Annotated in this window: 108 protein-coding genes, 1 other RNA gene and 2 pseudogenes (2 of these 111 running past the window's edge); 34 read left to right on the forward strand and 77 right to left on the reverse strand. The window is 71.4% G+C overall.

The window, feature by feature from the left end; translation table 11 throughout:
- From ACK99Q_RS00790 to ACK99Q_RS00820, 7 genes are all read right to left on the reverse strand, one after another.
- Positions 1 to 283, reverse strand: the start of a protein-coding gene (locus ACK99Q_RS00790) for a CpaF family protein (RefSeq protein ID WP_410184358.1). Its footprint begins 1,079 nt before the window's first position; 283 of the gene's 1,362 nt are visible here — the first part of the coding sequence; the start codon lies at positions 281 to 283; its stop codon lies off the left edge, out of view.
- Entirely contained in the window at positions 280 to 1,479 is a 1,200-nt protein-coding gene (locus ACK99Q_RS00795) for a CpaE family protein (RefSeq protein ID WP_410184359.1), read from the reverse strand. The genes ACK99Q_RS00790 and ACK99Q_RS00795 overlap by 4 nt, the downstream gene beginning before the upstream one ends.
- Positions 1,476 to 2,150 (reverse strand): Flp pilus assembly protein CpaB, encoded by a 675-nt coding sequence (locus tag ACK99Q_RS00800; RefSeq protein WP_410184360.1) that lies wholly within the window; start codon positions 2,148 to 2,150, stop codon positions 1,476 to 1,478. Before ACK99Q_RS00800 ends, ACK99Q_RS00795 begins: the two co-directional genes overlap by 4 nt.
- A gap of 28 nt (positions 2,151 to 2,178) precedes the next feature.
- Positions 2,179 to 3,288 carry a Tad domain-containing protein gene (locus ACK99Q_RS00805; RefSeq protein ID WP_410184361.1) on the reverse strand — a complete coding sequence of 370 codons (1,110 nt, stop codon included), beginning with the start codon at positions 3,286 to 3,288 and terminating at the stop codon, positions 2,179 to 2,181.
- A 65-nt stretch (positions 3,289 to 3,353) separates the two neighbouring features.
- Positions 3,354 to 3,743 carry a TadE/TadG family type IV pilus assembly protein gene (locus ACK99Q_RS00810; RefSeq protein WP_410184362.1) on the reverse strand — a complete coding sequence of 130 codons (390 nt, stop codon included), beginning with the start codon at positions 3,741 to 3,743 and terminating at the stop codon, positions 3,354 to 3,356.
- A gap of 105 nt (positions 3,744 to 3,848) precedes the next feature.
- Positions 3,849 to 4,031, reverse strand: coding sequence for a Flp family type IVb pilin (locus ACK99Q_RS00815; protein ID WP_410184363.1), 183 nt, complete (start codon positions 4,029 to 4,031; stop codon positions 3,849 to 3,851).
- Between the two features lie 197 nt (positions 4,032 to 4,228).
- The gene (locus tag ACK99Q_RS00820) at positions 4,229 to 4,390 is read right to left on the reverse strand and encodes a Flp family type IVb pilin (RefSeq protein WP_410184364.1); all 162 of its coding nucleotides are present in this window, start codon (positions 4,388 to 4,390) and stop codon (positions 4,229 to 4,231) included.
- 154 nt (positions 4,391 to 4,544) lie between these two features.
- Here ACK99Q_RS00820 and ACK99Q_RS00825 point away from each other — a divergent pair, with 154 nt between their 5' ends.
- The 3 genes from ACK99Q_RS00825 to ACK99Q_RS00835 all read left to right on the forward strand — a co-directional run bounded on the left by ACK99Q_RS00825 (position 4,545) and on the right by ACK99Q_RS00835 (position 7,059).
- Positions 4,545 to 5,678, forward strand: coding sequence for a cation:proton antiporter (locus tag ACK99Q_RS00825; protein ID WP_410184365.1), 1,134 nt, complete (start codon positions 4,545 to 4,547; stop codon positions 5,676 to 5,678).
- A 32-nt stretch (positions 5,679 to 5,710) separates the two neighbouring features.
- Positions 5,711 to 6,682, forward strand: coding sequence for an NYN domain-containing protein (locus tag ACK99Q_RS00830; protein ID WP_410184366.1), 972 nt, complete (start codon positions 5,711 to 5,713; stop codon positions 6,680 to 6,682).
- 173 nt (positions 6,683 to 6,855) lie between these two features.
- Positions 6,856 to 7,059 (forward strand): cold-shock protein, encoded by a 204-nt coding sequence (locus tag ACK99Q_RS00835; RefSeq protein WP_410184367.1) that lies wholly within the window; start codon positions 6,856 to 6,858, stop codon positions 7,057 to 7,059.
- 150 nt (positions 7,060 to 7,209) lie between these two features.
- On the opposite strand, the gene ACK99Q_RS00840 is transcribed toward ACK99Q_RS00835, so the two are convergent.
- Positions 7,210 to 8,004, reverse strand: coding sequence for an MBL fold metallo-hydrolase (locus ACK99Q_RS00840; RefSeq protein WP_410184368.1), 795 nt, complete (start codon positions 8,002 to 8,004; stop codon positions 7,210 to 7,212).
- 4 nt (positions 8,005 to 8,008) lie between these two features.
- Positions 8,009 to 8,410 (reverse strand): pyridoxamine 5'-phosphate oxidase family protein, encoded by a 402-nt coding sequence (locus ACK99Q_RS00845; protein WP_410184369.1) that lies wholly within the window; start codon positions 8,408 to 8,410, stop codon positions 8,009 to 8,011.
- A 65-nt stretch (positions 8,411 to 8,475) separates the two neighbouring features.
- Here ACK99Q_RS00845 and ACK99Q_RS00850 point away from each other — a divergent pair, with 65 nt between their 5' ends.
- Entirely contained in the window at positions 8,476 to 9,555 is a 1,080-nt protein-coding gene (locus tag ACK99Q_RS00850) for an NADH:flavin oxidoreductase (protein WP_410184370.1), read from the forward strand.
- A gap of 62 nt (positions 9,556 to 9,617) precedes the next feature.
- Here ACK99Q_RS00850 and ssrA read toward each other — a convergent pair.
- The 6 genes from ssrA to ftsE form a co-directional block, all read right to left on the reverse strand.
- Positions 9,618 to 9,988, reverse strand: a transfer-messenger RNA (tmRNA) gene (gene ssrA / locus ACK99Q_RS00855).
- Positions 9,989 to 10,050: 62 nt separating this feature from the next.
- The gene (locus ACK99Q_RS00860; RefSeq protein WP_410184371.1) at positions 10,051 to 10,923 is read right to left on the reverse strand and encodes an amidohydrolase family protein; all 873 of its coding nucleotides are present in this window, start codon (positions 10,921 to 10,923) and stop codon (positions 10,051 to 10,053) included.
- On the reverse strand, positions 10,920 to 11,393 hold the full coding sequence (gene smpB / locus ACK99Q_RS00865) for an SsrA-binding protein SmpB (protein WP_410184372.1): 474 nt from the start codon (positions 11,391 to 11,393) through the stop codon (positions 10,920 to 10,922). Before smpB ends, ACK99Q_RS00860 begins: the two co-directional genes overlap by 4 nt.
- A gap of 34 nt (positions 11,394 to 11,427) precedes the next feature.
- Positions 11,428 to 12,729, reverse strand: a complete 1,302-nt coding sequence (locus ACK99Q_RS00870; protein WP_410184373.1) for a peptidoglycan DD-metalloendopeptidase family protein — start codon at positions 12,727 to 12,729, stop codon at positions 11,428 to 11,430.
- 244 nt (positions 12,730 to 12,973) lie between these two features.
- Entirely contained in the window at positions 12,974 to 13,888 is a 915-nt protein-coding gene (gene ftsX, locus ACK99Q_RS00875) for a permease-like cell division protein FtsX (protein WP_410184374.1), read from the reverse strand.
- 5 nt (positions 13,889 to 13,893) lie between these two features.
- Positions 13,894 to 14,583 (reverse strand): cell division ATP-binding protein FtsE, encoded by a 690-nt coding sequence (gene ftsE, locus ACK99Q_RS00880; protein WP_078700200.1) that lies wholly within the window; start codon positions 14,581 to 14,583, stop codon positions 13,894 to 13,896.
- 187 nt (positions 14,584 to 14,770) lie between these two features.
- Between ftsE and cofG the strand changes: the two genes are divergently transcribed.
- Genes cofG through cofC form a run of 3 tightly spaced genes read left to right on the forward strand, consistent with a single transcriptional unit; the run spans position 14,771 to position 18,985 of the window.
- On the forward strand, positions 14,771 to 16,966 hold the full coding sequence (gene cofG, locus ACK99Q_RS00885; protein ID WP_410184375.1) for a 7,8-didemethyl-8-hydroxy-5-deazariboflavin synthase CofG: 2,196 nt from the start codon (positions 14,771 to 14,773) through the stop codon (positions 16,964 to 16,966).
- Positions 16,963 to 18,402, forward strand: coding sequence for a flavin-containing monooxygenase (locus tag ACK99Q_RS00890; RefSeq protein ID WP_410184376.1), 1,440 nt, complete (start codon positions 16,963 to 16,965; stop codon positions 18,400 to 18,402). The genes cofG and ACK99Q_RS00890 overlap by 4 nt, the downstream gene beginning before the upstream one ends.
- Positions 18,395 to 18,985, forward strand: a complete 591-nt coding sequence (gene cofC, locus ACK99Q_RS00895; RefSeq protein ID WP_410184377.1) for a 2-phospho-L-lactate guanylyltransferase — start codon at positions 18,395 to 18,397, stop codon at positions 18,983 to 18,985. Before ACK99Q_RS00890 ends, cofC begins: the two co-directional genes overlap by 8 nt.
- A gap of 3 nt (positions 18,986 to 18,988) precedes the next feature.
- Here the strand turns inward: cofC and ACK99Q_RS00900 are convergent, their stop codons facing one another.
- Both ACK99Q_RS00900 and ACK99Q_RS00905 read right to left on the reverse strand, forming a co-directional pair.
- Positions 18,989 to 19,393: a hypothetical protein gene (locus ACK99Q_RS00900; RefSeq protein WP_410184378.1), complete on the reverse strand. Its 405-nt coding sequence runs from the start codon at positions 19,391 to 19,393 to the stop codon at positions 18,989 to 18,991.
- A 99-nt stretch (positions 19,394 to 19,492) separates the two neighbouring features.
- Positions 19,493 to 19,888 carry a hypothetical protein gene (locus ACK99Q_RS00905; protein WP_410184379.1) on the reverse strand — a complete coding sequence of 132 codons (396 nt, stop codon included), beginning with the start codon at positions 19,886 to 19,888 and terminating at the stop codon, positions 19,493 to 19,495.
- Between the two features lie 34 nt (positions 19,889 to 19,922).
- On the opposite strand from ACK99Q_RS00905, the gene ACK99Q_RS00910 reads away from it, so the two are divergent.
- Positions 19,923 to 20,684 carry a hypothetical protein gene (locus ACK99Q_RS00910; RefSeq protein WP_410184380.1) on the forward strand — a complete coding sequence of 254 codons (762 nt, stop codon included), beginning with the start codon at positions 19,923 to 19,925 and terminating at the stop codon, positions 20,682 to 20,684.
- 90 nt (positions 20,685 to 20,774) lie between these two features.
- On the opposite strand, the gene cofD is transcribed toward ACK99Q_RS00910, so the two are convergent.
- From cofD to prfB, 3 genes are read right to left on the reverse strand one after another with little or no spacing between them, the layout of a single operon-like run.
- Positions 20,775 to 21,716, reverse strand: coding sequence for a 2-phospho-L-lactate transferase (gene cofD / locus ACK99Q_RS00915; RefSeq protein WP_410184381.1), 942 nt, complete (start codon positions 21,714 to 21,716; stop codon positions 20,775 to 20,777).
- On the reverse strand, positions 21,716 to 22,393 hold the full coding sequence (gene cofE / locus ACK99Q_RS00920; protein ID WP_410184382.1) for a coenzyme F420-0:L-glutamate ligase: 678 nt from the start codon (positions 22,391 to 22,393) through the stop codon (positions 21,716 to 21,718). The genes cofD and cofE overlap by 1 nt, the downstream gene beginning before the upstream one ends.
- An 8-nt stretch (positions 22,394 to 22,401) precedes the next feature.
- Positions 22,402 to 23,514: a peptide chain release factor 2 gene (prfB, locus tag ACK99Q_RS00925; protein ID WP_410184383.1), complete on the reverse strand. Its 1,113-nt coding sequence runs from the start codon at positions 23,512 to 23,514 to the stop codon at positions 22,402 to 22,404.
- Between the two features lie 161 nt (positions 23,515 to 23,675).
- Here prfB and ACK99Q_RS00930 point away from each other — a divergent pair, with 161 nt between their 5' ends.
- Positions 23,676 to 23,918, forward strand: a complete 243-nt coding sequence (locus ACK99Q_RS00930; protein ID WP_410184384.1) for a hypothetical protein — start codon at positions 23,676 to 23,678, stop codon at positions 23,916 to 23,918.
- Positions 23,919 to 23,975: 57 nt separating this feature from the next.
- Here the strand turns inward: ACK99Q_RS00930 and phoA are convergent, their stop codons facing one another.
- On the reverse strand, positions 23,976 to 25,385 hold the full coding sequence (gene phoA, locus ACK99Q_RS00935; protein WP_410184385.1) for an alkaline phosphatase: 1,410 nt from the start codon (positions 25,383 to 25,385) through the stop codon (positions 23,976 to 23,978).
- Positions 25,386 to 25,459: 74 nt separating this feature from the next.
- A complete protein-coding gene (locus ACK99Q_RS00940; protein ID WP_410184386.1) occupies positions 25,460 to 25,606 on the reverse strand; it encodes a hypothetical protein in 147 nt (48 codons plus the stop codon).
- A 105-nt stretch (positions 25,607 to 25,711) separates the two neighbouring features.
- On the opposite strand from ACK99Q_RS00940, the gene ACK99Q_RS00945 reads away from it, so the two are divergent.
- Complete coding sequence (locus ACK99Q_RS00945; RefSeq protein WP_410184387.1) at positions 25,712 to 26,326, forward strand: DUF2510 domain-containing protein; 615 nt, start codon at positions 25,712 to 25,714, stop codon at positions 26,324 to 26,326.
- Between the two features lie 42 nt (positions 26,327 to 26,368).
- Positions 26,369 to 27,403: an SGNH hydrolase domain-containing protein gene (locus ACK99Q_RS00950; protein ID WP_410184388.1), complete on the forward strand. Its 1,035-nt coding sequence runs from the start codon at positions 26,369 to 26,371 to the stop codon at positions 27,401 to 27,403.
- An 18-nt stretch (positions 27,404 to 27,421) separates the two neighbouring features.
- Here ACK99Q_RS00950 and ACK99Q_RS00955 read toward each other — a convergent pair whose 3' ends face one another.
- From ACK99Q_RS00955 to ACK99Q_RS00965, 3 genes are all read right to left on the reverse strand, one after another.
- The gene (locus tag ACK99Q_RS00955; protein ID WP_410184389.1) at positions 27,422 to 27,778 is read right to left on the reverse strand and encodes a histone-like nucleoid-structuring protein Lsr2; all 357 of its coding nucleotides are present in this window, start codon (positions 27,776 to 27,778) and stop codon (positions 27,422 to 27,424) included.
- Positions 27,779 to 27,904: 126 nt separating this feature from the next.
- Positions 27,905 to 28,126, reverse strand: a complete 222-nt coding sequence (locus tag ACK99Q_RS00960) for a hypothetical protein (protein WP_410184390.1) — start codon at positions 28,124 to 28,126, stop codon at positions 27,905 to 27,907.
- Between the two features lie 2 nt (positions 28,127 to 28,128).
- Positions 28,129 to 28,455, reverse strand: coding sequence for a hypothetical protein (locus tag ACK99Q_RS00965; RefSeq protein WP_410184391.1), 327 nt, complete (start codon positions 28,453 to 28,455; stop codon positions 28,129 to 28,131).
- Positions 28,456 to 28,511: 56 nt separating this feature from the next.
- Between ACK99Q_RS00965 and ACK99Q_RS00970 the strand changes: the two genes are divergently transcribed.
- On the forward strand, positions 28,512 to 29,414 hold the full coding sequence (locus ACK99Q_RS00970) for a mechanosensitive ion channel family protein (protein WP_410184392.1): 903 nt from the start codon (positions 28,512 to 28,514) through the stop codon (positions 29,412 to 29,414).
- Positions 29,411 to 29,803, forward strand: coding sequence for a globin (locus ACK99Q_RS00975; protein ID WP_410184393.1), 393 nt, complete (start codon positions 29,411 to 29,413; stop codon positions 29,801 to 29,803). Before ACK99Q_RS00970 ends, ACK99Q_RS00975 begins: the two co-directional genes overlap by 4 nt.
- Here the strand turns inward: ACK99Q_RS00975 and ACK99Q_RS00980 are convergent, their stop codons facing one another.
- From ACK99Q_RS00980 to ACK99Q_RS00990, 3 genes are all read right to left on the reverse strand, one after another.
- The gene (locus tag ACK99Q_RS00980; RefSeq protein WP_410184394.1) at positions 29,804 to 30,505 is read right to left on the reverse strand and encodes a thioesterase family protein; all 702 of its coding nucleotides are present in this window, start codon (positions 30,503 to 30,505) and stop codon (positions 29,804 to 29,806) included.
- Positions 30,506 to 30,625: 120 nt separating this feature from the next.
- Positions 30,626 to 30,853: a biotin/lipoyl-binding carrier protein gene (locus ACK99Q_RS00985; protein ID WP_410184395.1), complete on the reverse strand. Its 228-nt coding sequence runs from the start codon at positions 30,851 to 30,853 to the stop codon at positions 30,626 to 30,628.
- The gene (locus tag ACK99Q_RS00990) at positions 30,850 to 32,358 is read right to left on the reverse strand and encodes an acyl-CoA carboxylase subunit beta (RefSeq protein ID WP_410184396.1); all 1,509 of its coding nucleotides are present in this window, start codon (positions 32,356 to 32,358) and stop codon (positions 30,850 to 30,852) included. The genes ACK99Q_RS00985 and ACK99Q_RS00990 overlap by 4 nt, the downstream gene beginning before the upstream one ends.
- A gap of 129 nt (positions 32,359 to 32,487) precedes the next feature.
- On the opposite strand from ACK99Q_RS00990, the gene fabG reads away from it, so the two are divergent.
- Genes fabG through ACK99Q_RS01005 form a run of 3 tightly spaced genes read left to right on the forward strand, consistent with a single transcriptional unit; the run spans position 32,488 to position 34,926 of the window.
- Positions 32,488 to 33,243, forward strand: coding sequence for a 3-oxoacyl-ACP reductase FabG (gene fabG / locus ACK99Q_RS00995; protein ID WP_410184397.1), 756 nt, complete (start codon positions 32,488 to 32,490; stop codon positions 33,241 to 33,243).
- A 1-nt stretch (position 33,244) separates the two neighbouring features.
- The gene (locus tag ACK99Q_RS01000) at positions 33,245 to 34,282 is read left to right on the forward strand and encodes a phosphotransferase family protein (protein ID WP_410184398.1); all 1,038 of its coding nucleotides are present in this window, start codon (positions 33,245 to 33,247) and stop codon (positions 34,280 to 34,282) included.
- Between the two features lie 20 nt (positions 34,283 to 34,302).
- Positions 34,303 to 34,926: a TetR/AcrR family transcriptional regulator gene (locus ACK99Q_RS01005; protein ID WP_269305531.1), complete on the forward strand. Its 624-nt coding sequence runs from the start codon at positions 34,303 to 34,305 to the stop codon at positions 34,924 to 34,926.
- 78 nt (positions 34,927 to 35,004) lie between these two features.
- On the opposite strand, the gene ACK99Q_RS01010 is transcribed toward ACK99Q_RS01005, so the two are convergent.
- The 5 genes from ACK99Q_RS01010 to ACK99Q_RS01030 form a co-directional block, all read right to left on the reverse strand.
- Positions 35,005 to 35,970: an NAD-dependent epimerase/dehydratase family protein gene (locus ACK99Q_RS01010; RefSeq protein ID WP_410184399.1), complete on the reverse strand. Its 966-nt coding sequence runs from the start codon at positions 35,968 to 35,970 to the stop codon at positions 35,005 to 35,007.
- A gap of 133 nt (positions 35,971 to 36,103) precedes the next feature.
- On the reverse strand, positions 36,104 to 36,514 hold the full coding sequence (locus ACK99Q_RS01015) for a holo-ACP synthase (RefSeq protein WP_410184400.1): 411 nt from the start codon (positions 36,512 to 36,514) through the stop codon (positions 36,104 to 36,106).
- Positions 36,511 to 45,492, reverse strand: coding sequence for a fatty acid synthase subunit beta domain-containing protein (locus tag ACK99Q_RS01020; RefSeq protein ID WP_410184401.1), 8,982 nt, complete (start codon positions 45,490 to 45,492; stop codon positions 36,511 to 36,513). Before ACK99Q_RS01020 ends, ACK99Q_RS01015 begins: the two co-directional genes overlap by 4 nt.
- Before the next feature lie 272 nt (positions 45,493 to 45,764).
- Positions 45,765 to 46,520, reverse strand: coding sequence for an SDR family oxidoreductase (locus ACK99Q_RS01025; RefSeq protein ID WP_410184402.1), 756 nt, complete (start codon positions 46,518 to 46,520; stop codon positions 45,765 to 45,767).
- Positions 46,517 to 47,734 (reverse strand): acetyl-CoA C-acetyltransferase, encoded by a 1,218-nt coding sequence (locus ACK99Q_RS01030; protein ID WP_410184403.1) that lies wholly within the window; start codon positions 47,732 to 47,734, stop codon positions 46,517 to 46,519. Before ACK99Q_RS01030 ends, ACK99Q_RS01025 begins: the two co-directional genes overlap by 4 nt.
- 89 nt (positions 47,735 to 47,823) lie before the next feature.
- Between ACK99Q_RS01030 and ACK99Q_RS01035 the strand changes: the two genes are divergently transcribed.
- On the forward strand, positions 47,824 to 48,426 hold the full coding sequence (locus ACK99Q_RS01035) for a TetR family transcriptional regulator (protein ID WP_410184404.1): 603 nt from the start codon (positions 47,824 to 47,826) through the stop codon (positions 48,424 to 48,426).
- A 12-nt stretch (positions 48,427 to 48,438) separates the two neighbouring features.
- Here the strand turns inward: ACK99Q_RS01035 and ACK99Q_RS01040 are convergent, their stop codons facing one another.
- Together ACK99Q_RS01040 and ACK99Q_RS01045 are read right to left on the reverse strand one after the other, a co-directional pair.
- Entirely contained in the window at positions 48,439 to 49,662 is a 1,224-nt protein-coding gene (locus ACK99Q_RS01040) for an MFS transporter (RefSeq protein ID WP_410184405.1), read from the reverse strand.
- 139 nt (positions 49,663 to 49,801) lie between these two features.
- Positions 49,802 to 50,338, reverse strand: a complete 537-nt coding sequence (locus ACK99Q_RS01045; RefSeq protein ID WP_179426122.1) for a YceI family protein — start codon at positions 50,336 to 50,338, stop codon at positions 49,802 to 49,804.
- A gap of 107 nt (positions 50,339 to 50,445) precedes the next feature.
- Here ACK99Q_RS01045 and ACK99Q_RS01050 point away from each other — a divergent pair, with 107 nt between their 5' ends.
- A complete protein-coding gene (locus tag ACK99Q_RS01050; protein ID WP_410184406.1) occupies positions 50,446 to 50,934 on the forward strand; it encodes a MarR family winged helix-turn-helix transcriptional regulator in 489 nt (162 codons plus the stop codon).
- Positions 50,935 to 50,969: 35 nt separating this feature from the next.
- Here ACK99Q_RS01050 and ACK99Q_RS01055 read toward each other — a convergent pair whose 3' ends face one another.
- Positions 50,970 to 53,096 (reverse strand): TolB family protein, encoded by a 2,127-nt coding sequence (locus ACK99Q_RS01055; protein ID WP_410184407.1) that lies wholly within the window; start codon positions 53,094 to 53,096, stop codon positions 50,970 to 50,972.
- 131 nt (positions 53,097 to 53,227) lie between these two features.
- Positions 53,228 to 53,459 (reverse strand): annotated as a pseudogene (locus tag ACK99Q_RS01060) (energy-dependent translational throttle protein EttA); the annotation flags it as partial.
- 131 nt (positions 53,460 to 53,590) lie between these two features.
- Here ACK99Q_RS01060 and ACK99Q_RS01065 point away from each other — a divergent pair.
- Positions 53,591 to 54,238, forward strand: a complete 648-nt coding sequence (locus tag ACK99Q_RS01065; RefSeq protein WP_410184408.1) for a hypothetical protein — start codon at positions 53,591 to 53,593, stop codon at positions 54,236 to 54,238.
- 79 nt (positions 54,239 to 54,317) lie between these two features.
- Here the strand turns inward: ACK99Q_RS01065 and ettA are convergent, their stop codons facing one another.
- The 5 genes from ettA to ACK99Q_RS01090 all read right to left on the reverse strand — a co-directional run bounded on the left by ettA (position 54,318) and on the right by ACK99Q_RS01090 (position 59,980).
- Complete coding sequence (ettA, locus tag ACK99Q_RS01070) at positions 54,318 to 56,000, reverse strand: energy-dependent translational throttle protein EttA (RefSeq protein WP_410184409.1); 1,683 nt, start codon at positions 55,998 to 56,000, stop codon at positions 54,318 to 54,320.
- Positions 56,001 to 56,050: 50 nt separating this feature from the next.
- On the reverse strand, positions 56,051 to 57,649 hold the full coding sequence (locus ACK99Q_RS01075) for a GTPase (protein WP_410184410.1): 1,599 nt from the start codon (positions 57,647 to 57,649) through the stop codon (positions 56,051 to 56,053).
- Positions 57,646 to 59,373, reverse strand: a complete 1,728-nt coding sequence (locus tag ACK99Q_RS01080) for a dynamin family protein (protein WP_410184411.1) — start codon at positions 59,371 to 59,373, stop codon at positions 57,646 to 57,648. Before ACK99Q_RS01080 ends, ACK99Q_RS01075 begins: the two co-directional genes overlap by 4 nt.
- Before the next feature lie 83 nt (positions 59,374 to 59,456).
- Positions 59,457 to 59,633 (reverse strand): Trm112 family protein, encoded by a 177-nt coding sequence (locus tag ACK99Q_RS01085; protein ID WP_410184412.1) that lies wholly within the window; start codon positions 59,631 to 59,633, stop codon positions 59,457 to 59,459.
- Entirely contained in the window at positions 59,630 to 59,980 is a 351-nt protein-coding gene (locus ACK99Q_RS01090; RefSeq protein ID WP_179426144.1) for a DUF3499 domain-containing protein, read from the reverse strand. The genes ACK99Q_RS01085 and ACK99Q_RS01090 overlap by 4 nt, the downstream gene beginning before the upstream one ends.
- A gap of 48 nt (positions 59,981 to 60,028) precedes the next feature.
- Between ACK99Q_RS01090 and ACK99Q_RS01095 the strand changes: the two genes are divergently transcribed.
- Complete coding sequence (locus tag ACK99Q_RS01095) at positions 60,029 to 60,481, forward strand: metallopeptidase family protein (protein WP_410184413.1); 453 nt, start codon at positions 60,029 to 60,031, stop codon at positions 60,479 to 60,481.
- 14 nt (positions 60,482 to 60,495) lie between these two features.
- Here ACK99Q_RS01095 and ACK99Q_RS01100 read toward each other — a convergent pair whose 3' ends face one another.
- From ACK99Q_RS01100 to ACK99Q_RS01110, 3 genes are read right to left on the reverse strand one after another with little or no spacing between them, the layout of a single operon-like run.
- Positions 60,496 to 61,818 (reverse strand): DUF5719 family protein, encoded by a 1,323-nt coding sequence (locus ACK99Q_RS01100; RefSeq protein WP_410184414.1) that lies wholly within the window; start codon positions 61,816 to 61,818, stop codon positions 60,496 to 60,498.
- Complete coding sequence (locus ACK99Q_RS01105; RefSeq protein ID WP_410184415.1) at positions 61,815 to 64,622, reverse strand: glycosyltransferase; 2,808 nt, start codon at positions 64,620 to 64,622, stop codon at positions 61,815 to 61,817. The genes ACK99Q_RS01100 and ACK99Q_RS01105 overlap by 4 nt, the downstream gene beginning before the upstream one ends.
- A 55-nt stretch (positions 64,623 to 64,677) precedes the next feature.
- Positions 64,678 to 64,929: a WhiB family transcriptional regulator gene (locus ACK99Q_RS01110; protein ID WP_179426152.1), complete on the reverse strand. Its 252-nt coding sequence runs from the start codon at positions 64,927 to 64,929 to the stop codon at positions 64,678 to 64,680.
- Between the two features lie 103 nt (positions 64,930 to 65,032).
- On the opposite strand from ACK99Q_RS01110, the gene ACK99Q_RS01115 reads away from it, so the two are divergent.
- The 3 genes from ACK99Q_RS01115 to ACK99Q_RS01125 all read left to right on the forward strand — a co-directional run bounded on the left by ACK99Q_RS01115 (position 65,033) and on the right by ACK99Q_RS01125 (position 67,410).
- Positions 65,033 to 65,701, forward strand: coding sequence for a TIGR03089 family protein (locus ACK99Q_RS01115; RefSeq protein WP_410184416.1), 669 nt, complete (start codon positions 65,033 to 65,035; stop codon positions 65,699 to 65,701).
- 88 nt (positions 65,702 to 65,789) lie between these two features.
- Positions 65,790 to 66,653, forward strand: coding sequence for an ABC transporter permease (locus tag ACK99Q_RS01120; RefSeq protein WP_410184417.1), 864 nt, complete (start codon positions 65,790 to 65,792; stop codon positions 66,651 to 66,653).
- Between the two features lie 4 nt (positions 66,654 to 66,657).
- The gene (locus ACK99Q_RS01125) at positions 66,658 to 67,410 is read left to right on the forward strand and encodes an ABC transporter ATP-binding protein (RefSeq protein ID WP_410184418.1); all 753 of its coding nucleotides are present in this window, start codon (positions 66,658 to 66,660) and stop codon (positions 67,408 to 67,410) included.
- A gap of 19 nt (positions 67,411 to 67,429) precedes the next feature.
- Here the strand turns inward: ACK99Q_RS01125 and ACK99Q_RS01130 are convergent, their stop codons facing one another.
- Both ACK99Q_RS01130 and ACK99Q_RS01135 read right to left on the reverse strand, forming a co-directional pair.
- Positions 67,430 to 68,875 carry an LCP family protein gene (locus tag ACK99Q_RS01130; protein WP_410184419.1) on the reverse strand — a complete coding sequence of 482 codons (1,446 nt, stop codon included), beginning with the start codon at positions 68,873 to 68,875 and terminating at the stop codon, positions 67,430 to 67,432.
- 88 nt (positions 68,876 to 68,963) lie between these two features.
- Positions 68,964 to 70,406 (reverse strand): LCP family protein, encoded by a 1,443-nt coding sequence (locus ACK99Q_RS01135; protein ID WP_410184420.1) that lies wholly within the window; start codon positions 70,404 to 70,406, stop codon positions 68,964 to 68,966.
- 130 nt (positions 70,407 to 70,536) lie between these two features.
- On the opposite strand from ACK99Q_RS01135, the gene ACK99Q_RS01140 reads away from it, so the two are divergent.
- A complete protein-coding gene (locus ACK99Q_RS01140) occupies positions 70,537 to 71,610 on the forward strand; it encodes an LCP family protein (RefSeq protein WP_410184421.1) in 1,074 nt (357 codons plus the stop codon).
- Positions 71,611 to 71,613: 3 nt separating this feature from the next.
- On the opposite strand, the gene ACK99Q_RS01145 is transcribed toward ACK99Q_RS01140, so the two are convergent.
- From ACK99Q_RS01145 to ACK99Q_RS01200, 12 genes are all read right to left on the reverse strand, one after another.
- On the reverse strand, positions 71,614 to 72,804 hold the full coding sequence (locus ACK99Q_RS01145; protein ID WP_410184422.1) for a lipase family protein: 1,191 nt from the start codon (positions 72,802 to 72,804) through the stop codon (positions 71,614 to 71,616).
- A gap of 108 nt (positions 72,805 to 72,912) precedes the next feature.
- Positions 72,913 to 73,155, reverse strand: a complete 243-nt coding sequence (locus tag ACK99Q_RS01150) for a hypothetical protein (RefSeq protein WP_410184423.1) — start codon at positions 73,153 to 73,155, stop codon at positions 72,913 to 72,915.
- A gap of 81 nt (positions 73,156 to 73,236) precedes the next feature.
- Positions 73,237 to 73,410 (reverse strand): hypothetical protein, encoded by a 174-nt coding sequence (locus ACK99Q_RS01155; RefSeq protein WP_410184424.1) that lies wholly within the window; start codon positions 73,408 to 73,410, stop codon positions 73,237 to 73,239.
- Entirely contained in the window at positions 73,407 to 74,306 is a 900-nt protein-coding gene (locus tag ACK99Q_RS01160; RefSeq protein WP_410184425.1) for a hypothetical protein, read from the reverse strand. The genes ACK99Q_RS01155 and ACK99Q_RS01160 overlap by 4 nt, the downstream gene beginning before the upstream one ends.
- Positions 74,307 to 74,412: 106 nt before the next feature.
- Positions 74,413 to 75,162, reverse strand: a complete 750-nt coding sequence (locus tag ACK99Q_RS01165) for a phosphatase PAP2 family protein (RefSeq protein WP_410184426.1) — start codon at positions 75,160 to 75,162, stop codon at positions 74,413 to 74,415.
- Between the two features lie 77 nt (positions 75,163 to 75,239).
- On the reverse strand, positions 75,240 to 76,445 hold the full coding sequence (locus tag ACK99Q_RS01170; protein WP_410184427.1) for an acyl-CoA dehydrogenase family protein: 1,206 nt from the start codon (positions 76,443 to 76,445) through the stop codon (positions 75,240 to 75,242).
- Between the two features lie 59 nt (positions 76,446 to 76,504).
- Positions 76,505 to 77,206, reverse strand: coding sequence for an alpha/beta fold hydrolase (locus ACK99Q_RS01175; RefSeq protein ID WP_410184428.1), 702 nt, complete (start codon positions 77,204 to 77,206; stop codon positions 76,505 to 76,507).
- 101 nt (positions 77,207 to 77,307) lie between these two features.
- Entirely contained in the window at positions 77,308 to 77,802 is a 495-nt protein-coding gene (gene purE / locus ACK99Q_RS01180) for a 5-(carboxyamino)imidazole ribonucleotide mutase (protein ID WP_410184429.1), read from the reverse strand.
- Positions 77,799 to 78,935, reverse strand: a complete 1,137-nt coding sequence (locus ACK99Q_RS01185; RefSeq protein WP_410184430.1) for a 5-(carboxyamino)imidazole ribonucleotide synthase — start codon at positions 78,933 to 78,935, stop codon at positions 77,799 to 77,801. The genes purE and ACK99Q_RS01185 overlap by 4 nt, the downstream gene beginning before the upstream one ends.
- A gap of 46 nt (positions 78,936 to 78,981) precedes the next feature.
- The gene (locus tag ACK99Q_RS01190; RefSeq protein ID WP_410184431.1) at positions 78,982 to 79,968 is read right to left on the reverse strand and encodes an adenylate/guanylate cyclase domain-containing protein; all 987 of its coding nucleotides are present in this window, start codon (positions 79,966 to 79,968) and stop codon (positions 78,982 to 78,984) included.
- Positions 79,955 to 80,467, reverse strand: a complete 513-nt coding sequence (locus ACK99Q_RS01195) for a PH domain-containing protein (protein WP_410184432.1) — start codon at positions 80,465 to 80,467, stop codon at positions 79,955 to 79,957. Before ACK99Q_RS01195 ends, ACK99Q_RS01190 begins: the two co-directional genes overlap by 14 nt.
- 35 nt (positions 80,468 to 80,502) lie before the next feature.
- Positions 80,503 to 81,285: a biotin--[acetyl-CoA-carboxylase] ligase gene (locus ACK99Q_RS01200; protein WP_410184433.1), complete on the reverse strand. Its 783-nt coding sequence runs from the start codon at positions 81,283 to 81,285 to the stop codon at positions 80,503 to 80,505.
- Positions 81,286 to 81,362: 77 nt separating this feature from the next.
- On the opposite strand from ACK99Q_RS01200, the gene ACK99Q_RS01205 reads away from it, so the two are divergent.
- The 4 genes from ACK99Q_RS01205 to ACK99Q_RS01220 all read left to right on the forward strand — a co-directional run bounded on the left by ACK99Q_RS01205 (position 81,363) and on the right by ACK99Q_RS01220 (position 84,585).
- Complete coding sequence (locus tag ACK99Q_RS01205) at positions 81,363 to 82,967, forward strand: acyl-CoA carboxylase subunit beta (protein WP_410184434.1); 1,605 nt, start codon at positions 81,363 to 81,365, stop codon at positions 82,965 to 82,967.
- Positions 82,964 to 83,206, forward strand: a complete 243-nt coding sequence (locus tag ACK99Q_RS01210; RefSeq protein WP_410184435.1) for an acyl-CoA carboxylase subunit epsilon — start codon at positions 82,964 to 82,966, stop codon at positions 83,204 to 83,206. Before ACK99Q_RS01205 ends, ACK99Q_RS01210 begins: the two co-directional genes overlap by 4 nt.
- A gap of 132 nt (positions 83,207 to 83,338) precedes the next feature.
- Positions 83,339 to 83,998 carry a hypothetical protein gene (locus ACK99Q_RS01215; RefSeq protein ID WP_410184436.1) on the forward strand — a complete coding sequence of 220 codons (660 nt, stop codon included), beginning with the start codon at positions 83,339 to 83,341 and terminating at the stop codon, positions 83,996 to 83,998.
- Complete coding sequence (locus tag ACK99Q_RS01220) at positions 83,995 to 84,585, forward strand: Maf family protein (RefSeq protein ID WP_410184437.1); 591 nt, start codon at positions 83,995 to 83,997, stop codon at positions 84,583 to 84,585. Before ACK99Q_RS01215 ends, ACK99Q_RS01220 begins: the two co-directional genes overlap by 4 nt.
- A gap of 60 nt (positions 84,586 to 84,645) precedes the next feature.
- Here ACK99Q_RS01220 and ACK99Q_RS01225 read toward each other — a convergent pair whose 3' ends face one another.
- Entirely contained in the window at positions 84,646 to 85,578 is a 933-nt protein-coding gene (locus ACK99Q_RS01225) for an SPFH domain-containing protein (RefSeq protein WP_410186045.1), read from the reverse strand.
- 140 nt (positions 85,579 to 85,718) lie between these two features.
- Between ACK99Q_RS01225 and ACK99Q_RS01230 the strand changes: the two genes are divergently transcribed.
- Positions 85,719 to 85,940 (forward strand): hypothetical protein, encoded by a 222-nt coding sequence (locus ACK99Q_RS01230; RefSeq protein WP_410184438.1) that lies wholly within the window; start codon positions 85,719 to 85,721, stop codon positions 85,938 to 85,940.
- Between the two features lie 7 nt (positions 85,941 to 85,947).
- Here the strand turns inward: ACK99Q_RS01230 and ACK99Q_RS01235 are convergent, their stop codons facing one another.
- Positions 85,948 to 87,114, reverse strand: a complete 1,167-nt coding sequence (locus ACK99Q_RS01235) for an acyl-CoA dehydrogenase family protein (protein WP_410184439.1) — start codon at positions 87,112 to 87,114, stop codon at positions 85,948 to 85,950.
- A gap of 111 nt (positions 87,115 to 87,225) precedes the next feature.
- Here ACK99Q_RS01235 and ACK99Q_RS01240 point away from each other — a divergent pair, with 111 nt between their 5' ends.
- Positions 87,226 to 88,980: an acetyl/propionyl/methylcrotonyl-CoA carboxylase subunit alpha gene (locus ACK99Q_RS01240; RefSeq protein WP_410186046.1), complete on the forward strand. Its 1,755-nt coding sequence runs from the start codon at positions 87,226 to 87,228 to the stop codon at positions 88,978 to 88,980.
- Positions 88,981 to 89,072: 92 nt separating this feature from the next.
- Here the strand turns inward: ACK99Q_RS01240 and ACK99Q_RS01245 are convergent, their stop codons facing one another.
- The 8 genes from ACK99Q_RS01245 to ACK99Q_RS01280 form a co-directional block, all read right to left on the reverse strand.
- On the reverse strand, positions 89,073 to 89,510 hold the full coding sequence (locus ACK99Q_RS01245; protein ID WP_410184440.1) for a hypothetical protein: 438 nt from the start codon (positions 89,508 to 89,510) through the stop codon (positions 89,073 to 89,075).
- A gap of 26 nt (positions 89,511 to 89,536) precedes the next feature.
- Complete coding sequence (locus ACK99Q_RS01250) at positions 89,537 to 92,500, reverse strand: SpoIID/LytB domain-containing protein (protein WP_410184441.1); 2,964 nt, start codon at positions 92,498 to 92,500, stop codon at positions 89,537 to 89,539.
- A gap of 162 nt (positions 92,501 to 92,662) precedes the next feature.
- Entirely contained in the window at positions 92,663 to 94,033 is a 1,371-nt protein-coding gene (locus ACK99Q_RS01255; RefSeq protein ID WP_410184442.1) for an NAD(P)H-quinone dehydrogenase, read from the reverse strand.
- Between the two features lie 46 nt (positions 94,034 to 94,079).
- The gene (locus ACK99Q_RS01260) at positions 94,080 to 94,739 is read right to left on the reverse strand and encodes a heme oxygenase (biliverdin-producing) (protein ID WP_410184443.1); all 660 of its coding nucleotides are present in this window, start codon (positions 94,737 to 94,739) and stop codon (positions 94,080 to 94,082) included.
- 49 nt (positions 94,740 to 94,788) lie between these two features.
- Complete coding sequence (locus ACK99Q_RS01265) at positions 94,789 to 95,580, reverse strand: heme ABC transporter ATP-binding protein (RefSeq protein ID WP_410184444.1); 792 nt, start codon at positions 95,578 to 95,580, stop codon at positions 94,789 to 94,791.
- Complete coding sequence (locus ACK99Q_RS01270) at positions 95,577 to 96,617, reverse strand: FecCD family ABC transporter permease (protein WP_410184445.1); 1,041 nt, start codon at positions 96,615 to 96,617, stop codon at positions 95,577 to 95,579. Before ACK99Q_RS01270 ends, ACK99Q_RS01265 begins: the two co-directional genes overlap by 4 nt.
- A 7-nt stretch (positions 96,618 to 96,624) precedes the next feature.
- The gene (locus ACK99Q_RS01275; protein WP_410184446.1) at positions 96,625 to 97,731 is read right to left on the reverse strand and encodes a hemin ABC transporter substrate-binding protein; all 1,107 of its coding nucleotides are present in this window, start codon (positions 97,729 to 97,731) and stop codon (positions 96,625 to 96,627) included.
- The gene (locus ACK99Q_RS01280) at positions 97,728 to 99,899 is read right to left on the reverse strand and encodes an HtaA domain-containing protein (RefSeq protein WP_410186047.1); all 2,172 of its coding nucleotides are present in this window, start codon (positions 99,897 to 99,899) and stop codon (positions 97,728 to 97,730) included. Before ACK99Q_RS01280 ends, ACK99Q_RS01275 begins: the two co-directional genes overlap by 4 nt.
- Between ACK99Q_RS01280 and ACK99Q_RS01285 the strand changes: the two genes are divergently transcribed.
- Entirely contained in the window at positions 99,847 to 100,071 is a 225-nt protein-coding gene (locus tag ACK99Q_RS01285; protein ID WP_410186048.1) for a glycine zipper domain-containing protein, read from the forward strand. The two genes, ACK99Q_RS01280 and ACK99Q_RS01285, sit on opposite strands and share 53 nt — an antisense overlap.
- Here the strand turns inward: ACK99Q_RS01285 and ACK99Q_RS01290 are convergent.
- Positions 100,047 to 100,586, reverse strand: a pseudogene (locus tag ACK99Q_RS01290) (HtaA domain-containing protein); the annotation flags it as partial. The gene ACK99Q_RS01285 and the pseudogene ACK99Q_RS01290 overlap by 25 nt on opposite strands.
- 149 nt (positions 100,587 to 100,735) lie before the next feature.
- On the opposite strand from ACK99Q_RS01290, the gene ACK99Q_RS01295 reads away from it, so the two are divergent.
- On the forward strand, positions 100,736 to 102,424 hold the full coding sequence (locus ACK99Q_RS01295) for a hypothetical protein (RefSeq protein ID WP_410184447.1): 1,689 nt from the start codon (positions 100,736 to 100,738) through the stop codon (positions 102,422 to 102,424).
- A gap of 207 nt (positions 102,425 to 102,631) precedes the next feature.
- Here the strand turns inward: ACK99Q_RS01295 and ACK99Q_RS01300 are convergent, their stop codons facing one another.
- Complete coding sequence (locus tag ACK99Q_RS01300; RefSeq protein WP_410184448.1) at positions 102,632 to 103,195, reverse strand: TetR/AcrR family transcriptional regulator; 564 nt, start codon at positions 103,193 to 103,195, stop codon at positions 102,632 to 102,634.
- Between the two features lie 120 nt (positions 103,196 to 103,315).
- On the opposite strand from ACK99Q_RS01300, the gene ACK99Q_RS01305 reads away from it, so the two are divergent.
- Positions 103,316 to 104,116: a purine-nucleoside phosphorylase gene (locus tag ACK99Q_RS01305; RefSeq protein WP_410184449.1), complete on the forward strand. Its 801-nt coding sequence runs from the start codon at positions 103,316 to 103,318 to the stop codon at positions 104,114 to 104,116.
- Positions 104,117 to 104,175: 59 nt separating this feature from the next.
- Positions 104,176 to 105,792, forward strand: a complete 1,617-nt coding sequence (locus ACK99Q_RS01310) for a phospho-sugar mutase (protein ID WP_410184450.1) — start codon at positions 104,176 to 104,178, stop codon at positions 105,790 to 105,792.
- A gap of 155 nt (positions 105,793 to 105,947) precedes the next feature.
- Here ACK99Q_RS01310 and ACK99Q_RS01315 read toward each other — a convergent pair whose 3' ends face one another.
- The 6 genes in view from ACK99Q_RS01315 to ACK99Q_RS01340 are tightly spaced (at most 60 nt apart) and all read right to left on the reverse strand, a layout consistent with a single transcriptional unit that may run on beyond the window.
- Positions 105,948 to 107,012, reverse strand: a complete 1,065-nt coding sequence (locus tag ACK99Q_RS01315) for a Gfo/Idh/MocA family oxidoreductase (RefSeq protein WP_410184451.1) — start codon at positions 107,010 to 107,012, stop codon at positions 105,948 to 105,950.
- Positions 107,009 to 108,415 (reverse strand): xylulokinase, encoded by a 1,407-nt coding sequence (locus ACK99Q_RS01320; RefSeq protein WP_410184452.1) that lies wholly within the window; start codon positions 108,413 to 108,415, stop codon positions 107,009 to 107,011. Before ACK99Q_RS01320 ends, ACK99Q_RS01315 begins: the two co-directional genes overlap by 4 nt.
- Before the next feature lie 10 nt (positions 108,416 to 108,425).
- The gene (locus ACK99Q_RS01325; protein ID WP_410184453.1) at positions 108,426 to 109,337 is read right to left on the reverse strand and encodes a sugar phosphate isomerase/epimerase family protein; all 912 of its coding nucleotides are present in this window, start codon (positions 109,335 to 109,337) and stop codon (positions 108,426 to 108,428) included.
- The gene (locus ACK99Q_RS01330) at positions 109,334 to 110,116 is read right to left on the reverse strand and encodes an ATP-binding cassette domain-containing protein (RefSeq protein WP_410184454.1); all 783 of its coding nucleotides are present in this window, start codon (positions 110,114 to 110,116) and stop codon (positions 109,334 to 109,336) included. The genes ACK99Q_RS01325 and ACK99Q_RS01330 overlap by 4 nt, the downstream gene beginning before the upstream one ends.
- Positions 110,113 to 111,090 (reverse strand): ABC transporter permease, encoded by a 978-nt coding sequence (locus ACK99Q_RS01335; RefSeq protein WP_410184455.1) that lies wholly within the window; start codon positions 111,088 to 111,090, stop codon positions 110,113 to 110,115. The genes ACK99Q_RS01330 and ACK99Q_RS01335 overlap by 4 nt, the downstream gene beginning before the upstream one ends.
- Before the next feature lie 60 nt (positions 111,091 to 111,150).
- Positions 111,151 to 111,417, reverse strand: the 3' portion of a protein-coding gene (locus ACK99Q_RS01340) for a substrate-binding domain-containing protein (RefSeq protein ID WP_410184456.1). 780 nt of this gene lie beyond the right edge of the window; 267 of the gene's 1,047 nt are visible here — the last part of the coding sequence; the start codon falls outside the window, past its right edge; the stop codon is at positions 111,151 to 111,153.

The raw sequence follows: 111,417 nt of genomic DNA on the forward strand, positions 1-111,417 counted from the left end.
GCGCGTCGTCCTCGATCTCGCGTGTCAGCGCCGCACGTTCCGACGCGCCGAGCTGGACGTGCTCCTCCTGGAGGATGAGCTCGAGCTCCGTGCGGACGAAGTCTCGCAGCTGCAGATCAGTGAGGGACGCGTCGTTGATGCGCGAGCCGATGCGGCGGAAGAGCGACTCGACCGAGCGCTTCTTGAGGTCGTCGAGCACCGCGGAGCGCTGCAGGACGGTGGTGGGGCGATTGGCGGTGTCGGCGACCTTCTCCGCAGCCAGCAGCCGGTCGGTGATGCTCATTCGTCCCTCCTGAAGAGTCCGCCACGGCGCCGCGTCGTCTCGCCGCGGAGCTTCGCCACGAGTGCGTCGACGGCGCCCGACAGCTCGGCCGAGCGCTTGGCCTGCGCCAGCGGCTTCCCCGTGTTCACCGAAAGCGCGATGTCCACCGAGCGGGCGATCGACACGTCGACCGGCATCCGCATGGCTTGGGCGATGTCCTCCAGTTCGAGTCCCGTGCCGGACTCGGTCATGTTCACCACGAGGTGGCGGCTGCGCGGCAGGAGGTCGATCCGGTCCAGGAGGTCGGCGGCACGACGCAGGGCCTTGACGCTCGAGACGTCCATCGTCGTCACCATGATCACGTCCGTCGCTACTTCCAGCGCCGCCATCGTCTCGTCGGTCAGGCCCGAGCCGGTGTCGACGACGACGTACGCGTAGTCCGTGGACAGCTGGCGCAGCAGGTTGCTCTCCTGGTGAGGGGAGACCTTCTCCAGCGCGGCCGGCGACTCGGAGGCGGCCAGGACGAGCAGCTTCTCGTCGAACGCGTTGAGCAGGCCCTTCACCACGAGAGGCGGGTGCACGGCCTCCTCGGTGAACGCGTCCTCGAGAGTGTGCTGCGCGGAGATGTTGAGGACGCTGGCCACGTCGCCGAACTGCGAGTCGAAGTCGACGATGACGGTGTGGAGGGGTGCACGACGCGACAGCGCGATCGCGAGATTCGTGGAGATGGTGGTCTTGCCGACGCCGCCCTTCGGCGACAGCACGACGACGACCCGGTGCTCGTCGGGGTCGACCTTGACCGCGGGGGCTGCGGGCACCGGGGCCGGCGCATCCCGCTCCGGGGCCGCACCCGGCATGGCCGAGCCGATGTGGCGCGCCAGCAGTCGCTCGATCTCGAGGTCGGAGGAGATCGCCGCGACCGCCTCCACGACGCCAAACTGCCGCTGTTCGGAGGACAGCGGCTCGGGGGACTCTCGGACCAGCACGACGGGGACGTCGAGCTGGTGGTCATGGACGATGTCGGCCAGCTCCATCGACTGCTCGTCGTCGACGTCCTCGCAGATGACCACGAGGTCGATCGCCCTCATCGTGCCCAGCATGGAGTTGAGCGCGTGCTCGGTGAACGTGGGACGCAGGCCCACGACCTGCCGGTCTGCGACGCGTCGCAGCCTTCCCGCGTAGGGGCTGGACTCGGTGACGACGACGATGATGCTCACTTGACAAGTGTCCCCACATCTACGGCCGACGACCCGCCACGGTCGGTCTTCTCGTTCTGCACGGTGAGACGGACCTGACCGAACTGGGCCGCGGCGGCCACCTGCGTGGCCTGGGAGGTGTTCACCGCGAGGGTGACCACCGAGGTGTTGTCCTCGTTGGACTTGACGTTCGTGACCAGGACGTTCTGCGCGATCATCCGGCTGCGCTTGTCCTCACCGTCCTCGATGGTGGCGATGACGCCGACGCGAACCCCTTCATCGATGCGCTCCGCGACGCTGGCGGCGGCATCGAGCGACACGGACATCTCCTGCAGACCGTCAGGCACGTTCGCCTGCGAGGCGGCCTTCGCGCCCTTCTCGTCGAAGCGCGACTCGAGCAGCTGCTCGCCCGCCACGAGCGGCACGGTGGTCTTCAGCCCCTCGATCTGCTTGAGGTCACGGACCGCGCCCTTCGCGATGGAAGCGTTGGGCAGGCTGACCTGCTCGACGTTGTCGGTCACGGTGGCCGCGTCGGCGTTGGCGCTGAGGTCGTTGACGACCCGGTAGACCTGAACCATCTCGGCACCCTCGAACGCGCGATTCTTGGCGCTCGCCGCGTACGCGACGACAGCGCCGATGCCGATCACCGCGAACAGAGCGGCGGCGATGGCGGCGATCACGCGAGAGTTCATGAACCGTGTCCTTCAGGTAGTCGTGGAGTCAGTCGACGAGCTTGACGTTGGCGAGACCGAGATTGGGAGCCTCACCGCTCAGGCCCGAGCCGGTGTTGGTGTAGAACGAGCCGTACTGGGTGAAGCCGTTGAAGAGGGCGCCCTCGGACGAGCGGACGAACTGTCCGCGGACGCCGGCGCAGCCGCCGCCGATCGTGGCGAAGTTGAACTTCATGTCGCAGTTGTTGGTGTAGCTGAGCGCCGAGAAGCTCGGCTGGGTGCCGAAGTAGATGAAGGGGTAGTTGACCCACTTGTCGACCTTGAACGGCGCGAAGCCGAGGATCACCAGGCGGCTCGGGTAGGTCACCGAGCCCCAGAAGACCGACTTCTTCTCCACCGCGTAGATCGGCATCATGACGACGCTGCCGTTGCCGACGCCGGAGAGCTTGCTCTCCATGCACGTGTCGGCGGTGATGAGGGCCCAGTCGTCCAGCATGTTGCGGTAGACGTCCCACAGGTTGGCGCTGAAGTCGCAGTTCGTGTTGACGCCGGGGAAGAACGAGCGCGTGAAGTACATCGCCTGGCCGACGGAGGTGTAGCCCGAGGCCGAGCCGCGCTTGCCGTAGACCGTGGCCGCCGTCGCGCCCGTGCCCGGGCAGCTGGACTCCGCGGTGCTGTAGCGGGCCCACAGGTAGGTGCGCATCGCACCGGGCGACGTCGCCGAGCCGGGCTGGGCCGCGAGCCAGTCGCAGTAGGGCAGGCCCATGGGGATGAGCTTCGTGCCGACCAGCGGCACGGTGCCCCAGGAGGCCGTGGCCTCGGCTCGGACGGTGGTCGAGGAGTCGCCGAGGACACGCGCGAAGGAGTGGTTGACGTTCTTGGAGACGCGCACCGTGACCTTGCCGTCGTCGAAGACGGGGCTCTTCACGACGCCGTCCTTGAGCGTCTGGGCCGTGGCCGTGGCGCCGGCGTTCTGCTGGGCGTACCAGGTGGCGGTGCCGGGCGTGCAGGACGCGGTCTTCTTGAGCGAGCAGTCCGTGGCCAGCGCCATGACGGCCTGGTCCGCGGCGTTCTGCACCGCGGCCTTCTCGCTGGAGGCGACCGCGAAGTCGACCGAGACGGCGGCCATGCCGAGCAGGGCGACCATGGAGAGGGTCACGAGGACGATCGTGGCGCCCTTCTCCTTCCTGCGAAGTCCGAAGCGACGCGGTCGGGAACGGCTCGTCAGTTGCATTGGGCCACTCCCTTTCCGCGGTAGGTGAAGTTCGCTCCGAAGAGTCCCGTGATGGTCGGGCGCACGATGGTGGTGTTGACGGTGACGGCCTGGCCCACCGTGGTGGTGGTGCAGTCGATGCTCTTGGTGACCGTGGCTCCTGGAGCCATCCCGGTCACGTTGGCCCGCGCCGTGTTCCAGTTGCGGTCGATCGAGTAGTTGCGGGCTGCGATCTGCGTCGCGTTGTTCAGCTGGGTCCGGTAGTTCCACGCCATGCCGAACTCGAGGATCCCGATGACGATGGCCATCAGAACGGGAGCGATGAGGGCGAACTCCACGGCCGCAACACCGCGCTCGCGCTCGCGGCGCGAACGTCGTGTCCAGGTCGTGAAGTGCAGCATCACGTCTCCTCCCTCAAGGACTCGTGGGGGTGGGGCGTCGTCGCCCCGGGGACGGGTGTGCCGCGCCGCGTTGAGCGACGCGGCACACCTCGTGGTTGGTCGGGATCAGCCGCCCATCGAATCGACGGCGGTGTCCCAGAGACCCGTGAGGGCCGGGCCGAAGACGGCCATGGCGCCGACGATGGCGACCGCGATGACGGCGATGATGAGCGCGTACTCGGTGGCGGTGGCGCCCTTCTCGTCGCGGTCGGCCACGAAGGCGTTCAGGAAGCTGAAGATCTGCAGCATGGGTTTCTCCTCAAGTGATATCGACGAACTCGCATACTGCGAAGTCCTTGATCAGAAAGTAGTGCGACAGATGTGGCTCGTGTGACCTAATCGATGTAAATGGAGAACAAAGCCCTCAAAATAGTTCCAAGTGACTAGCGTTTCGCATGTTACGTATGTGACTTGAACGCTATGGGGTCAGATCGACCGAGATCTGCTCACATCAGCTCGATGACGCCGGCCCACATCTGAGCGATCGACTCGTGGAACGAGCCGACCACGGCGACCATGCCCAGGGCGACGCCCATGATGATCATCGCGTACTCCACGCCGCTGGTTCCGCGCTCCGATTGCGCGAACCGAGCCTTCCACCAGGTCATACGAAGCTCCTCGGGTGATGCCACTGATACCGGAGGGGAAGACGTGGCAGATGGGCCGAAGGTAGTGGACGGATGAGGTCGCCGGGTGCGATTCCGCCAAGATCCCAGTCTTTCTCCGGCCGCGCCCGCGGGCGAAGCGGCAGACAATCGAAGGGTGGACTTCCAGACCCTCGCGCTCATCTGCGTGATCGGTCTGCTCGGGCCCCTGCTGGCGGTGCCGTCGACGTGGCGCATCCCCGTGGTGGTCGGGGAGCTGATCGGCGGGCTCGTCGTCGGCGCGAGTGGCGCCGGCTGGCTCGATCCGGGCGACGAGACGTTCACGTTCCTGGCCGAGCTCGGCTTCGCCATGACGATGTTCGTGGTCGGCACGCGGGTGCCGATCCCCGAGCGCGGACTGAGGTCCGCGCTCGTCGTCGGGGCGGGCCGGTCGGCGCTCGTCGGCGTCGCCGCGGCCGTGGCCGGCGCGACGCTGGCCTGGGCGTTCGACTCCCCTCACGCCGCGGTGTTCGCGGTCCTCATGGCCTCGTCGTCGGCAGCGCTGGCCATGCCGGTCCTCGAGGACGAGGAGTTCGGCGGACCCCACCTCGTCCCGATGCTCACCCAGATCGCCGTCGCGGACGTCGTCTGCATCCTCGCGCTGCCGCTCGCGATCGCGCCCGAGCGTGCCGCGGAGGCCGCGCTCGGCTCGCTGTTCGTCGTGCTGGCGGGCGTGGCCCTGTTCCTCACCCTGCGCAGGCTGGAGGACCGCGGTGTCTGGGAGGCCGTGCACGAGGAGAGCAAGGAGCGCCGGTTCGCCGTCGAGCTGCGGTTCAGCCTCATCGTCCTGACGGCCGTCGCGGCGCTCGCCGTGGCCACCCACGTCACCGTGATGCTCGCCGGGTTCGTGTGCGGACTCGCGATCGCCGCGGTCGGTCCGCCGCGGCGGCTCGCGCGTCAGCTGTTCGCGCTGGCCGACGGCTTCCTCGGACCGGTGTTCTTCGTGTGGCTGGGCGCCTCGCTCGACCTCACGGGCGTGCTCGACGAGCCCGGGCTGATCACCCTCGGCGTCTGCCTCGGGCTCGGTGCACTCCTCACGCACCTCGTCGTGCGACTGACCGGACTGCCCGTCCCCCTCACCGTGCTGACGGCGGGCCAGATGGGCGTGCCGGTCGCGGCCGCCACGATCGGCACGCAGACCGGCGAGCTCGAGGGCGGTCTGCCCGCCGCGCTGATCCTCGGCGCCCTGATCACCGTGGCCGCGGTGTCGGTCGCGGCGCGCTTCCTGCCCTCCCCCACCCCGGCGGACTGACCCGCGTGCACCCCGACCGGCAGACTGGACCCATGAACAGCTCGAGCGACTCCGCCGTCGCCGTCTACTTGGACTTCGACAACATCGTCATCTCCCGCTACGACCAGGTGCACGGGAAGCAGTCCTTCTGGCGCGACCGCGACGCCGGCTTCGACGACGCCAAGCTCAAGGCGGCCGAGGTCGACGTGCACGCGATCCTCGACTACGCCTCGTCCTTCGGGCGCCTCGCGCTGACGCGCGCCTACGCCGACTGGTCGATGCCGGTCAACACGCGCTACAAGAAGCAGCTCGTCGACCGCGCGATCGACCTCATCCAGCTCTTCCCCGCCTCGGGCTCGAAGAACGGCGCCGACATCCGGCTGGCCGTCGACGCGCTGGAGGACATGGCGCGGATGCCGCAGGTCGGCACGGTCGTGCTCGCCGCGGGCGACTCCGACTACATCCCGCTGGCCCAGCGGCTCAAGCGGATGGGCCGGTACGTCGTGGCCGTGGGCGTCGCCGGTGCCACCAGCCGCTCGCTGGCCGCCGCGTGCGACGAGCTGCTCACGTACGACAGCCTGCCGGGACTCTCGCAGGGCTCCGACGAGGTCGAGGAGGCCGCACCCCCGGCGAAGAAGGCCGCGAAGAAGACGGCCCGGAAGTCGGCGAAGGCGGCCCCGGAGGCCGAGCCCGAACCCGAGCCCGCGCCTGCCGTCGCGCTCAAGCCGATCTTCGTGGCGGCCGCGCCCGACTCCGACGACGAGCAGGACGACGAGCGCGCGCTCGCGCGCCAGGCCACCCGCCTGCTGCTGCGCGCCATGCGCCTGCTGGGCGAGAAGGACTCCGACGACGAGTGGGTCCACTCCGGCACCGTGAAGAGCCAGATGAAGCGCATGGACTCCTCGTTCAACGAGAAGGACCTGGGATTCAAGTCGTTCACGGACTTCCTGAAGTCGCGCAAGTCCGCTGTCGAGGTCGACGAGTCGGGCCAGACCCGCAAGGTTCGGCTGCGACCCGGCCACTGAGATTGGCGGCGCGTGGGCTCCGTGCCCTAGACTGGACACGTTGCATGGCATGACTCAGCAGATTGATGGTCGAGCCTCTCTTCGAGGCTTATCGGTTTTCTCTTTGGTTGAAGTGACGCGTGACATCCAGCCGCACGCGATTCACGAGTGCGCACAACTCCCAAGGAGACGACATGGCTACCGGAACTGTGAAGTGGTTCAACGCTGAGAAGGGCTTCGGCTTCATTGCCCCCGACGACGGCGGCGAGGACCTGTTCGCGCACTTCAGCGAGATCCAGGGCTCGGGCTACCGCTCGCTCGAGGACAACCAGAAGGTCGAGTTCGAGGTCACGCAGGGCCAGAAGGGCCTGCAGGCCGCCAAGATCCGCGCGATCTGAGCTTTCGCAACGCGAGAACTCCCCGGAAAGCCCCCGCTTCGGCGGGGGCTTTCCCCTTTTCCCGGGCCAGCACTCCCGGGTCCCCCGGGCCAGATCTGTAGCGGTATCCACCGTTTTTCGGTGGCTCAGGCCGAGAAACGGTGGCCAGCGCTACACATCTCGAGCGCGGAGGCGCTGACCGTCGCGACCCACGGCGGCTCCGAGGGTCGCGAGCCGCTGCTCGACGTCGGGGTCGTTGTGGTGACTGAGGTGCACCGCGACCACCTGCGTCGCGGCGTCCACGACTCCGGCCGACCGCAGCGCCTCGATCGAGTCGGCGAAGGTCGCCAGCCCGAGGTGTCGCTCCCCCGCCAGGTCGAGCCGGTCGCCGAACGTCTGCTCCAGCAGCACCACGTCGAGCCGCCGCGACCCGATCGCGTCGAGTGCTCCTGGCGCCCACGGCCCGGTGTCGCAGCCGTAGAGCAGGCTGCCGGCCGCGTCGACCCGGTAGAGCACGGCCTCGCCGAGGGCCTCATGGGCGGCGGGCGCGACCGTGATCCGGAACGGCGCCGCCTCCACCGCGTCGCCCGCGGTCAACTCCACGAGACGCACCGCGGTCTGGCCGGGCGCGAGCCAGTCACGACACCGCGCGATCGCGGGCGCCGGCCCGAAGACGGTGAGCGGCCGCTCGCTGACCCAGCCGCGGTGCAGCAGGAACGCCGGGTCGAGGTGGTCGGAGTGCGCGTGCGACACGAGCACGGTGTCGACGTCGGCGAGGTCCACGCCGGCACGCAGGGCCTGCCGCGCCGCCTCGGGGCCAGGGTCGATCCAGAGTCGTCCGTCGACGAGCACGCTGGTGGGCGTGCGCAGCTCGCCGCGCCCGCGCATCGTCGTGCACGAGGCGCAGCGACAGAACGGCGACGGCCAGCCGTCGGCCGAGCCGGTGCCCAGCAGCAGGACCTCCACGGACTCAGTCGTGCGCCGGGACCTCGCCGCGCAGGCCCGGCGAGCACATGACCTTCTCGGGCGTGATCGCGATGACGACCCGGCGCGGGTTCTCCTTCGGCTGCCGGTAGCGCTGCGCGTACAGCTGCTCGGCCAGGGTGATCGACTCGCGGTCGCGCAAGATTTCGGCGGTGCCCGCGATGCTCAGCCACTGGGGCCCGGCGACCTGCGCCACGGTGGCGCGCGGGTCGCGCTCCACGTTGCGCACCTTCTGGCTGCCGTCCATCGTCGTGATCCGCACGATCCCCTCGTGCACGGTGAAGCCGACCGCGACGACGTGGATCCGCCCGCCGGGTCCGATCGTGGACAGGGTCGCGAGGTGGCGATCGGTGAGGAAGTCGCCCTCGGGCAGCCAGACGTCGGTCATGGGGACCATCATCGCGGGCGGACGCCTGCGGCCCGCCTCGGGTGCCGGATCGTAGGGTGAGGGACGTGTCGACCCCGAACCCCGCCGCGCCCCTCGAGCTCGCCCACGGCCCCGCCTGGCCCAACCGCTGGACGCTCGCTCCCCTGACGAACAAGCAGAGCCACGCCGACGGCACGCTGTCGGACGACGAGTACGAGTGGCTCGTCGCGCGGGCCCGCGGCGGCTTCGGCCTCGTGATGACCTGCGCCGCCTACGTCTCGCCCGAGGGCCAGGCCTGGAAGGGCCAGCTCGGCATCAGCGACGACCGGCACGACGCGGGCCTGCGACGCCTCGCCGACGGGATCCGCGAGCTCGGCGCCGTCTCGTCGATCCAGCTGCACCACGGCGGCATGCGCGCGGACGCGTCGATCTCGGGGCTGCCGCTCGTCGCCCCGTGGGACGACCCCGACCGCGGCGTGCACGCCCTCTCGACGAGCGACGTCCAACGCGTCATCGACGACTTCGTGGCCGCTGCCGTCCGCGCCGAGCGGGCCGGGTTCGACGGCGTGGAGATCCACGGCGCCCACGGCTACGTGCTGTGCCAGTTCCTCGACGCGCGCAAGAACCACCGCACCGACGGGTACGGCGGCTCGCTCGAGGGTCGCAGCCGACCGCTGCGCGAGGTCCTGAGCGGGATCCGCGCCGCCACCGGCGCGGACTTCCAGGTGGGCGTCCGGGTCTCGCCCGAGGGCAACGGCATCACGGTCGCCGACTCGCGTGCCCTCGTCGAGCAGATCCTCGCGTCGGGCGACGCCGACTACGTCGACCTGTCGTTGTGGGACGTCGCGAAGGAGCCTCGCGACACCGCGGTGGACGGCCTGCTGATCGACCAGTACGTCGATCTGCCGCGTCACGGCACGCGCCTCGGCGTGGCCGGGAAGATCCTGGCGGCACAGGACGCCGACTGGTGCCTCGAGCGCGGGGCCGACTTCGTCACCGTGGGCACGGCGGCGATCATCCACCACGACCTCCCCCGACTCGTCGCCTCGACGCCCGGGTTCGTCAGCGAGCCGCAGCCCTTCAGCCGCAGCCGCCTCGAGCAGGAGCACCTCGGCCGCGACTTCATCGACTACCTCGCCGACGGCTGGGACGACTTCGTCGCCTGACCCCGGGAACGACGAAGGGCCACCCCCTGCGGGGTGGCCCTTCGTCGTTGACTCATGAGGGCTGGTGGAGCTGCCGGGAATCGAACCCGGGTCCTATGACGCTGAACCAAGACTTCTCCGGGTGCAGTTCGTCTGGCGCTTTTCTCGGCCCCGGTGCTCGGACGAACGCGTCACCGACAGGCTCAGTAGCGGAGAAGTCCCGATCTGACCTCGCTACACGGTCAGACCAGCAAGTCCTCTAGATGAGATGGACGATCCGGGACGAGGACGCTCCCGGGTCCACCCTTCGCAGGTCGCTGTCAGGCAGCGAGGGCGAAGTCAGTGCGCTTGGAATCGGCACTTATGGGTTTGCAACGATCGTTTGAGAGATGACGTTGCCTTCTCTACCCGCTTCTCTTGGATCGAACGACCACAGTCGAAACCGATCAGCCCCTCTGAAATTGTCAATGCACCCATTCTAACCGGCTGCCGGTGCGAATTGTTCCCGTCGGGGCGTCAGTCGACGGGGCCGACGAGGTCGGCGCCGTTGTGCCACAGCACCGAGCGCATCCAGTCCTCGCCGAGACCGAGGCGGTCGAGGGCCTCGACCTGGTGGGCGTAGGGGTAGGGAATGTTCGGGAAGTCGCTGCCGAAGACGATCCGGTCCTGCAGCGCCAGCAGCCGCTTCGGGTCCACCGGCGGTGGGTCGTCGAAGAAGTCGACGAACGTCATGGTGGTGTCGAGGCGCACGTTCGGGTACCGCTCGGCGAGGTCGCAGAACGCGTCGACCTCGGGCATGCCCAGGTGCGCGATCACGAGCGGCAGCCGCGGGAAGCGCTCGAGCACGGCGGCCACCCCGCGCGGACCCGTGTGCGGTCCCGGCGCCGGCCCGGAGCCGGCGTGCAGCACGATCGGGACCTGCGACTCGTCGAGCGCCGCCCAGACGGGGTCGAGCAGCGGGTCGTCCGCCGCGAACTCGCCCACCTGCAGGTGGGCCTTGAACATCCGCACGCCCGACGCGATGGCGGCCGGGACGTACTCGGCAGCCTCGGGCTCGGGGAAGAACGTGGCCGACGGCACCGAGTCGGGCACCCGCTCGGCGAACCCGGCGAGCCAGTCGTTCATGAACGGCGCGATGCCCGGCTTGTGCGCGTAGGACAGCGCGGTGAACCGCTTCACGCCGAGCGAGCGCAGCGTCTCGACGCGCTCCTCGTCGCTCGTGCGGTAGTGGATCGGCCACGCGCGCCCCAGCTTCGGGCCGGCGGAGTCGAAGTACGCCCACACCTTCGCCAGCACCTGCGGCGCCATGAAGTGCACGTGGACGTCGACGATCCCCGGCACGCCGAGCCGCTCGAGGTACGCGGCCAGGTCGGCGTCCTGCCAGGTCATATGCCCTTGAGCCGGCGACCGACCTCGCGCTCGGCGTCGCGGGACGCCTGGCGCTCGGCGATGGCGTGGCGCTTGTCGTAGGCCTTCTTGCCGCGGGCGAGAGCGATCTCGACCTTCGCGCGGCCGTCCTTGAAGTACAGGCTCAGCGGGATGATCGTGAGGCCCTTGGACTGGGTGCGGTGCTCGATCCGCTCGATCTCGTGGCGGTTCAGCAGGAGCTTGCGGCGACGGCGGGTCTCGTGGTTGGTCCACGTGCCGTTGTCGTACTGCGGGATGTGCACCTGGAGCAGCCAGGCCTCGCCGCGGTCGATCTCGCCGAACCCGTCGACGAGGGAGGCCCGGCCCTGGCGCAGCGACTTGACCTCCGTGCCGGTCAGCACCAGACCGGCCTCGAAGGTGTCCTCGATGTGATAGTCGTGCCGCGCCTTCTTGTTCTGCGCAATCAGCTTGCGACCGGTCTCCTTGGCCATTCGACCATTCTGTCAGGTGAGGGCGACTGGACGCTCAGAGCCAGTTCATCGGGTTCGTGGTCGACCCGTTGACCAGCACCATGAAGTGCAGGTGGCAGCCCGTGGAGTAGCCGGTGGAGCCGACGTAGCCGATGACGTCGCCGCGCTTGACCTTCGCGCCGCTGCTGCGAGCGAACCGCGACAGGTGGTTGTAGGTCGTGATGACGCTCTTGCCGCGCTTGACGCCGTTGTTGAGGATGACGCGGTTGCCGTAGCCGCCGTTGTAGTACTGCGACACGATCGTGCCGCCGGCGGCCGCGCGGATCGGGACGCCGCAGCCGACGCCGAAGTCGGTGCCGTCGTGCAGCTTGTAGACGCCCGTGATCGGGTGACGGCGCATGCCGTAGGGCGAGGTGATCGGGCCGTTGACCGGGCGGCTCAGGGCGCCGCCGGAGTCGCCGGTGGTGCCACCGCCGTCGCCGCCGCCTCCACCGCCGCCGCCCTTCTTCTTGCGGGCGCGCTCGGCGGCCTCGAGCTCCTTGCGGACGATCTCGGCCATCTGGCTCTCGAGGCGACGCCGGTCGGCCTCGAGCTCGGCCTGCAGGGCCAGGTCCTCGGCGAGGGTCGCGTCGGCGGCGCGCTTGGCGCCGGCCCGGGCGGTGACCAGCTTCGCCACGGAGGCGGCCTGCGCCTCGGCCTGGGCGGTCAGCTCCTGCATCTGCACGACGACGGCCTCGGCCTGCTGCTTCTGCTGCGCCACCTGGTCGCGGAGCTCCTCGACCTTGTCGCGCTCGATGCCCAGCATGACCTCGGAGGCGGCCAGCTCCTGCATGATCGCGATCTGGGCGTCGCCGATCGAGGTCTTGGCGCTCATCTGCTCGGAGAACAGTCCGGGATCGGAGCCGCGGAGGAGGTCGCCGAAGGCCTTGAGCCCGGCGTCGCCGGCCATGACGGACTCGACGGCGAAGGACTCCACGGCGCCGCGGGACTGCCGCAGCTCCTTCTCGGCCCGCTCGAGGCGGTCCTCGGCGGCGGAGAGCTCGGCCTCGGCCTTGTCCAGGGCGGCGCGCAGGCGCGCGTCCTCGGCCTGGGCGACCGCGAGCCGGCCGCGCGTCTGCCCCAGCTGGGACTGCGCGTCGGCGAGCTTGGTGTTGGCGTTGATGAAGGCGAGCTTCGCGTCGCGGGCGGCCTTCGTGGACTCCTGGACCTCGTCCTTGGCGTCCTTGAGGCGCTGGTTGTTCTCGCGCTGCTCGCGCTTGACGTCGTCCTTCTCGTCACCGAAGGTGGGCGCGCTGAATCCGGCCACCAGCAGAGCGCTGAGGGCGAGGGCGAGCAGCGGCTTGCGCAATCTCGTCATGTGCCTCGAATCCGGGGAAGTGTCCGTCAGGACGGAATCGTGCGATGTGACTCGAGTGACTCTACGCCTCAGGTTGAGGGTTTGGTGGGCGCTCCGCGCCGCGCGTGTCGCCGCCGCTCACGGTTCGGGCCGCGCGCCGACTGCACTTTTGGAACGGGATGCACCGTTCTCGCGAACGAAAACGTGCATCCCGTTCCAAAAGTGGAGAGAGGTTCGCGAGAGGCCGGCCGGTCGCCGGGCGGCGTCAGACGTCGAGGTACTTGCGCGTCATGACGAACGTCGGCACGAGCGCCAGGAGCAGGGCGAGGACCGTGGTCATGCCCATGACCAGGAACGCGTCCTCCCAGCGCACCCACGTGGTGATCCGGCCGAGCGTGTCGCGTAGGTAGCCGTAGACGACGAAGTGCATGAACGCCGCGAGACCACCGGCCGCGAGCGCCGCCGAGATGAACGCCGCGACGAGCGACTCCAGGACGAAGGGCGCCTGGATGTGCCAGCTGGAGGCGCCGACGAGGCGCATGATGCCGATCTCGCGGCGCCGCGCGAACGCTGTCATCCGGATCGTGTTCGAGACCTGGAGGATCGCCGCGATGATCAGCAGGCCCGCCGTCGCCAGCGCCGCCCACTGCATCTTGTCGAGCATCTCGAACAGCGGCCCGAGCAGGTCGCGCAGCGAGTTGACGTTGCCCACGCCGTCCATGCCCGAGACCTCGCTGACGACGCCGTCGAACTGCTGCGGGTCCTTCAGGGTGACGAAGTACGACTCGGGGAACGAGTCGACGCCGAGGGTCTCCAGCTGCTTGCGGCCCGTGTCGGTCTGGCCGAGGAGCTCGCGCGCCTGGGCATAGTTCTCCTGGGGGCTGCGGACGGTGTAGTCGCGCACCTCGGGGTTGTCGGTGAGGGCGTCCTGGACGGCCTGCTTCTGCTCGTCGGTGGCGGCGCCGCCGACGCACGTGGCCGCCGGGGAGTTCTTGGTGCACAGGTTGACCTGCAGCTGCAGGCGGTCGCCGAAGTACTGCTCGGTGCGCTCGGCCTGGGCCTGGATCAGCAGGCCGAGGGAGGCCAGCAGCAGCGACACGCTCATCGTGACGATCAGCGAGATCGTCATGGAGGTGTTGCGGGTCAGGCTGGCGCGCAGCTCGTTGAGGATCGCTCGCATGGGTCTCAGTTCTCGTAGCCGTAGATGCCGCGGGCCTCGTCGCGCACGACGCGCCCCTCGTCGAGCTCGATGACGCGCTTGCGCATCTGGTCGACGATCGAGGAGTCGTGGGTGGCCATCAGGACGGTGGTGTCCTCGCGGTTGATCCGGTCGAGCAGCTTCATGATGCCGACGCTGGTGCTGGGATCAAGGTTGCCGGTGGGCTCGTCGGCGATGAGGATCATCGGCCGGTTGACGTAGGCCCGCGCGATGGCGACGCGCTGCTGCTCACCGCCCGACAGCTCGTCGGGGCGGCGGTGGCCCTTGCCGTCGAGGCCGACCAGGTCGAGGGTCTCGGGGACGAGGCGCTTGATCTCGTCGCGCGGCTTGCCGATGACCTCCAGCGCGTACGCGACGTTCTCGAAGACGGTCTTGTTCGGCAGCAGCCGGAAGTCCTGGAAGACGGTGCCCAGCTGGCGGCGCAGCTTCGGCACCTTCCAGCTGGAGAGCTTGTTGATCTCCTTGCCCGCGACGTAGACGTGGCCCGAGGTCGGGCGGGCCTCGCGCAGGATCAGGCGCAGGAAGGTCGACTTGCCGGAGCCGGAGGCGCCCACGAGGAAGACGAACTCGCCCTTCGTGATCTCCAGGTCGAGCCGGTCGAGGGCGGCGCGCTTCTGGCCGGGGTAGGTCTTGGTGACCTTGTCGAAGCGAATCACCCGATCGAGTGTAGGTGTGTGACCTGAGGAAACCCGGCAGCCGCCGGGCCCGTTTCCCGTGAGGAGTGCCTCACCGCGGATGCGCCCTCGAACGCGGGGCCGGGCGGTCCGCGAGGCATTCCTCCGGCGCGACCGGCCGTGGTCCCGGCGGCTAGGGTGAGAGCGAGTCAGCACGCCGGGAGTCCACATGAGTCTGCATGCAGTCGAGGCAGCCGCCTCGATGCTCTCGGCTCGTGGCACCGACCTGGAGGACCTCGTGCGCGAGGCCGGACGGATCCGCGACGAGGGTCTCGCCCGCGCCGGCCGCCCCGGCGTCATCACGTGGTCGCGCAAGGTGTTCGTGCCCGTCACCACGCTGTGCCGCGACCGCTGCCACTACTGCGTCTTCGTCGACACCCCCGCCAAGCTCGAGCGCAAGGGCATCGCCCCGTACCTCTCCGAGGAGCACGTGCTCGCGATCGCCCACCAGGGCGCGGCGCTGGGCTGCAAGGAGGCGCTGCTGACCCTCGGCGACCGCCCCGAGGACCGCTGGGACGTCGCACGCGAGTGGCTCGACGCGCACGGCTTCGCGTCCACGCTCGACTACGTCGGCCACCTGGCGCGGCGCATCACCGCCGAGACGGGCCTGCTGGCGCACCTCAACCCCGGGGTCATGACCGCCGAGGAGCTGCGCGTCCTGCGCCCCACCGCCCCGTCGATGGGGATGATGCTCGAGACCACCAGTCACCGGCTGTTCGCCGAGCCCGGCCAGGCGCACTTCGGCTCCCCCGACAAGGACCCGGCCCTGCGGCTCCAGGTGCTCGAGGACGCGGGCCGCCAGCGGATCCCGTTCACCACCGGCATCCTCGTGGGCATCGGCGAGACCGTGGAGGAGCGGTTCGACTCGATCCTCGCCCTGCGCGACCTGTCGGAGCGGCACGGCCACGTGCAGGAGGTGATCGTGCAGAACTTCCGCGCCAAGCCCGCCACCGCGATGCAGGGCGTCGCCGACGCCGAGACCGACGCCTACATCGCGGCCGTCGCCACCGCGCGCATCGTGCTGGGTCCCGACGCCCGCATCCAGGCGCCGCCGAACCTCTCCGATCCCGCCGAGCTCGCGCTCCTCGTGGCCGCCGGCATCGACGACTGGGGCGGCGTCAGCCCCCTCACCGCCGACCACGTGAACCCCGAGCGCCCGTGGCCCCAGGTCGACCAGCTGGCCGAGCTCACCCGCGCCGCCGGGTTCGAGCTGCGCGAGCGCCTCACGGTGCACCCGCACTACATCCGCGACCGCGATGCCTGGATCGACCCCGCCCTCCACGACGCCGTCCTCGCCCTGGCTGACGCCGACGGCATGGCCCGAGGAAGCGCTGGCAGTGACGTTTCCGGGGCAGAATCGCCCGAAACACCCCGCAAACGTCACGCCCAGCGAGTGCGGATCGAGGACGACCCGGCCGGGCTCACCGACGACGAGTACGTGCGGCTGATGACCTCCACCGGGCGGGACCTCGACCGGCTCGCCGGGCTGGCCGACGAGCTGCGACGCTCGGTCGCCGGGGCCACCGTCTCGCTCGTGCAGAACCGCAACCTCGGGTCCGACCGGGTCACCGATCCCGACCTCGTCGCGCAGGTCGCGGCCGACGCCGTCGACCTCGGCGCCACCGAGCTCTGCATCCAGGGCACCGCACCGGCCGGCACGCCGGACGACGTCTACGAGCAGATGCTGCGCGCCGCCCGCGCCGCCGCGCCCGGCCTGCACCTGCACGCGTTCCGCCCCGCCGACGTCATCGACGGCGCACGTCGCACGGGCCGCACCGTGGCCGAGCAGTACGCCGCGCTGGCCGCCGCGGGCGTCGACACCGTGCCCGGCACGGGCGTGAAGGTCCTCGACGAGGAGCACCGTGCGCGGCACTTCCCCGCCGACCTGCCCGTCGCCGAGTGGGAGCAGGCGATCCGCGCGGCCCACGGGCTCGGGCTGCGGTCCACCTCGGTGCTCTTCTACGGTCACGGCGAGTCGCCCCTGCAGCGCGTGCGCCACCTGCGCCGCCTGCGTGCGATCCAGTCCGACACCGGCGGCTTCAACGAGCTCGTGCCGATGGCGTTCCCGGGCGGCGACCACGACGACGACCAGCACCGCGCCGTGCACGCCGTGGCCCGGCTGCTGCTGCACGGCAGCATCAGCCACGTGCAGGCCGCCTGGACGCGCCTCGGCGTCGACGGCGCCACGCTCGTCCTGCGCTCGGGCGCCGACGACCTCGGCGGCACGCTCTACGACGGCCGGGTGCTGCCCGGGGACGGCGTCGAGTTCGGCCACGAGCTGACCATCCAGGCCGCCGAGCGCATCGCCCGCTCCCTCGGCCGGCAGCTGCGACTGCGCACCACCACCTACGGCGTCGCCCGATGACGCGCGTCCGCGTCGCGGTCGTCGGCGCCGGCTTCGCCGGGGTCGCCATGGCCCGCCGCCTCGCCGCGGCCGGCGAGTCGTTCGTCGTGCTCGAGCGGCGTCCCGGCATCGGCGGCACCTGGCACGACAACCGCTACCCCGGCGTCGCGTGCGACGTGCCGGCGCACCTGTACGGCTACTCCGACATCGCCCACCCGGGCTTCAGCCGCGTCTTCGCGCCCGGCGCCGAGATCCGCGAGTACCTCGAGGACGCCGCCGCACCCGTCGCCGATCGCATCATGCTGTCCACCCGGCTCGAGAACGCGCGGTGGGACGGCACCCACTGGCAGCTGGCCACCTCGCGGGGCGCCCTCGAGGCCGAGGTCCTCGTGATGGCCGCCGGTCGGCTCACCGAGCCGCGCCTGCCCGACGTGCCGGGCACCTTCGACGGCCCCGTGGTGCACACGGCGCGCTGGGACGACGAGCTCGATCTCGAGGGCAAGCGGGTCGCCGTCGTCGGTACCGGCGCTTCGGGCGTCCAGGTGGTCCCCGAGCTCGCTCGTCGGGCCGAGTCCGTCGTGGTGCTGCAGCGCAGCGCGCCCTACATCCTGCCCAAGGGCGACCGCGCCTACGCCGACGCCGAGATCACGCTGTTCGAGCAGCAGCCCGAGCGGCTCGCCGACCTGCGCGGCGCGCTCATGCGCGAGACCGAGGAGGTCTTCGACCAGCGCGCCGGCGACGGTCGAGCCGAGGCTCGCGCGCGAGCCCTCGACCACCTCGCCGACCAGGTGCCCGACCCCGTCCTGCGCGCGGCGCTGACGCCCGACCACGAGTTCGGCTGCAAGCGCGTCCTGTTCAGTGACGACTACTTCGCCGCCCTGCGGCTCCCCCACGTGCGACTCGTCCCCGGCGCCCTCACCGGCTACGAGGCCGGCGCCGTGCTGGCGGCCGACGGATCGCGTCACGAGGTCGACGTCGTCGTCACGGCCACGGGGTTCCACAGCACGCGCCAGCCCTACGCCGAGCTCGTCACCGGGCGCGACGGGATCTCGCTCGACCAGTACTGGTCGCAGGGCATGCGGGCCTACGGCTCCACCGCGGTGCACGGCTTCCCCAACCTGTTCGTGCTCGACGGCCCGAACGCCACGCTCGCGCACAACTCCGCCGTGCTGATGATCGAGGCCCAGGCCGACTACGCCATGTCGGCGATCCCGTGGACCGCGCACGGTCCGCTCGAGGTGTCGGTGGAGGCCGAGCAGGCCTACATCGACGAGATCCAGGGCCGCAGCGGTGTGTGGACCTCGGGCTGCAGCAACTGGTACGTCGACGAGCCGTCGGGCCGCCAGGTGCTGCTGTGGCCGGGCAAGGCCCAGGAGTTCCGCGACCGCTTCGGCTACTTCGAGCCCGAGCCGTTCGGGCTGGCGCACCTCGACCCCTCGGAGTCCGAGGGTGCCTGACCGGCGTCGGCGGGCCTGGACGGTCGTCATCCCGGTGAAGCCCCCGCACCTGGGCAAGTCCCGCCTCGACCTGCCCGGGATCGACCGGGTCGAGCTGGCGCGCGCGATCGCCCTCGACACGATCGAGGCCGCCGCCGAGGTCGCCCGGGTCGTCGTCGTCACGGCCGACCCGATGATCGGCGCGCCCGGCGTGGAGGTCGTGCTCGAGCCCGAGCCGCGCGGCATCGCCGCCGCCGTCACCGACGGACTGGCCGCCGCACCGCACGGACGACGGGCGGTGCTCCTGGGCGACCTGCCGGGCCTGCGTCCCGACGACCTCGCGCTCGCGCTCGAGCTGGCCGAGGACACCAGGCTCGGCGCCGTCCCCGACGAGGAGCGCCAGGGCACCACGCTCGTCACCGCGCGCGAGGGCGACCTGCCGGCCGCGTTCGGGCCGGGGTCGTGGCAGCGCCACCGCGAGGCGGGCTTCGTCGAACTGCCCGTCCCCGTCTCGTCCACGATGCGCCGCGACGTCGACCGGGCCGACCATCTCGTCGGCACGCTCGGCCCTCGCACCACGGCCGTGCTGCGGCGGGTGGTCTGAGGCTCAGTTCCGGCTGAAGACGGGGCCCGTTCCCTCGGGCACCAGACGGCCGCCGTCCACCGTGAGCGCGGCGGGCAGCTCGGCCGGCGGGTCCTCGTCGTCGCCGCAGTGGACCACGCCGGTGTCGTCCGGCGTCAGCAGCACCTGACCGCCGCGCAGGTCCCAGCGGCCGGGGATCTCCGAGCACGTGTCGGTGATGACGTAGGTGTCGTCGTCCAGGAGCGTGAGGATGAGCCGGCGGCCCGTCTCGGGGATCGGCTGGGAGACCCAGGCGCCCAGCACCGGCAGCGTGTCCTCGGGCTGGCCGACGCCGGCCGACGACGTCTGCGCGGGATAGCCCTCGGGCGTCTCGCCCGCGCAGCCGGCCAGCACGAGGACCGCCAGAACGAGGGCCGACAGGGTGCGCATGGCCACAAGGTAGACCGGCTCCGAGCCGCGGTCAGCACCTCTGAGGGATGGATTTCAGGCTGGAATGCGAGCAACTCTCACAACAGTCGCTCTGGCCCCTCAGTCCTGCGTGAACGTGGGCCCTTCGCCCTCCGGGACGAGGCGGTCGCCGTCCACCGCGAAGGCCTTCGGCAGCTCCACCGGCGGACCGACCTCCTCGCCGCACTGGATCCCCCCGTCGTCGGGCGTCAGCAGGACCTCCCCGCCGGTCAGCTCCCAGCGCCCGGTCAGCTCGAGGCACTCGTTCTCGGCCACGTAGGTGTTGTCGTCGGAGAGCGTCAGGATGACGGTCTGGCCCGAGTCGAGCGGCTCGGACGTCCAGCGGCCCAGCACGGGCAGCGTGTCCTCCGGCCGCTCCTCGCCGGCCGAGGTTCCCGGGTCCGACGCCGTGTCGGAGCCGTCCGAGCATCCGGTCAGCAGGGTCAGCGCGAGCAGGAGGGCAGCGAGGAGGCGCATGCGCCCACGCTAGCGACCGGCCTGATGCTGGTCGATGCGCGCGCGCTCTGCCAAGGTGTGGCCCGTGATCGTGCTGCTGAGGCTCTGGGCCGTGCTCGTGGCCCTCGTCTGGCTGGTGCCGGGCTTTGGGCTGATCGACCTGTTCTTCTCGTGGAACCCGGACTGGCCCGTGATGGTCGAGGCGGGCTGGGGCCTGTTCGTGAGCCTGGGACTGGCGCTGCCGCTGCTCGTCGCGGCCGTCCGACCGGCGTCGGCGCAGGCAGCGCTTGCGCAGCTGAGCGTCGCCGGGGCTGCCCTGCTGGGGGCGGTCGTGCTGGGTCGCGAGGCGGAAGCCTGGTGGATGCTGCTGCTGGCCGCCGTGTCGGGACTGACCGTCTGGGCGATCGCGCGTCGGCAGCCATCGTCGTCCTCGAGCCCGGTACGCCTCCGTGCGCTGGTGCCGCTGGCGTTGGTTGCGGTGCCGTTCGCGCTGACCTACGCCTGGCGGATGACGACGGCCGGCTGGGACGGGCCGCCCGCCGACATCACCAACGACGTCGACCACTACGTGATCCAGGCGGCGTTGGCCCTCGCGGTACCGGCGCTGGCGCTGCTCGCGACACGGTCCGGGAGCCTGAGGCTGTCCGGGACGAGCGCGGCGCTCATGGCCGGCTACAGCGGCCTCGTGTCCTGGGCGTTCCCGGGGACGCTCGCCGGCTGGCCCGCGTGGATCTCGGTCGGCGCGATGGCCTGGGCCGCCGTGGTGCTCGCCGTGACGTGGTGGCCGGCCAACGCTCGCATCGAGACGTCAGCGTGACCGCCGAGCCCCGTGAGTGGCGCAGATGTGCCCGCCACTCGGCGAGTGGCGGGCGATTCTGCGCCACTCGGCGTCCGGGGGGGCGGCGGGTCAGGGGCGGAGGGCGGCGCGGGCGAGGGCGGCGGACGCGGAGGGGTCGGTCATCCAGAGGGGCTCGACGCGCACGTCCCAGCCCTCGGCCTCGAGGCCGGGGGCCAGCGCCGCGTCCTCCTCGGCCACGAGCCAGGTGTCGAGCACGCCGCCCTCGGCACGGCGTCCGTAGTGGCGCGCCACCGCGTCGGCCGAGGTCTCCACGCCGATCGCGGCGAGGCACGCGTCGGCCATCCCGCGCACCACCCGGCCGCCGATGATCGGCGAGACGCCCACGACCCGGCGCGCGCGGCCCAGAGCCTCGCGCACCCCGGGCACGGCGAGGATCGGGCCGATCGACACCACGGGGTTCGACGGCGCGAGCACGACGACGTCGGCCCCCTCGATCGCCTCGACGACGCCGGGTGCCGGGCGCGCATCGGCGATCCCGGGGTTCTCGAACGCGGTCGCCCGCAGCGACGCCCGGTGCCGCGTCCACCACTCCTGGAAGTGCATCCGGGTGCCGTCCTCGACGACCACTTGGGTGTCGACCTCGGTGTCGGTCATCGGCAGCAGTCGCACGCCGATGGGCCACCGCGCGCCCAGCCGCTCGGCGACCTGCGACGGAGCCAGCCCGTCGCGCAGCCAGCCCGTGCGGGCCAGGTGGGTGCCGAGGTCAAGGTCACCGAGGGTGAACCATGGCCAGCCGGCGCCCCACGCCTGGAGCTCCTCGCTGACCCGCTCGCTCTCCCCCGCCCGGCCCCAGCCGCGCTCGGTGTCGTTGACGCCGGCCAGCGCGTAGAGGATCGAGTCGATGTCGGGCTGGAGGCGCACGCCGGAGAGCCACAGGTCGTCGCCGGTGTTGACCACGACCGTGATCTCGTCGGTGGCCTCGACCGCGTCGCGCAGGCCCTTGACGAAGCGGGCGCCGCCGACGCCGCCGGCCAGCACGGTGACGCGCATCAGCCGCCCGTCCGGAAGAGGTCGTCCTCGAGCGGACGCAGGATGCTGCGCGCGCCCGGCAGGTCGAGGTCGCCCACGAGGTCGGCCCGGCCGCGCACGACCGCGACCGGCACGTGCCCGTCCTTGGGCTTGACCAGCTCGGCCGCCGAGCACAGCTCGTCGCCGACGCACGGCAGGGTGACGGCCAGCGGCCGGCCGTCGGCGTCCCGGTCGGGCCGCTCGAACAGCTGCACGCCGGCGGCGCCGATCGCGACGTCGGTCTGGCCCAGCCGCCACGGCCGGCCCAGGGTGTCCGAGACCAGCACGCCGACGTGCGCATCGCGGCGCAGGTCCTCGGCGATCGCCCTCGCCGAGGCGTCGGGATCCTCGGGCAGCAGCAGCACCTGGCCCTCGGGCACGTTGCTCGCGTCGATGCCCGCCGCGGCCGCCACGATGCCGAGGCGGTTCTCCACGATCCGCACCGGCCCACGCTCGGCCACCACACGCACCGTCTCCGCGGCGATCGCGGCCTCGCGATCAGCGGCGGGGATGAAGCGCCCCTCCGCCTTGCTGACGACCTTCGAGGTCACCACGACGATGTCGCCGTCCTTCAGGTCCGCGTGCGCGCGGATCAGCGCGGCGAGGTCGTCGCCGGGACGGATCTCGGGCAGCCCGGAGATCCCGAGGACGGTCAGCATCGGGAGGATCAGGCCGCGGTGGACTGGTTCCGGCGCCAGCGGATGCCGGCCTCGATGAACTCGTCGATCTCGCCGTCGAGGACCGCCTGGGTGTTGCCGGTCTCGTATTCGGTGCGCAGGTCCTTGACGAGCTGGTACGGGTTGAGCACGTAGTTGCGCATCTGGTCGCCCCAGGACGCCTGCACGTCGCCGCGCAGCTCGTCGAGGTGGGCGCGCTCCTCGGCCTTCTTCAGCGCGAGCAGCTTCGCCTTGAGGATCACCATCGCGCTGGCCTTGTTCTGCAGCTGGCTCTTCTCGTTCTGGCAGCTGACGACCACACCGGTGGGGATGTGGGTCAGGCGCACCGCCGAGTCGGTGGTGTTCACGCTCTGGCCGCCGGGTCCGCTGGAGCGGTAGACGTCGACGCGCACCTCGTCTTCGGGGATCTCGATGTTGTCGGTCTCCTCGAGCACCGGGACGACCTCGACCGCGGCGAACGAGGTCTGCCGGCGGCCCTGGTTGTCGAACGGGCTGATGCGCACGAGGCGGTGCGTTCCGGCCTCGACCGACAGCGTGCCGTAGGCGTAGGGGGCGCGGATCGCGAAGGTCGTGGACTTGAGCCCCGCCTCCTCCGCGTAGCTGGTGTCGTAGATCTCGACGGGGTACTTGTGGCGCTCGGACCAGCGGATGTACATGCGCTGGAGCATCTCGGCGAAGTCCGCGGCGTCGACGCCGCCCGCGCCGGAGCGGATCGTCACGAGGGCCTCGCGCTCGTCGTACTCGCCCGAGAGCAGCGTGCGCACCTCGAGGCTGTCGATGGAGTTCGCCAGGCGGTTGACCTCGGCCTCGGCCTCGGCGAGCGAGTCGGCGTCGCCCTCCTCGGCACCGAGCTCGAGCAGGACCTCGACGTCCTCGAGCCGCTGGCGCAGGTTGGCGACGCGCTCGCTCTCGGCCTGCAGGGCCGACAGTCGCCCGGTGACCCGCTGCGCGTTGGCCTGGTCGTCCCAGAGGTCGGGGGCGCCCACCTGCTCCTGGAGGTCGGCGATCTCGGCCTCCATCTTGGGCAGGTCGAGCACGCGCTCGATCGACGTCAGCGTCGCGCCGAGCTGTTTGATCCGGTCGTTCAGGTCCGTGGTGGCCACCTGTCGAGGTTACCGCTGCGCGCGAAGCCCGGGGTCCTCGACCGCCGTCCCGACGCGCGGTTTCAGAAACCGTCGGTATCCAAAGTGATTCACGTCACATTCAGCGAAGTCGACCGGCATGATCATCGACCGAGGGAGTCGATCACCGAATCGGAGACGCCATGACGAACGAGCGCATCGCCGCCACTGCTGCGGGCGGCGAGCTGGGATTCCTCGCCTTCGGGCTCGTGCCGCACGTCGAGGCACTCGGCCTGCCGGGGAGCCTCGTGCTGCTCGTCGCCTCGGCGGCGGTCGCCGCCGTGGCCGCCCGGCTGGTGATCGCCGCATGCGGGGCGGACGACCCGTGGCGCGAGGTGGCCCTGGACCCCACGTGGGACCTGTCGCTCGCCGAGCTGTCCGCCTGACACGCCAGCGGCGGGCCGTCTCGAGGGAGGCGACCCGCCGCTGCTTCGTCCGGCGCCCTACCTCCCCAGTCGCAGGGCGTCGCGGATCGTGAAGAACACGTCGGTCTGGTCGGTCAGGCCCACCACGTTGGCGGCGCGCGGCCCGTACGCGGCGATGCGCAGCTGCGAGCCGGTGTGCTGCTGCGAGCCGGCCGCGGCGCTCGTCGCGTAGTTGATGGTCATCGGCTGACCGTCGCGCGTCAGCAGGTTCACCGTCGCGCCGGGCGTCGTCGAGCCCGCCTCCACGATCTGGCTCGTGTGGGCGTGGTCAGCGGTGACGATCACCGTCGTGTTCTTGTCCTTCTTCGCATAGTCCAGCGCGACCTTCACGGCCTCGTCGAGGTCGAGCGTCTCGCCGATCTGGCCGCAGGCGTCCGAGGAGTGGTTGCGCTTGTCGATGCTGGCGCCCTCGACCTGGAGGAAGAAGCCCTTGCGGCCCTTGCGGTCGAGCAGCTCGATCGACTTCTCGGTCATGTCGGCCAGGCTCGGCAGCGAGGCCGTGCGCGCCGGGTTCTCGGTGCACGCGACCGGGGCCCTCGTGCCGCCGTCGGCCGTGGCGGCCGGGCCGGTCCAGCGCACGGGGAAGTTGCCGGGGGCGAAGAGGCCGAGCAGCGGCTCGTCCTGGTCGGCCTTCCTGACCTTCGACAGCGAGGCGAGGTCGTCGACGAGGCGGTAGCCGCGCTGCTGCGCCTGCTCGCGCAACGTGCGGCCCTGCCAACGGCCGGCGGTCGCGGTCTCGGCGAACGTGGTCGCACCGCCGCCGAGGCTGACGTCCGGGCGGGTGTCGATCAGCTGCTCGGTGATGCTGCCGGCGCCACCGTTCTCCTTGGCGTTGGTCGGGCAGGTCTTGGTGGTCGCAGTGGGGCCGTAGCAGCTGCGCGCGGTGACGTGCGCGACCTGCACCGCCGGCGTCGCGTCCTGCAGCTCGGCGGTGGAGACGTTGCCGGTCCTGTACCCGGAGCGCTTCGCCAGCTCCAGCAGCGTCCGCTGGGGCTTGCCGTGGATGTCGACGCTCACGGCGTTGTCGTAGGTCTTGGTGCCCGTCGCCCAGGCCGACCCGGTCGCCGCCGAGTCCGGCACGTAGTCGGGCTTGCCGTCCTTGGTGAGCGAGTAGGTCGTGTACTGGCCGGTGAGCGGCAGGGCGTCCAGGCCGGGGAACCGGCCTGCGGCACCGTGGACGTAGTTGCGGGCGCTGGTGATCTCCGAGTCGCCCATGCCGTCGCCGATGATGAGGATGACGTTGTCCGGTCGACCGCCGTCGATGGCCTTCTTGACGGCCTGCGTCTGGTCGCCGGAGAGGCGGGTCGCGCCGCCGTGGCGGCTGAGGTCGCGCTCGGCCGTGGCCACCGATCCGACCACTGCTCCCCCGAGAAGCAGTGAGGCGGTGCCGAGGACGAGCACGCTGCGCGTGCTGGTGCGTAGGTTCATGGCCCCAGCCCAGCGCCCCGCGGTGACGGGCGGGTGAACCGCGGAGGAAGTCCGGCGGTCCAGTCGGGCACGCGTCAGCGCGCCTGGGCGAGTCGGTGGGTGGGGTCGGGAGCCGGGCCGGGGTCGGCGACCTGGCCGATGACCGTGACGGTCGTGAAGAACGTCGCGCACGAGAGCACGAGCGCGGTGCGCCTGGCCTGTTGCCACGTGAAGCGGTTCATGACACCAGCGCAGCCGATCGGGGTGAACCCGTGGTGAACCCGGCCGGAAGAGTGCGCGGCGATCGGTCGGCCGACGGTGGACCCTCACGCGGCATGATGGGGGTCATGGACGCTCCCAGGCCGATCACCCCGCCCGGCTGGTACGACGACGGCCACGGGCAGCTGCGCTGGTACGACGGCTCGCAGTGGACCCAGCACACCGCTCCCCTGGCGCAGGCCGGCCCGCCGCGGGTGCCCCAGCAGCCCGTCGCGCCGCCGCGCCCCCAGGTCCGACGGGAGGACCTCGTCCCGGTCAAGCGCTCGAGGCTCGTGTGGATCCTGCCGATCGTCTTCGTGATCGCGGCGCTCGTGGGCGCCCTGTCGGCCGTGGCGGCCTGGAACGCGGGCGGGTTCGATCCCGACCCGCTGGAGCGGACCTACGCCGACTTCGTGCGCGCCGATCAGACGCGCGACTGCGCCGCTCTCGAGGAGGTCACGACCAGCAGCTTCCGCGACGACCTGTACGACGAGCCGTTCACCTGCGCCCTCCTCGCCTCGCGCCCGCCGGTGATGCGGGGCGGCGACCCGGTGTGGGGCATGCGCTTCGGACCCGTGGGGATCCTCGTGGTCGAGGACTCCGGCTGGGTCGGCCTGGACGACGAGCGCCACGACGTGTCCTCGGTCGAGACCTACACGCTCGTGCGCCAGGACGGCCGGTGGAAGCTGGACTCCAGCGACTGATCCGCACTTGCGGCCCGAGGCCGTCCGGGTGATGGTGGTCACATGACGTGGGGGCACCGTCGGATCCGCATCGCGCTGGTCGCGTCGGCGGTGCTGGGCGCCGGAGCGCTCCTCGCCGTGTCCGAGTCCACCGGCCAGCGCTCGAAGTCGTCCACGTCGGCGGCCACCGCTCCCGTGGCCGCGACCGTCGTCGCTCCCGCTCCCGCCGCCGTCCGGGTGGCCGCCGCGACGCCCCGGTGCTTCGGCGCCGCGTCGATGGCCACGAAGCGGTGCCACAACCCGGCGCTCAAGGGAAGGCTGATCCCGAGACCGGGCATCGCCAAGCGCGAGACGGCCCGCTATCCGGGCAAGGAGTGCTACCAGACGGGCGTCCAGCAGATCCGCCTCAACCGCGGCTGCACGTTCGGCACCCGCGCCGCCGGACGTCCTCACGTGATCCTGGTCGGCGACTCGCACGCGCGGGCCCTCATGCCCGCCTTCGTGGAGATGGCCGAGGCCGGTCACATCTCGCTCGAGGCCCAGGTGCGCGGCTCGTGCTCGTGGACGACCTCCCGCGTCAACCACCCCGACACGTCCCGCATCCGCCCCTGCACGCTCTACCGAAAGAACCTCCAGCGGTGGCTCCTGAAGCAGGCGCGGACCACTGACGTCGTCGTGACCACCGGCTACGCGCGTCAGGTCTCGGGCAGCGCGAAGTCCCAGGTCATCAAGATGCGCGACCTGTGGCGACCGGTGATCAAGCGGGGCGTGCGCGTGATCGCGATCAGCGACAACCCGCGCCTCAAGCGCGAGCCGCAGAAGTGCCTCGTGAAGTACGGCGCGACGCGCGGCGCGAGGAAGTGCGGCGTCTCGACGAAGGCCGGACTGCACCGCGACCCGTTCCTGCTGACCGCGAAGAAGACGCGGGGTGCCACCGCGCTCGACCTGCGCCCCCGGTTCTGCAAGCGGGGCTTCTGCCCGGCCGTGATCGGCGGCGCGAACGTCTACCGCGACCACACGCACATCACGGTGACCTACTCCAAGACGCTCGCCCCCGTCATCACCGGCAAGTTCCGGGCGATGCGGATCATCCGCTGACGGCGGAGGCGAGAGCGCTCAGTTGGCGGCGTCGAAAGCGTCGAGGATCTCCTTCTTGATCCGGCCGCGCTCGTTCACCTGGTGGCCGTTCTCCTTGGCCCAGGCACGCACGTGCGCGAGCTCCTCGGGCGACCGGCCCGAGCCGCTGCCGGTGCTGCCGCGACGGGAGGAGGACGCCGACGAACGGGTCGTGGTCTTCCGTCCGGCCTTGATGTAGGTGGCGAGGGAGGACCGCAGCTCGTCGGCCTCCTTCGTCGTCAGGTCGATCTCGTAGGCGGTGCCGTCGAGCGCGAAGGAGACGGTCTCACCCTTGCCGTCCTCGATCTCCTTGCCGGAGATGTCGCTGGAGAGAATGGTGACCACGCGCTGCGCCATGGTTTCTGCCTTTCGCCGTGAATTCCCTATTTCGACGGAAATGTCATTCCGTCGTCGAATTCACCTTATCGACAGAGAACACGAGAAAGTCGGCTCATCGATATCGATATTCCGAGAAATGAGAATTCAGCGCTCATTGCCGCGCTTGAAGTTTCCCGTCGCCCGCGCGAGCAGGTGCTGGACCTCGCGACGGTCCGCCGACGCGAGGCGCGCGACGAGCCGCTCGGCGGCGCGGCCGGACACCGTGGTCACGGTGCGACCCTGCCAGCCGATGAGGACCGTGCCGTCCTGCGTCACGCGATGGGTGAAGACGTCCTCGGCGAACCGGTCGCGGGCGTCCTCGACCACGATCAGTGCTTCGGGGTGCCCTCGGCGGCGGGGAGCGGCATGCGCTGCGTGGCCTCGATGTCGTGGCCGTCCGTCGCGGTCTCCGGCGGGATCACCGGGACGTGGTGCTTGCTCTTGGCATTGACGGCCATCGCGAGGACCCAGATGACGACGTACACCAGCGCGGTGCCGCCGATGAACACGCCGATCCACTCGATCGTGGACAGGGCGTTCTCGTCGACCGGCCAGGAGTCGGAGTCGGGGGCGGTGCTGGCCATGGCCGGGGTCGCGGCGGCGACGACGGCGAGCAGGGCGGCGGTGACGGCGGTGATCACTCGGGCGAGGCTCATGGAGCCATGGTATCGGCCACCATCTGGGCCTGACCGCTCACCCGTAGGGTTGAGGGGTGGATTGGACATGGACCCCCGAGGACGTCGTGGCGTGGCTGCTCGACGTGCCCGGGCGAGCCCTGCTCATCGTGCTCATCGCGATCGCCATGCGATGGCTCGCGCACCGCTTCATCAACCGGCTGACCGGGCGAGCCGCGAAGGGCGCCGTGCCGGGAGTCCTGGCGAACTCGAAGGCCGGCGTCTTCCTGGCCGACCTGCGCAACGGCTCGAGCGAGCGCCGTCGCCAGCGCGCCGAGACGATGGGGTCGCTGCTGCGAAGCATCGCCTCGGGCGTCATCTGGAGCATCGCGTTCGTCATGGTGCTCGGCGTCTTCGGCCTGCCGATCGCCCCGCTGCTCACCGGCGCCGGCGTCGCGGGCGTGGCGCTCGGCTTCGGCGCGCAGACGCTGGTGAAGGACTTCCTCTCGGGCATCTTCATGATCCTCGAGGACCAGTACGGCGTCGGCGACGCGGTCGACGTCGGCGAGGCCGTCGGCACGGTCGAGGCGGTGGGCCTGCGCGTCACGCGGCTGCGCGACGTGAACGGCACCGTCTGGTACGTCCGCAACGGCGAGATCCTGCGCGTCGGCAACCACAGCCAGGAGTGGGCGCGCACCGTGCTCGACGTGACGGTCGCCTACGACTCCGACCTCGAGCTCGTGCAGCAGATCCTGCGCGAGGAGGCCCACGGACTGTTCACCGACTCCACCCTGTCCGCCGTCATCATCGAGGAGCCCGAGGTGTGGGGCGTCGAGCGGTTCGACAAGGACGGCGCGGTCGTGCGCACGGTCCTGAAGACCGCTCCCCTGCACCAGGCCGACGTGGGTCGCGCGCTGCGCAGTCGCGTGCTGCGCCGCTTCGACGAGAACGGCATCCGCATCCCCTCCACCACACTTCCGCCCTCGGGAGGAACCGCATGACCGAATCACCTGCGCAGGAGACCTTCTACGAGGCCATCGGCGGCCGCGCCACGATCGAGCTGATCGTGGACGTCTTCTACCAGGGCGTCGCGCAGGACGAGGTGCTCAAGCCGATGTATCCCGAGGAGGACCTCGGTCCTGCGGCCGAGCGGCTGACGATGTTCCTCGAGCAGTACTGGGGCGGCCCCACCGAGTACTCGCAGCGTCGCGGTCACCCGCGGCTGCGGATGCGTCACGCGCCCTACGCGGTCACCGAGGACGCGCGCGACCGCTGGCTGAAGCACTTCCGCGAGGGTCTCGACGCGGCGCGGCTCGCCCCCGAGCACGACGCCCAGTTCTGGGCGTACGCGCAGCACGCCGCCAACTTCATGATCAACTCGCCGAGCTGATCAGGACATCGCGGCCGCGAGCGACTCCTTCTCGCGATCGCTGAACGGACGGGACGACTGCGTCGCGGCGTCGAAGCCCACCAACACCGCCAGCGACGAGGCGAAGGCGACGCCGTCAGCGCCGAGCTGGGCCTCGATCGTGAACGAGGCGTTGCCGACCCGGCCCACGCGTGCGGCGGACTGCAGGCGCGCCTGCGCCGGGATCGGGCGGTGGTAGCGCGCCTCCACGTGGGCGACCACGAAGTTGCCCGGCGTGAGGCGCGTGAGGACGCCGTTGATGAACGGCACGCGCGTCTCCTGGAAGAGCTCGAAGACCTGCGCCTCGTTGACGAGCCCGGCGGCGTCGAGGTCGGTGTGGCGCAGCGCGATCGAGCCGGGCTGGGCCGCGGTGTTGAGCCGCTCCTCGGGCGCGAGGGCGCCGTACGCGACGTCGACGGTGGCGAATTCGGCGTCCGAGCCCTCGACGCCGATGACCTGGTGCACGGCGTCGGCCTCGACGCGGCTGGTGACCACGACCGGACGCTTGCCCAGCAGCATCGGGCGCTTGAACTGGATGTTCATCGCGCCGATCGGACCAGGAGGCAGCTGCGGGATCGCGGCTCGCGCGTTCTCGGCGTACTTGAGGTAGACGACGTTGTTGACGTGGTTGAGCGAGTCGAGGTCGGCCCACCGCATCGGGATCTCGTGTCGGTACTCGGTCACCCGCGCATCCTGCCACGGCGCCCGGGATGACAGATTCCCCGGTTACGTGGGTTCGCCCTCACTGACCGGGGTTCGCAACCCCCGGGAAGTGACAGGAAACCCACGTAACCGGGGAAACCGTCAGGCACCGAGCGTGTCGTCGATCTCGACGACGGAGTCGCCCTCCTGGACGATCTGGCCCTCCGAGACGAGGATGCTCGCGACGTGGCCGTGGGCCGGCGCGACGACGGGGATCTCCATCTTCATCGACTCGATGATGACGAGCGTGTCGCCGGGGCCGACCTGGTCGCCCTCACGGGCGAGGATCTTCCACACGTTGCCGACGATCTCGGCCTTGGCGTCGATCACGCGTGCTCCAGCAGGCGCAGCGAGGCGGCGAGGCGCTCGCGCGTCTCCTCGGGGTGGATGACGTCCTCGATGATGCCGTTCTCCGCCGCGACGTACGGCCGGGCGACGTTCTCGCGGTAGTCGGCGGCCAGCTCGTCGCGCAGCACGGCGGGGTCCTCCGCGGCGGCGAGCGCGCGACGGTGCAGCAGCGCCACGGCGCCGCCGGGGCCCATCACGGCGATCTCGGCGTTGGACCAGGCCCACGCGTGGTCGGCGCCGAGCGAGGTCGAGCCCATCGCGATGTAGGCGCCGCCGTAGGCCTTGCGCACCACGACGGTCAGGCGCATCGACTTCTTCGCCTCGACGTAGGCCTTCAGCACCTTCGCGCCCTGCGTGATGATGCCGCGGCCCTCCTCGACCGTGCCGGGCAGGAAGCCGGGCACGTCGACGAGCGTGACGATCGGGATGCCGAAGCGGCCGCAGAACTCCACGAAGCGGGCGATCTTGACCGAGTTCTTCGAGTCGAGGATGCCGCCGCGGACGGCGGGCTGGTTGGCGACGACGCCCACGGGGCGGCCGTCGATCCGGCCGAACAGCGTCAGCGCGCTGCCGGAGTACTCGGGCGAGAGCTCGAGGCGGGCGCCGTTGTCGAGCACCCCGTCGATGACCTGGTGCATGTCGAAGACGACGCTGGCCTTCTCGGGCACCACGGTCGGCAGCGCCTCGGCGGCGATCGGGTTGACCGGCACGGGGGCGGTCACCGGCAGCGGGGCGTCGGCGTTCGAGGGCAGGTACGACAGCAGGTGGCGGACCGACTGGAGGGCCTCGACCTCGGTCTCGACCTCGAGGTGCGCCACGCCGCTCGTGCGGGTGTGCATGCCCGAGCCACCGATCTCGTCGGCGGTGGCGTCCTCGCCGGTGGCCGCGCGGACGATGTCGGGGCCGGTCAGGAACATGTGGCCGTGGCCCTTGACCATGACGGTCCAGTCGGTCAGCGCGGGCGAGTAGGCCGCGGCGCCGGCGCACGGGCCGAGGATCACCGAGATCTGCGGGATGCGCTGCTGGGCCTCCACGTTGAGCGCGAAGATCTCGCCGCAGCCGTGCAGGGCGAGGATGCCGTCGGGCACGCGGGCGCCGCCGGAGTCGTTGACGTAGACGATCGGGAAGCCGCGATCGATCGCGAACCGCTGGGCGCGGCAGATCGCCTCGGCCATCACGGCGCCGATGGCGCCGGACGCGATGGCGGCGTCATGGCAGGCCACGACGACGGGGCGGCCGTCGACCAGGCCCCATCCGGTCACCACGCCGCTGCCGGCGCCCGGGGTGGCGGCGCGCAGCGGGGCGAGCTCGACGAAGGTGCCCTCGTCGAGGAGGAGCTCGGCGCGCTCGCGTGCGGTGTGCACGCGGGCTCCGCGGGGCTCGACGCGAGCGAAGCGCTCGCGGCGTCGGGTGTCGAGGCCGGCGCGCGGGGCCGACTCCGGGGCGGTCGTCTGGGTCGTCAGCCGGTCGTCCGAAACATGAGGCATTCCTCGACTATAGACCAAACGTGAGGATTCCCTCATATTCCTTCGGCGTGTTTTCGATGTGACCTTTCGCACCACGAGGGCGTGCGATACGGTGACTAAGCAAGCGCTTAGACAACCGAGGAGACCTACGTGTCCGAACCCCGTACCGCCATCATCACCGGAGCCGCCCGTGGCATCGGCGCCGGCATCGCCAAGCGATTCGCCGCCGACGGCTTCAAGGTCGCCGTCCTCGACCTCGACGAGGCCGCCTGCCAGACCGTCGTCGACGAGATCGTCGCGAACGGTGGCCAGGCCCTCGCCGTCGGCGCCAACGTGGCCGACGCCGACGCCGTCGAGGCGGCCGTGACCAAGGTCGCCGAGGAGCTCGGCGCGCCGACCGTGCTGGTCAACAACGCCGGCGTCATCCGCGACAACCTGCTGTTCAAGATGACCACCGACGACTGGGACCTGGTCATGGACGTGCACCTCAAGGGCTCGTTCCTCATGACGAAGGCCGTCCAGAAGCACATGACCGAGGCCAAGTACGGCCGCATCGTCAACCTGTCGAGCACCTCGGCGCTGGGCAACCGCGGCCAGGCGAACTACTCGGCCGCCAAGGCCGGCCTGCAGGGCTTCACCAAGACCCTCGCCATCGAGCTGGGCAAGTACGGCGTGACCGCCAACGCGATCGCCCCGGGCTTCATCCAGACCGACATGACCGCCGCGACCGCCGAGCGCATCGGCGTGCCGTTCGACGACTTCATCGAGTACGCCTCGAAGGAGATCCCGGTGCAGCGCGTCGGCCAGCCCGAGGACATCGCGAACACCGCGGCGTTCCTGTGCGGCGAGGCCGCCGGCTTCGTGTCGGGCCAGGTCATCTACGTCGCCGGCGGACCGAAGGACTGACGTGACCGCTCCTGACGTCGTCAAGGGCCTCGACCTCGAGGCACTGCGCACGTGGCTGGACGCCGAGGCCCCCGGGGAGCTCCCGGGGGCGCTCAGCGCCAGCCTGATCACCGGTGGCAAGTCCAACCTCACGTACGCCGTCACCAACGGCGAGCGTGACGTGATCGTGCGCCGTCCGCCGCTGGGCCACGTGCTGGCCACCGCCCACGACATGGGCCGCGAGCACCGCGTGATGGCGGCGCTGGCCGGCACCGCCGTGCCCGTTCCGCGGATGATCGCCGAGTGCACCGACGAGTCGGTCATCGGCGCGAAGTTCTACGTCATGGAGCGCATGTCGGGCACCGCCTTCCAGCGGGCGTCCGACCTCGAAGTGATCGGAGCCGAGCGCACCCGCGCCGTCACCGAGCGCCTCGTCGACACCCTCGCCGACCTGCACGCGGTGGACTACCAGGCGGTCGGCCTGGGCGACTTCGGTCGCCCGGACGGCTACCTCACCCGGCAGGTCGCGCGGTGGAAGAAGCAGCTCGACTCCTCGCGCTCGCGCGAGATCGACGGCATCGACGAGCTGGCCGACCGACTCACCGCCTCGGTCCCCGAGACCGGCGAGAGCACGATCGTCCACGGCGACTACCGCCTCGACAACGTGCTGGTGGACACCGAGGACGGCGACCGCATCACCACGGTCCTGGACTGGGAGATGAGCACGCTCGGCGATCCGCTGACCGACGTGGCCGTCATGCTGGCCTACCAGCACCTGGCCCTGGACGCCGGACCGTCGAGCGGTCAGGTCACCGACGCGCCCCAGGCGCCCGGCTACCTCTCCCCCGACGAGTCGGTCGAGCGGTACGCGAAGCGCTCGGGTCGCGACGTCAGCGAGCTCGGGTTCCACCTGGGTCTGGCCTACTTCAAGCTGGCCGTGATCCTCGAGGGCATCCACTTCCGCCACTCCGCCGGCCAGACCGTCGGCTCGGGCTTCGACGGGATCGGCGCGATGATCGATCCGCTCGTCCAGCACGGACTTGCGGCTACTTCCAAGTAAGTAAGGGTAGTCTGGCGCGCGTGACGGCCCAGATCCTCGAACCTCGCCGGCGTCCCACGCAGGAGCGCAGCAAGGTCAAGTTCGACAGCCTGCTCCAGGCGTCGCGCGACGTGCTGCTCGAAGCAGGCTTCGAGTCGTTCACGTGCGAGGAGGTCGCTCAGCGCGCCGGACTGCCCATCGGCACCCTGTACCAGTTCTTCGCGAACAAGTACGTGATCGTGTGCGAGCTCGACCGCCAGAACGCCGTCGCGATCCAGTCCGAGCTGGACAAGCTCGCGTCCGAGCTGCCCACGCTCGACTGGCTCGTGCTGCTCGACCGGCTGGTCGACCACATGGCCGCGCTGTGGCTGAACGACCCGTCGCGCAGCGCGGTCTGGTACGCCGTGCAGTCCACGCCGATCACCCGCGCGACCGCCGAGGTCACCGAGCAGCAGCTCGCGGCCCGCGTCGCCCACGTGCTCGCGCCACTGACCCCCGGCACCCCGCGCGAGCGCCGCAAGATCATGGCCGAGGTCCTCGTGCACATGTCCTACTCGATGCTCAACTTCTCGGTGCGCGACCTGCAGGAGCACGCCGAGGCCATCATCGAGCTCAAGCGCCTCCTGGGCACCTACCTGCTGGCCGCCGAGGCCGGCGCCACCTAAGCCGACCGCCCCTCCCGAGATGTGCTCCTATTTCGACCTTTCAGCACGTCTGAAAGGTCGAAATAGGAGCACATCTCGTCAGAGGGCGGCCAGGACGCGGCGCTCCTCGTCGTCGGTGAGGCCGCAGCGGCGCGGCTCGGTGCGGGTCTCCTCCCACGCGAGCGTGTCGGCCAGCGTGTCCTCGAGCGGCCGGGTGACCAGGCCCTCGGCGCGGGCGCGACGCGTGTCCAGGGTGGCGAAGCTGCGCCACTCGGGATCGTCGATCCACAGCGGCAGCGACGCCGGTCCCATCCAGTGGCCGATCCCGAGCTCGCGCAGGCGCTCGACCGGCACGGGTCGCGGGCGCGCCGACGAGCCCGCCACCCGGGCCGCCACGTCGAGCAACGAGCGCAGGTCGGTGGTCGGGCCCGTGGCGTTGAGGACGCCCTCGACCTGCCGCTCCGCGAGGTCGACGATCCAGGCCGCGAGGTCGCGGACGTCGATCATCGCGCAGGGGAAGTCGAGGTCGTCGGGCACCACGACCTCCGGGCCGACCGGGTGCGCGAACCGCCACGGCCAGTAGCCCGTGCGGCCCGACCAGTCCCCCGGTCCGGCGATGAGGCCCGAGCGCACCACGGCCGCCGGACCCGCTGCCAGCACGGCCTGCTCGCAGGCCACCTTCGCCGCACCGTAGTCCTCGTCCGAGGTCATCGTGTCGGCCTCGAGCGGCGACAGCGTGGCGGCGTCCTCGGACTGCTCGATCGAGGAGAAGTCGGCGTACGCGTTGCCGCTGGAGACGAAGACACGGTGGTCGGCCTCGATGTCGCGCACCGCGCGCCGCACGTGGCCGGGCTGGCGCGCCACGTCGACCACGTCGTCCCACCGGCGGCCGGCGAGTGGCGCGAGGCCGTCCTCCTCGTCGCGATCCACGCGCACGAAGGCGGCACCCTCAGGCGGCGCGGACGAGCCGCGGGCCGCGCACGTGACGCGGTGCCCCCGCGCGAGCGCCGTCCGCGCGACCTCACGACCGAGGAACGCGGTACCGCCCAGCACCAGGAGCTCCATCGCCCCAGCCAACCCTCACCGCCGCGCGGCGGGAAGGCCTGTTCGCCGACGGCGCAATCCCCGCCGCCCCCGAGATGTGCTCCCTTTTCGACGTCTCAGACGTGCTGAAAGGTGGAATCAGGAGCACATCTCGTCATGGGCGGGACAGCGTGACGACGGCGATCGCGGCGGGGCCGTCGTGGCTGAGGCTGACGTGCACCGTGACGTCCTCGAGGTGCTTCGCGACCTCGCCGAGGAGGCGGATGCGGGGGCGGCCCCACGCGTCGCGGATGATCTCGATCTGGTCGTGCACGTGCTCGCCGACGGGAGGCGGGCTCCCCCACAGCGACTCCGACCAAGCCTTGATGAACGCCTCCTTGGCGGCCCAGCGGGCCGCCAGGGACGCCAGCTCCTGATCGGGGGTGCGACGCCCGGAGCCAGAAGGAGAGCTCCGGGCGTCGCGGCGCTCGGCAGCAGTGAAGGCGCTGCCCGCGCGGGTACCCGGCTGCCGATGCTGCTCGGCGAACGCGGGCACGTCCACGAGGTCGATCCCCGTGCCGATCACCGGCACGCGTACACCCCGTCCTCGCCGAGGCGACCGCTGTCGTCGAGCAGCAGCGCGGCCTCGCGCTCCCGCACGCCCGAGTCGCCCAGGCGGCGGTCCGCCGGGCGCCGGTACAGCGCGTCGCCTCCGTACATGGCGTCCACGAGGCGCGTGCGGCCCTCGATGCGGCGACGCTCCGCCGCCTCGAGGTAGCGGTCGCGCTCGTCGGCCGCCAGCGACTCCACGAACGCCTGCGCGTGGACGACGGCGATGAGGCCGGCCACGTGACCGAAGCCGAGGCTGGTCAGCAGGCCCGCCTTGAGCGGACCGGTCGCCAGCGGCTCGCGCAGCCACACGAGGTGCTCGTGCTCCGCCAGGTCGTCCATGACGCAGTCCAGGCTCCGGTTCGGCGGCACGACGCCACCCTCCAGCACCTGGCACAGGCCGATGAGCTGGAACGCCGCGGCGCCGCCCTTCGCGTGACCCGTGAGCGACTTCTGGCTCATGACGTACAGCGGGTTGCCGTCGGAGCGACCCAGCGCCGCCGCGAGCCGCTCGTGCAGCTCGGACTCGTTGCGCTCGTTGACGCCCGTCGACGTGTCGTGCTTGGACAGCACGCCGATGTCATCGGCGCCCACGCCGAGCGCGGACAGCGACCGCGCCAGTTGCGACTCGCGCCCACCGCGGCCCGCGGCCAGGGCACCGAGGCCCGGCGCCGGGATCGAGGTGTGCACGCCGTCGGCGAACGACGCCGCGTAGGCGACGACGCCCAGCACCGGCAGGCCCATCCGCGCGGCCAGGTCGCCGCGGGCGAGCAGGATCGTGCCGCCACCCTGTGACTCCACGAACCCGCCGTAGCGGCGGTCGTTGGCCCGGCTGAAGTAGCGGTCCTCGAGGCCCTTGGCGGCCATCGCCGCGGAGTCCGCGGTGGCCGACATGTCGCCGAAGCCCACGATGCCCTCGACCGAGAGGTCGTCGAAGCCACCGGCCACGACGAACTCGGCCTTGTTCAGGCGGATCTTGTCGACGCCCTCCTCGACCGACACGGCGGTCGTGGCGCAGGCGGCGACCGGGTGCACCATCGCGCCGTAGCTGCCCACGTAGGACTGCACCACGTGCGCGGCGATGACGTTCGGCAGCGCCTCCTGCAGGATGTCGTTCGGCTTCGCCTCGCCCAGCAGCGTGTCGATGTACAGCGAGTGCATCGACGTCATGCCGCCCATGCCGGTGCCCTGCGTGTTGGCGACCAGCGTCGGGTGGGTCCAGCGCATCAGCTCGGACGGGGTGAAGCCCGACGAGAGGAACGCGTCCACGGTGCAGACGAGGTTCCACAGCGCCACGCGGTCGACGGCCTCGACCATCTCGGCCGGCACGCCCCACACCGTCGGGTCGAAGCCCGTCGGGATCTGGCCGCCGACCGTGCGGGTCAGCTTCATCTTGCGCGGCACGCGGACCTGCGTGCCCGCCTTGCGGGTCACGGTCCACTCGCCCTCGGCGTCCTGCGCGATCACGGTGTGCTCGGGGTCGGCGTCGCGCATGGCCTGCGCCTCCGCCTGACCCGAGACCGTGAAGGTCAGGTCCTGGTCGAGGTAGACCGACGCCAGCAGCGGGGCGCTGTTGTCGACCATGTCGCCGTCGTCGGCGTACCGGCGCACGCCGACCCGCTCGCGGACGGCGTCCTCGTAGCGGTCGGCGATCTCGTGCTCGGGCACGGCCTCGCCGGACTCGGCGTCGTACCAGCCTCGGTTCGTCGCGTCCCAGCTCAGGAGGCCCGTGGACCACGCCAGCTCCAGCACGCCGGCGGCCGAGAGGGTGTCCTCGACCTCCATCTCGAAGCGCGTGCGCGCCGAGCCGTACGGGCCCAGTTCGCCGGCGCCGACAATGACCACGAGGTCCTCGGGGCGGGCGGTGACCTCGGCCCACTCGGGCGTCTCGACCCGGTCGAGGCGCGACGGCGGCGCGGGCAGCGCCGGGATCGTCGCGGTGTCGTCGGACGAGGCCTCGTCCTTCTCGAGCACGACCTGGCCGGCGAGGGCCTTCATGTCGAGGTCGGCCTCGCCGAGACCACCGGTGAGGTCGAGCGTCAGCGGACCCTCGGTCGCGCGGACGCGGGCCCCGGGCGTGCAGGCCTCGAGCAGCGCGGCGGCCATCTCGTCGGGCGACCAGGTGCGGACGCCGGCGGCCTCGACGGCCTCGACCAGCGGGTCGTTGCCGCCCATGAGGCCCGTGCCGCGGACCCAGCCGATGATGGCGTGGGCCAGCGTGACCTTGTCGGCCCAGCGCTTCTCCGAGCCCCACTTCGTGACGAGCGCGTCGAGCGCGGCCTTGGCCTCGCCGTAGGCGCCGTCGCCACCGAACATGCCGCGGTTGGGCGAGCCCGGCAGCAGCACGTGCAGGCGCGCGTCGAGGTTGCGGTCAGTGACCGACGACGACAGCGCGCCGACGAGTCGCTCCACCGACCACAGCAGGATGCGCATCTCGAGCTCGGCGCGCGGGCCGGCCTCGGTCGCGTCGCCCATGACCCGGCCGGCCGCGAACGGCACCAGCAGGGTCGGGGTCAGCGACGGCTTCGACACCGTCGTGACGCCGGCGGCGGTGCGGGACTGCTCGGCCCCGATCCACTCGACCAGCGCGTCCACGTCGGCGAACGACGCCAGGTTGGCGGGGACGACCCACAGCGTCGCGCCGGCGCGAGCCGAGCGGCGGTAGAGGTCCTTGAAGAACGCGAGCTTCCGCGGCGCGAGCGACGAGGTGGTCGCCACGACCGTGGCGCCGCCGGCGAGCAGCTCGCCCACGACGGACCCCGCGATGGAGCCGTCGGCGGCACCGGTCACGACCGCGACCTCGCCGGCGAACGCTCCCGGCGTGGTGTCGCGGGCGTCCTCGGCGATGCGGGCGAAGCGCTCGTCGCCGGTCCGCGAGAGCCAGTGCTCGGCCTGCTTGGCGACGACCTCGCCGGTGCCCGCGAAGGAGCCCGTGACCTCGTCCCCGTGGGCCAGGCGCGCCAGGTCCTCGCGTGCCGACGCCCAGCGGTCGTCCAGGACGACGGCGTGCTCGGCGTCGAAGACGCCCGCCGTGGCCTTGATCCAGTCCGAGCCCAGCTCGGCCTCGACGCGCTCGACGACCGCGGCCGCCTGCTCGTCGGGCTCGACGGCCTCGGGCACGTCGACCAGGTCGAGGTGCTCGAGCACGAGGCGCGCGGCCGAGGCCAGCACGCCGTCGCGACCGTTGATGGCCGCCGTGAACTCGCCGAGCGCCGCCGCGTCGATCGTGGCGCCGTCGCCACCGCCGGCCGACGGCATCTGCACCGTCACGCCGTGGCGCGCGGCCACCGCCTGGACCGCGGCGTCGATCGCCGCGTCGACGTCGCCGGCCGAGGCGATGGACGCCTCGCCGAACGCGCCGCCGCGGACGCTCTGGCCCTCGCGGGTGACCATGGCCAGCTCGGCCAGGACGTGCGACGCCCAGCCGGCACCGAGCTGCCACGCACCGGAGACGCGCTCGGCGACCGCCGACTGCTTGCGACCCGTCGGGCCGAGCACCTTCTTGAGGTGGTCGCCGAAGGCCTCGCCCAGGACGGGGCCGAAGGGCTTGTAGGTGCGCGCGAGAGCGTCGACCTGACCACCGAGGGTGGTGAGGTCGGCCTCCGCGGCGCCGTCGATCGCGCCGAGCGAGAGCTCGCCGCCGAGGTCGATCAGCAGCTGGTTGCGGCGGCTGGAGGCGCCGTCGGTCAGCGACTCGATCGTGTCGGCCGCGCCGAGCTGGTCGAGACGCAGCTTCGTCCACCAGGCGATGAGCACGCGGGTCGCGTCGGCCGCCGAGAACGGCAGGTCGGCGGCGGTCTGCGTGGCCGGTCCGCCGGCGGGAGCCGCGGCCGGAGCGGCCTGCGGCGCCGGCTCGGTGGCGCTCGCCTTGGGAGCCTCGGGGGCGTCGTCCTCCACGGGCGCCGGGTCCTCGTCGGTGCCGTAGACGGCCGCGGCGTCGCGCTCGACGTTGAGCACCTCGACACGCGGGTAGCCGGGCAGCTTGAGCGTGCCCGAGGCGAGGTTCGCGACGGTCGGGGCCGAGCCGACGCCGACCTCGACGAAGCGCTCGACGCCCAGGCCGCCCTCCTCCACGGGGGTGAACATGAGGTCCTGCGTCTCGATCCAGCGCACGGGGCTGGCGAACTGCCAGGCCAGCAGCTCGATCAGCAGGTCGCGGCACAGGCGGCCCGGGTCCTCCGACCGCGGGACCGTGGTGCCGACGTACTGCTCGACCTCGCGGATGAACTCCTCGTCGAGGCTGAACGGCCGCGGCACGAGGTTCGGAACGTACCGGCCCTCGAGGATCGACGGGTCGATCGTGGGCGGCAGGAGGTCCTGCAGCTTGTGGCGGAAGTCCGGCACGCCGCCGTGCAGCACACGGCTGTGGAACGGCACGTCGATGCCGGGCACGAGGATGAACGCGGCCTTGCCGCCGAAGCGCTCGCGGCGCTCGGCCACGTCCTTCTCCAGCGCCTCGAGTCCCCGCACCGTGCCGGCGATCGCGTACTGCGAGCCGCGCAGGTTGTAGTTCACGATCTGCAGGAACTCGCCCGACGCCTCGCCGACGCCCTCGACGTAGTCCGTGACCTCGTCGTCGGCCAGGCCGATCTGCGAGGGACGGATGGCCGCGAGGCGGTAGTCGCTGCGGCCCTTCTCGTCGCGCGGGACCAGTGTGTGCATGACGGAGCCGCGCTGGAAGACGACCTCCACGACGGCCTCGAGGCTGATGACGCCCGAGACCGCGGCGAGCGCGTTGTACTCGCCCACCGAGTGGCCGGCCAGCACCGCGCCGTCGACGAACGCGCCGCCCTCACGGAGCTCGGCCATCTGGGCGGCGCCCAGCACGGCCATCGCGACCTGCGTGAACTGCGTCAGGTAGAGCACGCCCTCGGGGTGGTGGTGCGTGACGCCGCGGACGGTCAGCTCGGTCGGGTTGTCGCGCACGACCGTGAGGATCGAGAAGCCGAGGGCCGCCCGCGTGTGCTTGTCGGCGCGGTCCCAGACCTCGCGCGCCGCAGGGCAGCGCTGGTAGCCGGCCATGCCCATGCCGGGGCTCTGGATGCCCTGGCCCGGGAAGGCGTAGGCGGTGCGCGGCGCGTCGAGCACGGCCGAGGCGGCCATGACGATCTCGCCGTCGGCGCGCACGGTCACGTCGAGCACCTCGCGGCCGTGCGAGAGTCCCACGCGGTCGGCGCGGATCTCGACGTCGGCACCGGGGCGGACGGGCGCCATGAAGCGCGTCGTCCAGCCGGCGATGCGGCGGCCGGTCTCGACGGCCACGGCGTGCTGCGCGGCGGCCGAGGTCCACATGCCGTGGACGATCGGCTCGCCCAGGCCCGCGAGGCGGGCGGCGGCGACGCTCGTGTGGATCGGGTTGTGGTCGCCCGTGACCGCGGCGAAGGCGCCGAGGTCGGACGGGGCGGTCACGGTCACCTTGGCGCGCGTGCGGCGCGGGGTGTCCTTGAGCTCGTCGTCGCCCAGGGCGCCACCGGCGCGCGCCGGGTCGGCGAGCGCCGCCGCGCCCGTGCGGCCGCGGATGGCGAACCGCTCGCGCATCGTGGCGACGTCGCCGACCGTGACGTCGACGGTGACGACGCGGCCGTACTGCGACTCCTCCACGTCCACCAGCGCGGCGCGGACCGCGAGCGGGGTGCGCTCGGCGGGCAGGGCCTGCGTGGTGATCGCGTGGTCGAGGTGAACGAGGTCGAGCATGCCCTCGACGACCGGCAGGCCGTCGGCGTTGCGGGCGGCGCCGATGACGGCGAACACGGCCGGCCAGGCGAGACCCACGAGCACGTCGGGCACGCGGTGGCGGCCCAGCACGAGCGGGCCCGCACTGACGGCGGCGTGGTCGGCGGCGAGGTCCGGGTCCCAGTCGACGTCGAGGTGGGCGACGCCGTCGGAGACCTCGGGCAGCTCGCCGGCGACGGCGCCGCTGACGATCTGGGCCATGGCGGCGACGGCGGCGTCGGTGGAGACGACCGGGGCGTGGCCGCGGGCCGCGCCGGCCGGGACCTCGAGGCGCAGGGTCAGGTCGCGGCCCTGGCCCAGCGGCACGGTCAGGTCGACGGCCGAGTCGCCCGCGGTGGACAGGCGAGCGCCGGTGGCGGCCTGCTCGGCGGTGTCGGCGGAGGTCAGCACCCACTCGGCGCCGAGGCGCTGGACGGGGTTCGTGACCGTGCGGCCGGCCCACGCCACGTCGGGCGCGGCCAGGACGACCGCGAGCGGCGAGGACAGGCGCGCGTCGCCCTCACGGCGACGGCCGGGCACGCGCTGGGGCGCACGGCCCGAGGCGAGCAGGGCGTCGACCGCGGCGTCCTCGAAGCGCTGGAGCAGCTCGGCGACGGGCTCGTCGACCCGCGTGATGCCGGCGACGCTCGCGGTGCCGGGGATGATGCAGACCTCGTCGGCGCCGTAGCGCGGGTCGTGCGCCTGCCACAGCGAGTCCGAGCGCCACCAGCGGCGCACGTCGGCGTCGATGACGGGCACGAAGTTGACCGGCTTGCCGGCGCGGCGGCAGACCTCGACGAAGAAGGCCTCGTCGGCCGGGTGCAGCGTCACCGACGCGGCGTCGGCGTGCGCGTCGATCAGGCGGGCGAGGGCGGCGGGGCCGTCCTCGACGTCGGACGCCTCGGGGAACAGCGTCGCGATCTCGCCGCGGTCCTGCGTGGCCAGGCGGGCCTCGGCGCGCTGGAGCATCGCGTGGAAGCGGTCGCGCAGCGACACGTCGAGCCACTGCGGCGAGCCGTCGGCGGCCGTGCCGGAGAGCTCGACGAACCGGCCCAGCCACTGGGCGTAGGTCATCGTGGCGACATCGCCGAAGTACGGCTTCGCCGTGCGGTCGAGCGCCTCGACGATCTCGTCGCGGCGGGCGGCCACGGCGTCGGCGTCGCCGGCGACCTCGTCGAGGAGGCGGCCGGTGCGCGAGGCGGTGTTGTCGATCTCGTGGATGTCGGCGCCGAGCTGGCTGCGGCCCGAGGCCATGCCGTTCTTCGCGGTGCCCGCGCCCACCCAGGCGCCGGTGCCGCGCGTCTCGACGAGCATCTGCTTGACCTCGGGGGCCGTCGTGGCCTCGAGGGTCGCCATGGCGGCGGTGCCGACGAGGATGCCGTCGACGGGCATGTCGGGGAAGCCGTGGCGCTGGGCCCACGTGCCGGTCAGCCACGCGGCCGAGGCCTCGGCGGTGCCGATGCCGCCGCCGACGCACAGGACGACGTTCGACTGCGCGCGCAGCTCGCCGTAGGTGGCCAGGATCAGGTCGTCCAGGTCCTCCCACGAGTGGTGGCCACCGGCGCGACCGCCCTCGACCTGCACGATCACCGTGCGATCGACCTTCTTGGCGATCGCGAGGACCTCGCGGATCTGGCGCACGGTGCCGGGCTTGAACACGACGTGCTCGATGCCGGCCTCGGTGAGCTCGTCGACGAGCGCGACGGCCTCGTCGAGCTCGGGGATGCCGGCCGTGACGATGACGGCGTCGATCGGGGCTCCGGCGGCGCGGGCGCGCTGCACGAGGCGGTTCTGACCCAGCTGCAGGCGCCACAGGTAGGGGTCGAGGAAGAGCGAGTTGAACTGGTAGGTCGCTCCCTCGTCGAGCAGGCCGTCGAGCTCGGCGACGCGCGCCTCGAAGATCTCCTCGGTCACCTGACCGCCGCCGGCGAGCTCGGCCCAGAAGCCGGCGTTGGCCGCCGCGGCGACGATCGGCGCGTCCACGGTCGTCGGCGTCATGCCGGCGAGCAGGATCGGCGACTTGCCGGTGGCGCGGGTGAAGCCGGTCTCGACGGCGGTCGAGCCGTCGGGCAGCGTCACGAGGCGCGGCGCGAACGCCGACCAGGCCACGGGGCGCGCGGGCTTGGCGCCGGTGATGGTGAGCTCGCGGTGGCCGCGACGCGTCGTGGGCGCGACGAGGCCGGCGCCGCGCACCTTGGTCTCGGTGGCGCTCAGGCGCGAGGCGAGGTCGGCGGGGCCGAGGTCGAGGACCCACTCGGCGCCGGCGTCCAGCGCGGAGGTGATCGAGGCGACCCAGTCGACCGGGTCGACGATCGCGCGCTGGGTGGCACTGCGGGCGTGCTCGGCGTCGATGCCGATGCGGGCGGCCCAGCCGGCCACGAGCTCGGTGGTCTCGGCGAGGTCGGGGTGGTGGAACGCCACCGAGGACTCGACCGGCTCGATGACGGGCGAGAACGGGGCGCCTCCGGTGACCTTGCGGTCGCGCTCGTCCTTCTCGCGGGCGGCCTCCTGCTCGAGGCGGGCGGTGGCCGCGTCGAGGGCCGCGGCAGGGCCCGACAGGACGACGGCGCGTCGGCCGTTGCGGATGTGGCAGACGGCGCCGGTGCCCTCCACGAGCTCGGCGACGCGCTCGGGGACGACTCCCGAGACGGCGAGCATCGTGCGGCCGAGCAGGCCGCGGCGTCGGCCGACGAGCTGGGCGGCGGTGCCGATGAGGCGGGCCAGCGCGAGCACCTCGACCTCGGGCACGCCGGCGAGCGCCTCGGCGGCGAGCACGCCCTGCGAGTGACCGGCGACGGCGACCGGCGGGTGCGCGGTCACGTCGAGGCCCTGGCGGGCGAGGGCGTGGAGGCCGGCCAGCTGGGCCAGCGTGATGCCGGGGACCGAGGCGGCCGGTGCGGTGACGTCGGCACCCGCGGGCAGGCCGGGCGCGTCGTCGTCCTCGGCGGACTCCCCGACCGCCAGGACGTCGACCCACGCGACGGGATCGAAGGCGACGCCGGCCCGGGCGAGCTCGGGGGCGACGGGCGCGAGCAGCCGGTCGGAGCGGCGGACGAGGTCGGCGACCTCCGCGTCGAGCGCGAAGTCGCGGACGAGGTCGGCGAGCGGCGTCAGCCAGTCGCCGCCCTGACCTCCGAGGACCAGGGCCCACGGCGTGCCGGAGCGGAGGTCGTCGAGGAGGCTGTCGGTGCGGCGGTCGCGCGTGGAGGGCGCGTGGAACACGGAGGTGTCGAGCGTCGTCATTCCCCTATCGTGACACAAACATGAGGCTTTCCTCATCTTTGATCCGAGGGTTTCCTCATGTTTTAGATCACACCGCCGCGGACGGCGCGCGACAGGTGTGACGGGAGGGGTTCAGGCGATATGTAACTTTCAGTTGCACACAGGATTGTTCACAACTGGGGACAAGATCTCCCCCAGACCGTCACCAGACGGTGGTTATGTGCAGGATTTCGCAAATGCACGGCGAAGGGCCCCGGAATCGAGATCCCGGGGCCCCTCGTCTCAGTCGGTGGTCAGACGCCGCCGGTGAGCAGCAGTCCGCCGTCCACCGTGAGGCACTGGCCGGTCATCCAGGCCGCGTCCTGCGAGAGCAGGAACGTCGTGACGCCCGCGATGTCCTCGGGCAGGCCCAGACGCTTCAGGGGGTACGCCGAGGCGACCTCCTCCTCCCGACCCTCGTACAGCGCGCCGGCGAACCGGGTCTTCACGACGGCGGGGGCGACCGCGTTCACGCGCACGTTCGGGGCCAGCTCGAGCGAGAGCTCCTGCGTGACGTGAATGACCGCGGCCTTCGAGGCGCCGTACATGCCGATCATCGGTGCGGGCTTGAGACCGGCGACCGACGCGATGTTGACGATCGCACCGCCGTGGTCCTTCAGCGAGGTGTTGTACGCCTTCTGCGCCCACGACACCGCGGCGAGCACGTTGACCTCGAAGATCTTGCGACCCGCGTTGAGGTCCATCTCGATCATGGGGCCGTACGTCGGGTTGATCCCGGTGTTGTTCACCAGGAAGTCCAGCCCGCCGAACTGCTCCACGGCCTTCGCGATCGTCTCGTCCTGGTGCGCGGCGTCGTCGGCCGCGCCCGCGACGTAGGCCGCGTTGTCGGGACCGAGCTCGGCGACCGCGGCCTCGAGGGCCTCGGTCTTGCGCGCCGTGATGACGACCTTCGCGCCGTCGGCCACGAGGCGCTGCGCGACCCCGAGGCCGATGCCGCGCGACGCGCCCGTGACGATCGCGACCTTGCCGGCGAAGCGACCCTCGGTCACGAGAGGCGCTCCAGGACCATGGCCATGCCCATGCCACCGCCGACGCACATGGACTCGACGCCGAACTGCTTGTCGTGCCACTGCAGCGAGTTGATCAGCGTGGATGTGATGCGGGCGCCCGTCATGCCGAACGGGTGGCCGACCGCGATGGCGCCGCCGTTGACGTTCAGCTTGTCCATCGGGATGCCGAGCTCACGCGCCGAGCCCCACGCCTGGACGGCGAAGGCCTCGTTGATCTCGTACAGGTCGATGTCATCGATGCCCATGCCGGCGTTCTTCAGCGCGGCGGGGATCGCCTCGACCGGGCCCAGGCCCATGATCTCGGGCGACAGGCCGGTCACGGCCGTGGACACGATGCGCGCGAGCGGGGTCAGGCCCAGCTCCTTGGCCTTCGTGTCGGACATGATCACCACGGCGGCGGCGCCGTCGTTGAGCGGGCAGGCGTTGCCGGCGGTGACGGTGCCGTCGGGACGGAACACCGGCTTGAGGCTGCTGACGGCCTCCAGCGTGGTGCCCGCGCGCGGGCCGTCGTCCTTGTTCACGGTCGTGCCGTCGGGCAGCCTGACCTCGGTGATGTCCTTGGCCCAGAAGCCCTCCTCGATGCGCTGCTCGGTGAGGTTCTGGCTGCGGACGGCGAACTCGTCCTGCTCCTGGCGGCTCATCCCCAGGTGCTGCGCGACATTCTCGGCCGTCTGGCCCATCGCGATGTAGAGGTCGGGCAGCTCGCTGTTGCCACGCGGGTCGACCCACGTGTCGGCGCCGCCCTCGGCGCGCTTGGCGGTGCGGGCGATGGCCTCGGAGAACAGCGGGTTCTCGGTGCCCGGGATGTCGGCGAAGCCGTTGCCGAAGCGGCTGACGGTCTCGACGCCGGCGGAGATGAACGCGTCGCCCTCGCCGGCCTTGATCGCGTGGAACGCCATGCGGGTGGTCTGCAGCGAGGAGGAGCAGTAGCGGTTGACCGTCACGCCCGGCAGGTGGTCCATGCCCGACAGCACGGCCACGGCGCGCGCCAGGTTGTGGCCGGCCTCGCCCGCGGGCTGGCCGACGCCCAGGTGCAGGTCGGTGATGTCACGACGGTCCAGACCCGGCACCTTGGCCAGCGCGGCCTCGATCATCTGGACGGTCAGGTCGTCCGGACGCATGTCCTTGAGGGACCCCTTGCCGGCGCGACCGATGGGCGAACGCGCGGTGGAGACGATGACTGCTTCGGGCATGATGTAGGCCTTTCGAATGTGCCGGCGGGGCGACCCGCCGATGACTAAGCGCTTGCTTAGTGTGACATTCCTGCGTCATGCTGTCCACCATGACCACCGACGCCGCGAACGGTCGCGATCGATCCGCCACGACGCGTGAGCGGCTGCTCGAGGCGGCCGTCGAGGCGTTCGCGACCTCGGGCTTCGCCGGCACCACGACCCGCGACATCGCGTCGCGTGCGGGCATGAGCCCGGCGGCAGTCTACGTGCACCACGCCACCAAGGAGGAGCTCCTCTTCGAGATCTCCCGGCGCGGTCACCGCAGCGCCGTCGAGATCATCGAGAAGGCCTCGCAGTCGGCGTCCGATCCGGCCGAGCGCACCCGCACGATGGTCGCGGAGTTCAGCCGCTGGCACGCGGTCAACAGCCGCGTCGGGCGGATCGTCCAGTACGAGTTCGACGCGCTCACGCCCGAGCACCGCGCCGAGATCGCCGAGTACCGCCGTGCGATCGAGGCGCTCATGCGCGAGGCCCTCGAGGCCGGCGTTGCGGCCGAGGTCATGACAGTGGCCGACCTCAAGGGCACGGCGCTCGCCCTGCTCTCCCTCAGCATCGACCTCGTCCGCTGGTACCACCCGGACGGGCCCACCACACCCGACGAGATCGCGACGCTCCACGGCGAGCTGGCGCTGCGGATGGTCGGCGCCGCCTGAGCGTCGCCGACCTCAGCGACGCTCGACGCGCGTCAGCGGAGCCCGGCAGACGAGCGCGAACAGCGAGGCCAGACCCAGCACCGCCGCGCAGACGACGATGTTCCCGCGACTGCTGATCGCGTCGGCGAGGACACCGCCCGTCGCGGTGCCCAGTGCCACTCCGGCCATGCTGCCGGTCGAGCCCCAGGCGAAGACCTCCGTGACCCGGCCCTCGGGCGCCGACCTCCCCAGCAGCTCGTAGAACGCGGCGAACATCGGAGCGGCGGGCAGCCCCGCCAGGAGGAGGGTCAGACCCAGGACGAGCGACGTGGTCGCCGCCGCGACGATCAGATGGGTGAGTGCGAGCGCGGCCAGGAAGACGATCAGGCGACCGGCGAGTCGGCCCCGGCCCGCGGCTCGGAGGTTGACGAGCCCGCCCACCAGACTGCCCGTCGCCCAGAGTCCGTAGAAGACGCCGATCAGGTGGGACGCGTCGAGCTGGGCGGAGCGGCGCACCACCGCGACCTCGAGGATGCCGATCGCGATGCCGACGGTGAACGTCACGGCGACGAGGATCCAGACGGTCGCCGGGAATCGGCTCGGGGTCCCCATCACCGGGCGGCTCGACCGGCGCGAGGCCGTACGGGACTCCGGCGTCAGCGCGAACACCGTCGTGAGCACCAGGACGAGACCCGCCGTCAGGACCAGTGCCTCGTGGGTCCCCCGCACCGTCGCCCAGGACACCACGGTCAGGGGACCGAGGATGAACGTCACCTCCTGCAGTGACGCGTCCAGGGACAGCATCCGGCTGAGGTCCACCGGACCGAGCCGCTCGTTCCAGATCGCCCGCGCGCAGACCGCCAGCGGCGGCTGGGTCAGGCCCGTCACCGCGGCCAGGGCCACGGGCACGGCCGGAGCGATGCCGTGCGGCAGCGCGGACAGTCCGACCATCATGGCCGCAGCGACGACCGTGACGGCGAACAGCGGCATCGTCTGGCCCCAGCGGTCGATGCCTCGACCGACGACGGGGGCCCCGACCGCGATGCCGAGGGCGTAGGCCGCCGCCATCAGCCCGCTGACGGTGTAGGTCTGCCCGAGCGTCAGTCCGTGCAGGACGATCACCAGGCCGAGGGCGCCCGCCGGGACCCTCGCGAGGAAGCCGAGGACCAGCGTCCTGACGGCCGTGGCCGGCAGGCCGAGGATCTGCCTCGTCTCCGGGCCGCGGACCTCCATCGGTCTCGACCCGGCGCGCTCCATCACCGCACCCTACTTGAGTTCGACTTCAACTTCACCGAACTCGTCGGGTCCGATCGTGCGGTCCGGACATGACGAAGGGGCCCGCGACGCCGGGGGGGGGTGTGCGTCGCGAGCCCCTCCGAGACAGGGGGTGTGCGGGTCAGGCCTGCAGCACGGCCTCCGCGGTGATGAGCAGCGTGATCTTGTCGCCGATCATGACCTTGTCGCCCTCGAGGGGGATGTTGAAGTCGATGCCGAACTCCTTGCGGCTCAGCTGACCCTTGGCCTCGACGCCCACGCGGGTGCCGCCCCACGGGTCCTTGCCCTCGCCCAGGAACTCGACGTCGAGCTCGATCGGCTTGGTGACGTCCTTGATGGTGAGGTCGCCGGTGACGACGAAGTCGGTGTCGCTCTTGCGGACGACGCCCGTGGACACGAAGGTCATGGTCGGCGTGCTCTCGACGTTGAAGAAGTCGCCCGAGCGCAGGTGGTTGTCACGGTCGGCGGTGCCGGTGTTGATCGAGGAGAGGTCGATCGTGGCGGTGGCGCTCGAGGCGGTGACGTCCTCGGCGGTGACGATCGTGCCCTCGAACTTCTCGAACTTGCCGCGCACCTTGCTCATGATGTGGCGAACGGTGAAGCCGATCTCCGTGTGCGTGGGATCGAGCTGCCAGGTTCCGGGGGTGATGTCGCTCATGTGCTGCTCCTGTAAGACTGTGTCGTTGTTGTTGATCGTTCAACATGATGGACACTACAGCATGATTGAACTTTCAATCAAGTCGTTGAAGATGTAAACTAGTTCACATGACTGACCTGCCCATCGCTTCGGTGAACGAGACCCGCTGGCTCGACGAGACGCAGCAGCAGGCGTGGCGCGCGTTCCTGGGCGGCTCCACCGTGCTGATGGACCGCCTCGACCGCGACCTGCGCTCGGAGCACGGCCTGTCGATGTCCGAGTACGAGATCCTGGTCCGCCTGTCCGAGGCGCCCGACCGGTCGATCCGCATGGCCGACCTCGCGGCCGCCCTCTCCCACTCCCGCAGCCGCATCACCCACACGATCGGCCGTCTCGAGCGCGACGGCATCGTCCTGCGCATGCAGTGCGACACCGACGGCCGCGGCGTCACCGCCGTGCTGACCGACAAGGGCTTCTCGCTGCTGGCCACCGCAGCCCACACCCACGTGCGCGGCGTCCGCGACTACCTCATCGACCAGTGCTCCGACGAGGACCTCGCCGCCGTGCGCCGCGTCATGGAGGCGGTCCAGGAGGCCATCGGCGGCCGCCGCTTCTGACGCGTGCCCCAGCGGGCGTGATCAGCGATCAGCGATCAGCGATCGTAGGTTCGCACGTAGACGTCGGCGTGCCCGTTCGTGTCGGCGCGATCGAGCGCGTCGTAGGACTCGAACGCCACCGCGCTTCCGTCCGCGGAGAGGCTTCCATGGAACGCCAGGGCGCGGAAGGGTCGTCTCCCGTTGCGACCGACGTCTGCTTGCAGGGTCTCACCGGAACTGCGGTCGTGAACGTAGACGCTGAAGGTCGCGGTGTTCGGGACGACCGGTGCGAAGGTGCCCCACTCGAAGCTCACGACCCGCCCATCGGTCGAGATGTCGGGCCGATCGAAGACCCGGTCCTCGTCGTCCGTCGGCGCCGGAACACGTGATGTCGAACCGGCCTCGAGGTCACGGACCAGCAGGCTGCCCCGGCCTTGGGGGTTGCCGGACCTGCGCACCCGCTCGGTCGCGAGGTACACGACATGACGCCCGGCGCCGGAGATGCGGGGACTGGTCGCGATCTCCTCGTCCGGACCGCCGGACTGCGTGGCACTGACCAGAGCCGTCACACCTGTGCGTAGGTCGTGCACGAACACGTCCACGCGCCCCGCCGGATCCTCGTCCACGAGATTCGATGCCCCCGACGCGAACACGACGCGCGAGCCGTCGGTCGAGATCGACGGCGAGAGCGAGTTGCCGTCGGACTCGGTGCCGTCGCTGGCCACGCTCGCCCGACGCGTCGTCCCGGTGTGCAGGTCGCGCACGAAGACGTCGGATCGAGCGTTCGTGTCCCCCGGAACGAGATCGTCAGCCGTGGACGTGAACACCACGTGCCGCCCGTCGCCCGAGACCTGAGGAGCGCTCGAGGCCCCGTTGCCGGGTCCACCATTCACGCTCGCGCTGACCAACGTGGTGCTCCCGTCGGCACGGTCGCGGACGAACACGTCACCGGCGAGGTTGGTGTCGCCCGGAACGAGATTCGTGGCCGCCGACACGAATGCCACGACACCGCCGTCAGCGGAGATCGAGGGCCGCAACGCCGGCTCATCGGCCCCGACGCCTGACGATGACACCGACTCTCGAGTCGTGGTACCCGTGAGCCGATCACGCACGAACACATCGTTCGACCCGCGGGAATCACCCGCGACGAGATTGTCGGCGAGCGTCGTGAACGCGACCCACCGTCCATCGGCGGAGATCGACGGATGTGCGGACGCGGAGTTCGCCTGGACTCCGTCGGAGTCGACGCTCGCGATCGTCGGCGGAAGGATCGGTCCGACGACCACGTCGACGCCCCTCGCCGGCGACGTGATGGGCTCGGCTCCCTGAGGCGATGCGGGAGCCATCGCCCGGAACTCCTGCCGGCCGGGCTCGAGCGCCTCGACCGCGAGTTCCACGGAACCGTCCGCACCCTGCCACTTGGTACCGACCGTCGTCCATCCTGTCCCGTCGCGTTCCTGGAAGACGACGGCACGACCCGGCCTCGCTGGTGTGAACCGGGCCCGAAGCTCCACCGTCTCCTCCAGCAGGACGCTTCGCGGACCGTCGAGGTCGGCTTCCTGGAAGCCTTGCGCGTACCGTGTGGGACTCCTGAAACCGGGCAGACGTCCCGACCTCGGCGCGTAGAGTCGATACCCGCCCTGACTCGTGCCGACTGCGAAAGCCCGCGCACCGAACGTCACATGGCCGTCCGATCGGGACGACGCTCGCGCGACCGTCTGCCACGTCCTGCCCGCCAGACGCTGCAGCAGCACGGGGCGGCGGGTGCGATCAGGCAACCACCCGGACAACCGAATGCTCTCCCCGGGGATCGCGTTGTCGGAGGACAGCGACAGACCTGCCTCGACGATGAACTGCCGCGACGTCTGCCGCTCGAACCTGGCGTCTGCAGGTACACGGAGCCGAAGGCGGTGGTGCCCCAAGCGAGGTCGATAGGCGACGGCGAAGGTGTGCTTCCTGCTGACTGTGCCCAGGCTGCGAGTGACCCAACGCTTTCCGGTCCAGCGCTGCAGCTTGACGCGCTCGCCACCGCGAGAACCCACGAGAGTGCCTCGCACGACGACTCGCTTCCCGGAATCGACGAAAACGTGGCTCGGGACGCTGGTCCGGATCTGACCGTCCGGCCGCTTCGCCTCTGCCGGCGCCGCAGCGAGTGCCACCGTCACGGTCGCCACGAGCAGCATCGACAACAGCATCCGAACTCGCACGAGATCACTCCCCGATGTCACTGGACAGCACGGCTGGTCGAGTATCTCCCACCTCCCGCCCGGCCGTGGCGGTTCTCTGCGAGAAGCTCTCGCATCCCGCGGCGACCTCAGTCGCGGGTGAGGCGGCGGCGCGTGACACGGTGCGGGCGAGCCGCCTCCTCGCCGAGGCGCTCGATCTTGTTGGCCTCGTACGACGCGAAGTTGCCCTCGAACCAGAATCAGTGGCCCGGGTTCTCCTCGGGTGCCCTCCCACGCCAGGATGTGCGTGGCGATGCCGTCGAGGAACCAGCGGTCGTGCGACGTCACCACGGCGCAGCCCGGGAAGTCGACCAGGGCTTCTCGCTGCTGTCCACCGCCGCCCGGACCGCCGGTCCGCGGTCGTCGCGACAGTCTCACACGTGTCGGCGACGTCACGGACCGGATTCGGCGATCCCGCCCGGTCGCCCGCCTGGGTGCCCTAGGTTGCGTTCGTGTCCACACGCCTGCGCTGGTCGATCGCGCTCGCCTTCGTCGCCCTCCTCGTCGTCGGGTACGCCGCCTGGGTCGGCGCCTCGGCCTGGCAGGCCTCGAAGGTGTCGATCACCGCTTCCGAGCTGGTCGAGTGCAAGGACCCGCGCTCGATCGTCCCTCCGCCCGAGGGGATCGAGGACCCGACCCGTCACACCGGTCCCCTCCGTGCGATCAGCGTCGACCGACGGCTCGACTGCGTCCTGCGCACGATGGTCGTCAGCGATGCCGCGGTTCCCGTCGAAGTGGAACTCCTGGAGTGGCCCTTCATGGGACCGGCCACCGGCATGGGCGTCCGCGCTGAGTGGGCTGTCGGAGGCGGGCCCGGGCTCGTGAAGGACGCCGACAGCTTCAGCACCAGGGACAGCATCGACGCGGTCTTCGACATGGACGGCTTCGGAGAGCTCTACGACGACGAGCGCACGCCCTTCACGATCAGAGCCGTCTTCAACGGCAGCTGCAACGACGCCGGGATGTCGTCGGTGTCCGACTCGCCTCGAGCCACCATCAGGGTGCTCGGCCGCAGCCATGTCATCGCCGCCACCGGTGAGGGCATCGGCCTCGTGCACTCGGGCCCCATCGACTGCGATGAGGACCTCGACGACTCCTGAGACGAGATTTGCTCCGATTTCTACCTTTCAACGCTGCTGAAAGGTGGAAATCGGAGCAAATCTCGGGAGGGGCGGGACCTCAGTCGCGGGTGAGGCGGCGGTGCGTGACGCGGTGCGGGCGGGCCGCCTCCTCGCCGAGGCGCTCGATCTTGTTGGCCTCGTAGGACGCGAAGTTGCCCTCGAACCAGAACCAGTTGCCCGGGTTCTCCTCGGTGCCCTCCCACGCCAGGATGTGCGTGGCGATGCGGTCGAGGAACCAGCGGTCGTGCGACGTGACCACGGCGCAGCCCGGGAAGTCCAGCAGCGCGTCCTCGAGCGAGGACAGGGTCTCGACGTCGAGGTCGTTGGTGGGCTCGTCGAGCAGCAGCATGTTGCCGCCCTGCTTGAGCGTCAGCGCCAGGTTGAGGCGGTTGCGCTCACCGCCGGAGAGGACGCCGGCCTTCTTCTGCTGGTCCGAGCCCTTAAAGCCGAACGAGGCCACGTAGGCGCGGCTGTTCATCTCGAAGTTCGCGACCTTGATGAAGTCCAGGCCATCGGACACGACCTCCCAGACGTTCTTGTTCGGGTCGATGTTGGCGCGGTTCTGGTCGACGTAGCTGATCTTGACCGTCTTGCCGACCTCGAGCTCGCCGGAGTCCGGCTCCTCGTTGCCCGTGATCATGCGGAACAGCGTGGTCTTGCCGACGCCGTTGGGACCGACGATGCCGACGATGCCGGCGCGCGGCAGCGAGAAGCTGATGTCGTCCCACAGCGTGCGACCGTCGAAGGCCTTCGTGAGGCTCTTCGCGTCGAGCACGACGTCGCCCAGGCGCGGACCGGCCGGGATGTTGATGTCGGTGGTGTCGATCTTGCGGGCCTTCTCGGCCTCGGCCGCGAGCTCCTCGTAGCGGGCCAGACGCGACTTGCTCTTGGTCTGGCGGCCCTTGGCGTTGGAGCGGACCCACTCGAGCTCGCGCTCGAGCATCTTGGCGCGCTTCGCGTCCTTCTGGCCCTCGATCTTGAGGCGCTCCTTCTTCGTCTCGAGGTACGTCGAGTAGTTGCCCTCGTAGCCGTGGATCTGGCCGCGGTCGACCTCGGCGATCCACTCGGCGACGTTGTCGAGGAAGTAGCGGTCGTGGGTGACGGCCAGGACGGCGCCCGGGTAGCTCTTGAGGTGACCCTCGAGCCACTGCACGCTCTCGGCGTCCAGGTGGTTGGTGGGCTCGTCGAGCAGCAGCAGGTCGGGCTGCTGGAGCAGCAGCTTGCACAGCGCGACGCGGCGGCGCTCACCACCGGAGAGGTTGTCGACGAGCGCGTCGGACGGCGGGCAGCGCAGCGCGTCCATCGCCTGCTCGAGGCGGCTGTCGACGTCCCACGCGTTGGTGTTGTCGAGGTAGGTCTGCAGGTCGCCGGTCTCGGCCATGAGGGCGTCGTAGTCGGCGTCGGGCTCGCCCATCTCGGCGTACGCCTCCTCGAGGCGCTTCATCTTGCCCTTGATCTCGGACACGGCCTCCTCGACGTTCTCGAGCACCGTCTTGCCCTCGGTCAGCGGCGGCTCCTGCTGGAGCATGCCGACCGACGCCTCGGGGTCGCGGACGAGATCGCCGTTGTTCGGCTGGTCCAGGCCCGCCATCAGCTTGAGCAGGGTGGACTTGCCCATGCCGTTCGGGCCCACCACGCCGATCTTCGCCCCGTGCAGGAACGAGAGGGAGACGTTGTCGAGGACGACCTTGTCGCCGTGGGCCTTGCGGACGTTGCGCAGAGAGAGAACGTAGTCAGCCATGATGTCCCCAGCCTAGCGAGAACGGCGGAACGACGGCCGACCGGCAGCGCTCAGCGGCCGGCGGTGGCCAGCCCGTTGCGCCAGCGGTCGTAGCGGTCGAGCTCGCTGCGCAGGCGGGCGACCACGATCCGCTCGGTGGTGCGGTTGATCGCCTCGGTGAGCTTCTTCTCCGCGCGGGCCCCCGCGCGCCGCGCGCCGACTCCGCCGAGCCAGCGCGAGAACAGCGTGAGCGCGATGCCGAACAGCAGGCCCCCGGCGATCAGCACGAGCGGCAGGCTCATGCCGAGCGGCCGCGGCGCACCGCTCCAGGGATCGGGGCTGACGAGGCCGAAGGCCGCCGCGACCGCCCACGCGAGTCCGCCGATGACGGCGAGGAACGTGAGCCACTGCAGGGCGCCCACGGCGGTCCACCACAGCGGATGCTGCTTGAGCCCGAGGTCGACGCCGGCGACGGCCTCGTCGAGCTCGTCGATGACGTCGCGCGCGCTCTCGCCGGCGACCGCGTCGACGACGGAGGCCCGCCACGGGCGCGACATGCCCTCGGTGGCGACCTCGGTGGCCTCGCGCAGCGCCAGGTCGGCGCGGGCGCGCTGCACCGACGGCGAGATCGGCATGACCTCGGCCACGGCGTCGCGCGCCGACCGCCCGAAGCCGAGCTCGCGCAGCGGGTCATGACGCAGCCGGCCCACCCAGCCGATGAGCGGCCAGTCGGTGGCGACCACGGCGCGTCGTGCCATGGACTCCTCGACCGCGTCTGCGATCTGCGGCACGCCGGCGCACTGGACGAACGTCTCGACGAGGGCGTCGCGGACCGGGCGGTCGAGCCCCGGCACGGGCTCCACTCCCCCGGCATCGGCGAGGCGGCGCGCGACCTGGCGCACGTCGGCGACCAGGCGTGACTGCGAGGCCCGCTTCGAGGTGATCCGGCGGCCGATCTCGGCCCGCAGCTCGGGCAGCCCCGCGCCGGTGGTGGCGCTCGTGGCGATCACGGGCACGCCCCGGAAGCCCTCGCGCTCGAGGATCAGCTCGAGGTCGTCGACCGCGATCTTCAGGTCGGTCTCGCTGAGCCGGTCGGCCTGGTTGAGCACCACGACGGACGAGTCCGCGTGCGTCGCCAGCGGCTGGAGGTAGCGCGCGTGGATCGCTGCGTCGGCGTACTTCTGCGGGTCGAGCACCCACACGAAGAGGTCGGCGTAGCGCGCGACGTGGTCGACGACCTCCTGGTTCTGGATGACGACCGAGTCGTGGTCGGGCAGGTCGAGCAGCACGAGGCCCTCGAACGCGTCGTCCTGTGGCGCGTCGAGGATGCTGCGCCGCGCGATCTGGTCGCGGCGGGCGACGCCGATCCAGTCGAGCAGCTCGGTGGCGCCGGCGGGTCCCCACGCGCACGCCAGCGGCGTGGAGGTGGTGGGCCTCAGGTAGCCGACCTCGGCGAGATCCAGGCCTGCGAGGCGGTTGAACAGCGACGACTTGCCCGAGCCCGTGGCACCCGCGAGCACGACGACCGTGTGCTGGGTGGAGAGCTCGAGGCGCTCCTGCGCGTGGCTGAAGGTCGCCTCCGCGGGCGCGACGACGTCCGGGTCGATGACGTCGCCCGCGGCCTCGATCGCCGACTGCAGCGCTGCGACGCGCTCGTCCAATGCACTCATCGGGACCGCCTTCCTCGCGGAGGGGCGACGGACGAGATGGCGGCCTCGAGCTGCCAGTGCGCGGACTCGAGGGCCACCTCGTCGGGCAGCAGGTCGAGGTAGCGCTCGGCCTCGGACTCCAGCAAGTCCTCGAGGCGACGCGCGAGGTCCTTCCCGGCCTGCTCGGCGAGGTCGCGCACGGCCTGGTCGCCGAAGACCGCGTTGAGCACGGCCTGACCCGCGGCGGCGGTGCCGCCGGCGATGCCGAGCTCGGCGCCCGTGAGCCCGGCGGTGCCGGCGAACACCACGACCATCAGGGTGACGCCCGCGGCGTTGACGCCCAGCGACAGCGCACGGGCCTTGGACTTCTTGTCGGACCCCTGCTCGGCGACGAGCTCGAACACAGCCTCACGCCACTCGCGGGCGATGCGCTCGGCACGCACCCGGACGTCGCGCGAGGCGCGGTCCAGCCCCCGCTGGCTGTCGAGCAGCGTGCGACCGGCCTGCGTGGAGTCCCACGCGCGGGCGACCTCCTCGGCGGCGCGCTCGGCGCGGTCGAGGATCAGCAGGTGCAGGCCCGAGACGGCGGCCTCCTCGACCTCTTCGGGCGTGGTGGGCTTGCGCCGGAACAGCTTGTCGCGCCACGTGCCCACGGTGCGCTCGAGCTTGCGGAAGATCTCTCCCGAGCCCACGAAGTCCTGCCAGCGCGCGAGGACCTCGCCGCGCAGCATCGTGCCGTCGGTGGCGGCGGTCATGAGGTCGGCGTGCGCGCCGAGGTAGACCGACTCGACGTCCTTGCGCAGCTGGGCCGCGGCGTCGACCTGGCGGGTCAGGGCGCCCTCGAGGCGGCGCGACTCCTCGACGTCGTGCGTGATGGCGCCCTGCAGGGTGCGCAGCACGATCTCGCGGCGCTGGGCCTCGTCGTCGGCGAGGTGCCGCAGCCACGACACGACCTGCGCGACATCGCCCCCGGGCAGGACGCCCTCGGAGTCGGGCGTGGACTCGGGCACCGAGAACAGCGCCACGTCGGACAGCCCGTGCTCGCTGAGCATCCGGGCGAGGTGGCGGCGAACCTCGACGAGGGCCTCGGGCGACGTGCGGTCGAGCACCACGGCGATCGAGGCGTTGCGGTCGGCGGCGCGGCGCAGGTAGTCCCACGGCACCTGGTCGGCGTAGCGCGCGGCCGACGTGACGAACAGCCACAGGTCCGCGGCGCCGAGCAGCTGCTCGGCCATCTCGCGGTTGGTCTCGTCGATCGAGTCGAAGTCGGGGGCGTCGAGCACGGCCACGCCCGGCCACAGCGTGGAGCAGGCCACCTGGCGGATCGTGTTGGCGCGACGGCTGTTGGAGCCGGTGCGGACGACGTCGGGCAGGACGCGGCCCGACCGGAACCACTCGGTGTCGGCGGGGTGGTGCACGAGCACCGGGGTGCGCGTGGTGGGGCGCAGCACGCCCGTGGCCGACACGCGGCGGCCGACGATCGAGTTGACCAGCGTGGACTTGCCGGCGCCCGTGGAGCCGCCCACGACGACCAGCAGCGGGGCGCCGAGATTCTCGAGTCGGGGCACGACGTAGTCGCCGAGCTGCTCGGCGATCTCGCGCTGGAGCGCGCGGTCCTGCTCGACTCCGGGTATGTCGAGTTCCAAGGGCATGGCGACGACCGCTGCCGCCAGTCCTGACAGGCCCTGGAGCAGACCGTCCTCGACCATGGCCTCGCGCTGGGGAATTGCGGCCGGCTCAGTCATCTCAGATCACTACGAATGGTAGTGCAGGGGACACACCCCGGAGTCCCATTCGTCACACGAGACCCAGATCCGCAGATGTGGGGTCAGGAGGCGTCGAGCGGACGGGCCTCGTCGACCAGCATGACCGGGATGTCGCGGCGGACGGGGTACGCGAGGGCGCACCCGTTGCACACGAGCTCGTCGGCCTCGGCGTCCACGAACAGGCCGGAGCGGCACTGCGGGCACACCAGGATCTCGACGAGGGCTGGATCGAGGTTCACGGCACCACCGTAGCCGAGTCGTCGCGCACGAGCCGCAGCACCGGCGAGCCGTCGTCGGAGGGCTGCTCGGGCGCCGGACGGCCTGCCTCGCGGACGGCCTCGGCCAGCGCGACGAGGTCGTCGTGCGTGGGCTCGGGCTCGGTGAACTCCGGGGCCAGCCGCACCACGCTCCAGCCCTGCGGCGCGGACAGGCGCTCGGCGTGACGCGAGCACAGGTCGTAGGCGTGGGGCTCGGCGTAGGTGGCCAGCGGGCCCAGGACGGCGACCGAGTCGGCGTACACGTACGTCAGCGTGGCCACCGCGGAGTTCGGGCAGCCTGCGCGCGAGCATCGACGTTGCAGTCCCACGGGGCGAGGTTAGCCCGCGACCCCAGCGCTCCGCAGTAGGCTCACCGGATGGCCAGCGAACCGGGATCCCGCATCGGTGTCCACGGCCCGCGTCCGGGCTCCGCACGCGACCGTCGCGGCCGCGGGCCGCGCGGCGTGATGTCGCTGCCGGGCCCGCTCTCGCCGCAGGGCGCGCCGGTCCACCGCACCCCGCGCGAGGCGTTCGACGACCTCGTCGCCGAGATCCTCACGCGCCTCGACCACCACTTCGCGCGCGAGCCCGACCACGTCGAGGTCGCCGTCGAGGAGGCGCCGATGCTGCCGCCCGGCTGGGACGAGCCGGTGCCCCGCAGCATCGTCAATCCGGCGCCCGGCGGGTACCGGATCGTGATCTACCGGCTGCCGATCGTGGGTCGGGCTCGCTCGGGCGCCGATCTCGAGGAGCTGGTCTGGACCGTGCTGCTGACGCGGCTCGGCGAGGTCTGGCACCACGATCCCGAGGATCTCGACCCCCGCGCCTGACCGGCGCTTCGGACTCAGCGCACGGAGACGCCGGGAGCGACCACCGAGACGGGAGCGGGTCGCACCGCCGTGGCCGCGACCCGGCCGCCGCCGGACTTCCACAGCCCCGCCATGACTCGTCGGCCGTCCTGCGGCGTCAGCACGAGGTAGGCGGCGCCGTCCTTCGGCGCGGGGACGAGGGCCGAGGCTCCGGCGCCGACGCTCACCTGGCTCGTGCCGAGCGACTCCATCGACGCCGAGAAGGACTCGACCTGGACCACGGCGGCCTCCTTGGCCGTGACGACCGTGCGCACGGCGCCGCCGGCGAGTCGGACGGGCACGACCGCCGGTCCCTCGATCGCCGCGGACGGTGTCACGCGGGCGACGTCGCCGTCGGTCTCGACCGAGGCGGAGGCCACGACGGGCAGGTCGGACGTGATCGCGAGGGAGGCCCGTCGCAGGTCGACCGAGTCCGGCACCGCAACGACCCGCGTGGACTCCGGCTCGACCGAGACGTCCTCGAGGCCCTCGGCCGCGAACGCCCCACCCGGCCCGCGGACCGACACCGCGACGTGCGCGGTGGAGGTGCCCGGGTTGGCGAGCGCGAGACGCGTGCCGTCACCCTCGGGCAGACCGGCCAGCACCTGCTCGGTGGCGGGGCCCGGCGCGGGCGCGAGCAGGTCGGCACCGCCGCTGCCGGCGTCGAGCGCGATGGCCGTGAGCGAGCCCCGACGACGCGAGACGTGCGCCGAGACGGCCCCCTCCCCCGCGGCGACGTCGTCGACCGAGATCTCGCGCCGCTGCCCCGGCTCGACGACGAGGCCCGAGGTGTCCAGCGACTGGATCGGGCCGTTGGCACCCCACCAGCTCAGGTCGGCGACGGCGCGGTTCTCGCCGAGGTTGACCAGGGTGATCGTGGCGTCCGCGCGGCCTCGGTCTCCCAGGCCCGCGAACCAGGCCTCGTCGACGACGGGCGGGCAGGCGCCGAGCACGGCGTCGCCCTTCAGCCGGCCGGCGACGTAGCCGACCGAGCCGGAGCCCTCGCCCGTCTGCTCGAGCACGAGCGCGTCGCCACCCGGCTCGGCGGTGCGCCAGCGGTCGGCCTGCGCCCAGACCGGATCGGCCGCGGCCTCCTCGGGGATGGGGCGGGCCACCGCCTCGTCGCCGGGCGCCACCTGGCCGGCCGCGACGGTCCACCCGGACTCGACGGGGCAGGCCCACGTGGTCTGGCGGACCTCGACGGTCTGGCTGCCTCCCGCCACGACGGGCGGCTCGGGCTCGGGCACGAACGAGATCGCGGCGACGAGCAGCGCCGCCACGAGGGGCAGGACGTAGCGAACGGGGAACCGGCTGCTCATGCGTCGTCCTCCTCGTCCGGATCGGGTCCGGAGGTCGCGTTGCGGCGGACCGGCAGGGCGCCGACGAACGCGCCGACCCACGCCAGCACCCACACTCCTGCGATCCAGGGGCGGGCGGGTCCGGCCTCGGGCGCGGGCTCGGCCTCGACCTCGGAGGTCACCGACCACACGCGTGAGTCGGGCGAGTCACTGCCCTTCTGGGCCAGTCCGGGCGCGGCGTCGATCCGCCGGGCGAGGTCGAGGTCGACGTCGGGCGCGTAGATGCTGTCGACGCCGAGCCGCGCGAGCTCGTCGACGTCGTCGCGCGTCGGGGTGGTGACGAGCGAGGTGACGGTGTCGCGGAGGCGCTCCTCGCGCTCGGCGGTGGTGCGCAGCGCCTCGGCGCCCAGGTAGGGCCCGGGGCCGACGACGGCGTCGGCCACGATGCCGGACTCGGAGTCGCCGGTGAGCACGACGGTGGTGCCGGGACGGGCCGCGAGGAAGGCGGGCACGACGCGGGCGTCGCCGGAGTCCAGCGGGTCGTCGATGCCGCGCACCACGAGCCAGCCGCCGGCGAGGATCGGGAACGCCGCGAGCAGGGCGATCGCGGGACGTCGCCAGCGGCGGTGCTTGCGGGTGCGCAGGGCGGGCCAGGCGAAGAGCACCGCGGTCAGCAGACCGCCGAGCCAGATGCCGGCACCGAGGCCCGACCACGCCCGGACCTCCGGGGCACCGGGGAACGGCACGTAGGTCGAGACCGAGGCCAGCAGGCCCGTGGCCAGGCCCGCGACGGCGACGATCCACGCGCCGGTGACGGCGCGACGCGTCGCCTCGGGGACGAGGGCGGCGACGGCGAGCACGATGAGCGGCACCGCGATCCACCACGGCGCCGACCCGGGTCCGCCGCCGGTGCCGGTGACCACGTCCCAGGCGGAGGCGGGCGCGTCGACGGGGTTGCCGGCCTCCCACCAGATCCGCCCCGAGAGCACGCGGTCGAGCAGCCACGGACCGAGCAGCACGGTGCCGATCGCGCCGCTGAGCGCGAGGTAGCGCGCGGACGACCGGACCAGCAGCGCGCTGACGACGAGCGCCACGATGCCGAGCGCCCAGGCGACGGGCGTGAAGGCCGCGACCAGCGCGATCCACAGGCCGACGAGGGCGGCACGGGTCCACGTGGGCTCGAGGACGAGCCGCAGCAGGACGTTGGCGAACAGCGGCGCGACGACGAGGGTGACCACCGTGCCCAGGCGGCCGCCGGCGATCGCGCCGGTGACGCCGACGACGAGGCCGTACGACACGGCCCACGTCATCCGGACGGCCCGGTCGTCGCTGACGAGGCGGCCGAAGCGGTGAGCGGTGAGCGCCGCGAACGGCACCGCGAGGACCGTGAGGATCCACGAGATCAGTCCCGGCGCGAACCACACGAGCAGGCCGACGAACGCGAGCGGGATGACGTAGGCCGGGGCCACGTCGGCGCTGCCGAGGCCGACGGCGTGCGACCGCTCGAACAGCAGCCGCCACCACGAGGAGACCGAGTCCGGCGAGGCGGGCAGGACCGGGCTGAACAGGTGACCCGCGGCCACGGAGCGCGCCGCCACGAGCGAGCCGACGAGCAGCACGAGCACCCAGGTCAGCCACGGATGACGGCGCCACCACGGCGGCTGGTCGACGACGACCGGATCCTCCTCGTCCTCCTCCGGGACGCCGATCGACCGCAGGCCGAGCGAGTCCACCGACTCGGGGCGGACGACGGCCTGCACGGTGGTGGCGGCGACGTCGAGCCCGTGCTGGTACGGCATCCAGAACGGCGCGAACAGGTCCTTCAACTCGCGGTTGCGGCGCACGACGTTCGGCTTGCGGCGGCGGCGCGCCGCGATCATGGGTCCGGGGTTGGCGAAGACCGTGACCATCGCCATGATCTCGCCGCGAGCGGACCGCAGGTCCTTGCCGAACAGGAAGCCGACGAACCGCAGCAGCGAGCCCAGGAACAGCCGGATGCTCAGCGGCAGGAAGCGCAGCGGGTCGCTGTTGGCCAGCATCGTGTGCAGCGCGGCCGCGCGGCGCTCGCCGGCGTGCTCGCGGACGCCCTTGCGGCGCACGCGACGCCGGTTGGCCGTGGCCTCGGCGTGGAAGACGATCGCGCGGGGCGCCGTGCGCACGCGGTAGCCGGCGCGGTTGGCGCGCCAGCCGAGATCGACGTCGTCGAAGAACAGCGGCAGCCGCGGATCGGTGCCACCGAGTCGCTCCCACACGTCACGGCGGACCAGCATGCCGGCGGATCCGACCGCCAGGACGTCCTGCGGCCGGTCGTGCTGGCCCGCGTCGGGCTCGCCGGACTCGAGCATCGTCTCGCGCTGGCCCGTGCCGGTGACCGTGAGGCCGACCTCGAGGAGCCGCCGGAGCGACGGCCACTCGCGGACCTTGGGGCCGACGATGCCGATGTCGGGGTCGCGGGTGGCCTCGTCGAGGAGGCCCGCGAGCGCGTCGGGATCGCAGATCTGGTCGTCGTGCAGCAGCCAGATCCAGTCGTAGGCCTCGGTCTCGGAATCCACCGCCACGGCGACCTGCCCGCCGAACCCGCGGCGAGCCGGGGCGGTGACGACGCGCGAGGCATGCGCGTGCCCCTCGAGGAGGTCGCGCGTGGCCGGGTCGCTGTCGTCGTGGACGAGGACGAGGTGGTCGGGCCGGTGGTGCAGCCGGTCGAGGGCCGCGAGGGTCTGGGGCAGCCATCGCGATCCGCGATGGGCGACGAGAACGGCAAGGACGGAGGGAGGGCTGGCACGCCACGCCGGGACGGATTCGTCCTCGAGGTCGTCGTCGTGCATGATCGCCACCTTAGGCGGTTGCGACCAACCGTCAGGTGTCAGCGGCGCGGCGAGGTCAGGCGCGCTTCTTGAGCTTGCGACGCTCTCGCTCGGACAGGCCACCCCAGATGCCGAAGCGCTCGTCGTGGGCCAGTGCGTACTCGAGGCACTCGGTCTTGACGTCGCAGCTCAGGCACACGCGCTTGGCTTCGCGCGTGGAGCCGCCCTTCTCGGGGAAGAACGACTCGGGGTCGGTCTGAGCGCACAGAGCACGCTCCTGCCACATGAGCTCGGGGTCGTCGCCCTCGATCCAACCGACTAATGACATGCCTGTAATTACAGTCGGATGCCTGCCAAACGTCAAGCCGAATAGCAAATGTCCGGCGATCCTCGGCGTGTCGCGCCTCCGGGCTCCGCGCTAGCGTCGAGGCGTGACCACCACCCTCGCCACCGTCCTGACCCCCACGCCCTCCCCCGTCGTCACGTACTACGACGTCGCGACCGGCGAGCGCGTCGAGCTCAGCGGCGTCACGCTGGCGAACTGGGTCGCGAAGGTCGCGAACTTCCTCGTCGACGAGCTCGACGCCGAGCGCGGCACGCGCGTGCGGATCGGCCTGCCCAGCCACTGGCTGCGCTACGTCTGGATCCTCGGCGCCTGGCGCGTCGGGGCCGTGGTGGCCGATTCCGACGCCCAGATCGGCCTGTCGGGGCCGGACCTCGAGGCCGACGAGCCGATCCGGCTGGCGGCGTCGCTGCGCCCCCTCGGCGGACGCTTCCCCGCCGAGCCCGACGGGTTCCAGGACATCGCCGTGCACGTGCCCGCGAGCCCTGACGTGTTCATCGACCTCGATCCACCGGCCCCGGACGACCTCGCCCTCGACGTCGCAGGGCGTCGCGCCACGCACGCCGAGCTGCTCGCCGCGCCCGCCCTGAGCGACCGCGTCGTCCGCGAGCCGGGGTCCGTGGCCGACGACGCGGCGGACCTCGCGGCGGCCCTGACCGGAGGCGGCTCGCTCGTGATGGTCGCCGGCGGCGGACCCGACGACCTCGCGCGCATCGCCGCGCAGGAGCACGCACGGCTCGACGGGTCGGGACGTTGAGCCGATCCGCGATGGTGGGTGCCCTAGACTCGACGGGGCATCCGGGCCGACGGCCGATGCCCCCGAGACATCACGACAGGAACCACGCATGACCCCAACGGTCGACGACCCGCAGGCCCACGGCCTGACCCGGGTGGGCGGCCGACCCCCGCTGACGGAATACCTGCGGGGAGTCGCGCAACGCAAGGACTTCATCGTCTCGCTGGCGAAGTTCCGCATCGAGGCAGAGAACCAGCGTCAGCGCCTCGGCATGCTGTGGATCGTCCTCAAGCCGATCCTGAACGCCGCGGTGTTCGGCATCGTGTTCGGCATCCTCATGGCCAGCACCAAGTCGGTCCCCGACTTCGTGCCGTTCCTGATCATCGGCGTGTTCATGTTCGAGTTCTTCTCGGCCTGCATGGGCAGCGGCTCGAAGTCGATCACGTCCAACCAAGCACTCGTCCAGAGTCTGGCGTTCCCGCGCATGTCGCTGCCGATATCGGTCGTCGTGCAGAAGTTCATGCAGCTGGTTCCCACCATCGGTCTGCTGATGATCTTCCTGGTGATCATGGGCCACGTCCCGACGTGGAACTGGCTGCTGATGGTGCCCCTGGTCGCCCTGTACTTCCTGTTCTGCATGGGCGTCGCGTTCATCACCGCGCGCCTCACGGTGCACCTGCCCGACCTGACGAACCTGCTGCCGTTCATCACGCGGTTCTTCTTCTACACGACCGGCATCTTCTTCAGCTTCGACATCCGGTTCGAGAGCAACACGCAGCTGCTCGAGATCATCCAGTACCAGCCGGTCTACGCCTTCCTGAGCCTCTCGCGCGAGCTGCTGCTCGACTCCGACCCGCTCTACGACGTGCGCATGCAGTTCTGGCCCATCATCGCCGTGTGGTCGGTCGGACTGTTCCTGGTCGGCATGGTGTTCTTCTGGGCCGCGGAGGAGCGTTATGGTCGCGTCGACTGAGTCCGTGCAGACCCCGGACACCGGGCAGCGCAAGCCCGTCGTCGTCGTGCAGGACCTGCACGTCGAGTACCGCGTCTTCGCCACCGGCAAGCGGGCCACCGAGGCCGACCGCGGCGGCGTGCTCCGCCGCGCCAAGCGCACCCGCACGGTGCACGCCCTCAAGGGCATCTCGTTCACCGCGTACGAGAACGACAGCATCGGCATCATCGGCTCCAACGGCTCGGGCAAGTCCACCCTGATGCGCGCCATCACCGGCTCGACCCCCGCCACCCGCGGCGCGATCTACGCCAGCTCGCGGCCCAGCATGCTCGGCGTGGGCGCGGCCCTCATCAAGCAGCTGTCCGGCCAGCGCAACGTCATCCTCGGCGGCCTGGCCCTGGGCTTCTCCAAGGCCGAGATCGAGGAGCGCTACGACGAGATCGTCGACTTCGCCGGCATCCGGCCGTTCATCGACCTGCCGATGCGCACGTACTCGTCGGGCATGACCGCGCGGCTGAAGTTCGCGATCGCCACGATCCGCGACCACGAGATCCTCATCGTCGACGAGGCCCTGGCCGTGGGCGACCGCAAGTTCCGCAAGCGCTCGGAGAAGCGCATCCGCGAGATCCGCGACAACGCCGGCACCGTGTTCCTGGTGAGCCACTCGATGCAGTCGATCCGCGACACGTGCAACCGCGTCATCTGGATCGAGAAGGGCGAGCTCATGATGGACGGCGAGCCCGACGAGGTCATCGCCGCCTACGAGGAGAGCCGCTGACCTCAGCGCTCCCCCGCGCTCAGCAGGTGGCGGCGAGGTCGTCGGTGTTGTTCGCGGCCGACGGCGACTCGGTCTTCGGCGCCTCGGGCGTCTGCTGCGTCTCGGGGGCCTGCGTGGTGGCCGTGGAGTCCGTCGGCTTCGGCTGTGCGGCCTTCTGCTGCTGACGCTCGCTCTTCTTGACCAGGGCCGCGACGTCGGCGCGGATCTGCTCGAAGTTCGGCGTGACGGTGCTGTACTCCGGCGGCACCACCGACAGCGTGGCGATCTGCTGGTCCTTGGCCTTGAGCGCCAGGTCGCCGAACGCGCCCAGCTCGGAGGCGGGGATGTCGGTGCTGAGCATCTGGGCCGAGCTCTTGGCGATCTTGCCCGCGTTCAGCACGACCTGCTCGGGGCTCAGCTGCTGGAGCATCGCCTGCATGAGGCACTTCTGGCGGCCCATGCGTGTGTAGTCGTCGGACTGCACGCGACTGCGCCCGTACCAGAGCGCCTCCTTGCCGTTGAGCTTCTGCTTGCCGGGCTGGATGTACACCTGCTTCCAGGCGTCGTCCTTGCCGAACATCGCGATGGGCTCCTTGATGTCCATCGTCACGCCGCCGGTGGCGTCGACGAGGCTGGAGAAGCCCTTCATGTTCACGAGGACGTAGTAGTTGATCTTGAGGCCGGTGACGCCCTCGACGGCCTCGAGCGTGGCGTCGAGGCCCGGGTCCTTGCTCTTCGGGTAGAGGTCGGTCCGGTCCGACGCCGCCGTGTGCACCGCGTTCAGCAGGCACTCGGGGCCGCAGTTGTAGCCGTACGGGTAGACCGTGCGCATCGGCGAGTCCTCGGGGAACGGCACGTTCTGCAGGTTGCGCGGCAGCGACACCATGACGGGCACGCCGGTGTCGGCGTCGATGCTGACGAGGTTGATCGAGTCCGGGCGCAGGCCCGTGCGGTCGTCGCCGGAGTCGGCGCCCAACAGCAGGATGTTGTAGCGACCCTGCAGCGGCGACTTGACCTCGGTCTCGTGGAAGACCTGCTCCACGACCTCCTTGGAGGCCGAGACGGTGTTCCAGCCGAGGTAGGTGGTCGACGTCACCAGCGCGACGATCGTGACGTTGATGACCGAGATGATCCCGAGTCGCCACCAGCCGAGGCTGCGCACGAGCGCGAGGCGCCAGGCGTCGACGAACAGCAGCATCCAGCCGATCGCCAGGACGAGGGCGGTGATGCGCGCCGTCTGGAGCACGGACGGGTCGGTGAGCCAGTCGATGACCTGGGCGCGGTCGGGGCGGAAGCGGAACCAGACCACGAGCAGCGCCGTCAGCACCGCGACCCAGGCGACCATGACGACCGCTCCGAGGCGGCGCGCGCCGGCCAGGAACTGCGCGATGCCGGGCCACACGACCGTGCCGAGGATCAGCACCAGCGCACGGCGGAGCCCACCCCGCTGCGCGACCCGCGTGGGTCGGGCTCCCAGAGCGCTCACACCGCCACCTCTCCTGCCTGCAATCGACGCCCCATTAAACCCAACGGCTCCCAACGGCGGCGCACTGACGCCGCCGGTGTGGCGTGGGTCAGCAGCTCTCGTTGAGGTCGGCGCTGCGGTTGGCCTTGCGCGGGTCCTTCTTCTGCGCCTCCCCACCGATCTCGAGCAGCGGGAGCTTCGCGGTGACGAGGGCGGACTTCTGGACCTCCTCGCGAGCCTCGGAGGTGCCGACGGCGCTCGAGACGAGGCGGCGCACCTTGTCGAAGTCCGGGTTGCCGGTGTAGATCACCGGCGGCACGAGCGAGACCGAGGAGATCGGCTGCGACTTCGTCTTGAGCGCGAGGTCCATGAAGACGTTCAGGTCCTGGCGCGGGATGCTCGTGTGCAGCATCGCCGAGCTCGAGTTCGCGATGTCCTGCATGTTCATGAGGACCTTCTGCGGGTTGAGCTGGCGCACCATCGCGTTCATGACGCACTTCTGGCGACCCATGCGCGACCAGTCGTCGTTCTCGACGCGCGACCGGGCGTACCAGAGGGCCTTGTCGCCCGAGAGCTTCTGCTCGCCGGCCTCGATGTAGCCACGGATCGGCGAGCCGATGCCGCCGATCGCGGTGCGCTCGCGCACGTTGAGGCGGACGCCGCCGACCGCGTCGATGAGCTTGGAGAAGCCCTTCATGTTGACCAGCGCGTAGTAGTTCAGCTTCAGCCCCGTGATCTCCTCGACCGCGCCCATCGTGGCGTCGATGCCGGGCTCCTTGCTGTCGAAGAGCTTGGCGTTGTCGTTCGCCCAGGTGTTCACGGCGTTGAGGTAGCAGCCCTCGCAGTCGAACCCGTTCGGGAACTGCTCGCGCATGACCGAGCCCTTGGGGAACGGCACGTTCTCGAGGTTGCGGGGCAGGCCGATGATGACGGCCTTGCCGGTCTCGGCGTCGATGCTGGCCACGTTGATCGAGTCGGGGCGCATGCCGTCGCGGTCCTTGCCGGAGTCGGTGCCCAGGAGCAGCACGTTGTAGCGACCCTCGTGCGGCTTGGAGACCGTGTTGGAGGCGAAGACGGTGTCGGTGAAGCCGTTCATCACCGAGACGGTGTGCGCGGCGACGAAGAGGACGGCGGCCGTGGCGACCACGAGGCCGGCGTGCAGCGCGGTGGAGATCGCCAGGTGCGGACGGGCCAGCTCGCGCGGGCGGCCGAGGCGCCACGCGTCGACGATGAGGGCGACCCAGCCGATGGCGAGGCCCACGAGAACCCAGCGGCCGAGGCTCAGCAGCGCGCCGTTGGTGGCCAGCCCGAAGACGAGCTGGCGGTCCATCAGGGCCAGCAGCACGAAGACGGCGACGAGCGCGAGCACGCCCAGCCAGATCCGGATCGCGATGCGACCCACGCGCTTGTTGCCCTGCACGAGCTGGGCCGAGCCCGGCATCACGAGGGTCATGGCGGCCAGGGTCAGGGCGCGCCGGAAGCGGATCCGGGCGGTGGCGCTGGCCGGGTCGGCGTAGGTGCCGCCCAGCGCGCTCGTGCGGTCGTGGTGCATCGCTGTCCTCACGGTGGGGAAGAGTCCGAAGGTTCCCTCAGTATCGAGCGCCGCTCCCGATCCCTCGGGATGACGCGCCGGTGGCCGGGCAAGGGAATCGGGGCGAGGCACGACGGGGTACCTTCACCCCATGTCCCCCTCAGGTCCCAAGGATCCGGACGGTTACGACTGGCTGTACGACGATCAGCCCGGTCGGTCCTCGTCGCGCCCCGCGGCGTCCGGCTCCTCCCTCCCGCCGCCGAACCTGCCCCCGCCGGGGTCGGGCGGACGCGGCGCGAAGCCGCCGAAGGAGCGCAAGCCTCGTGGTCGGCTGCGGCTGCTGTGGCTGGTCCTCGTGGCCTGGATCGCGTTCCTCGTGCTCGTGCCCGTGGTCGCCTGGTCGAAGATCACCAAGGTCGACGCGACGCCCGACGGCGAGCGCCCCCAGGACGAGACCACCACCTGGGTCCTCGCCGGCACCGACAAGCGCCCGAAGGACAAGTCCCGTGGTCGCACCGACACGATCCTGCTGCTGACGTACGGCGGCGGCGGTCCCTCGGTGCTGACGTCGATCCCGCGCGACTCGATCGTCGACATCCCCGGCAACGGCCGCACCAAGATCAACGCCGCCTACGCCTTCGGCGGGCCGCCGCTGCTCGTCGAGACGATCGAGAGCGAGACCGGCCTGGGCGTCGACGGCTACGTCGAGATCGGCTTCACCGGGCTCGAGGACGTCGTCGACGCGCTCGGCGGCATCGAGGTCTGCCCAAAGGACGACATCAAGGACAAGGACGCGAAGCTGAACATCAAGGAGGGCTGCCAGGAGGTCGACGGCAAGACCGCCCTGGCGTACTCGCGCTCCCGCAAGGCCTTCGCGAGTGGTGACATCGCGCGCGGCCAGAACCAGCGCGAGGTCATCGGCGCGATCGGTGACGCGGCCCTGTCCCCCTCCACCGTCCTCAACCCGTGGAAGTTCACCCGCGTGGCCACGACCACGGCCGAGTCCCTCGCCGTCGGCGACGACGTCTCGATGTTCTCGTTCGGTCGCTTCGCCTGGAAGCTCGGCAAGGCGATGGGCGGCGACGGACGCTCCTGCACCGTGCCGATCGCGGACATGTCGGTGCAGTGGGACCGCGAGCGCGCCGTCGAGTACTTCAAGCACCTCAAGGAGGGCACGACCGACGAGCTCGGCGACCTGTGCACCCAGGACGGGCTGCGGAAGTAGCGATCAGTCGCCGAACGCCTCGGCGGTGAACGCCGCGACCTGCTTGGCCGAGCGGTCGAGGACGTCGGTGTGCTCGGCGCCGCGGTACTTCGTGTAGGTGAGGTCGAGCCCGCGCGCCCGGTACGCCTTGGCGAGCGAGTCCGTGAGGACCTGCGGCACCACGCTGTCGGCGGTGCCCTGCACGACGAGGATCGGCCCGCGCACCTCGGGGAAGCTCGGGTCGTTCGCGTCCAGCGGGCCGCGCACGAGGTCGGCGTCGGCGTTCTTCGCGGCGAACCGGTTCATCGGCGCCAGCCCGAAGCGGTCGGAGCCGAGCAGGTCCAGGAGGCACTCCTCGCGCACCTGCGGGTACAGCTTCACGCCCTTCGCGTTGAGCAGCTCGTCGACCGGGATCTCGCCCGGGTAGGCGACCTCGAGGCCCCGCAGGATCATCGCGACCAGGGCGGCGGGGACCGCGACCTCGCCGGACAGGCCGACCTCGGCCGCCAGCGACATGTGCGACGGCGGGGCGAACGCGACCGTGCCCACGACGTCGAGCTCGCGCGTGTAGTGCGGCGCCATCGAGGTGGCCCACAGCGCCGCGTGGCCGCCCTGCGAGTGACCGGCGGTCATCACCCGGTCGCTGAGGTCGGGATCGAGCTGGCGCGCAGCGCGCACGATGTCCAGCACGGCACGGCCCTGCGAGGCGCCGATCAGGTAGGGGTGGTCGCCGGGGGTGCCGAGGCCCTCGTAGTCGGTGGCGACGACCGCGTGCCCGCTGTCGATCCAGCGCTGGAGGCGGGTGGCGGTGGTGCCGATCGCGGCCGGGTCGGCGATGGTCGCGTCGGCCCGGGTGGGCGCGCACTGGTCGGCGATGCCGGTGGTGCCGTGGGCCCACGTGACGACGGGCCAGCCGCCGTCGGGGACGGGTCCGTCGGGCACGGCGACGAAGCCGGAGGTGGCGACGGTGTCGCTGCCCACACCCTGCTGCGCGTAGAGGACGAGGCTGACGTCGGCCTGCTCCAGGCCCATCGCGCCCTCGAGCTCCCGCGACCAGATGAGGTCGCCGTGCTCGTACTGCGAGAGGTCCGACGGCGGCGTGTAGAACGCGGTGCCCTGTGGCGCTGAGCGGGGCTCGTCCTCCTCGGCCGTGCAGGCCGCGACGGACAGCACGAGCGCGGCACTGGCGAGCACCGGGACCAGTCGACGGATCACGCCGTCATCGTACGGCCGCGCGCCCGCCCGCCGAGCCGAAACCGACGACCGCGGCGGGTGGGTGCCGCCTCCCCGGCACCCACCCGCCGCGAGCACGTCCGGCGCGGATCAAACCCGTGAGCGCCGGCGAGCGGCGAGCGATCGGAGCAGATCGATCACCAGGATTCCCACCGCGACGATGCCGCCCGCGACCCAGTCGGGCTCTCCGCTCATCACCCAGGAGGTGAGGACGACCGCAGCCCCACACGTACCGACCGACAGTGCCTCCCACGCGATCGCCCCTGGGACGGATCGGCTGCTCATGTCGCGGGCGGGGTCGCGCGCGAAGACCAGCGCGACAGGTGTCCTCATCAGTTCTCCCTCCAGCTTCCTTCTCGCACCCGCACCCTAGGACCGGATGTCGCGGTCAACAGCTTCGTCCACAGCCCGCCGTCAACGGCGGGACCTTCGTCGGATGGCGCGCAGGGCCAGATCTCCCGCGAGCACCCCGACGAACCCGCCACCGGCCAGAGCCCAGGCGAACGCGCTGCGATCGGTGAGGAGGAGGACCAGGGCGACCAGCGCCACCGCCAGGACGAGATACGCCAGGACATCGATGCGGCTCAACACTTCACGACCTTTCCGCTGACGACCGCCACCGCGACGATCCTGAACTTCAGCTCGACACACTTTCCTGCCTTCTTGGCCTTCTTGAACATCCCTCGCAGCTTGTAGAAGTACGCGGTCACGGCGGCGGCGCAGACCGCCTTCACCGCGACCCCTGCGGGGTTCTTGGCCGGGATCAGCCCGCACAGCGTGCTCACTCCCGCCCCGAGCGACACGAACATCGCGTCGTGCACCTTCTTGGTCTCCTTCTTGCTCAGCTTCACGCACACGGCCGTGCCCAGGTCGCAGAACTTCACCTTCGGGTCGGCGACGACCGGGTAGGCGACGTCGCGGGTCTGGTGGTCGACGACCTGGCGGATCGTGCTGCCCCTCAGCTCGTAGCGAGTCGGCACGTGCCGACCCGCCGCGTCGACGGCCCACGGCGCCTCGACCTGGGCGACGAGAGACCCGTCCGGTCCGACCAGATCGACTCCTCCGTCGGGCGCCGGCCGCGGGGAGACGTCGCCGCGGAGCCCGAAGTCGTAGGTGGCCGGGGCCGCGGCCGAGTCGATCCCGATCAGCACCTGTGTGCCGGTGCTCGTGGGCGTGACGGCGAGAGCGGCTCCCCCGCGCCCCGCCAGGTGGTACCGGCCGTCGGCCTTCTTCGCGGTGGCACCCCTCGTCGGCAGGTCGAGCGCCAGCGCGGCGCCTCCAGCCGTCTCGATCGGCACCGACGCCTTCCTGACGGCGCCCGTGGGCGAGGCGCTCAGCGGGACGGCCGACTCGACCTGGGCGAGCTCGCCGAGGCGATCGCCGAAGGTCGCGCGCGGCGTGCCGGCCTGTGTCGGTGGCAGGGCCGAGAGTGTGAGCGCGGCCGAGGTGGCCAGGACCGCGAAGGCCCGAGTGACGATGTGCATGAATCCCCCGATTCGGTGATGGGCGAGGCCCGTGACGAACGAACTGACGCACAACATATTGTGCTTTGCAGGAAGCGTCAAGCACCGATCCTCGAGGTGTGGAACGTCAGGTGATCCGCTGCAGCTGCGGGATCCGCGAGACCCCCGGCGCCGGGAAGAGGCGCATCGCGGCGAGCAGGATCGCGCACGCGACGATCCCGTCCATGAACCAGTGGTTCGCGGTGACGGTGACGACGACGACCGTGATCGCCGCGTGCCAGATCGCCAGCTGACGCACCAGACCGCTCGCGGTCCGCACCACCACGACCGCGATGAGCACCGCCCATCCGACGTGGAGGCTCGGCATGGCGGCGTACTGGTTGGCCACCGCCCCGCTCGCACCGTCGTACGCCGACGGCCCGTACACGGTCATCGAGTCGACGAAGCCCCACTGGTCGAACATGCGCGGCGGCGCCAGTGGGAACACCATGTGCAGCAGCACGGCGCACGCCGTCTGGATGATGATGAGGTTGCGCGCCCAGCGGTACTCGGCGCGGGGTCGCCGGACGAACCCCCACACCAGGAACGCCACCGTGACCGGGAAGTGCACCGCGACGTAGTAGACGTTCGCGACCTGCAGCATCTCGACCGACGGCACGAGGTTCTGGATGAACGCCTCGTCCGGCAGCCGCAGCGCGCGCTCGAGCCCGCGGACGGCGGCGGCGTTGGCGTACGCGGTCTGCTCCGCGTCGATCGTCACCAGACGGCCCACGCGGTACAGCACGTAGACGAGCGCCAGCAGCGTCAGCTCGAACAGCGCAGGCAGGATCCCGTCGCGCAAGCGAACGACGACCTCGGACCGCCGCGGGAGGGCCATTGACCCAGACTCTCAAACCTCACCGGGTCGCGACACCCGTGGACGACCCCGAGATCACCCTGAGACCCGCGGACGGATCAGAGGGTCGACTGGATGCCGGCCAGCAGCTGGCGCGCCATGACGATTCGCTGGACCTGGTTGGTGCCCTCGTAGATCTGGGTGATCTTGGCGTCGCGCATCATCCGCTCGACCGGGTAGTCGCGGGTGAAGCCGTAGCCGCCGAGCAGCTGCACGGCGTCGGTGGTCACCTGCATCGCGACGTCGGAGGCGAAGGCCTTCGCCGCGGCGCCGAAGAACGTCAGGTCCTTGTCGCCGCGCTCGGAGCGACCGGCGGCCGCGTACGTGAGCTGGCGCGCGGCCTCGATCTTCATGCCCATGTCGGCGATCATGAACTGCAGACCCTGGAAGTCCGAGACGGGCTTGCCGAACTGCTTGCGCTCCTGGACGTAGCCCAGCGCGTAGTCGAGGGCGCCCTGCGCGACGCCGACCGCCTGCGCGGCGATGGTGACGCGGGTGTGGTCGAGGGTCTTCATCGCGATCGCGAAGCCCTCGCCGACGTCGCCGATGATGCGGTCGCCGGGAATGCGCACGTTGTCGAAGTAGACCTCGCGCGTCGGCGAGCCCTTGATGCCCAGCTTCTTCTCCGGCGCGCCGAACGAGACGCCCTCGTCGGACTTCTCCACGACGAACGCGGTGATGCCCTTCGTGCGCTTCTCGAAGTCGGTCTGGGTCAGGACCGTGTAGTACTCGGACTCGCCGGCGTTGGTGATCCAGCGCTTCGTGCCGTTGATGATCCAGTCGTCGCCGTCGCGCTTGGCGGTGGTCTTCTGGTTGGCCGCGTCGGAGCCGGCCTCGGGCTCGGACAGGCAGTAGCTGAACCCGCCCTCGCCGCGCGCGAGCTTGCCCAGGTACTTCGCCTTGATCTCCTCGCCACCGCCGATCTGCACCGGCAGCGAGCCCAGCTTGTTGACCGCGGGGATGAGCGAGCTGGAGACGCACACGCGGGCGACCTCCTCGATCACCAACACGGTGGCGAGCGCGTCGGCGCCGGCTCCCCCGTACTGCTCGGGCACGTGCGGCGCGTGGAAGTCGGCGGCGATGAGCGCCTGGTTCGCCTCGCTCGGGAAGCGCGCCTCCTCGTCCACGGCGGCGGCGTGGGGCGCGATCTTCGCCTCGGCCACGGCGCGCACCGCCTCGCGGATCGCCTGATGCTCCTCGGACAACGCGAAGAAATCGGACACGCTCGAACTCCCGGGGGTTGAAAAGGTAGGAACTCCGCGCATTCTACGCCGCGGGCCACCCGGCCCTTCCCGGGGTGACCCGGGGCACGCTCCGTGCGGTGTCAGTGACGCTCGAGCGCCTCGACGATCAGCCGGGCCAGCTCGCGCGGCTTCGTGAACTGTGGCCAGTGCCCGGTGGGCAGGTCGACGTACTCGACCTCGCGCAGCCGGCCGACCTCGGCGGCCCACGCATCGCCCGCCTCGATCGCGTCGCGCAGCACCTGGGACGGGAACTCGCAGCAGATGATCGTGGCCGGTACGTCGAGGCGACGGTCGTCGGCGTAGGAGATCCCGTCGGTCGCGACGCGGATCGGCTGCGGCACGGCCCGCGCCTCGAAGTCGGCCCGGATCGCCTCGTCCATGTCGACGAGGTCCATCTCGGTGAACGTGTCCCACGGCGGCAGCGGGATCTCGTCGCCGTCGGGCGGCAGCTCGTCGTTGATCGGCTCGTCCTCGGGCTGCGGACCGGAGTCGACGTAGATCGCCCGCGCGATCCGGTCGGGACGCAGGTCGGCGACGCCGTGAATGACCGCCCCGCCACCGGAGTGCCCGACCAGCACGACCTCACCGTCGAGCGCGTCGACCTGCGCCGCCACGAACTCGACGTGGTCGCGCAGCCCGATGCCCGCCCGGGGCGCGTCGCGCGACTCGAGGCCCGGCAGCGTCAGCGGGTGCACGCGGTGTCCGGCCTCGACGATCAGCGGCGTGACCTTCTCCCACGACGAGGCGTCCAGCCAGAACCCGGGAACCAGGATGATGTCCATGCCTCGGACGGTACTCCTGCGACTGGACGAGGTTTCCCGTCACTTCGCGAGGTTTGCGAACCTCGCGAAGTGACAGTTTCCCCGGTTGACCGGGGAAACTGTCACTCGCCGCGCACCACGGCGCCCTTGGCGCGGGCGGCGTCGGCGAGGGTGGCCTGGAAGTCGACCATGGCCTGGGTGAGGGCGGGGTCGCCGGCGGCGAGGATCCGCACGGCCAGCAGGCCGGCGTTGCGCGCGTTGCCGATCGCGACCGTGGCCACCGGCACGCCGGCCGGCATCTGCACGATCGAGAGCAGCGAGTCCATCCCGTCGAGGTACTTCAGCGGCACCGGCACGCCGATGACGGGCAGCGGCGTGACCGCGGCGAGCATGCCGGGCAGGTGGGCCGCTCCCCCGGCGCCGGCGATGATGACCTCGATGCCGCGCTCGTGGGCGCGGCGACCGTACTCGAGCATCTCGTCGGGCATGCGGTGTGCGGACACGACGTCGGCCTCGTACGCGATCCCGAACTCGGCCACGGCCTGCGCGGCGGCCTCCATCGTGGGCCAGTCCGAGTCGGACCCCATCACGATCCCGACGCGTGCGCGCTCGCTCATCCTTCGACTCCGTCCGTCAGCAGGCTCGCGCTGCGCCGGGCCCGGCGGAGCACGTCTTCGAGGTCGTCGCCGACGGCCGTGACGTGGCCGACCTTGCGGCCGGGCTTCACCGCCTTGCCGTAGAGATGGACCTTCACGTCGGGCTCGGCCGCGAGGGCGACCGCTCGCTGGGCCTCGAGGTCCTCGACGGAGCCGCCGAGGATGTTGACCATGACCGCCCACGGCTGGCGGGGTGTCGTCGACCCGAGCGGCAGGCCGGTGACGGCGCGCAGGTGGTTCTCGAACTGGCTCGTCACGGCGCCGTCGATCGACCAGTGGCCCGTGTTGTGCGGGCGCATCGCGAGCTCGTTGACGAGCACGCGGTCGTCGTCGGTCTCGAAGAGCTCGACGGCCAGCATGCCGACCACGCCGAGCTCCTCGGCGACCGTGCGGGCGATCCCGCGGGCGCGCGCCTCGAGGGCGGGGTCGAGGTTCGGCGCAGGCGCGATCACCTCGGAGCAGACGCCGTTCACCTGGCGCGACTCCACGACCGGGTAGTCGACGATCTCGCCCGTGGCGCTGCGGGCGACCTGGGCCGACAGCTCGCGACGGAACGGCACGAGCTCCTCCACCAGCAGCTCGCCCTCGGCACGGAACGGCTCGTCGAGGTCGGCCTCGGTCTCGGCCTTCCAGACGCCCTTGCCGTCGTAGCCACCGCGCGCGGTCTTCACGATCGCGGGGAAGCCGAACGCCGCGACGTCGGCGGGCTCGCTCACCTCGGCCCAGCGCGGGCACGGCACGCCCAGCGCGGTGAGGCGGCGGCGCATGACGAGCTTGTCCTGCGCGTGGATCAGCGCGTCCGGTCCCGGACGGCACTCGTGTCCCTCGGCGGCGAGCGTGCGCAGGTGCTCCGGCGGCACGTGCTCGTGGTCGAACGTCACCACGGGGGCGTCGCCGACGGCGGCACGGAGGTCGTCGAGGTCGGTGTGCGAGCCCACCCGGTGGCGGCCGATCACCTGGGCGGCGGAGACGTCGGGCCCCTCGGCCAGCAGCGCCAGCCGCAGGCCGAGCTCGATCGCCGGGGGCTGCATCATCCGCGCCAGCTGGCCTCCGCCGATCACGGCGACGTCAGGGGCGGGAGCTTCGTGCGTCACGCCGCCAGCCTAGAGCGAACCGGCCCGGGGCCGCGGCGGAGGTCGCTCAGCGAGCGCGGAAGGAGCGGCGCTCGGTGACGGTGATCGGCGAGAGGGTGCCGAAGCCCTTGATGGGGCGCGGTGGCAGCGCCCGGGTCTCGAACTTGTCGCCGAGCGCGTCGGCGGTGGACTGGTCGACGAGCACGCGGTTGGCCCGCGCCACCTGCGAGAGCCGCGCCGCGAGGTTCACCGGGGGCCCGAACACGTCGCCGAGACGACTCAGCACGGACCCGGTGGCCAGCCCGACGCGGACGTCGGGCAGCTTCGGCCGGGCACCGATCGTCGTGATGATGTCGAGCGAGATCCTGGTGGTGTGCACGGGATCGTGGTGCACGAAGAGCATCGCGTCGCCGAGCGTCTTGATGACACGCGCACCGGCCGCGGTGATGAGGTCGCCGCAGCGCGTCTCGAACTCCTCGACCACCGACGCCAGGGCGGTCTCGTCGAGACGGTTCGACAGGGCGGTGAAGCGCGTCATGTCGGCGAACCCGACGGTCATGTCGGTGGTCAGCAGCGCCTGGTCGTTCTCGCCGAGGGCCGTGAGGCGGGCCGCGGCGGCGGCCAGGTGGCGGCGCCAGACGTGCACCATGAGGCGCTCGAAGCCGGGCACCGAGCTCTGCGCGAGCTCGAGGGCGGCCTCGGCGCGGCTCTGCGACTTGCCCCGCACGATGTCGGCCTCGAGCTGGTCGACGAGGATCGTCACCTGCCAGTCGGCCAGGCGCGACATCGTCTGGCCCAGCGCGCGAGTGAGCCGGAAGACGGTCTCCTCGTCGAGGATCTCGTGCTCCATCGCCGTGGCCACGATCGCGACCGCGGAGACGTCGGCGTCGCCGAACGCCATCTCCTCGCCGGGGTCGGGGAAGCCGAGGTTGCGCCACAGACGGGCGGCCTGCTCGGGCGTGAGGCCGCCGCGCTCGGCGGTCTCGGCGTTCGTGTAGTGCAGCTGCTCGGCGAGGATGACGTCAACGAGCTGCTGGTCGTCAGGACTGCTCATCGCGGCGCGCCTCGGGTGCGTGGGAGGCCAGCACGAGCCGCGAGATGCGGCGGTGGAAGTCCTCGATGCGGGGGATGTCGTGCAGCTGGAGTCCGGCCTGCTGGCTGGCGTCGTGGATGATCAGCGTGCCGCAGCGCAGGACGCGGTCGATCAGGCCCTTCTCGTAGGCGACGTCGTTGATGCGGGCCAGCGGGATGATCCGGCCGCTGCGCGTGAGGATGCCCTTTTGCTCGATCAGACGGCGGTTCGTGAGCGTGTAGGTCCAGGTCAGCCAGCGCAGGAACGGCAGCAGGGTGCCCCAGACGAACAGCACTGCGAGGACCACGAGTCCGGCCAGTCGCGGGGTGCCCCCGCCCGAGTCGCCGACCGCGCCCGCGAAGTACCCGCCGACCAGCATGATCGCCAGGCCGACGAGGAACGGCACGATGAGCACCTTGAGGTGGGTGCGGGTCTCGGCCTCGACCACCTCGTCGTCGAGCAGCAGCTTCTCGGACAGCATGCCGCCATGATCCCACGTCGGGCCGACGGCGGGGCTCACGCCGGGCGCAGGTGCGTCACGTCACCGGCCGACCACGGCACGCCGTCCACGACGAGGCAGCCCGACGCGTCGATCCCGGTCGCCTCGCCCACCACGTCGGAGCCGTCGGCGCGCTCGATCCGCACCTGCCGCCCGATCGTGGAGCAGGTCGCCGCGTAGGCCTCGGCCAGCTCGCCCGCGCTCGCAGGGTCGCGCCAGAGCTCGAGCCGCTCGCGCAGGCGGCGCAGCAGCACGGGCAGGATCTCGGTGCGGTCGGTGGTGGTCGCGCCCTCGAGCAGCAGCGAGGTGGCCCGCTCGACGGGCAGGTCCTCGGCGGAGAGGCCGACGTTGAGGCCGACTCCCACGACGGCGGCGGCCCCGATGGAGGTCTCGACGCGCTCGACGAGGATCCCGCACAGCTTGCGCCTGTCCTCGACGAGGACGTCGTTGGGCCACTTGAGCGCCGCGTCGACGCCGAGCTCGCGCACCGTGTCGACCACGGCCAGGCCCGTGACGAGCGGCAGCCACGGCCATCGCGTCGGTGGCACCTCGGTGGGCCGGACCAGCAGCGACACCGCGATGCCGGTGTACCGCGGCATCGTGAAGGTGCGGTCGAGGCGGCCACGACCCGCGGCCTGGTGGTCGGTGGTGTGCACCGTCCACTCGGGCGCGCCGTCGTGCGCCGCCTGCGCGAGGTCGGCGTTGGTGCTCGCGGTCTCGTCGGTGACATGGACCTCGAACCCGGCGGTCTCCGCTCGCAGGCGGTCGCGGTCGAGGGGGGCCAGATGGGGCTGCTGCACGGGCCCACCCTCGCACAGTCGCCGGTGCGCCCAGTCCCTTGATGAGGCTCGGATCACTGCCGGTTAGGGTGTTCGCCATGACCGACGCCCTGCCCGACACCCCGCTGGAGGAGCACCCCGAGCTCCACACCACCGCCGGCAAGCTGGCCGACTACGAACGCCGTCACCACGAGGCGACCGTGGAGGTGGCCGAGCGTGCCGCCGAGAAGCAGCACGCCCGCGACCGCAAGAGCGCCCGTGAGCGGATCGAGCAGCTGCTCGACGAGGGCTCGTTCGTCGAGCTCGACGCGCTGGCCCGCCACCGCGCCACGTCGTTCGGCCTGGACAAGAACCGTCCGCTCGGCGACGGCGTCATCACCGGCTACGGCACGATCGACGGCCGCCAGGTGTGCGTCTTCAGCCAGGACTTCAGCATCTTCGGCGGCAGCCTCGGCGAGGTCTACGGCGAGAAGATCACCAAGGTGATGGACCTGGCGATCAAGTCCGGCTGCCCCATCATCGGCATCAACGAGGGCGCCGGCGCGCGCATCCAGGAGGGCGTCGTCTCGCTCGGCCTGTACGGCGAGATCTTCCGCCGCAACGTGCACGCCTCGGGCGTCATCCCGCAGATCTCGCTCATCATGGGCAACTGCGCCGGCGGTCACGTCTACTCCCCCGCGGTCACCGACTTCACGGTCATGGTCGACGGCACCTCGGGCATGTTCATCACCGGTCCGGACATCATCAAGACGGTCACCGGCGAGGACGTCACGATGGAGGAGCTGGGCGGCGGTCGCACGCACAACACCAAGAGCGGCAACTCGCACTACCTGGCCTCCGACGAGGACGACGCGCTCGAGTACGTCAAGGCGCTCATCTCCTACATGCCGCAGAACAACATGGAGGAGCCCGAGGCCTTCCCGGAGGTCGTCGACCTCGAGCCGAGCGACCTCGACATCGCGCTCGACACGCTCATCCCCGACTCGGCGAACCAGCCCTACGACATCCGCACCGTCATCGAGACCGTGCTGGACGACCAGGAGTTCCTCGAGGTCCAGGCGCTGTTCGCGCCGAACATCGTCATCGGCTTCGGCCGGGTCGAGGGCAAGAGCGTCGGCGTCGTGGCCAACCAGCCGATGCAGTTCGCGGGCTGCCTCGACATCGACGCGTCCGAGAAGGCCGCGCGCTTCGTGCGCACGTGCGACGCGTTCAACATCCCGGTCCTGACGTTCGTCGACGTGCCCGGCTTCCTGCCCGGCACCGACCAGGAGTGGAACGGCATCATCCGTCGCGGCGCGAAGCTGATCTACGCCTACGCCGAGGCCACCGTCCCGCTCGTCACGATCATCACGCGCAAGGCCTACGGCGGCGCCTACGACGTCATGGGCTCCAAGCACCTCGGCGCCGACATCAACCTGTCGTGGCCCACCGGCCAGATCGCCGTCGTCGGCGCCTCGGGCGCGGTCAACATCCTGTACCGCCGCGAGATCGCCGCCGCCGACGATCCCGAGACGCTGCGCGCGGACCTGATGACCGAGTACGAGGACACGCTCTGCAACCCGTACGTGGCGGCCGAGCGCGGCTACATCGACGGCGTCATCAAGCCCAGCCAGACCCGCGCCGAGATCGTCAAGGCGCTGCGCCTGCTGGCGACCAAGCGCGAGACGCTGCCGCCCAAGAAGCACGGGAACATCCCGCTGTGAGCGACGAGACGCAGGCCGAGACCCCGGAGGGCAAGCCCGTGCTCCGGGTGGTCAAGGGCGACCCGACGGCCGAGGAGCTGGCGGCGCTCGTCGCGGTCGTGGCCGCGCGCAACGCCGCCGCGGCTGCCGCTGCCGCCGACTCGAAGCCGAAGCCGCGCAGCCAGTGGGGCCACCCGACGCGCCAGCACCGGACGCCGCACCGCTTCGGCCCCGGCCAGTGGCGCGCCTCCGCCCTCTGACGCACGACTGACGGTTTCCCCGGTTACGTGGGTTTCCTGTCACTGACCGGGGATCGCAACCCCCGGGAAGTGACAGCGAACCCACGTCACCGGGGAAACGTCTTCTCCGGCCACGTGTGGAACGATCGAGGCATGACCCTGCGCCACGAGCCCGACGTCTCGCACGCCGACTGGTTCACGGGCGCGGCCGAGGGCTGGCCGATCCTCGCGATGCAGGGACCGCCGGGGTTCGAGGCCTACGCGATCGTCCCGTACGACGACGGCGAGTCCGAGACCTACCGCGGCGACGACGCGATCACGGCGGTCGTCGTCGAGATCGCCGCGCGGCACACCCGCACCCCCGAGGACGTCTTCTTCGGCCTCTGGGACGGCTGGGGCGAGCTGACCGACGCCGGCCGCGCCTACACGACCCTGCGCGGGAACTGGCTGCGTGACCTCTGGTTCCGACCCACGCCACCGCGCATCCGGCCCGCATTCGACGACGACGTCCTCGACGCCCCGAAGATCGACCTCGAGGGCGAGCGCTCCTACCTGCTGTTCCGTGGCCCGGCCGCCGACGTGGGCGACTGGGGTGCCCGCCCGTACGGCACCGACGTCGAGCGCACCCTGCCGCCCGCCTCGCTGACGTGGCCCGCCGACCGCGCCTGGTTCATCGCCGCGGACGTCGACCCCGCGTGGCTGTGCATCGGCGGCTCGCAGCGGCTGATCGACGAGGTGCTCGCCCGCCCCGACCTGAACGCCGAGGTCGCCACCCACGGCGACGTGCCCGCCCTCGACCCGGAGGACCGATGAGATTCGTCCTGGCCTCGCAGTCCCCCGCCCGCCTCAGCACGCTGCAGCGGGCCGGCATCGACCCCGAGGTCGTCGTGTCGGGCGTGGACGAGGACGGCATCGCCGCCACCACCCCCGCCGAGCTGTCCACCGAGCTCGCGCGCCTGAAGTGCCGGGCCGTCGCGCCCGACCACCGCGACGCGCTCGTGCTGGGCTGCGACTCCGTGCTCGAGTTCGACGGCCGGGTCCTCGGCAAGCCGCACGACCCCGAGGTCGCCCGACGCCGCTGGTACGCGATGCGCGGCAACGTCGGCGTCCTCCACACCGGGCACTGCCTGCGCCTGGGCGACGACGAGGTGGTGCGTCACGCCGCCACGCGCGTGCACTTCGCGAACGTCACCGACGAGGAGATCGAGTCCTACGTCGCCACCGGGGAGCCGCTCCACGTGGCCGGCGCCTTCACGATCGACGGCCTCGGCGCCGCGTTCGTCACCCGGATCGAGGGCGACCACCACAACGTGGTCGGCGTCAGCGTCCCCGCCGTGCGCGAGATGGCCCGCGACCTGGGCGTCGAGTGGACCGACCTCTGGAGCTCCCCGAAGCGCTGAGCGTGACGTTCACGGGGTGAAGACGGCGAAACGACCCCGGGAACGTCACCGCCAGCGCTCTCAGGAGTCGGCGGGCTTCCCGGCCTGGGGCAGGACCACCGAGGTCCCTGCGGAGCCCGGCCAGCAGGAGAAGCCGATCGGCACCTCCTGGCCTGCCTTGACCATCTCCTCCAGCGTGTCGAGGCACTTCGAGACGAGCACGTTGGGGTCGCGCGAGACCGAGCCGGCCAGGTTCTTGTTCGCCTGGGCCTGCGCCTTCGCGGTGGCCTCGCGCTGCTCCGCGATGCGCGTGTTGGCGACCTCGGCCTGGTAGGCGTTGATCTTCTCCTGCGTCTGCTGGTCGAAGCGCACGATCGGCAGGATCACGGACTTGACCTCGACGTCGTCGCCGACGCGCTTCGCCAGAGCCTCCTGGACGAGCTGGGAGAACGCGTTCAGGTCCACGCCGGCCGACGTCGTGGTGCCGTCGGCCGACGTCCCCTGCTTGACCGAGGCCAGCGGGTCGTAGTCGCCGAGCACCTCGTTCAGCGCGGCCTTGAGCTCGCGCGTGACGAGCGAGTCGCGGATGTTCTCCATCTGGCGGTAGTCCTGGTAGAGCTCCTTGCCGGCGTCGAGCTTGATGCGCCAGCGGATCGTCGCATCGACCCCGGCGGTCGACCCGTTGCCGATGCGCACGTCGATCGCGTGGTCCTCGCCGGTGAAGTTGTCGGTCTGGATCGTCCCGTCGAGCTTGTTGACCTTCTCCCACGGGGCCTTGAGGTGCAGGCCGTTCGACAGGACGTCGACCGGGCGACCGAACGAGGTCACGACGCCGATCTCACGGGTCGGGACGATCGCGGTCATCGACACGAACGCCACGACGAGCGCCAGCAGACCGAGGCCGAGCGCGCTCCACGTGGCGGGAGCGGCGGACTTCCCCGCGGACCTCAGCTGGCGTCGCACCAGCAACGACACCACGAAACCCACGACCAGGATCACCAGCACGAACAGCATGAACACCGCGAGACCTCCCGAGACGGCACAGGACAGAGCGCCCCACCCTATCCACGACGGGCGTGCCGGCGGGTCACGACGGCGGAAGCAACGGTCAATCGCCCCGCAGGTCAGGCCCGACGTGGGACCATGGAGACATCATGGCCACGTCATCGCGTCCTCGACGCCACCTCGCAAGCAGTCCGTTCGCCCCGAAGCCGGTCGTCGTCGACGAGGTCTACGAGGCGGGCGCCCGCGTCTCCCACGACTCCTTCGGCCTCGGTCGCGTCGTCAGCGTGCAGGGGTCCTCGTCGGTCCAGGTCGACTTCGGCTCCGGCGCCAAGCACGTGCCGCTGCCGTGCCGCTCGATGACCGCCCTCTGACGGTCCCCTACTCCACCGGCAGGCCGAGCGAGCGTGCGATGAGCATGCGCTGCACCTCGCTCGTGCCCTCGCCGATCTCGAGGATCTTCGCGTCCCGGTAGAACCGGGCCACGGGGTACTCCTCCATGAAGCCGTAGCCGCCGAAGATCTGCGTGGCCACGCGGGTCGCCGTGACGGCGGCCTCCGAGCTGTAGAGCTTCGCCACCGACGCCGCCTGCTTGAAGCGCTGGCCGGTGATGCCCGCGTCCTTCATCGCCGCCGCCTGGTAGGTCAGCGCGCGCGACGCGTCCGCCATCACCTTGAGGTCGGCGATCTGGAACGCCACCCCCTGTTTGCGGCCGATCGGCCCGCCGAACGTCTGCCGCTCCCCCGCGTACCGCACGCACTGCTCGAGGCACGCCTCGATGAGGCCCACCGCGAGGGCCGCGATCGCGACGCGACCGTCGTCCAGGGTGGCCAGGAACTGCGCGTAGCCGCGGCCCCGGTCGCCGAGCAGGTGGTCGGCCGGAACCCGGACGCCGCTGAAGCTGAGCGCGTGGGTGTCGCTGATGTGCCAGCCGAGCTTGTCGTAGCCGGCCTCGGCGACGAACCCGGGCGTGCCCGCCGGCACGACGATCGCCGAGATCTCGGGACGGCCGTCCTCGCGAGTCCCCGTGCGGGCCGTGACCGTGACGAGCGAGGTGATCTCGCTGCCGGAGTTCGTGATGAACTGCTTCGCGCCGTCGACGACCCACGTGTCGCCGTCGAGCACGGCCTTCGTGGCGGTGGCGCCGGCGTCCGACCCGGCGCCCGGCTCGGTGAGGCCGAAGCCGGCGAGCGCACGACCGGCGACGAGGTCGGGCAGCCAGCGCTCCTTCTGCTCGGTCGTGCCGAAGGTCTGGATCGGGTTGATGCCGAGACCGACTCCGGCCTCGAGCGTGATGCCGATCGACTGGTCCACGCGGCCGAGCTCCTCGATCGCGAGGCACAGGCTGGTGAAGTCGGCGCCGGAGCCGCCGTACTCCTCGGGCGCGGTCAGGCCGAACAGGCCGAGGTCGCCCATCGCCCGCACGACGTCGACCGGGAAGTGGTGGTCCTTGTCCCACTGCGCGACGTGGGGAGCGACCCGCTCGGCGGCGAAGTCCCGGACGACGCGACGGAAGTCCTCGTGCTCGCGTGACAGTTCGAAGTCCATGACCGAAGGTTAACAGGCGTTAACCTCGCTGGGGCGACGAAATGGCCTGCACCACACTCCCTTAGACTCGCGACTGCCGTTCAGACGCGAGGAGTATTCGTGAGCAAGCCCCTGCAGAAGGTCCTGGTCGCCAACCGTGGAGAGATCGCGGTCCGTGTGATTCGAGCCGCGAAGGATTCCGGCATCGGGAGTGTGGCGGTCTACGCCGAGCCCGACCGCGACGCGCTCTTCGTGCGTCTCGCCGACGAGGCCTACTCGCTCGAGGGCTCGACCCCGGGCGACTCGTACCTGTCGATCGAGAAGATCATCGCCATCGCGCAGCGCAGCGGCGCCGACAGCGTGCACCCCGGCTACGGCTTCCTGGCCGAGAACGCCGAGTTCGCCCAGGCCGTCATCGACGCCGGGCTGATCTGGATCGGCCCGCCGCCGGCGGCCATCGAGAGCCTCGGCGACAAGGCCAAGGCCAAGCACATCGCGCAGATCGCCGACGCGCCGCTGGCGCCCGGCACCAAGGACCCGGTCAAGGACGCCGACGAGATCGTCGCGTTCGCCAAGGAGAACGGCCTGCCGGTCGCCATCAAGGCGGTCTTCGGCGGTGGCGGCCGCGGCCTCAAGGTCGCCCGCACGCTCGAGGAGATCCCCGAGCTCTACGACTCCGCCGTCCGCGAGGCCGTCAGCGCCTTCGGCCGCGGCGAGTGCCTCGTCGAGAAGTTCCTCGACAAGCCGCGCCACGTCGAGACCCAGTGCCTCGCCGACAGCCACGGCAACGTCGTGGTCGTGTCGACCCGCGACTGCTCGCTGCAGCGCCGCCACCAGAAGCTCGTCGAGGAGGCCCCCGCGCCGTTCCTGAGCGAGGACCAGCTGGCGCGCCTCTACTCCTCCTCCAAGGCGATCCTCAAGGAGGCAGGCTACGTCGGCGCCGGAACCTGCGAGTTCCTCGTCGCCCGCGACGGCACCATCAGCTTCCTCGAGGTCAACACCCGCCTCCAGGTCGAGCACCCCGTCTCCGAGGAGGTCACCGGCATCGACCTCGTACGCGAGATGTTCCGCATCGCCGCCGGCGAGGAGCTGGGCTACGACGATCCCGAGATCATCGGCCACTCGATCGAGTTCCGCATCAACGCCGAGGACGGCGGCCGCGGCTTCCTGCCCGCGCCCGGCACCCTCACCAAGTGGGCGCCTCCGTCGGGCCCCGGCGTCCGCCTCGACGGCGGCTACGAGGAGGGCGAGACCGTCCCCGGCGCGTTCGACTCCCTCGTCGCCAAGCTGATCGTCACCGGCCGCACGCGTGAGCAGGCCATCGAGCGCTCGCGCCGCGCGCTGGACGAGTTCGTGGTCGAGGGCATGCCCACGGTCATCCCGTTCCACCGCGACGTGCTCGACAACGTGGCGTACAACGCCTCCGAGGGCTCGTTCGACGTCTACACGACGTGGATCGAGACCGACTACGACAACCAGCTCGAGCCGTACTCCGGCCCTCTCGCCGACACCGACGAGCCCGGCGAGCGCGAGCGCGTCACCGTCGAGGTCGGCGGCAAGCGCGTCGAGGTCGTCCTGCCGGGCGGTCTGGGCGCCAGCGCGGCGGCTGCCGGCGGCGCGAAGAAGGCCAAGCGCAAGGGCGGCAAGTCCGCCGGCGCGGCCGCCAGCGGCGACTCGCTGACCTCGCCCATGCAGGGCACCGTCGTCAAGCTCGCGGTCGAGGAGGGCCAGGAGGTCGCCGAGGGCGACCTGGTCGTCGTCATCGAGGCGATGAAGATGGAGCAGCCCATCAACGCGCACAAGGCGGGCACCGTCACGGGCCTGTCGGCCGCCATCGGCGAGACCATCGGCGCCGGCGCGGTCATCTGCGACCTCAAGGACGCCTGAGTCCCCAGCAACGAGCGACGAGATTTGCTCCGTTTTCCCCCTTTCAGCACCGCTGAGAGGTAGAAAACGGAGCAAATCACGTTTCGGAGGCGTCAGGAGGCGCGGCGGTCGCCCTCGCGCACCGCGGCGCGGATGTCGGGCGACAGTCCCGGCGTGGCCGCCGGCGCGTGGTGGTCGACCTCGCCGAACGCGACCCCGGTGGCCCACACGATGAGCGTGACCACGACCCACGTGCCCCAGCCGTCGATCTCGAAGCCGGAGTCGGGCACGATCAGGTCGGTCAGCACGAGGGCGATCGCGGTGAGCGCCAGCCCTCCGGTGATCGTGTAGACGCGCAGCCACTTCGCGCCCATCATCCGCAGCGCCAGAGTGCGCAGGACGACGCTCAGCACCGTGAACAGCGCGACCGCGGCGACCCACCAGCCCACCGTCAGGTCGAAGCCGTCGAGCAGCCACGCCGCGGCCCCGAGGGAGACGGCGTTGGCCAGGGCGGCCGAGACGATCGTGAGCCAGAGACGGGGGCTGCGCATGGGACCGATCATCCCATCCGCGACCCTCAGAAGCCGAACCAGTCCGACTTCAGGCCGAACGCCCAGCGCGCGTCGACACCGGTGATGGTCTTGTTCGCCTTCGACCCCTTGAGGGTCAGCGAGACGACGCGACCGCCCTGCGTGCCGTGGCCGTTGCGCTTCGTGATCGAGATCGACTTCAGCGTGCCGATGTTCGGGTACTTCCGCTGGATCGCCGAGGCGGTGACGGTCTGGCTCCAGGCGTGGTTCTTGTTGCCCGACCAGTTGTCCCACGGGTCGCTGACGGCCTTGAGGTAGGCCGTGGAGCCCTGGTTCGTGAAGCCGCCGGACGAGCTGGAGAACTGCGTCAGCGCGGGCGCGCCCTGGTAGGTCAGGATCTTGCCCTTCGTGGCCAGGATCGCGTCGTTCGTGCGCTTGGTCTCGTCGGCGTAGCCGCCGTAGACCTGGCACGAGACCGTGTCGCAGATGTCGTAGTGGCGCGACGAGCCGAGGTAGCGCGAGCCGAACGTGCGGGCGGCCACGGACTGCGCCTTGAGCGCCTCCATGCTCCAGCTGGACGGCATCTCGCGCGCCACGACGCCGCGCGTGTAGGCCTCGAGGCTCAGCACGTTCACGGTGTCGCGCGTGGTCGTCGACGGCTTGGTCGAGCGCAGGGCGCCCCGGTACGCCCGGGTGCTGCCGCTCGGCATGACGAGGCGGATCGTGGCCGGTCCCTCGAACTGGGCGTCGGTCTTGAAGGTCCGGAACGCGTACCACGTCGACCCCGACTTGTACGAGACCTGGTTGAGGCCGCGGTTGCTCGGCGAGGTGTCGATGGTCCAGTCCGAGACCGTGCGGCCGCTGACGCTGTTCGGGAGGGTCTGCACGGCGTTGTTGGCCAGCGTGCGCAGCTTGAGGCCGCTCTGGTGCTTCACCTGGACCGAGTTCGTCGTGTCGGCCGAGATCTGCACGCGGATCGTGGCGGACTTGAAGCTCAGCTTCGTGCCCGGGTAGTACTTCTTCAGGATCGCGTCGTACTTCGCGCCGGCGCGGGCGCCGCCCTCGGCGCCGTACTGGCTCATGCCGATGCCGTGGCCGTAGCCGTGGCCCTTGAACGTGACCTTGCCGGCCGACGGCGTGACGGCGTTCCTCGCGCTGGGCGCGGGAGCCGGTGCCGGCGCGGGCTTCGGCGTGGACGGCTTCGGAGCCGGGGCGGGCGCCGAGGCGCCCTTGTAGCCCACGGTGGCGCCGGAGGCGAACGGCTTGCCCGAGTAGGCGCTCACGCGCTCGCGGGTCGGCGTCGACCACACCGACACGCGCACCGAGTACATCGTGCCGCGCTTGAGTCCCTTGATCGCGATCGCGTTCTTGTAGGCCGTCGCGTAGCGCTTCTTGCTGCTGCCGGCCTCCCAGTACATGACGCGGTAGGCCGGAGCGCCCGACTGGGCCTTCCACGCGAACCGCAGGCCCGTGGCCGTACGCGTCGTCAGCTTGACGCCCGTGGGAGCCGTGAACGCCTTCGTGCGGGCCGTGGGCATCGGCTTGGGCGTGTACGGGCTGACGCGCTGCTTGACGGTCGGGTTCCACACGGCCACGCGGAACACGTAGGTGCGACGCGAGTTCAGGCCGTAGATCGCGGTCTTGGTGCCCGAGACGTTGTAGTACTTCGCGCCGGCCGAGCTGCCCGTGGGCGAGACCATGACCCGGTAGCCGGGCGCGCCCGAGACGGCGCTCCAGCTGATCGTGGCCGCGGTCGTCGCGGGAGCGACGCGGACGTTCTTCGGGGTCGCGAACTGCTGCGGGGCGGTCGGCGTGGGCGCGCCAGCGGCCGAGCTCGCCTTCGAGATGTAGGTGGCCACGCGGTCGCGCAGGCCGCCCACGGCGCCGATCCAGGCGTAGCCGTACTTGCCCGGGCACGCGGTGGACTTCACGTCGCGGTGGCCGTTGATGACCGAGTACTTCTTGCCGCCCGCGGAGTAGGTGCCCTTCGGGTTGGCGCCGAAGTACTTCACGCGCCAGCCGACGAGCCGTACGACGGCGCTCTTCATCGCGTCGCTGGGCTTCACGTAGTCGAAGTGGCCCATCATCGAGACGCCCGTGGCGTACTGGTTCACGGCGTCGACGCCGGAGTGCGCGGCGCGGACCTGCTTGGTCATGCCGCCCTTGCGGCCCTCGAAGATCTGGCCGAAGCGGTCGACGAGGAAGTTGTAGCCGATGTCGCACCAGCCGTGGCCCTTGACGTGGTACGTCTGGTAGCTCCGCACGAGGCCCGCCGACTCGGACTTGCTGTAGGTGTTGGAGCCCGCCGTGTGGTGGATGACCACGCCGAGCGCCTTGGGGCGCGTGACCGGTGCGCTGCAGCTGGTGCCGGCGCCGGCCTTCCACTGCGCGCGCGTGATGATCGACGGCATCGGCACGACCTTGGGCGTGCCGTCCGCGGCGACGCTCTCGGTGGTGGCGTCGTCCTCGTCGCCCTCGAACAGCGCCGGGCTGACCGGCGTGACGACCTCGGGCTTGCCCGGGTCGATCGTGGTGACCTTGACGTCCTGCGCGGAGCCCGTGGCGGCCTTCACCTCGACGGCGACGCCGTCGGAGGGAGCCGAGGTCCACAGGGGCGACGTGCCGGGGCGTCCGCCCTCGACGCTGTCCTCGACGTCGAGCGTCTCCCAGTCGCTCCACTTCCCGTCCGTGCGCACCTGCACGCGCACGGTGACGTCGCTGGCGTCGGAGTCGGCGCTCCAGGTGACGCCGACCATCCGGAAGGGGTCGACGGAGGTGCGCTCGACGGCGTCACCGCCGGCCTCGGGGTCGGGCTCGACCGCGGTCTGCTCGACCTCGACCTCCTCGGACACCGGAGCCGTCGTCGCGGCCTCTTCGGTGGCCGCGGAGGCGTTCGGGCGCGACTCGACGATGTCGGTGCCCGCGGCCTGCGCGGGGGCAGGCAGCAGGAGCGCGCCGGCGACGGCGAGTGTGGTCAGACCAATGCTGCAGCGGGTCAGCCAGGAATGCATGGGGGAAGTCCATTCTGTGGCGTTGTACATCTGGTGCTCATGTTGCTGGGGAGCACAGGCATCAGAACACATATCGCGAGGCCGTTCCAGCAGTTCCGGTCTGACCTGCGAAACAACACGCGTGTGATTACAGCCGTGACGGCCCCAAATTCAAGTACTGCTTCAGACTTGGCGGTGCAGGCGCCGCGCGACCTCGCCGACGGTGCCCGACATCGACGGGTAGACGCTGAACGCGTCGGCCACGTGGTCGACGGTCAGCGACGCCGAGACGGCGACCGAGACGGTGTGGATCAGCTCGCTCGCCCGCGGGCTCACGACGACGCCTCCGATGAGCGCGCCGATGCCCTGGCGGGCGTACAGCTTCACGAAGCCGTCGTGCACGCCCTGCATCTTGGCGCGCGGGTTCGCCGCGATCGGCAGGATCGCCGTGTCGACCAGCAGGCCCTGCTCGTCGATCTCGCGCTGGCCCACGCCGACGGTGGCGATCTCGGGGGACGTGAAGATGTTGCTCGAGACCTTGCGCAGGTCGAGCGGGTGGACGGCGTCGCCGAGCAGGTGCGCCATCGCGATGCGGCCCTGCTGGGCGGCGACCGAGGCCAGCATGAAGACGCCCGTGCAGTCGCCTGCCGCGTAGACGCCGGGGATGTTCGTGCGCGAGACCTTGTCGACCGCGATGAAGCCGCCGTCGTCGGTGTCGATGCCGACGTCCTCGAGGCCGAGGTCGGCCGTGTTCGGGATCGAGCCGAGCGCCAGCAGGCAGTGCGAGCCGGTGACCGTGCGGCCGTCGGTGAGCGTCACGACGACCTGGTCGCCCTCGCGCCGCGTGGAGGCCATGCGGGACTTCCCGAGCACGTTCATGCCGCGGCGGGTGAAGACGTCCTCGATGAGGTTGGCGGCGTCGGGGTCCTCCCCCGGCAGCACGCGGTCGCGGCTCGACACGAGCGTGACCTCGGCGCCGAGGCCGTTGTAGGCGCTCGCGAACTCCGCGCCGGTGACACCCGAGCCGACGACGATCATGTGCTCGGGCAGCTCGCGCAGCGCGTAGACCTGCTCCCACGTGAGGATGCGCTCGCCGTCGGGCTGCGCGTCCTCGCTGACGCGCGGGTGCGCGCCGGTGGCGATGAGGATGCCGTCGGCCGCCAGGCGGACCTCGCCGTCGGGCGTCTGCGCGACGACCGTGCGCGCGTCGGCGATCCGGGCGATGCCCGAGAGCACCGTGACGCCGGCCGAGACGACGCGCTCGGCGATGTCGTCGGACTGCGCCGATGCGAGCCGCAGGACACGGTCGTTCACCGCCGCGAGGTCGGCGCGCGGCGCCTTCGGGACCTCGACGCCCAGCTCGGCCGAGCGGCTGACCTCGTGCAGCAGGTCGGACGTGGCGATGAGGGTCTTGCTGGGCACGCAGTCGGTGAGGACCGTGGAGCCGCCGAGCCCATCGCGCTCGACGAGCGTGACCTCGGCGCCCAACCGCCGGGCGACCAGCGCCGCCTCGTAGCCGCCGGGTCCGCCTCCGATGATCACGACATGGGTCATGACCCGATTGTCCCGCATGCGGGCGTCACCGCCCGCGGCGAGGGTCTCAGCGGGCGAAGCGCGGGAGCTGCGTGGACAGCTCCTCGAACAGCGCGCCGTTGAGCCCGAAGACCACCTTGACCTCGTCGACGACGCGCTGCTGGTCGCGCGGGGTCAGCGGGAGGGAGTCGAGGCGGGCGCGGTACGCGTCCTTGTACGGCTTGGGCTTGGGCACGGCGTCGAACTGGTAGAACGCGATGCCCTGGCCCTCGGGAAGCTCGAAGGTGCGCGCCAGGATCCGGCCGATCGCCTGGCCACCCGACAGGTCGCCGAGGTAGCGCGTGTAGTGGTGCGCCACGAACAGGGCCGGGTCGGCGGCCGAGGCCTCGATGCGCGCGACGTAGCGGTCGACGGCGGCGCTCTGCACCTGCGGCACGCCCGCGTCGCCCGACCAGTACGCGAGGTCGCGGTCGATGGCGTCGAGGCGGTTGATCGACGGGTCGATCACGGCGCCGGCGATCGGGTCGTCGGCCAGGCGCGCGCCCACGGACTCGAGCGCGGCGTAGATCGGGCGCAGCATCGCCAGGTACTCGGTGTAGCCGGTCTCGTTCACCTGGCCGTCGAGCAGGCAGGACATGAAGCTCGAGCCCTCGGCGTCCTTGTGCTCGGCCTGGGAGCCGTCGCGCATCTGGACGGACAGGCCGGTCTCGGTCGGCAGCACGGTCATGGTCGCGCCTCTCTGTGGGGGTGGCTCAATGATATGACACGTTGTCAGATCAAGGTGACACGGTGTCCGAAAGACCACGATGTGGGACGACGATCAGGTGACCGTCGGGGGCCGGCAGCACGTGCACGCCGATTCCGTAGACCTCCTCGACCCGCTCGGGGGTGAGCACCTCCTCGGGCGCGCCGATGCTCACGAGGCGGCCGTCGTGCACCATCGCGATGCGGTCGGCTCGGGCCGCGGCCAGCGAGAGGTCGTGGAGCACGACGACGACGGCCCGACCGGCGGCGGCCAGGTCGTGCGCGACGACCATGACCTCCTCCTGGTGACGCAGGTCGAGCGCCGCGGTGGGCTCGTCGAGCAGGACCACGTCGGTGCGCTGGGCCAGCACGCGCGCGAGCGACGCCCGCGCCTTCTCGCCGCCGGACAGCACCGTGAACGGCCGGTCGAGCAGGTGCGCGATGTCGCTGCGCTCGATGGCCTCGGCGATCGCCTCGTCGTCCTCCGCGGCCGAGGCGTGGCCGGTCCACGGGTTGCGGCCCATCTCGACGACCTCGCGGACCGTGAACGGGAAGCTGACCTGGTTGGCCTGCAACAGGACGGCACGGGTGCGGGCGAGGTCGCCGGCGGACCAGTCGCCCAGCGGGCGGCCGTCGAGGATCACCTCGCCCTCGGCGATCGGGACGTCACCCGTCAGCGCGCCGAGCAGCGTGGACTTGCCGGCGCCGTTGGGGCCGACGAGCGCCAGCACCTCGCCGTGGCGGACGTCGAGGTCGACCCCGCGGACGATGTCGCGCCCGCCGAGCCGGCAGACCAGGCCCCGGACCTCGTACGCCGCGCTCATGCCCAGCCTCCGGCCTTCGAGCGCGTGGCGCGCACGAGGTAGAAGAAGAACGGACCGCCGATGAGCGACGTCAGCAGGCCGATCGGCAGGTCGGACCCGGACACGAGCGTGCGCGCCAGCAGGTCGGCCCACACCAGCAGCGCGGCGCCGCCGACCACGCTGGCGAGCAGCAGGGTGCGGTGCGACGGCCCCAGCAGCATGCGCACGAGGTGCGGCACGACGAGGCCGACGAACGAGATGATGCCGGCGAACGCCACGGCCACGCCGGTGAGCAGCGCCACCAGCAGGATCGAGCCGATGCGCAGCCGCTCCACCCGCAGGCCGAGGTGGGCCGCGGTGCGCTCCCCCAGCGACAGCAGGTCGTAGCGACGCGCGAGCAGGCACGCGACGACGCAGGCCGGCAGGCCCACCGCAGCGACGATGAGGACCTCGCTCCAGCGGGAGCCGTTCATCGAGCCGAGCTGCCAGAAGACGATCTGCTCGCGCGAGCCGGTGTCGGAAGCGAACATCACGAGCGCCAGGCCCGCACCTGCGAACGCGTTCACGGCGATGCCCGTGAGCAGCAGGGTGACGACCTCGGTGCGGCCGCCCACCCTCGCGGTCGCGTAGACGAGGACGGTGGCCGCGAAGCCGCCGACGAACGCGAGGACCGCGACGCCCCAGCCCGCGAACGCGGTGATGCCGAAGGCGATCGCGATCGACGCACCGAGAGCGGCGCCGGCGGAGACGCCGACGACGCCGGGCTCGGCGAGCGGGTTGCCGAAGATCGCCTGCATGACGGCGCCGGCGACGGCCAGCGTGGCGCCCACGAGGATGCTCATCGCGACGCGCGGGAAGCGGATCTGCAGGAGCGTCTGCTCGATGATCGTGTCGTCGGGACGCCACGAGGTGTCGATGCCGATGCCGTGCAGCATCGCCCCGGCCACGTCGCGCGGCCCGACGGGCAGCTGGCCGACCGAGGCCGAGACGAACGTGCCCACCACGAGGAGGACGGCGAACCCGGCCAGGACCAGGGTCCGACGGCCCGCGCTCACCACGCGCGGATCACTGGTCCGCCTCCGGCACGTAGATCGCCCGGGCGAGCGCCTCGACGACGCCGGCGGAGCGCGGACCGAAGGACAGGACGTCACCGTCGGACATGTCGACGAAGCGCTTGGACTGGCCCGCGGGCGTCAGCGCGATCGCCGGCTTCTCGGCGAGCAGCCCGTCGACGCCGCCGGTGGACTCCAGGCCGTGCGTCATCACCATGATGAGGTCGGGCCTGGCCTTCACCAGCGCCTCGTCGGTGAGCGGCTGCATGCCCTTCCAGCCCATCTCGCGCGCCACGTTGACGCCGCCGAGCGAGTCGACGAGGTCACCCACGCCCGAGTCGTCGGCGAACAGGTAGTAGACGCCGGAGTTGCCGCGCAGGTAGAGGAACACCATCCGGAGCCGGTCGGACTCCCGCTCGGGGACGAACCGCTCGACCTCGGCCTTCGCGGCGGCGACGTCGGAGGTGATGCGCTCGGCCAGCGCCTCGCCCGACTTCGGCAGGCCGACCGCGGCGCCCACGTCGCGGGCGAGCTGGGCGGCGCCCTCGAAGCTCGAGTCGTTGTCCAGGAAGACGACGGGCACGCCGGTGTCGGCGAGCTGCTCGACGACGTCGCGCGGACCCATCGAGCCGTCGGTGATGATCACGGTGGGCTTCTGCGCCATGACGGCCTCGGCGTTCACGGCGTGACCCTCGGACGTGATGAGCGGCAGGTCCTCGGCGCCCGGGAAGTCGGTGGACACGTCGCGCGCGACGAGCTTGTCCCCCAGGCCGAGACCCCACAGCGACGCCGCGATCGAGCCGGACATGTCGAACGCGACGATGCGCGAGGTGTCGGTGACCGTGACCTTCGTGTCACCGGAGCGCACGTGCGAGACGACCGTGGCGGGCAGGGTCGCCTGCTCGTCGACGTCGACCGGCTCGATGTGGCGGTCGGTCAGCTTCGCCGTGCTGGGTCCGGTGATCTCCTTCGGGGCCTGTGAGGCCTCGAGCTCGGACAGCGGGGGCAGGTCGGCGCCGGAGCCGGGATCACTGCCCTCGCCTCCGGATCCACAGGCGGTCAGGAGCGTCAGGCACAGAGCGGTCAGCAGCGCGGCGGCGCCGCGCGCGGGCCGCCTCATGCATCCGCCCCGGGGGTCCGGCGTCGCATGACGAGCACCGTACCGCCGATGGAGACGAGCACCGCCAGCACCGTTCCCGCGAGCCACGGGAGCCACGGCGTGGAGGACGTCGGCGCAACCGTGTCGAGGACGACCGCGGCAGCGTCGTCGGCGCCGGCAGCCGGCTGCGCAGCGGGTGCCGCGCAGTCCGTGGCCACCGTGTAGGTGAGCGTCACGGGGTCGAGCGCCGCGCCGGTCTCGTAGTTGGGGAACGCGGCGCTGCCGGCGCTGGTCAGGGTGGTCGGGACGTCGGTGATCGTGACCGTCTGACCCTCCTTCGAGACCGTGCCGGCGCTCAGGTCGAGGTCGGCGAACGGCACGGCGGCGATCGTGCGGCGGTCGTCCTTGCCGGCCATCGCCGCGTCCATCGTGCCGCCGGTGTAGTCCACCGCGAGCGTGGCCCTGGAGTCGTCGACGATCGTCACGACAGGGTTCGCGATCGTCGTGTCGAGCGCGCCGTCGTGGCCCGTGAACTCGACGCCGCCCTCGAAGGAGAGCTCGCCGGCGCGCGTCTGCTCGTCGAGGACGCCCGCGCCCTGCGACCAGGTGAACTGCGGTGTCGCATAGGCGGCGTTGCCGCTCGTGGTCCAGTCGCCGTTCGCGATCGAGCCCGAGACGTAGGCGCGGAACGACTCCTTGAAGCCCCAGTCGAGACGGGCGTCGCTCAGCTCGCAGCCGACGATCGCCTCGGCGGCCGCGACGTCGATGACGACGCCCCGGTCGACCGAGCCCTGGAACGTGAGGGTGTGCTCGCCGGGCTCGATCGTGGGCGGGATGGTGCCCTTCCACGTGGCGCGGCCGGTTGCGTCGGCCGTGACGTTCTCGGCCAGGACCAGCGGGGTCGAGTAGAGCACGACGCGGATGCCGGACTCGTTCGGGAGGAAGCCCGTGCCCGAGGCGGTGACCTCGTCGCCCGCCGTGACCTCGTCCTGCTCCAGCACGAGGCCGGTCGTCGCCGGCGGGGCGGCCGGCGGGGTCCACGCCGTCGCGGGCGTCGACGACCCGGCGACGGAGGTGGCGCCCGAGCCCGAGCCGGCGGCGGCCGTGGAGCCGACCGAGAACGTGACGGGGTCGACGACGGTGCCGGCCGGGTAGAACGCGTTGCCGTTGTAGGAGAACATCCCGGCGCCGGCCGCCGTCAGCGCGGCGGGCGCGTTCGCGTACTGCACCCAGCCGGTGGCGGTCGAGCGCGAGGCGCGGCCGAGGTCGATGACGGCGACGTCGATGCGTCCGCGACCCGTGACCTGCGCCGAGAGGGTCGCCGTCGTCGAGGAGGTCACGCGCACCGAGGGCGCCGTGAGGGACATGTCGAGCTGGCCGTGATGGCCGTGGAAGCGGACGGTGCCGCGGTAGCCGGTCGTGCCCTGCGCGCTGGGCGGCGTGGCCGAGGTGGTGCTCTGGCCGAAGCGGTAGCCGCCGGAGACGGCGGTGGCCCCGCTGGAGACGCTGACGGAGCCCTGCGCGATCGGCCCGGTGATGTACGAGCGGAAGCTGGCCTTGACGCCCCACGTCAGGTCACCGGCGCGGCCGGTGGTGGTCGAGGACTTCGCCGGCTTCGGGTCCTGCGGCCGCTTCGTGGGCTTCGTCGTCGGCTTCGGCGTGGGCTTCGTGGCCGGGGGCGTCGTGGGCACCACCGCGCCCTTGACGGAGAGGGTCGCGCTCACGGGATCGAGCTCGGTGCCCGCGGGATACATGGCGCTGCCGCTGTAGGAGAACAGCGCGGTGCCCGCGGAGGTGAGCGTGGCCGGCGCGTTCGCGATCGTCACCTTTCCGCTGCCGGCGCTGATGCGGCCGGACAGGTCGAGGCTGGCCACGGCGAGGCCCGAGTGGCTGCGGCCGTCGCTCGTCCTCGCGTCGACGAGCAGGCGCGCGCCCGAGGAGTTCAGGACGATCCGCGGCGACGAGATCGTCAGGTTGAGCTCACCGTGGTGTCCGGTGAAGTTCACGGCACCGGAGGCGCGCACGTCGGCGGACTTGTCCGACCACGTGCCCTTCGCGCCGGTGAAGGTGGTGCGGGCGCCGTTGTCGGTGGCCGGGGCGGTCGTCGTGATCCTGCCGCCCGCGATCGGGCCGCGGATGTACGTGCGGAACGAGGTCTTCAGGCCCCAGGAGATCGAGCCCGCCGTGATCTGCGACGGGTCGACGGTCGGCTCGGTCGTCGGCTCCGTCGTGGGCTCGGTGGTCGGCTCGGTCGTCGGCTCCGTCGTCGGCTCGGTCGTGGGCTCCGTGGTCGGCTCGGTCGCGGGCGTCTCCACCTGCAGGCTGGCGTCGAGCGGGTCGACCTCCTGGCCGGCGCTGTAGGAGCCGCCCATGAACCCGGCTCCCGCGGCCGTCAGCGTGACCGGCGCCTTGTCGACCGTGACGGTGGTGCCGCTCCAGTCGACGTGGCCGTCCAGGGCGACGTCGGCGAAGTGGACGCCGTTCGTGGTGCCCGACGCGTCGGTGACGTCGAGGACCAGACGCCCGCTCGTCCCGCTCACCTCGAGCCGCGGCTCCGCGATCGTCAGGTCGAGCGCGCCGTGGTGACCTGTGAAGTTCACCGAGCCGTGGGCCGCGACGGTGGACGACTCGCCCCACTCCCCGGACGCCTGCGGGAACGTGGTCTGCGTGCCGTCGTCGGTGGCCGGCGCGGCCGGCGTGACCTTGCCGCCCGCGATCGGGCCGGTGAGGTACGAGCGGAACGACGCCTTGAGACCCCACGAGATGGACCCACCGGTGACTTTTGTTCCAGTCGGGGCAGCATCCGCGCGGACGTTCGGCACCGCGAGAGCAGCCAGTGCGGCCACCAGCAGCAGGACGAGGACGCGCACGGACATCGAGCGGTGGGCGTGATCGATCACGGAGACTCCCGTCGGGATTCGGTCAGGATGCGGACCCGGTCAGGGCACCCTTACTCGCCGAGTATAAGGTGTGCCTTACCTACAGAGGTCGCCGGGTCGGCGGCTTCTTTTCCGAAAGGATCTGCATGTCTCCCCAGACCCTGGTTCGCGGGCGCCGCCTGCTCGCCGGGACGACCGCCGCGGCCCTGTCCGCGGGCGTCCTCGCCCTGACCCCCACCACCGCGCAGGCGGCCGACGACGTCGTCGCCCCCACGCTGCAGTGGAAGATCTCCGAGCAGTTCGCGGCGCACTTCACGCCGAACCCCGCGTTCTCGCCGTTCACGAAGCTCGAGGCCGCCGACGGTGCGACGATCGACCCCGTCACGAAGGTCACGACCTTCGGCGGCGGCGTCGGCACGCACGACTCCGGCAACGGTGCCACGTCCGTGGCCTACGAGGGCTCCATCACGGGCTCCTTCATCACCGGCACCACGGCTCCGGGCACGCTGCAGTACTCGCTGACCATCGCCGACCCCACCGTCACAGTGAACGCCGCCGGCGAGGGCAAGATCACCGCCGACGTAGCGTGGAACGTGCCGACGGCGACCACCACGACCGGCAGCACCGACGACGTCACCGTCGTGGAGTTCGACGCCGCCGCCGAGGACTGGAGCACCGACGGCTCCGTCGCCTCCCTGACCGAGACGCCCGACTTCCTCGGCGTCCTCCAGCCGGGCTCGGCCGAGGCGCTCGACCTGGGCCTGCCCGCCGGCCGTCCCACCGACGGCGGCTCGTTCCACCCCGACTTCCTGCGGGCGCTGGACTCGGGCCTGCGCGCGCACTTCTTCCTGTCGGGCTCGGCCACCGGTGACCCGCGCAAGCCCGCGTCGCCCTTCACCGCCACCGCTCCGAAGCCGCGCGTGACGATCGACTCGCGCGACGGTGCGACCGTCCAGGTCTCGGGCACCGGCTTCACGTGCAAGACCAACGAACAGGACGCCGGCATCTACGTGGGCGTCGCCCCGTCCGGCGCTCTGCCGGACGTCTCCTCGCCCACGGGCACGGAGCACTTCGTGGGCGTCGCGGCCAAGTTCTGCTTCCCGCCGACCCCGTCCATCTCGGGCCCGGCCGGCACGTGGGACGCCACGCTGAACCTCGACCTCGAGAAGGTCACGCCGGGCACCAGCTACTCGGTCTACACGTGGCGCGCGCACACGCACTCCACCACCAGCCAGGACACCGAGACCCCGCTGGGCGTGCTGAAGGAGAAGACGGTCGCCCCGGCCGTCACGGTGAAGAGCCTGTCCACGAAGTACGGCAAGGGCGGCACGGTCAGCGTGACCTCGCCGACCGCCGGCTCGGTCACGGTCGCCGGTCTCGGCACCAAGACGGTCGCCGCGCGCGGCACCGCCTCGTTCGCGGTCTCCAAGCGCCACGCCGTCGGCACGAAGTCGTACCGCGTGACGTTCGCCCCGTCCGACACGACGGTCACGGCCCCGGCCGCCACCGCCGTGACGGTGAAGGTCGCCAAGACCGCCGCCTCGAAGGGCCGCGTGAAGGTCGCCCGCAAGCCGACCTCGAAGAAGAAGGGCCTCGCGGTCGTCTCCGTCAAGGGCGCCTCGGGTGCCGCCGCCCCCACCGGCAAGGTGAAGATCAAGCTCACGAAGGGCAAGAAGAGCAAGTACGTCACCGCCAACCTGTCCGCGGGCAAGCGCACGGTGAAGCTGCCGAAGCTCGCCAAGGGCAAGTGGGTCGTCCGCGTCGCCTACTACGGCAACGCCAACTACACGAAGCGCAGCTACGTGAAGGCGGGCTCATTCAAGGTCGCCAAGTGACCTGAGCTCGTCCGGCCAGGGCCCCCGTCACCTCGGTGACGGGGGCCTTCGGCGTTCCGGGCCGGGCCTCGTCGCCGCCTCCGGGCACTCCTCGGGACGCCGAGTGGCGCAAACCGGGGTCGCGAGTGGCGCGAAAACGCCCGCCACTCGCCGAGTGGCGGGCAGTTCTGCGCCACTCGCGGAAAGGGGGCGCGGTGCAGCCCGGGGTCAGGAGGGCGAAACGGCGGCGAGGACGAAGCGGGTCGTCGTGTCGGCCGAGGCGTGGCGGGCCGAGAGGGTGGCGTGCAGCAGCGAGACGGTCGCGTCGATGTCGTCCACGGTGAACTCGCCGGCGGCGACGCCGTCGATCAGGATCTGCCGCAGCACCTGCTCGACCGCGACGACGTGCTCGCGCATCGCCGTGACCGACTCGGGCGACAGCATGGCGCGCAGCTCGGGGCCGAGACCGATGTGGAAGTCCTTGGACGTGTCCACGTGGTGCCGCACGTAGGTCTCGAGGCGCTCGGTCGGCGTGGTCCGGTCGGCGAGCGACTCGTTCAGCTGGTCGAGGTAGCGCGAGGTCTCGTCGGTCGCGAACGCGACGACGACGGCCTCCTTGTCCTTGAAGTGGTTGTACAGCGAGGACCGGCCGACCCCGGCGTGGGTGGCCAGGTCGGCCATCGTGATGAGGTCGAACGGGCGCTCGCGCAGCAGCTCGACGAGGGCGTCGAAGACCCGGCGACGCATCGTCGCGCGGTGCTCCTCCAGGGAGTCCCCGATGATCTTCGGCACGTCCGTAGAGTACGCGCCCTGCTCCGCGGCCGCGCTCCGCGTCGCACCGAGGAGCGGCCACCGAATCGCAACCATTTCGTCATCGTCGGTCGCCTCCTGCGCCCGAACGCCGTCGGTAGGGTGACTCGGGTGAACGCCTACGACCTCGCCCGCGACGCCGCCGACGCCCTGCGTGACCGCACCGGAGGCGGCGACCACGACGTCGCCCTCGTGATGGGGTCGGGCTGGCTGCCCGCCGCCGATGCGCTCGGCGAGCCCGAGTTCGAGGTCCCCACCGAGGAGCTGCCCGGCTTCAGCAAGCCGGCCGTCGCCGGCCACGGCGGCACGATCCGCTCGGTGCGCGTCGGCGACCTGCGCGCCCTGGTCTTCCTCGGCCGCACCCACTACTACGAGGGCAAGGGCGTCGAGGCCGTCGTGCACGGCGTCCGCACCGCGGCGGCCGCCGGCGTGCGCACGATGGTCCTGACGAACGGCTGCGGCGGACTCAACCCGGCGTGGACCCCGGGCACCCCCGTGCTCATCCGCGACCACATCAACCTCACGGCCACGTCGCCGATCGTCGGCGCGAACTTCGTCGACCTCACCGATCTGTACGCGCAGCGGCTCCGCGACCTCGTGCGCGAGGTCGACCCGTCGATCGACGAGGGCGTCTACGTGCAGTTCCCCGGTCCTCACTACGAGACGCCGGCCGAGGTCAGGATGGCGGGCATCATGGGCGGCGACCTCGTGGGCATGTCCACCACGCTCGAGGCGATCGCCGCGCGCGAGGCCGGCATGGAGGTGCTCGGCATCTCGCTGGTCACCAACCTCGCCGCCGGCATCTCGGACGAGCCGCTCAACCACGAAGAGGTGCTCGAGGCCGGCAAGTCCGCGGCCACGCGCATGGGCGCACTGCTCGCCGACCTGCTCCCCCGCGTCTGATCCCCGCGACCCGAGGCCGCATGACGGGCGTCGATCCATCCCCCCGCTACGGTGGGCGGATGGACCCGATCGTTGCTGCCCGGGACTGGATCTCGCAGGATCCTGACGCACAGACCCGTGACGAGCTGACCGCCCTCATCGACGCCGGAGACCACGTCGAGATCGCGGCGCGGTTCGCCGGCCGCCTCCAGTTCGGCACGGCCGGACTGCGCGGCGAGCTCGGCGCCGGCCCGATGCGCATGAACCGCGTGACGGTGGCCCGCGCCGCCGCCGGCCTGGCCCGCTACCTGATCGCCGAGGACCCCCATCCGAGCGTGGTGATCGGCTATGACGCCCGCACGAACTCCGACGTCTTCGCCCGCGACACCGCCGAGATCATGCAGGCCGCCGGCGTGCGCGCGATGCTGCTGCCCGAGCACCTGCCCACACCCGTGCTGGCGTTCGCGATCGGCCACCTGAGCGCCTCCGCGGGCGTCATGGTCACGGCCTCGCACAACCCCCCTCGCGACAACGGCTACAAGGTCTACCTCGCGGACACGAGCCAGATCGTGCCGCCCGCGGACGCCGACATCGCGGCGCAGATCGACGCGGTCGGCCGCGTCGACGAGCTGGCGCGCGACACCGACTACACGGTCCTGGGCACCGACGTCGCCGAGGCGTACCTCGACGCCGTCGCCGCCCTCGTGCCGCCGGGCTCGCGCGAGCTGACGGTGGCGTACACGCCGATGCACGGGGTGGGCGGCCAGCTGCTGACCCACGCGGCCGAGCGCGCCGGCTTCCCCGCGCCCCACGTCGTCGAGGCCCAGGCCGACCCCGATCCCGCCTTCCCCACCGTCGCGTTCCCGAACCCCGAGGAGCCCGGCGCGATGGACCTGGCCCTCGCGCTGGCGAAGGACCTCGACGCCGACATCGTCATCGCGAACGACCCCGACGCCGACCGCTGCGCCGTGGGCGTCCGCACCGTCGGCGGACAGCGGATGCTCACCGGCGACCAGGTGGGCGCGCTGCTGGCCGAGGCCTTGCTGCGCCAGGGCGTCGAGGGCACGTACGCGTGCTCGATCGTGTCGTCCGACCTGCTCGGCCGCCAGGCCGCCGCGCACGGCCAGCCGTGGCAGCAGACCCTCACCGGGTTCAAGTGGATCGGCAAGGTCGACGGGCTGGTCTTCGGCTACGAGGAGGCGCTCGGCTACTGCGTGGCGCCGCACATCGCGCGCGACAAGGACGGCATCTCGGCGGCGCTGCTGATCATGTCGCTCGCCGCGACGCTCAAGGCCGAGGGCCGCACGCTGCTGGACCTGCTCGACGACATCTACCGCCAGCACGGCTGGCACGCCACCGGCCAGCTCGCCGCGCGGGTCGAGGACCTCTCGATCATCGCCGAGGCGATGGAGCGGCTGCGCTCCGAGCCACCCACGTGGCTCGCGGAGACCGAGGTCACCACGGTGGACGACCTCGCGAAGGGCTACCAGGGCCTCCCGCCCACCGACGGCATCCGCCTCGGACTCGAGGGCGGCAGCCGCATCATCTGCCGACCGTCGGGCACCGAGCCCAAGCTCAAGTGCTACGTCGAGGCCGTCGTCCCGGTGGGCTCGTCACTGGAGGACGCGCGCACCCGCGCGGCCGCCATCGTGAAGGCGATCATCGCCGACCTGCGGAGCTACCTCGGCGTGGAGTGAGCGCGGAACCGCCGCCGAGGCGTCGGAGCTGGCGGCAGAGGAGCCGAGGGAGTGCGACTTTGCCGCGCTCACGACGAGGGAGTCCCCGGCGGCGGCGTCCGTGGGGCGAAACGTCGTCGCCTTCCCATCCAGCGTCAGCGCCAACCACCGGCCTGTCAATTCGAAACGGTCGTGCCCAGGGCGATCCAGCGACCCTCGGCGGCGCTGCGCCGGGCTGCGTCGAAGATCTCCGCCACGTGCACGGCATCCGAGGCGGGGACGGGTGGTGGAGTCCCCGTGCGGACCGCGGCGGCCACGGACGGGTAGAACGTGTCCCAGCGGCCGCGGGCCAGGGGGCGTCGCGCGGGACCGTCGCCCTCCCAGTGGGCCGCGCGCTCGGGGTCGTCGCTCCCCCACCGGTCGCCGAGGCTCGTCGGGGTCGCCCCCGCGAAGAGATCGGCCTCCTGGGGGTCGAAGCCCTCGATGCGCAGACCACCGCGCGTTCCGGACACCCGGAACCGGGGTCCCTCCGCGGCGGCGTGCACCGACGCGACGACCGTGGACCGGCTGCCGCTCGCGTGCCGCAGCATCACGACCGCATCGTCCTCGCTGCGCCGGTCGTCGCCCAGGACGGCGAGGTCGGCGAAGACCTGTCGCGCCGGACCCAGCAGGTGCACGGCCTGGTCGATGAGGTGGGGTCCGAGGTCCACCAGGACGCCTCCGCCGTGCACGGAGTCGCGGTCGCGGGTCCAGCGCGGGAGGTCGGGCCGGAAGCGCTCGATGCGCGACTCGAGCCGGTCGACGCGACCCAGCTCGCCGGACTCCACGAGCCCCCGGATCGTCAGGAAGTCACCGTCCCAGCGGCGGTTCTGGTAGACGGTCAGCACCGTGCCCGGCGAGGCGGCGGCGACGATGCGCCGGGCGTCCTCGGCGGTGGCCGCGAAGGGCTTGTCGACCACGACGTGCAGGCCCAGCCCGAGCGCCTCCACCGCGAGGTCGGCGTGGGTGCCGGCCGGGGTCGTGATGGTGACGCCCTCGACGCCCGCCTCGCGCAGGCTCTCCAGGTCGGGCAGCGCCTCCAGACCGGCCGAGCGGGCGTCACGCGCCCGGTCGGGGTTCGTCGAGACGACCGCCACCAGGTCGAGGCCGTCGGCGGCGGCGATCATCGGCGCGTGGAAGACACGACCGCCTGCGCCCCACCCCGCGACCGCCCACCGCACGGGCTCGAACGGCGCCGTCATCGGCCGACCTCGTCGAGGAAGCGGGCGTAGCGCTCCTCCAGGGGTCCGGGGTCCCCGGGACGGACGCCCACGCCGCGACGTGGCGGCGGCTCGGGCAGGTCGAGGCCGGCACCGCGGAACGCCAGCAGGGCCGCGCCGACCGCAGTCGCGTCCTCGAGGTCGACCCGGCACAGCTCACGGCCGAGCACATCGGCGAGCAGCTGGGCGAACACGGGCGACCGGGTGCCGCCGCCCGCGACGTCGATCGCCGTGTCCGCGAGCTCGGGCATCGACTCGACGCCGCGGCGGATCGTGAAGCACAGGCCCTCCAGCGCCGCGGCGAACAGGTCGGCGCGCTCGGTCTCGAGGCCCAGCCCGAACCAGCGCCCGGAGTTCGGCGGTGCGGCCGTCGGCAGCCGCTCGCCCGAGAGAAAGGGCACGAATCCCGGGACCGGCCGCTGCCGGTCGTAGTCGCGATAGAGGTCGTCCCACGTGCCGCCGAGCAGGCTCACGACCCGGGTCAGCGCGATGCCCGCGTTCATGACCGCGACCATCGCGTAGGCGCCACCGGTCGCGGAGCGGTACGTGTGATGCGTGATCGGACCGTCGAACGTGGGCGTGATCCCCGGCAGCACGACCTGGGCGCCAGAGCCGACCGTCACGACGAGGCGTCCGGGAGCAGACGCGGAGCCCACGAGGGTCGCGGCCGCGTCGGCGCATCCCGCGACCACGGGAACGCCCGCGGGCAGGCCCCACGCCGCGGCCTCGACCGCGCCGAGCGTGCCGACGAGCTCGTCCGACGGCACGACCTCGGGCAGCAGGTCCGCCCGGATGCCGGTGGCCCCCAGGACGTCCTCGCTCCACGCGTCGCGCTGGAGGTCCCACAGCAGGGTGGCCGATGCATCGGAGTGGTCGGTGACGAGCGCGCCCGGGACGAGCCGCGTGCGCAGCCAGTCCTTCGGCAGCAGCACCCGGTGGGCGCGGGCGACGACATCAGCGTCGTGACGGGTGAGCCACGCCAGCACCGGGCCGGTCATGCCCGGCGCCAGCGGATTGGCGAGGGCGCGCAGCCGCTCGGGCGCCAGCGACTGCCACCGCGCCAGCTCGTCGCCCGCGCGGCCGTCGGGCCACAGCACGGCGGGCCGCACCGGCTCGCCCGCGGCGTCGACGAGGACGGTGCCGTGCATCTGCCCGTCGAGGCCGATCGCGACGACCTCGGCGTCCACCTCCGCAAGGACAGCGGACACGGCGTCACGCGCCGCCAGCTCCCACTGCGACGGGTCGGTCTCGGCCCAGCTCGGGTGCGGCGACTCGACGGCGTAGCCGCGGTCCGCGCGGGCCAGGACCGAGCCGCCGGTCGCCACGAGGACGGCCTTGACGCCGCTCGTCCCGAGGTCGAGACCGAGGACGCACCGACGGCTCATGCCCGTGCCGTCACGCGTCGATGGAGGCGGACGCGGCGAGGTGCGTGTCGATGAAGCCGCGGGCCCGGCGGGCGAGGTCGTCGCCGTCGGTCCACAGCGAGCGCCACACCGCGAGGTCGTTCGACAGGGTGGGGCTGACGACCGCTGAGGAGAAGCTCTCGAACGTGATCGGGCCGGTGAATCCCACCCGCGACAGCGCATGGAAGAACGCCGGGAAGTCGATCGAGCCGGAGCCGAGGTAGCCGCGGTGGTTCTCGCCGATGTGCACGTAGCCGAGGCGGTCGCCGACGTCGAGGACGGGCGTCACGAAGTCCGACTCCTCGATGTTCATGTGGTACGTGTCGAGATGGATGAAGACGTTGTCCTCGCCGATGTCGTCGGCGAGGCGCAGCGCGTCCCGCGCCGTGTTGACGACGTTCGTCTCGTACCGGTTGCAGATCTCGAGGCCGAGGCTCACGCCGCGACCCGCGGCCTCCTGCGCGAGGCTGCGCAGCACCGACACGACGTTGGCGCGACCCGCGTCGCTCAGCGGCCGGTCGTACTTGCCGAGCGCGCTGTAGAGCGCGCCGGTCAGGATCGTGCTGCCCAGGCCCGACACGACGTCGAGCGACTGGTGGAGGATCTTCTCGCCGCGCGCCACGACGTCGGGGTCGTCGCTCGAGACGTCGGCGTCGAACGCCAGACCGCGCGAGCAGGCGAGCGCGAGCCCGGCCTCCTCGGCGGCGGCGCGGGTGCCCTCGAGGTCGAGGGTCTCCATCTCGTGCAGCGACAGCTCGAGCAGGTCGAAGCCGGCGTCCTTGGTGCGCTGCACGGCCTGGGCGATCTCGTCGGGGCGTGTGCCGCCGACCCAGACGAGGGCGTGCACGCCGATGGGGTTGCGCTGGTCCACGATGGGGGTCTCCTTGGGGTGGGTGGTGGTCATCCGGCGATCGCGCCCGTGATGAGGCCGACGATCTCCTCGCCGCTGGTCTCGGCGGTCCGGCGTCCTGCGACGCACCGTCCGGCGCGCATGACCCAGACCTGGTCGGACAGGCGCATGACCTGGTCGAAGTTGTGGCTGATGAGCAGGACCGCGTGGCCCTCGTCGCGCAGGCGCAGGATGAGCTCCTCGACGCGTGCGGTCTCCTGGACGCCGAGCGCCGCGGTGGGCTCGTCCATGATCACGAGCTTGGAGCTGAAGCCGGCCGCGCGGCAGATGGCGACGGCCTGGCGCTGACCGCCCGACAGCCGGCGGACGGTGGACGTCACGGCGGGCACGTTGACCGCGAGCTTGGAGACCATCTCCTGGGCGCCCGCACGCATCGTGCGCTTCTTCAGGTAGCTGAACGGGCCGACGCCACCGGTGATCTCACGGTTGAGGTAGAGGTTCTGCCACACCGTGAGGTCCTCGACGAGCGCGAGGTTCTGGTGCACGGTCTCGATCCCCGCGTTCCGCGCCTGGTCCGGGGCATGGAACGCGACGGTCTCGCCGTCGAACCGGATCGTGCCCTCGTCGGCCGTGTGGACGCCGGCGACGACCCGGACGAGGGTCGACTTCCCGGCGCCGTTGTCGCCCACGAGCGCGGTGATCTCGCCGGCACGCACCTGGACCGAGACGTCGGCCAGCGCGCGGACGGAGCCGAAGGACAGCGAGAGTCCGTCGACCTCGAGCAGCACGTCGCCCATCGGGCGCGCCTGCTGTTCGGTGCTGTGGGTCGTCATTTCTCGAACCTCGTGAGGAAGGCCGCGCCGACGACGACGATGCCGACGGCGAGCGGTTGGTAGAACTGGGAGACGCCGAGCAGCGTGAGCCCGTTGGCCAGGGCGGTCAGCAGCAGCGCGCCGAAGACCGGGCCCTTGATGGAGCCCTTGCCGCCGAACAGGCTGACGCCACCGAGGACGACCGCGGCCACCGAGTTCAGCAGGAACGTGGTGTTCGCGGCGGGCTCGGCCGAGCCGACGCGGGCCACCAGCAGGATCGCGGCGAGTCCGGCCAGGACGCCGGCGATGAGGTACACGGCCATCTTGATGCGGGCCGTGCGCACGCCGGTCGCCTGTGCCGCGTCGACCGAGCCGCCGGTCGCGAGGACGTGCGTGCCGAACGGCGTCGAGAACAGGATCAGATGGGCCAGCACGGCCACCGCGATCGCGATGAGGAACGTGTACGGGATCATCCCGAAGCCGCCGGCCGACAGCTTGAACAGCGGCGCGCTGATCACGGTGATCGGACGGCCGTCGGACAGGATCAGCGCGAGTCCCGAGGCGGCCGAGAGCGCGCCCAGCGTGACGATGAAGTCGGTGATGCCGCCCTTGGCGATGAGGAAGCCGTTCACCAGGCCGACGGCCGCGCCGGCCGCCACCGCGATGAGGCACGACAGCGCGAGTCCCTTGCCGCTCGTCATGGCCATGCCGAAGGCGACGGCCGAGAACGTCATGGTCGAGGCGATCGAGAGGTCGATGCCGGCGGTGAGGATGACGAAGGACTGGCCAACGGCCAGGATCGTCAGGATCGCCGACGCCAGCAGCATCGCCTTGATGTTGCCCGAGCTGAGGAACCGCGGGTCGAGGGCCGTGAAGATCGCCACGAGGACGACGAGTCCGATCACGGACGCCCACTCGACCCAGAACGACGGCTGGCGCAGGCGGTCGACGAGTGCCGATCCGCGGGTCGCCGGGGGTGCCGTGGTGGTGGTCATGTGTTGTCTCCGGGTTGAGGTGGTGGGGTGCGGGCGGACGGGGCCGCCCGCACCGTCACGTCAGCGGCCGAGCAGGTCCGCGAACGGGTTGTCGTACTCGTTCGGGGGCTCGGGGAACGCGTCCTGCGCGTCCTTGGCGTTGTCGGGGGTGATCAGCGCGATCGGGGTGTCGACCTTCTCGGGCAGCTCCTCGCCGAGCGCCGCCGCCTCGCACGCCTGCAGGCCCATCTTGCCCACGACGAACGGGTACTGGGCCACGGCAGCGTCGATGTCGCCCGAGGCGACGCCGTCGATGCCGTCGACCGAGACGACGAGCGTCTTGCCCTT

This window comes from Aeromicrobium sp. MLTX1, from assembly GCF_046452335.1.
Lineage (GTDB): Bacteria > Actinomycetota > Actinomycetes > Propionibacteriales > Nocardioidaceae > Aeromicrobium.

Coding starts and splice junctions, on each gene's coding strand:
- ACK99Q_RS00900 (WP_410184378.1), bottom strand. CDS start 19,393: ATGCGCACCCTGTCGGCCCTCGTTCTGGCGGTCCTCGTGCTGGCCGGC.
- ACK99Q_RS00815 (WP_410184363.1), bottom strand. CDS start 4,031: ATGCTGCAGATCTTCAGCTTCCTGAACGCCTTCGTGGCCGACCGCGAC.
- ACK99Q_RS00845 (WP_410184369.1), bottom strand. CDS start 8,410: ATGACCGACGTCTGGCTGCCCGAGGGCGACTTCCTCACCGATCGCCAC.
- ACK99Q_RS01260 (WP_410184443.1), bottom strand. CDS start 94,739: ATGACCGTGCTGCCGACCGAGACCGGCCTGTCCGTCCAGATGCGCGAC.
- ACK99Q_RS01230 (WP_410184438.1), top strand. CDS start 85,719: ATGGCCACGTCATCGCGTCCTCGACGCCACCTCGCAAGCAGTCCGTTC.
- ACK99Q_RS01050 (WP_410184406.1), top strand. CDS start 50,446: ATGACTGACCTGCCCATCGCTTCGGTGAACGAGACCCGCTGGCTCGAC.
- ACK99Q_RS01320 (WP_410184452.1), bottom strand. CDS start 108,415: ATGAGCCGTCGGTGCGTCCTCGGTCTCGACCTCGGGACGAGCGGCGTC.
- ACK99Q_RS01120 (WP_410184417.1), top strand. CDS start 65,790: ATGACCCCAACGGTCGACGACCCGCAGGCCCACGGCCTGACCCGGGTG.
- smpB (WP_410184372.1), bottom strand. CDS start 11,393: ATGGCCAAGGAGACCGGTCGCAAGCTGATTGCGCAGAACAAGAAGGCG.
- ACK99Q_RS01215 (WP_410184436.1), top strand. CDS start 83,339: ATGACCCTGCGCCACGAGCCCGACGTCTCGCACGCCGACTGGTTCACG.
- ACK99Q_RS01150 (WP_410184423.1), bottom strand. CDS start 73,155: ATGAGGACACCTGTCGCGCTGGTCTTCGCGCGCGACCCCGCCCGCGAC.
- ACK99Q_RS01250 (WP_410184441.1), bottom strand. CDS start 92,500: ATGCATTCCTGGCTGACCCGCTGCAGCATTGGTCTGACCACACTCGCC.
- ACK99Q_RS01160 (WP_410184425.1), bottom strand. CDS start 74,306: ATGCACATCGTCACTCGGGCCTTCGCGGTCCTGGCCACCTCGGCCGCG.
- ACK99Q_RS00955 (WP_410184389.1), bottom strand. CDS start 27,778: ATGGCGCAGCGCGTGGTCACCATTCTCTCCAGCGACATCTCCGGCAAG.
- ACK99Q_RS00945 (WP_410184387.1), top strand. CDS start 25,712: ATGGACGCTCCCAGGCCGATCACCCCGCCCGGCTGGTACGACGACGGC.
- ACK99Q_RS01100 (WP_410184414.1), bottom strand. CDS start 61,818: ATGAGCAGCCGGTTCCCCGTTCGCTACGTCCTGCCCCTCGTGGCGGCG.
- ACK99Q_RS01135 (WP_410184420.1), bottom strand. CDS start 70,406: ATGCACCACGACCGCACGAGCGCGCTGGGCGGCACCTACGCCGACCCG.
- ACK99Q_RS00800 (WP_410184360.1), bottom strand. CDS start 2,150: ATGAACTCTCGCGTGATCGCCGCCATCGCCGCCGCTCTGTTCGCGGTG.
- ACK99Q_RS01165 (WP_410184426.1), bottom strand. CDS start 75,162: ATGGCCCTCCCGCGGCGGTCCGAGGTCGTCGTTCGCTTGCGCGACGGG.
- ACK99Q_RS01035 (WP_410184404.1), top strand. CDS start 47,824: ATGACCACCGACGCCGCGAACGGTCGCGATCGATCCGCCACGACGCGT.
- ACK99Q_RS00890 (WP_410184376.1), top strand. CDS start 16,963: ATGACGCGCGTCCGCGTCGCGGTCGTCGGCGCCGGCTTCGCCGGGGTC.
- ACK99Q_RS00990 (WP_410184396.1), bottom strand. CDS start 32,358: ATGCCTCATGTTTCGGACGACCGGCTGACGACCCAGACGACCGCCCCG.
- ACK99Q_RS01255 (WP_410184442.1), bottom strand. CDS start 94,033: ATGACCCATGTCGTGATCATCGGAGGCGGACCCGGCGGCTACGAGGCG.
- ACK99Q_RS01045 (WP_179426122.1), bottom strand. CDS start 50,338: ATGAGCGACATCACCCCCGGAACCTGGCAGCTCGATCCCACGCACACG.
- ACK99Q_RS01075 (WP_410184410.1), bottom strand. CDS start 57,649: ATGAGTGCATTGGACGAGCGCGTCGCAGCGCTGCAGTCGGCGATCGAG.
- ettA (WP_410184409.1), bottom strand. CDS start 56,000: ATGGCTGACTACGTTCTCTCTCTGCGCAACGTCCGCAAGGCCCACGGC.
- ACK99Q_RS01295 (WP_410184447.1), top strand. CDS start 100,736: ATGTCTCCCCAGACCCTGGTTCGCGGGCGCCGCCTGCTCGCCGGGACG.
- ACK99Q_RS01020 (WP_410184401.1), bottom strand. CDS start 45,492: ATGACGACGCTCGACACCTCCGTGTTCCACGCGCCCTCCACGCGCGAC.
- ACK99Q_RS01330 (WP_410184454.1), bottom strand. CDS start 110,116: ATGACGACCCACAGCACCGAACAGCAGGCGCGCCCGATGGGCGACGTG.
- ACK99Q_RS01175 (WP_410184428.1), bottom strand. CDS start 77,206: ATGGACATCATCCTGGTTCCCGGGTTCTGGCTGGACGCCTCGTCGTGG.
- ACK99Q_RS01245 (WP_410184440.1), bottom strand. CDS start 89,510: ATGCGCAGCCCCCGTCTCTGGCTCACGATCGTCTCGGCCGCCCTGGCC.
- ACK99Q_RS01335 (WP_410184455.1), bottom strand. CDS start 111,090: ATGACCACCACCACGGCACCCCCGGCGACCCGCGGATCGGCACTCGTC.
- ACK99Q_RS00930 (WP_410184384.1), top strand. CDS start 23,676: ATGACGAACGAGCGCATCGCCGCCACTGCTGCGGGCGGCGAGCTGGGA.
- ACK99Q_RS01235 (WP_410184439.1), bottom strand. CDS start 87,114: ATGGACTTCGAACTGTCACGCGAGCACGAGGACTTCCGTCGCGTCGTC.
- ACK99Q_RS01190 (WP_410184431.1), bottom strand. CDS start 79,968: ATGAGCAGTCCTGACGACCAGCAGCTCGTTGACGTCATCCTCGCCGAG.
- ACK99Q_RS01265 (WP_410184444.1), bottom strand. CDS start 95,580: ATGAGCGCGGCGTACGAGGTCCGGGGCCTGGTCTGCCGGCTCGGCGGG.
- ACK99Q_RS01310 (WP_410184450.1), top strand. CDS start 104,176: ATGGACCCGATCGTTGCTGCCCGGGACTGGATCTCGCAGGATCCTGAC.
- ACK99Q_RS01225 (WP_410186045.1), bottom strand. CDS start 85,578: ATGCTGTTCGTGCTGGTGATCCTGGTCGTGGGTTTCGTGGTGTCGTTG.
- ACK99Q_RS01285 (WP_410186048.1), top strand. CDS start 99,847: ATGTACGTGCGGAACGAGGTCTTCAGGCCCCAGGAGATCGAGCCCGCC.
- ACK99Q_RS01195 (WP_410184432.1), bottom strand. CDS start 80,467: ATGCTGTCCGAGAAGCTGCTGCTCGACGACGAGGTGGTCGAGGCCGAG.
- ACK99Q_RS00965 (WP_410184391.1), bottom strand. CDS start 28,455: ATGAGCCTCGCCCGAGTGATCACCGCCGTCACCGCCGCCCTGCTCGCC.
- ACK99Q_RS01080 (WP_410184411.1), bottom strand. CDS start 59,373: ATGACTGAGCCGGCCGCAATTCCCCAGCGCGAGGCCATGGTCGAGGAC.
- ACK99Q_RS00860 (WP_410184371.1), bottom strand. CDS start 10,923: ATGACCTGGCAGGACGCCGACCTGGCCGCGTACCTCGAGCGGCTCGGC.
- ACK99Q_RS01205 (WP_410184434.1), top strand. CDS start 81,363: ATGACCGACGCCCTGCCCGACACCCCGCTGGAGGAGCACCCCGAGCTC.
- cofD (WP_410184381.1), bottom strand. CDS start 21,716: ATGCGCGTCACCGTGCTGGCCGGCGGCGTCGGCGGCGCCCGCTTCGTC.
- ACK99Q_RS00940 (WP_410184386.1), bottom strand. CDS start 25,606: ATGAACCGCTTCACGTGGCAACAGGCCAGGCGCACCGCGCTCGTGCTC.
- ACK99Q_RS00975 (WP_410184393.1), top strand. CDS start 29,411: ATGACCGAATCACCTGCGCAGGAGACCTTCTACGAGGCCATCGGCGGC.
- ACK99Q_RS00820 (WP_410184364.1), bottom strand. CDS start 4,390: ATGACCTGGTGGAAGGCTCGGTTCGCGCAATCGGAGCGCGGAACCAGC.
- ACK99Q_RS01220 (WP_410184437.1), top strand. CDS start 83,995: ATGAGATTCGTCCTGGCCTCGCAGTCCCCCGCCCGCCTCAGCACGCTG.
- ACK99Q_RS01275 (WP_410184446.1), bottom strand. CDS start 97,731: ATGAGGCGGCCCGCGCGCGGCGCCGCCGCGCTGCTGACCGCTCTGTGC.
- ACK99Q_RS00910 (WP_410184380.1), top strand. CDS start 19,923: ATGCGCGCGCGCTCTGCCAAGGTGTGGCCCGTGATCGTGCTGCTGAGG.
- ACK99Q_RS01040 (WP_410184405.1), bottom strand. CDS start 49,662: ATGGAGCGCGCCGGGTCGAGACCGATGGAGGTCCGCGGCCCGGAGACG.
- ACK99Q_RS01105 (WP_410184415.1), bottom strand. CDS start 64,622: ATGCACGACGACGACCTCGAGGACGAATCCGTCCCGGCGTGGCGTGCC.
- cofG (WP_410184375.1), top strand. CDS start 14,771: ATGAGTCTGCATGCAGTCGAGGCAGCCGCCTCGATGCTCTCGGCTCGT.
- ACK99Q_RS00835 (WP_410184367.1), top strand. CDS start 6,856: ATGGCTACCGGAACTGTGAAGTGGTTCAACGCTGAGAAGGGCTTCGGC.
- ACK99Q_RS00905 (WP_410184379.1), bottom strand. CDS start 19,888: ATGCGCCTCCTCGCTGCCCTCCTGCTCGCGCTGACCCTGCTGACCGGA.
- ACK99Q_RS01315 (WP_410184451.1), bottom strand. CDS start 107,012: ATGACGGCGCCGTTCGAGCCCGTGCGGTGGGCGGTCGCGGGGTGGGGC.
- ACK99Q_RS01055 (WP_410184407.1), bottom strand. CDS start 53,096: ATGCTGCTCGTGGCGACCGTGACGGTGGCACTCGCTGCGGCGCCGGCA.
- ACK99Q_RS00950 (WP_410184388.1), top strand. CDS start 26,369: ATGACGTGGGGGCACCGTCGGATCCGCATCGCGCTGGTCGCGTCGGCG.
- ACK99Q_RS01110 (WP_179426152.1), bottom strand. CDS start 64,929: ATGTCATTAGTCGGTTGGATCGAGGGCGACGACCCCGAGCTCATGTGG.
- ACK99Q_RS00870 (WP_410184373.1), bottom strand. CDS start 12,729: ATGACGAGATTGCGCAAGCCGCTGCTCGCCCTCGCCCTCAGCGCTCTG.
- purE (WP_410184429.1), bottom strand. CDS start 77,802: ATGAGCGAGCGCGCACGCGTCGGGATCGTGATGGGGTCCGACTCGGAC.
- ACK99Q_RS01325 (WP_410184453.1), bottom strand. CDS start 109,337: ATGACCACCACCCACCCCAAGGAGACCCCCATCGTGGACCAGCGCAAC.
- ACK99Q_RS01140 (WP_410184421.1), top strand. CDS start 70,537: ATGTCCCCCTCAGGTCCCAAGGATCCGGACGGTTACGACTGGCTGTAC.
- ACK99Q_RS01170 (WP_410184427.1), bottom strand. CDS start 76,445: ATGCGCGGAGTTCCTACCTTTTCAACCCCCGGGAGTTCGAGCGTGTCC.
- ACK99Q_RS01010 (WP_410184399.1), bottom strand. CDS start 35,970: ATGGAGCTCCTGGTGCTGGGCGGTACCGCGTTCCTCGGTCGTGAGGTC.
- ACK99Q_RS01095 (WP_410184413.1), top strand. CDS start 60,029: ATGGCCAGCGAACCGGGATCCCGCATCGGTGTCCACGGCCCGCGTCCG.
- ACK99Q_RS00830 (WP_410184366.1), top strand. CDS start 5,711: ATGAACAGCTCGAGCGACTCCGCCGTCGCCGTCTACTTGGACTTCGAC.
- ACK99Q_RS00810 (WP_410184362.1), bottom strand. CDS start 3,743: ATGCTGCACTTCACGACCTGGACACGACGTTCGCGCCGCGAGCGCGAG.
- ftsX (WP_410184374.1), bottom strand. CDS start 13,888: ATGCGAGCGATCCTCAACGAGCTGCGCGCCAGCCTGACCCGCAACACC.
- phoA (WP_410184385.1), bottom strand. CDS start 25,385: ATGAACCTACGCACCAGCACGCGCAGCGTGCTCGTCCTCGGCACCGCC.
- ACK99Q_RS01030 (WP_410184403.1), bottom strand. CDS start 47,734: ATGCCCGAAGCAGTCATCGTCTCCACCGCGCGTTCGCCCATCGGTCGC.
- cofE (WP_410184382.1), bottom strand. CDS start 22,393: ATGCTGACCGTCCTCGGGATCTCCGGGCTGCCCGAGATCCGTCCCGGC.